Raw genomic sequence first — 114337 nt, forward strand, 5'->3', positions numbered from 1 at the left:
TCGAATTCGAAATAAAAGCTTATGGAGAAGAAAAAACAGATGATTATAATGATTCATTTAAGGGATACGAAGTTGCGAGAAATAAGGTTTTATCAAAAGAAATAACATTGGGGGAACTTGAAAATTACGTATCAACCATCTTTGAAGAGGTAAAGGGTGATTATGGACAACCACCTGAACAACTAACTGCAAAAATCACCATTAGAGCAAAAGAAAAAGAAGGCGAAATTACTTATCTCGGTTGAGCCTTATCTATTCTTCAATCGGGTGTGATTGTTGTAAAACAGAGTTAGAAAACGATCAACCTTATCTATAGAAATCGTTCCGCACTCCATAAAAGAAGAATTAAACTTTAAAGGGGTGGTACAATTTCGTGAAAAGTATTCCGAATGTTTACATAATACTTATTACCCTATACGTGTCATTTTTTATATTAGATAAATTAATATTCAAAAATACGCTTCTAGAGTGGGCTGGCGGGAAGAGTTTTAATAATATGCAGGAGAGAGAATGGTACCGACTACTTACAGGGTCATTTTTTCACCAAAACATATTACATTTGTTAGGGAATGCTTACGCCATATATTTTGTCGGAGTTATCCTTGAAGATAACATTGGAAGTTGGAGCTTTTTAGCGATTTATTTAATCGGAAATATAGCAACATATACTGCTTACTCTACCTTCTCAAACTATTCGAATGGAACAGGAGCCTCTCCAGGAATATATGCGCTCATAGCTTGCGTAATTATCTTACACCTATACGATCCATCATTTCTTAATTTGGAATTTGGGGATTGGCCTGTAAATTACACATTTGCTTATTTAATTTTAGGGAATCTTTATGGAATGGGCGCATTTATCGTACATATTCCGGGTTTCGGTTTTGGTTCGATTATCACGTTACTACTTTTACTCTTTAAAATTATAATTTAAAGCAAAACTCGTTAACAAAGTATAATAATCGGCGCATCAAGAGCATTAAGTGAATAGAGGGGACTTAAAATGCAACAAGGTAATGCTTATAAAAAATTCGATACTATTTTTCACTCAGGTTTTTTAATACTTGGTTTAGCTATGATCATCGGATTTGTTTTCGATATCTTGGTTCCCGTTTACTTTGTTGTATTAGGGGTTTTGAATTTGATAGCCGGTATAGCTGGCATTTTCCATACTAAGAAAGATAGATATGATGAAAAGTATACATCTTAAGTAATTGGGCGTAGTCGTTGAATAAGCAATGTTCCTGAATATGGGGGGGGGTCTTGGAAAAAGATTTAACTAAGGTTATCTCTGTATATCTGTAACTGTTGTAAGTTCGCCTATGGTAAAAACAACACTTTTTTTGGAAAAATAAGCGTTTCTGAAGCGATGTCCATACGTCAGGCATCGCTTTTTTTGGAGTAAATCATTCTTTTTAAAGAATGTACGTTTCTTTTAATGTTGTACTGGTGTATAATTTATTGTAGTTAATCATAATGCTATGTTCCATCATCAATAAGATATCCGAAGAATTGAAAGCATCGATAGGGAGCGAGGACAAGAACACCGGCTTCCGAATCGATAAAGGGTATGGTCATCACACTACAAAGGATGAGGTGGGGTTATGATTGAATGGAAAGTATTGATACCGTTCTACTACACTGTGTATACCAGATTGAAGGATACGATGAACAGAATATCTTATATTACTACATTCTTCATACCGGTTCTTTTCGTTATATATTATTTTGATAGGAATATTGACCTTGTGGCTGTTATCTTAGGCTTTGTCGCATTGTTCAGTATATATGAAATCGGCTATTTAAAAAATGACATAGTAACTACGAAATTCGAGAAGAACCCGACCCTCAGGTTAGACAAAGAATCATACAGCATTCTTGATGAAAATCTGAAACGAGTCGTTTTATCAAAGTATATTATTGCTTTAGTTTCTCTCGTTGCGATCTGGTTGATGGGATACCAGGTGCTCATTCTCGGTTCTTTCCTGTTACTGATTGATTTGACATACAGAATCCATAATAGAGTCAGAGGGAGAACAGCTCTTATTACATTTATGGTTTTAAGTATTCTGAGGTATTCCGCCGTTCCTGTATTGTTCGTATCTGATCTATTTTCCGTTATAATGATTTTCACTATTACTATCGGTATCCTGAGGTTCATTGAAAAAGGTTCAAGGAAGAAATTTCATCTTAAATGGTTACAACATTTGTGCAAGGAAATAAATCAGTTCAGGGTTCTATATTATCTTTCTCTGGTTATAGTGGCTTTTGTCATCGATTTGAACAGCGTTTATTCTATTCTGGCTATGTATTATTTAATATACAGAACAATTATTTACCTGATGATAAGGATTAAAGCGAATAAGAATCAGATCGGCTTCACGTAATAGACCGATTTCGTACAATTAAACTGAAAATCGCTTCCTGCAACGCGACAGACTGCGCTGGAGGGAAAGCTCCACTCCGGTGAAGGGAGTCAGTCTGTTCTTAATAAGATAAAAAATAACATTATTTAAAACGAAATCTGGGTTTTTGCAACGTACTGTTGTATAATTCTAGTAAGAAATCAAAATCATTACCCTTAACTTCAACGAGCATGATTAGAAGGGGAGGTTCAGTAACTGAAACACTTATTGTTTTATTCTCAATAATGAATAAAAAGAAGTGTATTTTTTTAACCTTTATTGTTCTTTAAAAAGAACAAAAGATTATTTATAAAAAGTTCGTCGATAGGGGATGCATATGGAAAATATATTAATCAGAATCTCACGGAAATCGTTCGTAAGAAATGTAGCTATAGTGGCTTCCGGCACCGCTTCTGCACAAGTGATCATGGTTGTCAGTTCACAGTTTCTTACGAGAATCTATGGTCCGGAAGCTTTTGGGATGTTCGGTGTATATTCTTCAATTATTGCCATTATAACTCCGGTAGCTGCTCTGACATATCCGGTAGCTGTCGTTTTACCCAAATCGAAAGAGACAGCTATGGATCTGATGCGTCTTTCTTTTTACATTACTTTACTGGTAACGATGATTACAGCGGTTTTTCTGATGCTATTCAATGACATGGTAGTGTCCGCCTTCAATTTGGAGGAGGTCGCTTCCTTTCTTTACTGTCTCCCTCTAGTCATTTTTTTTACCGGGTGTCTTCAGATTATAGAACAATGGCTCATCCGTAATGATCAGTTCAAAATTACCGCTCGTGCCACCCTGGGACAGACGGCTATCATACAGACGGGTATGGTGGGAGCTGGTCTATTTAATCCTCTGGCTGCAATACTTATACTATTCACTTCGATGAACCAGGCCTTACGTTCTTTTATCATGATGGTAGGGGCGGGATACTTTAAACCGGTCAAGGTGATAAGTTTTTTAACAGAGATTAATGTACAAAAGATGCAGAAACTGGCGAAAAGATACTATGATTTTCCGGTATTCCGGAGTCCTCAACTGCTGCTGAACGGATTTTCGCAAGGGTTTCCTGTCCTCATGTTAAGCAGCTTCTTTTCTCCAGTCGCAGCAGGCTATTATGCTATAGGAAGAATGGCCCTGGATATGCCGACCAACCTGATCGGGAAAGCTATATCGGACGTTCTTTATCCCAGGATCTCACGAGGAGCAAATAATTTTGAAAAAATCACCCCGATACTGCTGAAGGCGACAGCGATGATGGGAGGAATCGGGCTCTTACCTTTTGGCCTTGTCATCCTGATCGGCCCCTGGCTATTCGAACTTGTTTTCGGGGAAGGCTGGTCGATGGCGGGGGAATATGCTGTATGGATCGCGGTCTGGGGCTGGACCAGGTTTCTGCGGGCGCCAAGTGTCAGTACGCTTCCCGTTTTGTCGGCGCAAGGGTTTCATCTTGGATTCACCATCTGTTCGCTGATTGTCCGGATATCTGCGATGTTTGCAGGATACCGGATATTCGGAGACGACCTTACAGCTGTAGCATGGTTCTGTATAAGTGGAGCATTCATGAACATCCGTCTCGTATTTATTACCTGGAAACGAACCCGTAGATTTGATGCACGGCAGAAGGAGATGGTATGAGGAGGAGCATGACTACTAAAGAATATGAGGCAGAATAATAGGAGAAAAGGTGCGGAATTTATAGAGATAGCTGGAAGGTTCCAAAGAAAGTGAAATTTATCCGGCTATAAAAAACAGGCTTGCGGGGACGGGCAAGGAATTGAAGGGCTGCCGGCGATTTAGCCGACAGCCTTTTTTTCTTCTATATACACGTACTGTCTATATGACTTACTTCAGACGGACGGGAAGTTCCGTAAGTCCGCGCATGAGTATGCCGGGACGCCACTCGAGATTGGAGGCGTCTGTACTCAGCTGCAGGTCAGGGAAACGTTCCAGCAGTGCCTGCAGGGAGACTTCGGCTTCCACTCTGGCAAGCGGAGCTCCGAGGCAGAAGTGCATGCCTTTCCCGAAAGCGAGGTGCTTGCTCCGGCCGCGTGTGATATCGAAGACGTCCGGGTCTTCAAATGCTTCCGGGTCACGGTTGGCTGCATCAAGAGCTACGAGTACGTGCTCCCCTCTGTGGATCGTCTGCCCCTGGAGTTCGACTGTTTCAGAAGCCCAGCGGTCGGTACTGAATTCGACCGGTCCTTCGAAACGGAGCATTTCTTCGATAGCCGGGCGCAGAAGACCAGGCTGTTCCTGAAGCTTGCGCATCTGTTCAGGGTGAGTCATTAGGGCGTACATACCGTTCGAGATAAGGTTCACCGTCGTTTCGTGCCCGGCGATAATTAACAGCGACACCACGCCGTACAGCTCCTGTTCGGAGAGGCGATCCCCGGATTCCTCTGCCTGAATGAGCTTACTAATCATGTCGTCCTGAGGGTTTTCCTGTCTGGATGTCATCCACTCCTGAAGATAAGCGGTGAATTCCTGCATATGCTGCTGCACTTTTTCAGCTTTCTCCGGATCGTTGGATGCTTCCACGAGGGTGTTGGACCAGGTACGGAATTTATCCCTGTCCTCACTCGGTACGCCGAGCATTTCACAAATAACGATAATAGGGAGCGGAAAAGCGAAATCATCGATCAGATCGATCTGGGAACGGTCCTGCATATCGTCGATAAGCTCGTTCGCGATTTCTGTAATTCTGCCACGGAGCTCTTCAATCATTCGCGGAGTAAAGGCCTGCTGCACGAGGCCGCGCAGACGTTTATGGTCCGGCGGATCGGCAAATAGCATATTCCGGGAGAAAATACTCTGATGCGCCTGGGCACGACTTTCTTCATCCAGAAAAACGGTGAAATCCTTAATAAAGCGCTGATCTTTCAGAACTGTTACAACATCTTCATACCTCGTTACAATCCAGGCATAATGCCCGTCCGGCATCAAGGTCCGGTGCACGGGAGCGTGCTGCTGGAGAGAATGGAAAGCGGGGTATGGATTCTGATTGAAAGCGTGGGTAAATAAATCGGCTTCCTGAGAGTTGGAATGATTCGTCATCGTGATTGTCTCCTTTGTAGAAAGCGTTCTCATAATTGTTTGAAAAAATACAGGAACATCCATTCCTGGGGAAGATACTGCAAATAATAGTTGATGACGGGGTGATTGTAAAAGAAAGGGGCTTGAATTAAATAAAATTTGCAATAGGAGACAAAATAAAAAACGAACTAACCAGACCTTTATCTGTCAGTTCGTTTCCTGCCACCACTTTTCTATAAGGTAGTATATATTTTTCTGTTTTGCTTGTTCAATTAGATAGTCTATATCCATATCCTCTTTATGAATCAGGAACATTCTATAAGCCCATTCATAATCTTCGTCCTCTTCAGGAAATTGTACAGAGAAGGCTACTCCTTCGAGCCGATGAATAATAATATCCTCTACTCCTATTACATAGATATTCTTACCATCAGGGAGAATGATTTCATAAACCCGGTCTTCATTTCCTTCAAGATAATTTGAAGGAATTTCCACTGCAATTTCTGTATCCAAATGATACCATGCTCTTTCTGTTCGAGTGAAACCCAGATTTTGAGTAAGAAGATGATCAAACAAATGCCACCCATCACTTACAAAATCTATATCATGGGTATGATAATCATTTCTTGTATAAATTTCAACAGATAATCCACCTACGACTATAGGTTTTATACCTTTTTTTTTAAAATAATCAGTGAGAAGTGCTGCAAATTCTAATTGACGTTCAAATTTGGGTTTATTCTCTAAAGATTTAAGGGCTCTTTTAAGGTCATTCACTGTAGTCATAATATAACTTCCTGTCTCCGAGTCTGGAGATTTTACCGGCTCTTACAGCCTTCTGCCAACGAGCCACAGATATTTCGTTCAGTGCCTGGACTTCACCGGGGGCACGGGTACGGGATTTCTTTTTTCTTTTTGAGGTGGAAGAAGTACGTATTGCAGCGTCAGCACTTTTAGAATGTTTTAAGATATTTTCATTAATCCGTTCCAAAGTAATAGTCCGCATTAATCTCAACACCCCTTTCCTCGATAAGTTTCTTTTCCTTTATGATACAATACTTTTCAGTTATTTAGAAGTTGTGAGCCTTTTGTTCACTTGAGTATATCGGCGTTTCTTATTGATTGAAGGGAGCCCGCCGTTTTGTGAATAATTAAGTGGTTTCCGGTCTGTATGTCAAAACGTATATTCATTCAAACCTTTTTTGATATTCTAGGAGCGGTTTTATTGAGTTTATTTCCTGTCTTGCTGGTCGTTTTCACTATATTTTATCCGTTTTTAGTCGAAGTAAGCAGCAGAAAAACCGTATGACTTTTTAGGAGAAGCAGTAAAAGAACATTCCGGGAATAAATTGCTATTGGCATAGTAAGGAGAAGATTCATTTTATGGAGAAAAAAACAAAAAATATCATTGGACCAACACTATTTGCCTTAGTAATAGTTGGAATGATCATAGGAATGTACTTCCTTGGAATAGTGGGCTTGTTTGAAATACTTGGTGTCCAGTATCAATCGAGCTGGTCTTTACTCCTTTTTGTAATAAGTATATTTATTCTGGGGTTGCCAATTGACCTGGTTTCAGGGGCTATGGCTGATTTATCTGTTGAAAAGGTAAGGGGAAAGACATCGGTGTTTGTCGTGCGATTTCTTTTTGGTTTTGCAACAAACTGGATCGCTATTTACATAGTGGATGTGTTCATGAGCAGTGTGGAACTGGCACTTGGGACAAGGTTGGTCATTTCCCTGATGTTAACGCTTTTTGAGATGGTAGTGGGGGCGGAAGAAATAAATGAAAAGAAGAAATAGGCTGAAATAAGATTCCCTCCCTGTTTATTCATTTTCGTATAAACCATTCCGAAGATAAGAAGGTGAAAAATGCTTATAAAAACAACAACAGCCTCTTTCATAGCTGGAATAATTCACATGATAATTATGGGTATCTTTGCCAGAAGGGATAATATAAACACTACTAGAGTATGAGGGAGCCGAATAATGTTTATTGTTTTAGTTACATTCTTATTACTGGAAGTATTCTAAAGAACATATCAAAATCAAATTAACAACCGGTTCTATCACTTATTGACTATGCGTGATAATGAGTCAGTTTAGTGCTGGAACTTACTTCCATACGAAGGTATCTTCGTATAGAAAACAATAACCGAAGTACCACTCGTTAGGAATGCCCTGTTAAAGAAAAATTTTTAATAAGTGCTTATCTTCTTCAATAAGATATTCTCCTTTTCAATAATAACTAAATGAAGCATGTAAGCCTTAATCTTGTTTATTCCTCCTATACATCATCGCCAGAAAAAACAAATAACAGCCTGTTACTGTCAAATATGCTATTAAGTAATTTAGAGTAAACAGCTCAATCTTGCTGGTTATTATTATTCGAATAGCGAAAAAAGCAAGTGGGAGAGCTACCAGTGCAGAAGCACAAAAACGAATCATTTTCTGGAAGTAGTGCAGTAAGTGATGATTCCATAATATTTTTCTGTTCGAAACAAACCATATATTGCTGCCCAGAAAAAAAAGAATCAATGGAAGGGAAGAGGAAATATTCATCTCTCCGAACAATATCGGAAGAGAGAGACCTCCCAAAGTAGCTATCGAAAACACTGTGTAGTATTTAATTAAATTATTATTCGACTTGTGATAATAACCAAGCTCGTCTTTATACTCTTCTGTTATTTCGTCTGCAATGACTTTAGGAGGAGCGAAATTATTTACGACGTCCTCAGGTATTTCTCTATCATTTACACTTTTTGAAGCGTCCAATTCAAGAGCATATTCATACAGTTCGGATTTTATTTCCTCGATATGTCGATAACGGTCGTCATTAGGCAGGCTCTTGAGATAGTAGCTCAATTTGTTTAGAAAGTTTTTTACTGTACTGCTTGAAAAAAACACGTCTTTGTTCATAGCTCGTAATTATTCTCCTTCCTCTAATAAGCTGACCAGTGCTTCATACACAGACTTTTGACTACGAAATCGATAGTCTAGTACTTCGCTCCCTTCTCTTGTAATACGATAATATTTTCTCTTCGGCCCATCTTCAGAGTCTTCCCAATAAACGTCCGCCCACTTGTTATTTGTGATTCTCCTTAGAATAGGGTAGATAGATCCATTTGGAATTTCAAAAACGGATGTTCTTTTTAACTCTCTGATAATTTGATACCCATACATCGGACGTTTACTGATCAAAGCTAGCACAGCGACTTCAAATACACCTTTTCTTAATTGAATAACCCATTTGTCATTTTCATCCATAATTCGATTCTACAATGAATTTCACTATATTTCAATGATATATAGTGGGTGGTTATGAGGTCGTTAAGGTGAGTATATAGATGCAGTAGATTTCTTTATCAAATCACGTTTTATCTCCCCTCGTTTCCATTATTATAAGAAATCTCGTATCCAACCGCGTCGATGATATAATGGTTACTAATTAAAAAGGAGGGATCCTGATGCCGGATTTAACGGACAACGTCGTACTCGTCACAGGAGGAAACCGGGGGCAGGGGCTGGCGATTGCCGCTCATCTTGCCGACCTTGGCGCCATAGTAGGCGTCGGCGCAAGAGATTATAAAGAAGCAGAAAAGAAAGCTCAGGAAATCGGTGCAGGACGGGCTTTTCCTGTCCGGCTCGATGTTACGAAGCAGGAAGACTGGAGAGACGCCGTCGATTACATAGTGGATAAATACGAACGGATCGACGCCCTCGTCAATAACGCAGGACTGCTGATACGCAAACCGCTGGAAGAGCTCACTGTGGAAGAATACGAGCAGATGATCCAGGTGAACCAGCTCGGCGTGTTTATGGGGATGCAGGCGGTGATTCCGCAGATGGAAAAGCAGAGAAAAGGATCGATTGTAAATAACGTATCGATTTCGGCATTCGCTCCTATCAGTCAGTCTTCTGCTTATGCAGCTACGAAGGCGGCGGTCGTTGCCATGTCGAAAGCGGCCGCTATCGAACAGGGACCAAAGGGGATACGGATAAATATGATCCACCCCGGAGGCGTGGAAACGGAAATGGCTACAGAAGGAAAAGGCGTTCCTGCGTTCTACGAGACAGTACCGCTCGGGCGGATCGGTCAGCCTCCTGAAATTGCACGTGCCGTCGCCTATCTGGCGTCGGATGACAGTTCCTACTGTACGGGAGCGGAGATCACTGTTGACGGAGGTATGACACTCGGTACTGCAGACAGGTAACGCTGACACCGGAGATCCCCTCTCTTTCGATTATAAAGGGGAGGGAGGGGTCGAATATGGCGGTTATCACAACTCGCACCGGTTCAGCGTTGAATATCCAGTTCCGTACAGGAAGAGACGTGGAAGGGAAGACGACGTATAAAACGAAGTCTTTCCGGAACGTCCGTACGGATGCCACGACGCAGTCGCTTTACGAAGTAGTGCTTAAGCTGAAAGATTTACAGCAGTACTCCATCGTCAAAGTGACGAGAGGAGATGAAGCACTTCTTAAAAAAACAGAACAGCAGTAAAAGGAAAAGTCGTCCTGCGAGGGCGGCTTTTTTTCATTCAGTGAAATAATTTCACCAGAACTGACACCGGATGCAGCAGCGTTTCGATTATAGGTGTGAAAGGAGGGAAACGCTGATGGCTCTTATGACACAACGAATCAACTCGACATTGAAACTGGATTTTGAAACAGGAGTGGACGAACTCGGCCAGCCGGTCTACAAGACGAAATCGTTCCGTAATGTCCGCACAGAAGCTACGGCCGAAGCACTTTACGCCGTTGCCGAAAAACTCGAATCACTGCAACAGTATCCGCTTTACGAAGTAACAAGAGACGATGAATCATCGATCGTCCATATCCAGGACTAAGGAGGAAGTAGAAAATGAAGAAATTAGAATTGAAGTTTCTTAATGAAGAAGAGAAAGTCGTAACCGTTTCTCTGGACGCCCCGGCAGAGCCGGCGGATCCCGTCGCTATCAACGCTGCGATGGACGAAATCATCGCCCAGGACTGTTTCTTGTCCTCCGGCGGCGGTCTCGTTTCCAAGAAACAGGCCCGCATTGTAGAACGTAACGTCAACGATATTCAAATCTAACACTGGGAAGCCGCCGTACAGGCGGCTTTTCCTGTAGGAGGGACCATTATGGACATGGGGGTACAGTTTCTGACGGACGTCGGTTTTCCGATCGCGGTCACATTTTACCTGCTGCACCGCATCGAAGGAAAACTGGACGTACTTATCGAAACGATCCATCAGCTGCCGGGAGATAAAGCCTGATTGAACTATTCAATAGTAAAACCCGCCTCTTTTCCCTCGCGTTTATACGACGTGGAGGAAAGGCGGGTTTTTCACATATAATCATCTAAATTTTTAGATTATAATGGTTCTTAGCGGGAAGACTGTATATATATCGGGATTATTCCCGACATTCACTATTCTCAAAGGAGGAGTATCACCCATGAAAGCAGCAGTATGGTATGGAAAAAAAGACTTGCGTGTAGAAGAGCGGGAAGAGAAACCTCTTAAAGATGATGAAGTGAAAGTCCGGGTCGGCTGGGCAGGTATTTGTGGAAGTGACCTTCATGAATATGAAGAAGGTCCTGTCTTCGTACCGAATGAAGAGAAAGATGAGCTTACAGGAGAACAGGCACCTCTTACCATGGGCCACGAGTTTGCCGGGGTCGTTGAGGAAGTTGGTGCGAATGTAAAGAATGTTAAAAAAGGGGACCGTGTAGCAATAAATCCTACGTTGACTCACGGCGATAAACCGGAAGACGTGGATATCTATGATGGGTTCAGTTTTATAGGCCTCCACGGTGATGGAGGATTTACGAAGTATGCCAACGTTCCGGAAGAAAATGCTTATCTTTTACCGGAGTCCATGACCTTGCAGGATGGCGCACTCGTAGAACCAACCGCAGTAGCTGTACAGGCAATAAAAGAAGCAGATATGTCGTTCGGTGATACGGTTGCTGTGTTTGGAGTCGGACCTATAGGTCTTGCTACGATTCTGGCTGCGAAGGCTGCCGGAGCTACAAGGATTATTGCTCTGGACCTTTCTGAAAAGCGTCTTCAGAAAGCGGCAGAGGTCGGGGCGACAGACGTTATCAATTCCGGAGAGAAAGATCCCGTAGAAGCAGTTCATGAACTGGAGTCGGACGGAGTAGACACAGCTTTTGAAGTAGCCGGAGTAGAACCTACCTTCAATCAGGCCATAAGCGTAACGAAGGCAAGAGGAACAATGGTGATTGTGTCTATTTTTTCTAAGGCTATTGAGTGGAACCCGATGCAGTTAACTGGAAGTGGTGTGAAACTGACCTCAACTATCGCCTATTCGCCGAGCACATTCCAGCGAACTATTGATCTTATGGGAACCGGACAGTTAAACCCTCGCGGAATAATTACGGATAAGATTAAACTCGATGATATTGTAGACAAAGGATTCGAAGCTTTGAGCAACGATAAATCTCAGGCGAAGATTCTTGTAGAATTGAGTGGAGAAAAATAATAAGAATATCTGAATTCTATAAATCACAGGGCGTCTGATGCTCTGTGATTTTTTGTGTACAGCCGGAATTGGTAGGTGTAACCGCGAAGAGTGTGTATAATGAAAGGTTAGATGCAAAAAAAGGAGTTCTGATGATGAATAAAATGCAGTTTTGGATGAAAATGCGGGACAGCTTCTGGTTCCTGCCTACCGTTTACAGCCTGCTGGCGCTTGTAGTAGTGACGATTACGAACACGATAGATACTTTTCTCGTGCCGGTCATTACCGACAACGTTCCGGCCACTTTTTTCCTGAGTAAATCGACAGCTTCCTCTATGTACGGGTCACTTATCACTTCTATGCTGACGATGACGACCATCAGTTTCTCGACTATTATGGTCGTGCTTACGACGTACACCACCCAATTTTCTCCGAGGACACTTCAGGACTTTATGAAAAGCAGAATTACCCAGCATGTGCTCGGCGTTTTCTCGTTCGGGTTCGTCTTTACACTGATCAACCTGTTTCTGCTCGGAAGCAGCAGTAAAAAAGAATTTCTCGGACCGTTCTTCACTGTTCTGGTCGCAATTATAAGTTTAGGATTCTTTATCCTGTTCATTCACCACTCTTCCCGTTTCCTTCAGGTGAACAGCCTGATCGGTAAAATACGCGGAGATGCTTCTGCTCTTATTGCGAATACGTTCCGGGAAAAAGAGTACAAAGAGGCTGTAGAGTGGGACGAACAGGAGATCGCCAAATGGGAGGATAAAGAGCCGTACGTCATTAAAGCGAAACAGTCAGGTTACCTGCAGGGGATAGAAATCAAGAGTCTCCTGACATACGCGAGAAATCACGACGTGCTGTTTGCGGCTGTCTTCCGTACCGGTGACTACATTCAAAAAGGTGCACCTCTGTTTTACTACTGGGAAAAGAATGAGACAGAAGAGGAGACGGATGTGGAAGCAGCCACGGACTACGTTCTGGTCGGAAACGAGCGGACGGACGTCCAGGACATTGAGTTTTCCATACAGAAGCTCGTGGAAATCGCGGTTCGCGCTATTTCCCCGGGAATAAACGATCCTCATACGGCCGTGAACTGCATTAACCGTATCGGATCTCTGATGGCAGAACTTGCAAGCGTCCATCGCCCGGTACGTTACTATGCAGACCAGGACGACGAACTCAGGTTCATGATGGAACCGAAGAAGTTCCGCGACTATCTGTACAAAGGTTTCTATCAGATCCGTCTGTACGGAAAGCAGGATCTCACCGTCATGGATGCAATGCTTGAAGGACTCTATAAAATAGCGATCGTTCACCACGGATATATTAAAGAAGAGACGTGGGAGTTCGCGAAGTATATCATCGAGTCGACCGACACTGATGAAATGCACGAAATCGATTATGACCGCTTCTATGAAACGTGCAAAAAAATGGCGGACGAGTGCGGGAAAGAATTACCTCTCGAGCGTGTAACAGGAGGTCGCGCGGCCATCTAATAAAGATAAAGTTTAAAAAGTCCTGAACGGCTGAATTGCCTTCAGGACTTTTTCTGTGGATATGACTAACTCCTCAAAATCTTTTTCATCGCTTTCCCTTTTGCCAGCTCATCCACCAGTTTGTCCAGGTAGCGGATCTCCTGCATAATTGGTTCTTCGATATCCTCTACACGTACTCCGCAAATAACGCCCGTAATCATTTTCCTCGAAGGGTTAAGAGCGGGGGCTGCCTCAAAGAACGTTTCGAAATCTGTTCCCTGTTCGAGCTGCTTGTCGAGCTGTTCCTGACTGTACCCTGTCAGCCAGCGGGTGATTTCATCGACTTCTTCCCCGGAGCGCCCCTTTTTCTCCGCTTTCGTAATGTAATGGGGATACACTTTCGCAACACTCATAGTGTAGATTTTGTGCTTCGCCATCCTCTCGCCTCCTTTTACCGTTTTCTTATTCTTATCATACCACGGTGTACCGGGGTGCTACCGCTTTAAAACTTTCACATTTTCCAGTACGTCCGCCGGCTGATTATCCACTTTTTTAATGATGGAGATGCCTCCGTTCGTCTCAAGCACTACGGCTTCCACGAGGGCGAGCGAGCCGATCCCGTTCTGCCGCGCCACCTGCAGAACCTCGACTTCGGCGATACGTGTTTTCCGCAAAGCTTCCGGATAAAATTCTCCTTCGTAAAAAAGCAGGACCGGCTGCGATTTGACCAGCTTTGCGAACGTTTTTGACCTCACACTTATCCACGTTACGAGGAACTGCAGCAGGTTAAGCAGGCCGAGTGCCAGAAAACCTTCGGCAAGCGATATGTCTTTCGTTATTAAAAACGAGCCCACGAGCGTACCGAAAGCGACCGTGATGATCCAGTCGAATATATTGAACGTCGACGGGGTCCGTTTCCCCGTAAGCCGGAGGAGAAGAATGACGGAAGGGTAGATGATGATTCCTTTTAATAGTATATTCCAGAGTTCGGTCCAGTTGTCGAAGAACATAGTACATCTCCTTTTGATAAGTCATGCTCACGTATTTTTCCATTCCCGTCTAAAAAGAAGAAAATCCGCATATTTCATGACGGATAGAGACTGCATGATTTTTTAATTTTTCCCGTTATCGCAAAGCCTTCGCTTTCTTCTCTTCATCCCCGGCCAGAGCTTTGCCGGGAACCAGTTTCCGGTAGAGCTCTGCAAACTTCATACCGAGTTCCGCACTGAAGAATCCGAGGAGGACACCGCACAACAGGGAAATCGTTATGACGAACCAGTCCCCGCCGGAAGCGAAAGCGGAGAAGGCTCCGACGAAGATTCCGGGTGTGTAGTTCATAGGTTTTACGGAACCGAGCAGCACCATAATCGTCGTGACGATACCGCTCAGTATTGCCATCCCGGCGGAAAAGTCGGCAGCCGAGGCGAGTACGAGAATGACCATGCCGCAGGCGACTCCCGTCACATTCGTGATGGTAGCAGTGGCAAGCGCCCGCCATCTTCCTGTCCCTACTGCGAAAAACGTCGTGCACCCGGCAAATCCTGCCCAGATAAGCATACCGAACAATGGTGCGATATATGTCCAAATTCCACTCAGCAGGCCGGTCGCCAGTGCAGTGGCCATAGTTCTCATCTCCTTCTTTATCCAAGCCTTCACTTACTGATGCGAAACTATAATATATAACGCTTCCCTCCGGTTGTAAATCATTAATTATCACACCTTCCGTCACGAAGAAAAAATAAATGGATGATATCGCTCGGACCCCTGCCATGAAAGGAAAAAAACAGACGATGAATTGTCGATGCAGAGGGAACGATTCGTTCTATTTAAAATAATCAGAAAAATAGCACAATATCTATTGACGTATCTTTCGTTACCTCCTATTCTAGAGTTAATTCATATATCGAAATCGAATTTCGTATATTAGAAAAAGGTGGTGAAGTTATGACCTTGTCAAAACCTCGCGTGCGCTACGGAATAGAAGATGCCATCCGGCCGGCCCAGGAAGTGATGAGTCCGGAACGGATCGGATCGTTCCGTATAACCAGTCTGAGTTTCTCCCGAAGTATTCTGCGACGCATGAAGAAGGAAAACTGGAAAGTGGAGCAGTCCCGGTTCAACTTGAACGGAGACGGGCACGGCGAAGCTGTTTATCATATAGAAACGTCTCACGGTACGTTTTCTTTCATAGCGGTTTCGCAGGATCTCGAGGAACATGAGCGCAGCGACCGGGTGATTTCCGAGAAATGGGATATTACGTTCGCTCTATGTGAAGGAGAGCTTTCCGAGGAGAAGATTGAGCACCTGAAGCAGGAACTTCCGAAACAGGAAGCGGGAAGAGGGACGGTCCAGGACCTCGTATGGTCGAGGGCGAACCGCAGCTCACGAATTTTCGACTATATTTTGAAGGCGCTTACAAAAGAACGGCAGCCAGATCCTGATTCGCTTGCCGAAGTCGGGTACATTCTGCGGACGACCGCTTTTTACGGGAACGGGAAGTTCGGACTGGCCCCATTTGAAAAAATGATGGAGGACCACCCTTTCGAAGGTGCTTTCCGGGCCCAGATGTTCGCTGCATTCATGCTGCGGCAGTTCAGTTTCGATATGGTCGAGCATATGGCCAGAAGCCGGAATCCGGACGCTCCTCCGCTCGACAGCCGTCTCAAACGTTATCTCGGTATCGGCAATGCCACGGGCCTCGGGATGGTACCTTTTCTGATTTTCCACCCTAAACTGATTCATCAGTGGGTGTATTTGCGGGAACTGGCGCTGGCAAGGTCCAAAGTCGAGGAGATCACGCTTATGAAGGTGGACTCCCTGCTGGAGTGGCTGCGCCCGGCGATCGACTACTTCACTCACTATCCGGTGAAAGAGACGGGCATTTTTGAAAGCGGGGATACGATAGCGGAAGAATTGAGAACAATCGAACGGGAACTGGTTCTCCTTAAAGAAGAGCTTCCGTTCCGGGAAGGGCGGCAGTGGGTTCCGTTCATAGAGAGCCTGCTCCCCGGACTGTCCGCGGAGACTCAGGAAGTTCTGAACTCCCTGATGATCGAAATCTATCCGGAGAAGAACGAGGAACTGGAAAACTATACGGTCGTCAGCGAAGAGATGGAGCTGGATCCTGCGATGAAAATAGGTCAGCTGCTGGCTCTTATCAAATATCAGTACGAATGGTGCTTCCAGTATGATTTCGCAAAGCGGGACGAGAAACATTTCTTCTGGTACCGCTCCATAGAAAAAGAAGAACCGCGCATCGCGGTACGGGGCGAGGAGCCGGGGGATGAACACGAGATGAGGATGAACATCGCCGAGCTCGTCCAAAAGGTCACGGTGCTTTTGGAGGAGTGGAACCGGGAAGATAAAGTGGCGAAATTCATTTTCCGCTACCCGGAATTCAAAGGCGTCATCCGCCGCGTCCAGTCCCTGGAAAACCACGACTATGCGGAGATCCACGGTAACCTGCTTCAAAAGGACATGATTCCTATTTATCTGATGAGATGCAAACTGTCCTTTTTCGGCGGGGAACGGTTCGATCCGAAATCCAACCGGTGGGTGCGGATCACCCTCTTTCAGGGGGCGCCGTTAGTGGAAGATGTGGAAAACGACGAACCGGTGGAATGGATGTTTCCGAAACTACCAGCATTGGAGGAAGAAGCATGACGTTGATAAAAGAAGAAACGGCAACGGGAACGATGATGGTAATCGATGGTCTGGAGCTGAGTAACTGGGACAGGGATTTTCTTCTGGAACTTCAAAAAGGCGGCGTCACCTGCGTGCACGCCTGCTGCGGGCTATGGGAGAACGCCCGGGAAACGTTGAGCAAAGTATCCGAGTGGTACCGGTTTTTCCGCGAGCATGACGATCTCGTTCTTCCCGTGAAAAGGGGAGAGGATATACGGAAGGCACAGGATGAAGGAAAGATAGGCATCATTCTCGGTACGCAGAACACTTCCGCTCTGGAAGATGAACTCGGCCTCGTGGAAGTGTTCGAACAGCTCGGCATCAAGATCATGCAGCTGACGTACAACAACCAGAACCTGATTGGGAGCAGCTGCTACGAGGAAAACGATGCCGGTCTTTCGCGGTACGGTAAGCTCATCGTGGAGGAGATGAACCGGGTGGGTATGGTGATCGATCTTTCTCACGTCGGCGAACAGACCTCACTCGATGCCATCCGTCACAGCGAGCGGCCGGTCGCCATCACCCACGCCAACCCCGACTGGATTTATCCGAGCCGGAGGAACAAGTCGCGTGAGGTGCTGCAGGCGCTGAAAGATAATGGAGGCGTCCTCGGTCTCTGCGCCTACCCGCACCTGATCAACGGACCGGAAACGAGTATCGATGAGTTCGTCGATCTGATCGTAGAGACGATCGATTTCATGGGCGTCGAGCACGTCGCCATCGGAACGGATCTGACCCTGAACATGTCCGACGATTTTCTCCACTGGATGAGGATGGGACGCTGGACGCACGACATGGACTACGGCGCAGGATCGAAAAGTAACCCGTCCTGGCCGACGTGGCCGTCCTGGTTCAAGGGACCGGCCGACTTCCCGAATATATCCGACGCTTTACTGGACAGAGGGGTGAGCCGCGAAGATGTAGCATCCGTGATGGGCGGGAACTGGTATCGTTTCTTCGACGAAAGTTTCCGCCGCCAAAAGGAGATGTAAGTATGAGAGTAACATTTCAGGAACTGTTTGATTTATGCCGGAAGGTGCTCGATTCATGCGGACTGCCGGACGGGTGCCGGGAAGACTGTGCGGAGCTGATCACCTGGTCCGAATGTGTCGGGTACGGCGGGATGAAAGTACTGTGTGAGGACATCGACAGACTGAAAGCGCGGGAGATCCACCAGATCGACTACAGGGATGTGACGGAAGAACTTATAGAAGTGGAGGGGGCGGGATTTCCGGATTACGTACTCGCCAAGATCTCCCTCGACCTGGTCGAGTCGCAGATAAGTTACCGTCCGCAGACGGTGCACGGGGTGATCCGCTCCTCGAGACCGACGGCCCTTCTCTGTTATGAAGCCGTCCGGATAGCCAAGCGGGGCAAAGGGGGGCTCGTTCACTGGAAAGAGGGAGGGGAATCCTGGTGGGCTTTCGCGTTCCCGGGAGACGCCCATCCGATCGTCATGAGCGGGGAGGCGGTTCACGACTCCCTGCCGGCCTGTCATCACATTACGGAGGAGTCCTATGACTATATTCTGCAGGCGACGACGGAAAGGAAAGATTTGAAAAAAGCGGTGAACAGCATTCTTGATAACGAAACGTTCGACCGGCTCATATCCTATGAAGAGCACGAGCACGTGTGGAACGAGTCCCGGAGAGAAGGGGCTCTCGTAGACGAAGGACAGTGGAAGATACTGAGTGAAGAAGCGAAAAACGTACTGGTGGAATCGTCGGAGCGTTCGAGACTATTCGGAACGGGCGATCAGGCCAGGTAATACCGAAGGAGGATATATAATATGGCACTTACAAAAACACAGGAACTGCAGAACTACATCGGAGGACAATGGGTCACACCAGGCAGCGACGACACGTTCGAAGATACCAATCCGGCGGACACGAGAGAAGTGCTCGCCATCGTCAGACAGTCCAATGAGAGTGATGCGGATGCAGCTATCGAAGCGGCTGCCGGGGCAGAAGCTTCCTGGAAGAACACGCCGGCTCCGGCCAGGGGCGGATATTTGAACAAGCTTGCAGAAAAGATGCGCGAGCGTCAGGACGATCTCACCCGCGCCATCGTCCAGGAGATGGGCAAGACGTATAACGAAGCGAAAAAAGAAGTGCTGTTCGCAGCCGGCATCGCCGACTTTTATGCAGCGGAAGGACGAAGAATCACCGGTAAAGTCATCCCTGCCGATATGGAGAACATCCAGATCCAGACAGTACCGGAACCGCTCGGCGTCGCTCTTATCGTAACACCGTGGAACTTCCCGCTTTCGATTCCGACGTGGAAGATCGCCCCGGCTGTCGCTGCAGGGAACACGGTCGTACTGAAAACGTCTTCGGAAACACCGCTTCTCGGGAAGATGTTCATGGAAATGATAGAAGCGTCCGGATTCCCGGCAGGGGTCGTCAACCAGGTAATCGGACCCGGCAGGCTCGTAAGCCATATGATTGACCATCCGTCCGTGGACGCGGTATCCTTCACAGGGTCCAACCCGGTAGGAAAGAAAATCTACGAACAGGCCAACAAGCACATGAAACGTGTCCACATGGAAATGGGCGGAAAGAACCCGCTCCTCGTACTGAGCGACGCGGACCTTGACGAGGCAGTGGATGTAGCTGTGAAAGGAAGTCTCGGCCAGACGGGTCAGGCGTGTACGGCTACAGGCAGAGTGATCGTCGAAGAGGCGGTCTACGACGAATTTGTACAGAAGGTCAAAGCGGAAGTGGAGAAATTCAGACTCGGAAGCGGTCTGGATGAACAGGTGCACATGGGACCTCAGGTAAGTGACTCGGAGAAGCAGTCCACGCTTGAGCTGATCAACAGCGCCGTCGGGGAAGGTGCCGAGCTGCTCGTCGGAGGAAGTGCTCCGTCCGGGGAGGCGTACGAGCACGGACATTTCGTACAGCCGACTCTCCTCGCCGGAGTGACGAGAGAGATGAGGATTGCACACGAGGAAGAGTTCGGTCCGGTCATCTCGGTTATGAAAGCGTCGAACCTGGATGAGGCCATCGAAATCGCCAATGACACGGACTTCGGTCTGACAGCTTCCGTCTGCACGAACGACTCCAACAGCATGACGAGAGCCCTCAATGAAATCGAAGCCGGGCTCGTCAAAGCGAACATGCCGACGACGGGCACGTTCTTCCAGGCACCGTTCGGCGGGTACAAGCAATCCGGTTCCGGATCATTCAAGGAGCTGGGCCGTGAGGGTATGGACTTCTTCACGAAAACGAAAACGAAATATATCAAGACGAAGTAAGAGTGACTCACGATAAGGGTGTTCCCTTGTCGTGAGTACTATTCATTTAACGGAAGAAGGTGAGTATATGACGACAAAACCGGCACATTCTACGACAGTGCTCAGAGCGATCCATATCATCAACGTGTTATCGGAATCAAGAGGACCTCAGAGTATCAGTGACATCAGTGAGCAGCTGGGCTATTCCCAGACCGTCGTCCACCGCCTGCTGCAGACGTTGAAATCGGAAGGGCTCGTCATCCAGGATTCCAAATCGAAATTGTATTCCCTCGGGTCTGCATTTTTGAGCTATGCGAATAAACTGCTGGCGGATATGCCGCTCGCTCCCGTCATCGACCCGTGGCTGACGGAATTAAGGGATGCGACGAAAGAAACGGTCGGCTTCTACGTCCCGGCCGGGCAGTACCGCGTCTGTACCATCGAACACGAAAGTCAGGAAGAGATCCGCAGATCCGTCGGCGTCGGCAAACGGCTCCCTGTGTACAAAGGAGCAAGCGGCCGGGCCATCCTTGCATTCGAGCCGAAAGACATTCAGGAAAAAATCATACAAACGCTTCCCGAAGAAGAGCGGGAGGATCTTGTGTATAAGCTCGAACAGACCGCAAGAGACGGCTTCGCCACGAATGAAGGGGAAATCAGTGCGAACGTATCCGCCTTATCGGCTCCGGTCCTGGACCACAAGGAGCGGGTCATCGGAGCTATGTCGATTTCGGGTCCTTCTTTCCGGTGGAACAGGGAAACGATGCAGGAGTATATACCGCAGCTGCTGAAAGCGACCGCGGAAATTACGGATTCGCTGCGATAATAGAATATATTGAATCGGGCGCGGGGGCATCTTTCTATTATAAGGTGTCCACGTGCCGTAATTTTACCCTGTATAGTTGTCTGAACAATCAGAATAATAACTTGACAGACGTAATCGCTCACCTTACGCTAATGGTAGCCGGTCTCCGGAACGACAATTATTTTTTTATAGTTTATGAATGCGATTTCAAAAAGTTTTACGTTTTCTTAACAGCAGCTTCAACCGCCTATTACATTGTACCTGTATCATTCCGGATGACTCGTTAATAAGGATGGGGAGGAATGGAAGTGCTCTACAAATCGATTGTGAAGAAACTGGCTCCGCTTGTGCTGGTATCGGGATTAGCCCTGGGCGGTTTCGCTCTTGCGACTTCTACAGAGGATCCGGCTCAGGCAGATCCGGGGGGTAAATCGAATGCTAAAATCAAAAACGTCATCTTTCTGATCGGGGACGGGATGGGGTCGCAGTATACGTCCGCCTACCGTTATTTCCAGGACAGACCGGACTCCCCTTACACAGAAGATACGGCTTTTGACGAGTATCTGATCGGTATGCAGGAAACATATTCCTGGGATGAGGAAGAAAGTGTAACAGATTCGGCAGCAGCAGCGACGACCATGGCTGCCGGAGTAAAGACATATAACGGAGCTGTAGGAGTGGACATCGATGAGGAAAGAGTGAAGACAGCTCTTGAAATCGCGAAGGAGGAAGGGAAATCGACCGGGATGGTCTCCACGTCCCACGTCAATCACGCTACTCCCGCATCGTTCGGCGCCCACAACGAGTCGCGGGATAACTATGATGAAATCGCTGATGATTATTATGATGAAATGGTTGACGGCGAACATAAAGTGGATGTCCTTCTGGGTGGAGGGACGGATTACTTTGAGCGGGAAGACCGGGACCTGGCGCAGGAATTCCAGGATGACGGCTACAGCTATGTAACCTCCCGCGATGAGTTGATGTCGGATGATAACAATCAGGTTCTCGGTCTGTTCGCTCCCGAAGGAATGGACAAGATGATTGACCGGGACGAGAATACCCCTTCTCTCGAGGAGATGACGTCGAGCGCCCTCGACAGACTAAGTAAAGAAAAAGACGGTTTCTTCCTGATGGTGGAAGGCAGTCAGATTGACTGGGCCGGACACGACAATGACGTGGTGGCTGCGATGAGCGAGATGGAAGACTTCGAAAAAGCGTTCGAGGAAGCGATCGCGTATGCCAAAAAGGATAAGCACACGCTCGTCGTAACGACAGCCGACCATTCGACCGGCGGCATGACGATGGGCCGGGACGGCGAATATAAATGGGATCCGGAACCGCTGAAAGCGGCGAAACGGACGCCTGACTTCATGGCCTCGGCCATTGCGGATGGTGCCGATGCAGAAGAGACGCTGAACAAGTACGTGGACCTTTCCTTTACGGAGGAGGAAATTGAATCCGTAGAAGAAGCGGCTGACGGGGAAACGGAGGAGATCGATGACGCAATCGAAAAGATTTTTGACCTCCGCTCCGGTACCGGATGGACGACGGACGGTCACACCGGGGAAGACGTGAACGTGTACGGGTACGGGCCGCAGTCCGATGCCTTCAGCGGCCTTCACGATAACCACGAAGTCGGCAAGATGATCATGAATACTCTTGAGAGTGGACGCACACAGATGAAATAACCACATAACAAAGCGTCAAATGATGATGAGCCCCCTAGAGTAAAGTACTCTAGGGGGACTTTCGTTTGAAATACAGCAATACATATCCAGTCATCTTTTACTTATATAGAAACAGTTTGGTAAATTGAATGATTTTTTTATGAAATTGTATCCGTTTTCATTTTTTGTTAACCTCGGTAAGTGAGTTTATTAATTTTAAAAGGGGTTACATCTATGGAACTTACAAATCAGCCAATGTTAATTTGGTTTGTTATCGGTTATGGTATTTTTATGTTACTACTCGGCGTCTACTATTCTAAGAAAATCAATACGAGTGATGACTTCATACTCGCAGGGAAATCACTTGGGCCGATTGTTCTGATGGGGACACTGCTCGCTACGTGGGTAGGGAGCGGTTCTGTCACAGGTGGCCAAAACTCTATGGCTTATTCCTTCGGTATTTGGCCAGCTCTAATGAGTACTATTCCATCGTTACTCGGGATACTGACGATTTTTCTCATTTCGTCTAAAATCAAACATTATGGAAAACACACAGTTGCAGAAATACTGGAGATTAAATATGGAAGATGGTCAAGTCTGCTTGCAGCTATCATTATAATTTTGGCATTTGTCGGTATTGTCTCTTATCAATTCCAGGGTCTCGGCTTTATTTTGAGTGTGTCCACTGGTATCTCTCCTGGGACGGGTACCATTATTGGTGCAGCTATCATTATTTTCCTGGCTTGTATCGGAGGGTTAATGTCCGTTGCTCCAACAGACGCAGTCAGTGCTTTTCTGGTTATCATTGGACTGGTTGTCGCAGTGCCGATTGCTATCTCTGTCGGCGGAGGTTGGGATCAGATTATAGCGAATGTCCCAGACAGCCACACTTCTTTTACAGGTGGATTGAGCTTCCTGCAATTGATGGGCTATTATTTACCAACATTATTCTTATTACTCGGTGATCAGAATATCTATCAGCGTATTACTGCATCGAATAACGATAAAACTACAAAACGCGGAACAGCAGGTTGGATTATTGGTCTTATCATTGCTACACCAACTATTTCTCTTCTTGCTTTCATTTCACGCTCGCTTTTCCCGGATATTGATCCCGGAATGGCAGTCATCGCTTTAACAAGTGTCCTGCCTATAGCAGTAGGCGGTATCCTAATTGCTGCATTGACAGCCTTCATCGTAACGACAGGAAACTCGTATCTTCTATCTGCAGCGACAAGCGTGATTTACGATTTCTTTGCTAAATACATAAAAAGGGATATAAATGATCATCAAAAATTGGTTTATACAAGAGTGCTAATACCTGTACTGGGTGTCATAGCATTCTTACTGACTATGTATTTCCCGACGGTGCTTGCAGTACAAATGTATGCTTATACCGTTTACGGGGCAGGCATAACTCCGGCGTTGTTGGCAGTATTCCTGTTCCCGCAAGTAACTAAATCAGCAGGACTATCTTCTATGGTGACCGGACTTATCGTTACACTTTTCTGGGAGTTTTTCTATGTAGAGTCTACAGGTATAAACTCTGTCATTGTTTCTGTACCAGTAGCGATTATCGTACTTATTATAGTTACTCTATTCACGCACAATAAAAATAGTAGTAGGAAAGAAGGGACAGAGTAATGAATACATCGCAAAGAATCACTCAATTAAGAGAAGTGCTGAAAACCCGTAATCTGGATGCCGCGATTATATTCAACTTTGAGAATCAGTATTATTTCAGCGGGTTAAAAGCAATCACTTACTCCAGACCGATTATCCTGGTCGTGGAAGAAAATAAACAAAGCTTAATCATACCTAAAGTAGAAGAAAATCACGCCAAAGAAAAAACGGATGTTGATTCACTTTATATTTACCAGGAAGTGAGAAACAGTAGTGGGGAAAGCACGGATTATAAAGCGTTATTTAATGACGTACTTTCAAAATTAAACGACAACAGCAAAGTAGGGATTGAATACAGCTCACTGCCGACTGACTTCACTATGAGTCTTCAGAGCCAAGGGTTTGAAATCGAAGATATACAACAGGACGTAGTCGATTTAAGATCGATTAAATCAGAAGAAGAAATTGAAGCGATCAAAACATCCGGTGACCTGGTCAGTGGTGCTTTAAAGAATACTTTGGAGAATTCATCCATCAATGCTTCTGAGGTCGACATTGATTATTTTGGAAATCAATTTCTGTTCAATGAAATTTCTAAGAAGTTTACAAATTCAACATTAGACTACTTTGTCATGTCTCCATCCGGCATAGAACGTACGAATATGCCTCACGTTTTTTCAAATACGAGAAAATTGGAAGAAGGAGACATCATTATACACAGCAGACAGGTCGGCCTGAACGGTTACCGTGCCGAGTGTGAAAGAACTTACTTTGTCGGTGAACCTTCAGAAAAACAAAAGGAAGTGTTCGATGTCATGCTCCGGGCTCACAACGCGGCTCTCGACTTCATTAAAGTCGGCGTCACTGCTAAAGAGGTGGATGAAGCAGCTTTACGAGTGATCCGCGAAGCTGGTTTAGAAAAATACGTCTCACATAGAACAGGACACGGTATCGGCATAGGACAGCATGAAGAACCATATCTCCGATTCGATAATGACCTGGAACTGAAAGCGGGGATGGTGTTCTGTATAGAGCCTGGGATTTACGTACCTGGCGTGGGAGGTTTCAGGCATTCAGATACGGTCGTGTTGAGAGAGGATGGAACTGAAATTATTACGGAATACCCAAGAGAATTAGAACAGCTGATTTTTTAATGAATAATAAAATTCACTTAAAGAGAGAAACATAGCTGATACGCTCCTCCTGAAGTAGACACTTTAAAATGTGAACTAATTTAGGGGGAGCTTTGTTTTGAAATTCAATAGTAAATATTCAAGGAATGCGCTGTTGAAGTACATAGAGCTATATCAATACGAAGTAATGTTTCTCACTGTGTACGATGTGCTTCTTGATACTCACCCCCTCTTTTAAAACAATTGTTTTTTTATTGAACTTTTGTTTGTTATGCGCTATCATTTAAATAATTCTAAAAATCAACGATTCCGGTGACTGACCAGCATGGTGAGTTTTATGCAGCGTTAATTGTAACCGGTTACATTGAAGGGGTGTTTCAATTGATAAATATTTTGTGGGGGCTGTTAGGTATAGCCACCGTTCTCGGAATTGCATTTCTGCTGAGCGTGAAGAAAAAAGAGATTCATGTGCGGACGATCGGTCTGGCTCTTCTGATTCAAATAACGTTCGCTTTTCTGACGCTGAAATCGACGACCGGACGGGCAGCACTGGAAGGGTTGTCGAACCTCGTTCAGAATGTCATCGGATATGCGAGTGAAGGTATTTCCTTTTTGTTCGGGCCGCTGGTAGCCGGGGACGGGAACATTTTCGCTTTTCAGGTGCTTACGATTATCATATTTTTCTCGTCCATGATTTCGATCCTTTATTACCTCGGAATTATGCAGTGGATCATCAAAACCCTCGGCGGCGGTCTGTCCAGACTGCTGCAGACGACCCGGCCGGAATCGCTGGCGGCCGCAGCGAATATATTCGTCGGGCACACGGAGGCGCCGCTGGTCGTACGTCCGTTCATCAAAAAAATGAACGAGTCGGAGCTGTTTGCTATTATGGTCGGAGGAATGGGTTCTGTATCCGGTTCTATTCTCGTCGGTTATTCTCTCCTCGGTATTCCTCTGGAGTACCTGTTAGCCGCAAGTTTCATGGCGGCACCTTCAAGTCTTCTGATAGCTAAAATGATTTTCCCTCTTCCTGCCGAAGTGAGGAAGAGTATAGCGGAAGGACCGGCGGAAGAAATCAATATCGATATGGCGGAAGACGAAAAACCGGCCAACATCATCGATGCTGCCGCAAGCGGAGCTTCGACCGGTGTGAAAATGGTCCTTGAGATTGCGGGGATGCTGCTGGCTTTCGTGTCGCTGATCGCTCTGATCAACGGTTTGTTCGGTGCCGTAGGTGGTCTGTTCGGTATGGAAGACCTGACGCTCGAATTGATTTTAGGTGTCATTCTGTCTCCCATCGCTTTCTTGATCGGAGTACCGTGGGAGGAAGCAGTGAGGGCTGCTCAGTTCATCGGGCAGAAGGTGGTCATCAACGAATTCGTCGCTTTTGCCGGGCTCGGAGAAGTCATTGACAGCTTTTCCGCCAAAACCGCGATGATACTCAGTTTCGCCCTGGCAGGGTTTGCGAACTTCGGTTCCATCGCCATTCAGATAGGGGCGCTCGGTTCTCTTGCACCGGAGAGGAGAAACGATGTATCACGGCTCGGATTACGGGCGATGATCGGCGGGACGCTGGCGTCACTGTTAAACGCAGCTATCGCAGGTATGTTCATTTAATATAAATGCTGAAGGAGGAGTACATAGTGGTAAAAGAGAAAAAAGTGATTCTGGATTGTGATCCCGGACACGATGACGCGATGGCGATCATTCTGGCGGCTTCCGGCATAAGCAATCTGAACATCGAAGCGATTACGACGGTAGCGGGAAATGTGGAAGTCGGGAAGAATACGCTGAACGCGCTGAAGGTCTGTGATATTTTGGGACTTGAGGACATTCCGGTCGCCGAAGGGGCGGAGCGTCCGATGGTGAAGGAGCGGGAAATCGCAGAGGCGATCCACGGAGACAGCGGACTGGACGGCCCTATCCTGCCGGAAGTGCCTAATAAACAGACCGTGGACACTCACGCAGTGGATCTGATTATCGAAAAAGTAATGGCATCGGACGGGGACATTACTCTGGTACCTACAGGACCGCTTACTAACGTAGCGATGGCGATGGTCAAAAACCCCCGGATTGTGCCGAAAATTAAAGAAATCGTCCTGATGGGCGGCGGAACGTTCGGCAACTGGACTCCGGCTGCGGAATTCAACATCTACGTGGATGCGGAAGCGGCGAAAGTCGTATTTGAAAGCGGCGTGCCGATCGCCATGTTCGGGCTTGATGTGACGCATCAGGCCGTAGCCACTGACAGCGTGACGAAGGAACTGGACGGGATCGGCAATCCTGTATCCGGGTTCGTCGTCGAACTGCTGAAGTTCTTTGCGAAGACGTATAAAGAAGTGTTCGGATTCGATGGAGCGCCGATCCATGATGCCTGCACCGTAGCCTATTTAATGGATGAATCTATTTTTGACATGCGTCATGTACGGGTAGATATAGAAACAAAGGGAGAATTTACGTACGGCATGACCGCCGTCGATACGCTGGCGGTCACGGGAAGGGAGCCGAACGTGAATTTTGCCTATAGTCTTGATGCAGATAAGTTCTGGGAATTGTTCCGGAAGGCGCTCACTTCCTATAGCGATTGAAGTCACGCCCCGGCAAACGTAGAAAGGAGTGGTGCCGGATGAAGCGACCGGCTGTAACGGTGATCGGCAGTATTAATGTTGATATGATAACGAAGACCACTGTCGTTCCTGATCAGGGAGAGACGGTGCTCGGAGATGAGTTCCATATTAAATCCGGAGGGAAAGGCGCCAATCAGGCGATAGCTGCAGCCCGCCTTGGAGCAGAGGTCTCTATGATCGGAAGAGTGGGTAAGGACGCTCACGGCGAGGACATGCTGCGGGTGCTGGAGAGAGAGTCGATCGAAACGGCTGCCGTCGAAAAAACGGACGGGGTCCATACGGGAGTGGCGAATATCATCGTATCCAATAACGATAACCGGATTACGATCGTACCGGGAGCGAACAATGAGGTGTCCCGGGACTACGTCCGGCAGTTTGAGAAAAAGATTGCCTCCAGTGACATCGTACTGTTACAGTTCGAAATTCCTCTGGAGACCGTCATGTATTGTCTGGAAGTGTGCGAAAAACACAACGTCCCGGTGATTGTGAATCCTGCACCGGCACGTGATCTTCCTGATGACTATTGGAAGAGAGCGGACTACATTACACCGAACGAAAGCGAAGCGGCACAGCTGTTCAGCGAAGCGGAAATAAGCGGGGATCTGGCGGATAAGCTGGTTATCACTAAAGGCGAAGCCGGGGTGTCCTACAGTGAAAATGGCGAATCCGTCACGGTGCCGTCCTATTCCGTGACTCCCATCGATACGACAGGTGCGGGCGATACGTTCAACGGGGCCCTGGCCGTCGCACTCGCCGAAAACGAATCGATGACTTCGGCAGTAAAATTCGCGAACGCTGCTTCCGCCCTCTCGATCCAGAAGTTCGGGGCACAGGAAGGGATGCCCGGCCGGAATGAAATTCATGCTTTTCTTAATGATCAGTAAGCGTAAAGCGGGGTACTGTATGCTTCCACCTAAGCTCAGAGGCGTGGCGGAATGTTGAATCAGCCGAAGCGGCCGGTAATATAATCTTCCGTGCGCTTATCTTCAGGGTGGGAGAAGAGGGTAGTTGTGTCGGCATGTTCGACGACCTGACCGTCCAGAAAAAACGCCGTTTTATCCGAAATTCTCGCTGCCTGCTGCATATTGTGCGTAATGATGACAATACTGTAGCGTTTCTTAAGATTCTGGACGAGTTCTTCAATCTTCCCGGTAGAAACAGGGTCCAGGGCAGAGGTCGGTTCGTCCATCAGAATGACCTCGGGTTCAATCGCGAGACATCTGGCAATGCAGAGACGCTGCTGCTGACCGCCGGATAATCCGAAGGCATTCTCATCCAGCCGATCTTTCACTTCGTCCCAAAGGGCGGCTTCCTTCAGACTCTTCTCTGCAATTTCCTCCAGGATTCTTTTCTTTTTGATCCCGTGTGTTCTGGGACCGTAGACTACGTTTTCGTAAATCGATTTCGGAAAAGGATTTGGATGTTGAAATACCATCCCTGTGTTCGTCCTCAATTCTTCAACTTTATATTTCGGACTGAAAATATTTTCGCCATCGTATGTCACAGTTCCATTCATCCGGACGGACGGAACCAGTTCGACCATTCGGTTCAAGGCTTTTATGAATGTCGATTTGCCACAGCCTGATGGTCCTATGATCGCCGTAACTTTATTCATGGGTATAGTCATGTCTATTCCATAAAGCGCCTGATTCTCGCCGTACCACAAGTTGAACTTCTCCACAGCATAAATTGCCTTCGTTTCTTCCTGTACCTTCTCTTTCAGAGAGACGAGGGATAGTTGTTTGTTACCCTTTACTGTGTTCATCATAGATTCCTCCCGGGTTCAGTATCGTTTCGAATATTTATGCCTGATCAGAACAGCAACAGAATTCATAAGCAGGAGGATAAACAGGAGAATGATAATACCTGTCGAGGCGACCAGATGGAATTCCTCCTGGGGTCTTGCCGTCCAATTGAAAATTTGTATAGGCAGTACCGTAAAACCGGACCAGATGTTTTCTGGCAGATAAGCGATAAACGATAGGGCGCCAATCATCAGTAAGGGAGCCGTCTCACCAATGGCCCGGGACAAAGCTAAAATTCCTCCTGTCAAAATACCGGGCAGGGCCGCCGGGAGTACTACCCGGCGTATGGTCTGCCATTTAGTGGCTCCCATGGCGTAGGAGGCTTCGTATTGACTATTCGGAATGGCTCTGATCGCTTCCTGGGAGGCTACCACTATAATCGGAAGAATCAACAGACTCATGGTGAACCCCCCGGCTATGATGCTTCTTCCCATCTCCATCAATCGGACGAATACGGTAAGTCCGAGCAGTCCGAAAACCACCGATGGTACGCCTGCAAGGTTGGATATATTCATTCGTATGAACCGGGTAAACATGTTTTCTTTAGCATATTCTTCTAAATAGACAGCTGTGCCGACCCCGAGCACGACTGAGACCGGTGCCGTAACCGCCATCAGCCATACAGACCCTGTAATTGCTGCTTTTATCCCGGCTTCTTCCGGGAAACGTGAAGCAAAGCTCGTCAGAAAATCTATGTCCAGATACGGAAGACCCTCCCGGAATATGCGGTATAGCAATACGGCAAGGACAACGATTCCGAAGACGGAAGCCGAAAAGAAAATCTGGCGCATGATCCGGTTGCTGAAGAGCCGTTTCTTTCTTCTTCTTTGAACGAGCTGTTTATCGACCAGATTCATATCAGTACTCCTCCTTGAAGCGACGGGAGATATATTGGGCCAGGAGATTCATGAGCAGGGTGAAGATGAACAGGGTCATTCCTACAGCGTATATACTGTAATAAGTTGTAGAGCCGTAGGAAGCATCCCCTAATGTCACCTGAACGATATAACCGGTCATCGTCTGGATCGATTGTGTAACGTCTGTCGTCAGTGTCGGAGTAGAGCCGGCAGCTACGGAGACAATCATCGTCTCGCCGATGGCCCGGGACACTCCCAGCAAAAAGGATGCTACGATTCCGGAAAGAGCTGCCGGAACGACGACTTTAAGGGCGACCTCCAGTCTGGTCGAACCGAGAGCCAGAGCTCCCTCTCTCATGGAATCAGGCACGGAGCTCATCGCATCCTCAGACAGGGAAGCGATCATGGGAATGATCATTATACCTACAACAATACCGGGACTGAGAGCATTGAAGATAGGTAAGTCTTTGATAAAGAGCTGAAGCATCGGTGTTACGAATGTAAGAGCAAAGAATCCATAGACAATTGTAGGAATCCCGGCGAGAACTTCGAGCACCGGCTTCACAACTTTTCGGACGTTACCCGGAGCAAATTCACTTAAATAAATGGCCGATGCCAGTCCTGTGGGAAGTGCTACAAGCATTGCAATGGCTGTTATTAACAGAGTCCCGGTTATCAAGGGAAGAATACCATAGCTGGCATTCTCGCCAAAGGGCCACCATTCTGTGCCGGTCAGAAACTCTATAATGGAGATACGGTTAAAGAATGTAACGGTTTCCACTAACAGCGTCAGAGTAATGCCGATGGTCGTCAATACGGATATGCTTGCACAAAGCAGGAAGAAGGCCGGTACTGATTTTTCAAGGATAGAAAGGAAACGCCGATTTGATTTCTTTTCATGTATCATCCTTTTAATGTTTACTGTCATGACTTTACTCCCCTTTTACATAGTGGAGGCCTGGTATGCAGATGTTACTTCCCTGCAATGCTATCGAGTTCCTGCAACGCTTCTTCGTAGGCGCTGTCAGGTTTTCCGACATAACCGACCGATTCCGACATCGCACCGGCATTCTTCAGGGCGTATTCCGTGAAATTATATACCGCTTCATTTTCAAGTGCCGAATGCTTCACGTATACGAAGAGCGGTCTTGAGAAAGGATTGTATTCACCGGACTGGACCGTTTCCTGATCAGGTGCCACTGCTTCTCCGCTGTCATTAACAATCGGTACGGCCTTCAATTGTTCCTTATTTTCAGCATAGTAGGCGTATCCGAAGTAACCGATGCCGTTTTTAGAACCCGTCACTCCCTGGACCAGTACGTTATCATCCTCGGATAATGAGGCATCCTGACGAATCTCGCCTTCTTCTCCGAGGACTACTTCGCTGAAATAATCGAACGTGCCTGAATCTGCTCCGGGGCTGTAAAATTGAATTTCTTCTTCCGGCCACCCTTCCCTTACATCCGCCCACGTGGTTACGTCCCCGTAAGAAGACCACATTTTATTCAATTCTTTGACTGTCAGTTTATCGACCCAGTCGTTTTCTTTGTTGACGACGATGGATAGGCCATCAAGAGCTATTTCGAATTCCGTGTAGTCGATTCCTGCTTCTTCAAGAGATGCTTTCTCTTCGTCCTTGATCGGACGTGAGGCATTGGATATGTGTGTCTCACCGGCTGCGAATTTTTCAAAGCCGCCACCACTTCCGGAGGTGCCGATGTTTACGCGGGCGTCCGGGTTTTCTTTCTGATATTCTTCTGCCACAGCTTCCATTATGGGGAACACAGTAGACGACCCGTCCACTACGACTTCCGGACCATCACTCTCTGCATTCACGTTTTGACTGTCCTCCTCTGTGCCTTTACTTTCTTCTGTATTTCCACATGCTGCCAAAACAATCAAAAACAGAATTGCTGTTGCGAGAAACAATAATTTCGATTTCATACTTTCTCCCCCTCACGGATCGATGGTTGTCAGAAAAAGAGAATGACTACCTTCTCTGCAAGTTCTATTGTAAAGTATGAATGTTATTACCTTATTAACCCGGGGTAAATGTTCTGTAAAGCTCGCTTAAGGGGAATAAGCGGCAAAATTCCTCTTTCTTCCTGAAATAAAAAAATGCAAGGTATTTATTGAAATTTCACAAAATATAACTACTGTACTATACTTTTATTGGGAAATGAAAAACGGAAATGAAATAAATTTTTACTTAAGCGCTTTCAATATAGAGTGAGCTTATTTATATAACCGCTCAGGAAAGGAGGAAAGTAGAAATGAAGGAGAAGAAAATAGTTATTGCCGGTACCGGAAGCGGAACAGGTAAAACGACAATCACGCTCGGACTGATGGAGGCTTTAAAGAAGCGGGGGCAAAAGGTACAGGGCTTCAAATGCGGCCCGGATTACATAGACCCGACTTTTCATACGGCGGTGACGGGACGCCCTTCCCGGAATCTGGACAGCTGGATGTTGACGCCTTCACAGATGACTGACGTATTTATAAACGGAAAGCGGGGCGCCGATATTTCTGTCATCGAAGGCATGATGGGACTGTTCGACGGCAAGAGTCCGGATTCCAGCCGCGGGAGTGCGGCTGAGATAAGCGCGATGACGAAAAGTCCGGTCATCCTTGTCGTGAACTGCGTAAATATGGCCCGCAGTGCAGCTGCTGTCGTGAAGGGCTTTCAGCTTTTCGATGAGCAGACGGCAATCGCTGGCGTCATTGTAAACGAAGTGGGCAGTGACGGTCACTACCGGTTAGTGAAAACGGCGATTGAACAGGAGTGCGGCATTCCCGTAATCGGCTATTTGAAACAGGAACCCGGCATCCAGATGCCGGAGCGTCATCTTGGCCTTATCCCGGCGATTGAACGGGGAGACCTCGATGCCTTTTTTGACAGGCTCGGAGATCTGGTTCTTGAGACGGTTGATGTGGATCGGCTGCTTGAGATTGCCGGAACAGAACCGGTCGAAACCGGTGAAGGATCCTCCATGTTCGAGGAGAAGCGGGAGAAAAAGGTCCGGATCGCCGTGGCGAAAGATGCGGCGTTCAACTTCTACTATCCGGAAAATTTGGAGATTCTGGAGGCATACGGAGCAGAATTGATCGAGTTCTCTCCACTCCGGGGAGAGAGGGTGCCGCATGAGGCGGACGGTCTGTACCTTGGGGGCGGCTTTCCGGAAGAGTTCGCATCACGCCTGGCGGAAGAAAAAGAAGCGGCGGCTTCCGTTCGCGAAGCGGTGCAGGGAGGATTACCGACGCTTGCAGAATGCGGCGGTTTCATGTATCTGACGGATTTAATCGAAACGACGGAGGGTAAAACGCACCCGATGACGGGAGTGATCCCCGGAAGAATCCGCATGCAGGAAAATCTGGCTGCGATCGGGTACCGAGAAGTACGCGGCAGAAGCGGCAATTTTCTGCTGGAAGATCTCGTCGTCAAAGGTCATGAATTCCACTATGCCGTCTTTCACCCGGGGGAAGAACAGGTGCCTGCTGCCTATCATACGGAAGATACGGGCGGGGCGGGCGACGCCGGTTATCTGATGCACAACGCAGTAGCCGGTTTTCCACACTTCCATTTCGGTTCCCGTCCTGAGGTGGCAGAAAAATGGGTGGAAAAATGTACAGCGTACCGGAAAGGAAAGGTGGAAGGTTATGAAACTGATATCAATCTGTCCGAGTAACACCGAGCTTGCGGTGTATCTCGGTCTGGAGGAGTCACTTGTCGGAGTGGATGACTATTCCGACTGGCCGGAAACGATCGCACAGCTGCCAAGACTGGGCCCTGATTTAAGCATCGACATGGATCTCGTGGAGGAGCTGGAACCGGATATGGTGCTCGCTTCGCTGACCGTGCCCGGCATGGAGAAGAATATCGAAGGGCTGAAGGAGAGAGGAATTCCCTACGTCATCGTGCCGAACCCGACAACACTGACGGAAGTCGGAGACTGTCTGCTGTTCGTCGGAGAGGCGACAGGAACGAAGGAAAAAGCCGAGCGGCTGCACGCAACGTATCAGTCTATCCTCCAGCATTACAAAAAGCTTGCTGAACAGGTGGAGGAGCAGAAAACAGTGTACTGGGAATGGTGGCCGAAGCCGATCTTCACTCCGGGTGCCGCCAACTGGTTAACGGAAATCAGTGACCTGGCCGGTGCTGTCAACGTGTTCCGCGACCGGGAAGAGGCGAGTGTACAGACGGACTGGGAAGACGTGAGGACGAGGGACCCTGATGTGATGTGTGTCGTCTGGGTCGGTGTCCGCCAGGAAAAAGTAAATACGAAAGTCATTCACAGCCGGGAGAAGTCGGAGGAGATGCGGGCAATCAGGGATGAAGAGCTGCACGTTCTGGAGGAGCCGCTGTTCTGCAGACCGTCTCCGCGGCTTTTGGCGGGGCTCGTGAAAGTCGCTCACATCCTGCATCCGTCCGTCTACCCTCCGTACCCGGAAGGAAAAGACCCGCTCACGGAATGGGGGTATTTAGATGATTGAACGCTATCACTGCTGTGCTACGTGCAAACATTTCCGTATCGACGTACAGGACAACGGAGACCGGCGCATTTACTGCGAGAGGCTCGGGTTCGACACAAAACCGACCTATCAGTTTAACTGCTGGGACCCAAAGGACAGGGTGAAAAAAGCGATGAAACAGGAAGAGGAATCAGAGTAAAGGAAGAAGTGTGACAGGATACTCCTGTCCGCTTCTTCTTTTTTATGGCAGGTTTTCAAACAGCGTTTAAAAAAGCGGAGAGGAGGTAAAATGACAAGGAGAAATATATGCAGTATTAAAAGAAGGGAAGAGAGGAAATGTTTTATCATCAACGGCCGTTCAGATTCGTAAAAGATGTCGCGCTGAGAGTTACGGATCTCGACATGTCGCTGCAGTTTTATAAAGAGTATCTCGGGCTCAGCGTACTTGGGCGTAAAGAGAACAGAATCGATTTGACGGCGGATGGCGAGTCCGGACTGCTGTCTCTCGAGGAACTGGAAACCCCTTCGAGAAAAGAGCGGGAGCGGACAGGACTGTATCATCTGGCTCTGCTCGTACCTTCAAGAGCCGCTCTCGCAGGCGTACTCAATCATTTAGCCGATAAAAACATAACCGTCGGCTCGGCCGACCATCTCGTAAGCGAGTCGCTGTACATCAGTGATCCGGACGGCAACGGTTTGGAAATTTATACAGATCGCGACCCGTCCGAATGGGAATGGCATAACGGCGGAGTGATTATGGGCGTGGACCCGCTCGATTTCGAAGATCTTCGAAATTCCGGTGAGTCTGCGGAGAACTTTCGGAAACTGCCGGAAGAGACAGTAATCGGTCATATCCACCTGCACGTCTCTGATTTACAGGAAGCCGAGAATTTTTACACGGACGGTCTCGGGTTCGCTACAGTGAGCCGTCTCGGAGACCGGGCGCTGTTTCTGGCGGACGGCGGCTATCATCACCACATCGGTCTGAACACGTGGGCCGGTACCGGCATACCTGCCGCTTCCAGGAAAACGCCGGGGCTGGAATCATTCGCTATCGTGCTTCCGGATCAGGCGTCAGCGGAAGAGACTGCCGGCCGGCTGAAGGAACTCGGTGCCCCGGTTACGGAAAGAGAAGGAGCTGTTGTGACGGAGGACCCGTCCGGCAACCGGATCAGGCTTGTAGTGTAATTGGACATCGTAAATTTTTCCATAAAAAACTCCCTGCACGCGTCCCGGGTTATATATTCCGGGTATACGCACGCAGGGAGTTTCTTTTAAGCGGGCCGGTGTTCTTCCGCTGCCGCTTTTTCTTTACTCAGGCGGAACGGAGCGGTAATGAGGGCGGCAATCAGAAACAGCCCCATGTAACCGATCAGCGGATAGAAGATAGCTACAAGATCGGTGAAGCCGACGAAGCTGAGCGCGAGTGCTACAGCGCCGACAGTGAAAACGAACTGCTTATGCTGCTTCGTACCGACAGTCGTGAATCTCGCAGCGAGAGAGAAAAACATACTGATGGCCGTGTTGAACACCATACCGAACAGGACGATGGAAAACAGCACTCCAAGTCCCGGTGCAATATCGTCGACGAGCTTCAGCATCGGCATATCCACGTTTGCGACAATGTCCACTTTCGAGAAAATGGCCAGGTGGCTGAGGACGATCATCAGTCCGAGAGAGAGCCCTCCGAGCAGTCCTCCGATAGAAGAGATACGTTCGTTATCTTCGTTCCCTCCCATCAGGAGCGACATCGATGCCCCGACGGCGATGTTGAATGATACGTAGTTAAGAGCGGAAATGAACCAGCCCGGCAGAAACAGGAAGGAACTCTCAACGACCGAATCCTGCGCTTTTGCTGTAGCATCAAGGCTGCCGAGTCCTCCGTCCATCGTAGCTATACTGTATACAGCCACAAGAACGACGATGGCAATGAGAAAAGGGGTAATACTTCCGATGACATTCACCACTTTCTCCACATTCATCAGAATGGTGGCGACGACGAGCATACTCATCAGAATCGTCCCGAAAACACTCGGAAGCCCGAACTGCTGACTCGGTATGGAACCGGCCCCGGCAATCATGACCACTCCGACGCCGAATAACGTAAAGATGATGACGTAGTCGACGATGAGACCGAGCCATTTCCCGCTCACCCGGTAGATGGCTTCTTTGTGGGAAGTGGCTTTCATTCTCGTACCCAGTTTCGTCAGCATCATGCCCATATAGGCGAAGATGGCGGTGGCGATGATGGCACCAATCGTTCCTGCGTACCCGTAACTGGTGAAATACTGCAAAATCTCCTGGCCGGAAGCAAATCCTGCCCCGACGATGATTCCGATGAACGCACTGGCGATCCGGAGAACTTTCTTCATTATGAAAAACTCCCTTATGTATGGTACAAGCTCTTTTAACTTTACCATGTATCCGCTTTCCTTTAAAAGGAAAATGAAAGGATGCAGCGAAAATATGGACAATTTTCACCCGTCACAATATGTCATCATAATATACACTATGTTATACTAATTGAAATAATATACATACATAGGAGCGTGATCAGGTGAGTAAAAAATACCTGGATTTACTGGCGGAGAAATACGGCAGTGAAGAGGAAGTTGTTACGGAAATCATCAATCTGGAAGCGATTCTCAATCTACCGAAAGGGACGGAACACTTCGTGAGCGATCTGCACGGGGAGTACCAGGCCTTCCAGCACGTCCTCCGGAACGGTTCCGGAAAAGTGAAAGAGAAAATCCGGGATATTTTCAAAGACGAATTGAGCGAGCAGGACATCAGCGAGCTCGCAACGCTCATCTACTATCCGGAGGAGAAACTGAAGCTGATCAAGGGGACTTTTACGAACGACGAGGAGCTGACCGAGTGGTACAAGACGATCATCGTACGGATGCTTGAGCTGATTCCTTACGCTTCTTCCAAGTATACGCGCACCAAACTGAGGAAAGCTCTGCCGTCGCAGTTCGTTTTTCTCATTGAAGAACTGCTTTACAAAACGGACCGGTACACGAATAAAACCGACTATTACTCAAGCATCATGGAGCAGATCATTACGCTGCGTCAGTCCGATAAACTGATCGCCGGACTGGCGTACACGATCCAGCGTCTCGTCGTCGACCATCTGCACGTCGTCGGAGATATTTACGACCGGGGACCGGAGCCGGACAAAATTATGGATACCCTCATCGACTATCATTCCCTCGATATCCAGTGGGGGAACCACGACGTATTGTGGATAGGCGCCTACGCAGGGTCCAAAGTCTGTCTCGCCAACATATTGAGGATCTGTGCCCGCTATGCGAATCTGGATATTATTGAGGATGCCTACGGAATCAATCTGCGTCCGCTGCTCAGTCTTGCCGAAAAGTACTACGGGGACAATCCTGCATTCCGCCCGAAACTTCAGGGAGATGAACGGCTGACGGAACAGGAGCAGCTCCAGATCGCCAAAATCCATCAGGCGATTGCCATGATTCAGTTCAAACTCGAAAGTCCGATTATCAAACGCCGCGACTGCTTCAACATGGACGGGAGACTTCTGCTTGATAAAATCGATTACGAGCGGGAGGAGATATACCTGAAAGGGAAAACGTACCCGCTTGAGAATCCGTGTTTCCAGACGATCGACCCGGAAGACCCGGCCCGGCTTCTCGAAGAAGAGCAGCAGGTGATTGATAAGCTTCTCTTCTCCATCCAGCATTCGGAGAAGCTGACACGGCACATGAAGTTTCTCATGAAAAAAGGGAACCTGTACCTGAAGTACAATGGGAATCTGCTTATTCATGGCTGTATTCCGCTTGACGAGGACGGCAATATGGAAACGATGACAATCGAAGGGCAGACCTACGGCGGCCGTGATCTTCTCGACCTGTTCGAAGAGAAGCTCCGGTACAGCTTCGCTCATCCCGAAGAGACGGATGATCTGGCTACGGACATGGTGTGGTATCTGTGGACGGGCGAGTATTCGTCGCTGTTCGGCAAGCGGGAAATGACGACGTTTGAAAGGTACTTCATCAGCGATAAGGCAACGCACAAAGAGGAGAAGAATCCGTATTACTATCTGCGTGAAAACGAGGAAGTGTGCCGGAAGATGCTGGAGGATTTCGATCTGGACCCGGACCAGGGTCACATCATCAACGGCCACACGCCGGTGAAGGAAATCGAAGGAGAGAACCCGGTGAAAGCCGGCGGGAAGATGGTCGTCATCGACGGCGGCTTCTCTAAAGCCTATCAGTCCACGACGGGAATCGCCGGTTACACGCTGCTCTTCAACTCGTTCGGCATGCAGCTGGTGGCCCATCAGAAATTCAGTTCCCGGGAAGAAGTGCTGAAAGACGGCATCGACGTTCTTTCCGTACGTCGTCTCGTAGATAAGGAAATGGAGCGGAAGCTTGTGAGAGAAACGAATATCGGCTCGGAAATTCAGTCACAGATCGACACGCTCCGTTACTTACTGGAAGAAAGGTATATGAAATGAGAGTGGCCCCCGGCCGCTCTTTTTTTGTATGCTCACTGCAAAAAAATGTAGAACCGGAAAATATTGTGATATTTTTTTGTTTCAAATTCAAATTATTCGGTTATCTATGGTAATATGATACAAAAGAACCATTAAGAACGGAGGAAGCAAAGATGAACTGGATCGACCCCTATATCTTTCTGCTGATGATTCTGGCTATCGGTGCGTCGTTCGTGGCTGTTGCGTTGCTGAAATCTCCCCGGAAACTGCTTCGTGATTTTTTGGCGGGGGCGGCAGCTTTAAGTTCACTCTTTATCATTCTTACTATATTTGAACTACAAATCGAAAACAGAAACGCTATGATAATCCTTAGAAATTTCCAGCAGATTTCCATAATTTTTGCTCCGATTCTTCTGTTCGGCTATGCGAAAGAACTGCACAGGGAAGATGCAAAGACCACACTAAGGCTCACAGGGTTACTGGCTTTGCCGTCTATTCTCGATGTCACCCTCGCTTTTACGGATAAGTGGCACGGATGGATGCGGGAGAGTGTTACGGTCGAAACGGTGTGGAACTACACGGAGCTTTCCATTACAAGTACTTCTGTGAACTCCGTATTCAGCTCATACTCCTACGCCATTTCTTTACTTACCGTTTTTTTACTGGTGCGTAATATGTTCGATGTCCCGAAACACTACCGGTCCACTCTCGGACTCTCCGCGGTGGCCGTAATCCTCCCGATAGTATCCATTACGGTTCTGTCGCTGCTTGAAGTGAAAGTGCCGGGGATGTTCGCTTTGTCATACGGTTCCATGGCGCTTTTGCTGATCATAGCGAACCGGAGCCGGGACTTCAATACGGTATGGCCGGTGTCACGGCAGCTGGTACTTGAAAATCTGTCGGAAGGCATTTTACTCATCGACGCCCGCGGCTGCATCATAGAAGCGAACCGGGCGATTTGTGATATGGCTTCCCACATTCATAAAAAGGACGTCTGTCCGAAAGATCTTCTTCATCAGAGAGCCGTTATGGTGTTCAATGGGGTGGAAGGACTGGAGAAATCCATGGAGAAAGGTGGAGACACAGAGTTTTCGGTGGAAGCCGGAGAACGTTTTTACGATATAGCGGTAACGAAACTGAAGGAGAAACGTCAGCCGATCTGGCTCGTCGTCGCCAAGGAGGTAACAGATCAGAAAGTGGTGGAACGGGAACTCGAGCATTTGGCTTCTCTCGATTCGCTCACCGGGCTCAAAAACAGAAAAGCTTTTCTGAGCGAGTATGAAAAAGCAGGGGCGGTAGAAGACAGGGTGTTCGTTCTTATGGATATCGATTACTTCAAAAACTTCAACGATACCTACGGGCACGTGGCAGGGGATGAAGTGCTGCGTGCTATGTCGGAACTGCTCGGGGAACATTTCGGGAAAGAAGGGGAAGTCGTTTCACGCTTCGGAGGGGAAGAGTTCGGGATTCTGCTGCAGGGGGCGCCTGAGGAAGTGGAGAAAAGGATCACCCGGTTCTGCGAACATCTGAAAAGGCTGAACAAGGAAACGGACAGCCTGATTAGAGAAGAGATCACCGTTAGTGCAGGGATACACGCCTTCACCTCCGGGGAGGAGTTCGACGCCGTCTACCATTGTGCGGACCGGGCGATGTATCAGGCGAAACGTAACGGCCGGGATCAGCTCAGTTTTACGGGCCGCCCTTCTCCGGTGAAAAGTTGAAGTACCTGCATAGAAAAAGGTAGAATGGAAGCAACAGGAGGAATTTTATGGAACAGACCGGATTAGTTCTGGAAGGAGGAGGGAGCCGCGGTATATACACAGCCGGGGTTCTCAATCGCCTGATGAAAGCGGGGATCTATCTCCCTTACGTCAACGGGGTGTCTGCCGGAGCCTGCAATGGCTCTTCCTATGTCGCACGGCAGCTGGACCGCAACCGGGCAGTGCTTATCGATTACGTAAAGCATCCCGACTATCTGTCGCTGCGCAATCTTCTCAGGAAACGACAGCTGTTCGGTATGGACTTTCTTTTTGATACGCTGCCGAACCGGCTGGAACCTTTTGATTATCATACATTTGCTCAGGCGAAAGAAGAGTTCGAAATCGGTACGACGGACTGCGTTACCGGGGAAGCGGTATTTTTCGATAAGGAAAACTACAATGAACATATGCTGACGCTCATGCGGGCTTCGAGTTCTCTGCCGATGGTGGCCCCTCCCGTCCCGTTTAACAACCGTATGCTGATGGATGGCGGGATTGCCGACCCCATCCCTCTTATGAGATCCATCAGCCGGGGGAACAGAAAGAACGTAGTCGTGCTGACCCAGGTGCGCGATTATTACAAAAAGCCGCAGTCGGTCGGCTGGTACATGAAGCGGAAGTACCGGGAATACCCCGGGCTGCTGCGGGCGATGGAGAAACGGCACATCGTCTACAACGAAACACTGGACTACATAAGAGAAGAAGAGCGGAAAGGGAATGTATTCGTCATTTCTCCCTCTCATGCTCCGGGGGTCGGCCGGGTCGAGCGCAATAAAGGGAAATTAACCACTCTTTACGAGCGGGGCATTAGGGATACGCAGGAGCTGGAAGCCTCTCTTAATGAATTTTTGCAATGAACCGGACCCCCGTGGTGTCCGGTTTTTGTTTATATTACAAACGAAGAAGTGCAACCTTTTGCACAATTCCCCTTGATTTTGAAATCGTTTCCACCTAAAATGAGAGAAAATGTTAAAAGGGGAGTCGTTCGAATGTCTACTGTCGAAGAGAATGGGCAAGCTCAAATCGGAGATATCGTAACATTTACACGCAAGAAAGAGCAGTGGATGGGAAAAGTCGTTCCGTCCGGATGTGCAAATTCAGTGATCGTCGATTTACGCGTGATGGAAGAACTTCCTGATCGGGAAAATTCCTCTTACCTTACCTGCGTCAACCATAAAAACTACCATATCGTCTCACGGGCGGCCGAAACGTCCGTGGAATAATAATTACAGGCAACATACCTGTCCGGCATCTGTCCGGGCAGGTATTTTTACGTCCGGTGTTCGAGGCGATGTAGTCACCACAGGCGGGACGTGGTAAACTTTTTGACAACAACTATCCTAAAAGGAGTTCAGTGATGTCTTTATTTGAGAAACGGAATAAATATATGTTCGAGACGTTATTCGGGAGTACGGAACATTGCATCGTCGTAGTGGATAAAGAAGGGGTCATCACTTATATAAACAGCGGGTATGCTGATTTTATCGGTGTGGACCGGAAAAAAGCCGAAGGACGACACGTTACGGAAGTCATCGAAAACACGCGTATGCATATCGTAGTGGAAACGGGCCGGGAAGAGGTGGCGGATCTTCAGTACATACGCGGGGACTACATGATCGCCAACCGCATTCCTGTCTTTGAAGACGGAGAGCTTACAGGGGCGTTTGGTATGGTGCTGTTCCGTGATACGGATGAGTGGAAAGTGATGAACACGAATGTCAAAGAACTGCTGATGGAGCTTGAGTCCTACCGGGAAAATTTCAAAAAGAACACCGGCGCCTCCTACTCCCTTCATAACATCGTCTCCCATTCCCCGAAAATGATGGAAGTGAAAGACACGGTAAGAAAGATGGCGACAGGGGATGCATCTGTGCTGTTGCGAGGGGAGAGCGGGACCGGGAAGGAACTGTTCGCTCACAGTCTCCACAATTTAAGTGAGCGGAACGGGGAACCTTTTATCAAAGTGAATTGTGCAGCAATCCCCGAGCAGCTGTTTGAAGCGGAGCTGTTCGGCTATGAGGAAGGAGCGTTCACCGGGGCGAAAAAAGGCGGGAAAGCCGGTAAGTTCCAGCTTGCCGACGGCGGGACGCTTTTTCTCGATGAAGTCGGGGACATGCCGCTGCACGCCCAGGTGAAAATATTACGTGCCCTGCAGGAAGGGGAAGTGGAGCCGCTCGGCTCGGAGACATCCGAACTGGTGAACGTACGCGTCGTGGCAGCTACGAATCAGGCGCTTGAGGAACTGATCAGCCGCCAGGAGTTTCGGGAAGACCTGTACTACCGGATCAACGTCGTGTCTGTCGATATCCCTCCCTTGCGCGAACGGCCGGAAGATATCCGCCTGCTTGCCAAATACATCCTCAGTAAAACCGGGGACAGCATGAGGAAGAAAGTCGAGGGATTCTCCGAAGCGACCATTCAGGTGCTTGAGGGGTATCCGTGGCCCGGAAACATACGTGAACTTGAAAATACGATCGAGTCGGCGGTGCATATGGCGGACGGGTCTTACATCGAAGTGTCCGACCTTCCCGGGAGTATAACAGCCGCTTCCGTCACCGAAGAGGAAAGCCTGAAAACGATACTGGAACGAGTGGAGAAAGAAACGATCGAGCAGGCTCTCACGAGGACCTCGGGGGACAAAAATGCGGCCGCTGCACATCTCGGCATCGGAAAGACGAGCCTTTATGATAAAGCGAAAAAATACGGTATATGACTGGCAGGTGACACCTTCACAAAACAGCCATTCCGGAAAAGCGGAAACTATTCCGCAAATCCGGAATGGTTTTTTATTTATTATGTAAGGGTTTTCATAAAGGTGTGCCGAAATTTTTCCGGAAATCCGGAAAAGGAGAAAAAGATACCCCTGTCTGCCGGCGTCCGGAAAGTTGGCACGATTCTTGCATAAGTAAGGGAGAAGGGAGTGGAACATATGAAAAAGATATATACAACGTTTCAGGAAGCGGTTAAGGAAATAAGGGATCATTCCACTGTGATGGTAGGAGGGTTCGGGCTCGTCGGGATACCGGAGAATCTCATACTCGGCATCGTCGAATCCGGAGCGAAACATCTGACGGTCATCTCCAACAACTGCGGAGTGGACGACTGGGGACTCGGCCTTCTGCTTGAGAATAAGCAGATTGATAAGATGATCGGGTCATACGTCGGGGAAAACAAGGAGTTTGAACGGCAGGTGCTTGCGGGGGAGCTGGAAGTCGAGCTTACGCCGCAGGGGTCACTGGCAGAAAAAATCCGGGCCGGAGGTGCAGGGATTCCCGCTTTTTATACACCCGCCGGAGTCGGAACACCGATTGCCGAAGGAAAAGAGATCCGGGAATTCGACGGCAGAGAATACGTGCTGGAGGAAGCGCTCACGGCTGATGTGAGTCTGGTCCGGGCAGCGCGCGCGGACCGTTTCGGGAATCTCGTCTACAACAAAACCGCCCGCAACTTCAATCCGGAAATAGCGGCAGCCGGGAAAGTGACGATTGCCGAAGTCGAAGAACTCGTGGATCCCGGAGAACTGGACGGCGATCACATCCATACGCCGGGAATCTACGTCCAGGGTCTTGTCGAAGGACAGCAGGAGAAAAGAATTGAACGTCTGACCGTGCGTCAGGAAGCATAACGAAGGAGGAGTCGAAATGAGCACTGTAAAACAGGACAAAGCAGTCCAGAGAGAAAAAATAGCAAGAAGAGCCGAACGCGAAATTGAAAGCGGTTTCTACGTAAACCCCGGTATCGGTATGCCGACGATGGTGGCAAATTATATACAGCCCGGGAAAGAAGTGGTACTGCAGTCGGAAAACGGGCTGCTCGGGATCGGTCCGTCGCCTTATGAATCGGAAGTGGACCCGGATTTGATCAACGCCGGGAAGGAGACGGTGACCGCATCTGTCAGCGGTTCCTACTGCAGCAGCGCCGAATCCTTCGCGATGATTCGCGGGGAGCATCTGGATCTTGCAATTCTCGGCGGAATGGAAGTGGCAGCGAACGGAGATCTGGCCAACTGGATGATTCCCGGCAAAGTGATCAAAGGCATGGGCGGCGCGATGGATATCGTACACGGGGCGAAAAAGATCGTCATCATTATGGACCACGTCAGCAAACACGGGACCCCGAAAATACTGAAGGAATGCACGCTCCCGCTTACCGGGAAGGGAGTCGTGGACCGTATTATAACGGACCGGGCTGTCATCGACGTAACGGACGCAGGTCTCCTACTCCGGGAAGTGGCGGAAGGATTTACCGTCCAGGAGGTTATAGACAGCACGGAAGCACCACTCGAAGTGAGCGGATCACTGAAAGAAGCGGGTTATTAAAAAGGAGGAGACGAAATGAAAGGACAGATCGTATTTATTACAGGAGCAGCAAGCGGTATCGGTTATGAAGTGGGGGCGGCTTTTGCGAAAGAGGGAGCCAAAGTCGTGCTCAGTGATATAGACGAAGCGAAGGTGAAGGATGCGGCAGGAACCTTGAGAGATTCAGGGTATGAAAGCGAAGGGGTCGTCTGTGACGTAACGAAAGAAGAAGAAATCCAGCAGGCGATCGACTACGTAGTGGATACGTACAGCCGGCTCGACGTCCTGATCAATAATGCAGGACTTCAGCACGTGGCGTCCGTCGAGGATTTTCCGACAGAAAAATTTGAACTGATCAACCGGGTGATGCTGGTGGCTCCGTTCATGGCGACGAAGCACGTATTTCCGGTAATGAAAAAGCAGGGGAGCGGCCGGATCCTGAATATGTCCTCCATTAACGGGCTCGTCGGATTTGCCGGCAAGGCCGCCTACAACAGCTCCAAACACGGGGTGATCGGCCTGACGAAAGTGACGTCGCTCGAAGGTGCAGAGCACGGCATTACAGTGAATGCTCTTTGCCCGGGCTATGTGGATACGCCGCTCGTCCGGAATCAGCTTGAAGACCTGGCAGAGAACAGAAACACGTCTCTCGAAAACGTTCTGGAAGACGTCATTTATCCACTCGTTCCCCAGAAACGCCTGCTTTCCGTACAGGAAGTGGCGGATTACGCCCTGTTTCTGGCCGGTGATAAAGCCCGCGGGGTGACAGGTCAGGCGGTTGTCATCGATGGCGGGTACACGGCTCAGTAAATACGGAATGTAAACTAAAGGAGGAGTAAACACATGTTTGGAATTTTTCTTGGACTCGCCGTATTAATGGTTCTCGCCTATATCGGATGGTCGATTATCTGGGTGGCGCCGATTGCTGCCGGAGTCGTGGCGCTTACGGGCGGGCTCGATCTGCTCGATGCCTATAAAGATACGTATATGGGAGGGTTCGTAGACTTTGCGAAATCATGGTTCCCTGTTTTCATGCTCGGGGCCATCTTCGGGAAGCTGATGGAGGACACGGGAATGGCGCGTTCCGTTGCGGTCGCTTTTACGAGGGTTATCGGAACAAACCGTGCTATTCTCGGAGTGCTCGTATCTGCAGCCGTGCTGACGTATGGGGGTGTAAGCCTCTTTGTCGTCGTATTCGCCGTTTATCCTTTGGCCCTGTCTTTATTCCGGGAAGCGGATATCAGCCGTAAGCTTATACCGGCTACCGTGGCGCTCGGGGCTTTCACCTTCACGATGACGGCACTGCCGGGGTCGCCGCAGATCCAGAACCTGATTCCGATGGAGTATTTTGAAACGGATGCGATGGCTGCACCTGTAATGGGAATCATCGCCGGAATTATTATGGCGGTCGGCGGTTACCTTTACCTTCGCCACCGGGAACAGAAATTGAGGGAGAAGGGGGAGACCTTCTTTGAACCGGAGGAAAAAGAGAACGTGGGGGAAGATGAAAAAACGCCGATGTTCGTCCTTTCGATACTGCCGCTTTTGACCGTCCTTCTAACGCTGAATCTGCTACAGTGGGATATCGTCACCGCCCTTATTTCAGGAATCGTTCTGATCATGCTTTTGAACGTTACGAAGTACGCGAAATTCATCGGTGCGATGAACAAAGGGGCGAGCGGCTCGGTACTCGCGATCATCAATACGAGTGCGGCCGTCGGGTTCGGTACCGTCGTCCGGGAAGTCCCTGGGTTTGAGCGCCTGACGGAAATGCTCATGGGTGTCAAAGGCAACCCGCTCATATCAGAGGCGGTTGCAGTCAACGTTCTTGCGGGAGCGACGGGCTCTGCTTCCGGGGGAATGGGAATCGCTCTTGAAGCACTCGGTTCCAAATACTATCAGATAGCTCTCGAGACAGGCATAAGTCCGGAAGCTTTCCACCGGGTAGCCTCCCTTTCCTCCGGCGGACTGGACGCACTTCCGCATAACGGAGCGGTCCTTACCCTTTTCGCTATTACAGGAATGACTCATAAAGACAGCTACCGTGATATTTTTGTCGTAGCCATCCTTATCCCTATCATTTCCGTAGCCGTGGTCATTCTGCTTAACACTATCGGTGTTCTTTAATAAATAAGAAGGTTCGAGGGTTGTATATTTAATTTTGATGCCAATAGTGGTAAACTGTTTATGGAATAAAATATACTGGAAAAGATGTACATTCAGTGAAGCCTAGCCTGCAACGATGCATCTTTTCTTCAATACATAGGGAGAAGGATCGGACATATGAGTAATCAACGTACACAAAAAGAAGTCATTTTGATTGGTGCCGGGATTATGAGTGCCACGTTGGCAACGCTTTTGAAGGAACTGGCTCCTGAGTGGAACATTAAAGTATTCGAACGGCTCGATGAACCGGGCAGAGAAAGCTCGAACGTGTGGAACAACGCCGGGACGGGTCACGCAGCCCTGTGTGAACTGAACTACACGAAAGAAAAAGAGGACGGCTCCATCGACATCAGCAAAGCCGTAAGTATCAACGAGAAATTCGAAGTATCCAAACAGTTCTGGTCGTTTCTCGTAAAGCAGGGCCTCATCAGGGATCCGCAGGAATTCATCCAGCCGGTTCCGCACATCAGCTTCGTACACGGTGAGGATCACGTGGATTTCTTAAGAAAACGTTACGAGAAAATGATAGCGCATCCACTTTTTGAAGGGATGAAGTATGCGGAAGACCTTGAAACATTGAAGAACTGGCTTCCGCTAATGATGAAAAACCGTCCGGCAGGCGAAGCGATTGCCGCTACGAAGATCGACTCCGGCACGGACGTCAATTTCGGTGTACTCACCCGTCTCCTGTTTGAACACGCGACTACCGGAAACGTGGATGTCCGTTACAACCAGGAAGTTTCCGATTTGAAGCAGCTGGATAACGGAGATTGGGAAGTGCGTGTCCGTAACGAAAAAGAAGGAAGGATCGAACATCATCAGGCGCCTTTCGTATTTGTCGGAGGCGGTGGCGGAAGTCTCCACCTCCTTCAGAAATCCGGCATTCCGGAAGGACAAGGGTTCGGCGGCTTCCCGGTAAGCGGACAGTTCCTTTTCTGTGATAAACCGGAAGTCGTGGAGCAGCACCGCGGAAAAGTATACAGCAAAGCACCGGTCGGAGCTCCTCCGATGTCCGTGCCGCACCTGGATACCCGCTTCATCGATGGAAAAGAGACCCTTCTGTTCGGACCGTTCGCAGGCTTTTCGCCGAAATTCCAGAAGACAGGCTCTCTTATGGACCTCCTGACGTCCGTGAAACGGGACAACCTGTTTACGATGATGGCAGCAGGAGTGAAAAACGTGCCACTTACGAAGTATCTTATTCAGCAGCTGATGCTTTCGAAGGAAGAGCGCGTCGAAGCTCTCCGTGAATTCGTACCGGAAGCCGTCGGCGAAGACTGGAACCTCGTTACGGCCGGTCAGCGCGTACAGGTGCTGAAAGACACGGAAGAAGAAGGACGGGGAACACTGCAGTTCGGAACGGAACTCGTAACAGGAGCGAACGGATCCATCGCAGCTCTTCTCGGGGCATCCCCGGGAGCATCGACAGCCGTGTCGATCATGTTCGATCTGATGAAGGAGTGCTTCCCGGACTACATGGACGAATGGGAACCTAAGATCAAAGAAATGGTGCCATCGTACGGCGTGACTCTCGCAGATGACCGCCAGCTGATTCAGGAAATCCAGGAATATACGACGGAAACGCTGAATCTTACAGGACGCATGGCTACAAGCAACAACTGAACGCCATAAGCCTCTCCTCCGACTGGGGGAGAGGCTTTTTTGTATGGCGCCGATTTTTTGCGTGCCCCTGGCGGCCTGTTTCACGGTCCGACCGTCACGATTAGCCGGGAATCGTGCCCTTCGCAGGGAAAAGACGGGCTTGAAGGTAACGATTAGGGAGGAATCGTGCCCTTCGCAGGGAAAAGACGGGCTTGAAGGTAACGATTAGGGAGGAATCGTGCCCTTCGCAGGGAAAAGATGGGCTTGAAGGTAACGATTAGGTAGGAATCGTACCCTTCGCAGAGAAAAGACGGGCTTGAAGGTAACGATTAGGGAGGAATCGTGCCCTTCGCAGGGAAAAGACGGGCTTGAAGGTAACGATTAGGGAGGAATCGTGCCCTTCGCAGGGAAAAGACGGGCCTGAAGGTAACGATTACGGTGTTTTCCTGCCGATCGCAAGACTTCTCCCGCTGCGAAGGTCAGGATAAACCGGACAGACAATTTCACACAAACAAAAAGCCTGTCCGAAAAGGACAGGCTTACATAACAGTGTTTATTTTTTATTGACGGAAGCGTCGTAAATAGAATCTACAGCTTTTTGAAGCGTATTGTTGAATTCTTCATCGGACTGCTTCACTTCTACGTCCGTTACGAGCGCACGGGAGAAGCTTGCGATGATGTTATCGTTCGCTTTCAGTTTCTGGTTAGCTTCATCACGGGAGTAACCGCCGGAAAGCGCTACGACGCGAACAACGCGCGGGTGGCCGGTAAGTTCTTTGTACGTATTCGCATTAGTCGGAATCGTAAGCTTGAGCATTACGTTCTGATCTTCGGACAATTCATCGAGATGTTTCTTAAGTTCGACTTTGAGAATTTCCTCGGACTTCACTTTATCGGAGCTGTCGATGTCCACTTCCGGCTCGACGATAGGAATCATGTCGTAGCTCAATACTTTTTTGGCTACTTCGAACTGCTGGTTCACAAGTTCCTTAATTCCTTCCGCATTCGGGTCATGGATGACGGAGCGCTCTTTCGTACCGAAGATGTTACGCTCGTTGCCGCGGCGAAGTTTTTCGTCGAGGTCTTTAATAGGTTTCATCAGCTGAACGCCGTTCTCTTTCTCGGCAAGCCCGCTGTCGATTTTAAGGAAAGGAACGATGCCTTTAGAGGCGAGGTAGTCTCCTGTATACTGACCTTCGATTTCACGGTCCATCGTCTGTTCGAAAAGAATCGAACCGATGATTTTATCAGAGCTGAAGGCAGGGGATGTAATGATGCGCGTTCTCATCTGGTGTACAAGATCGAACATTTCATCCTCATTAGAGTACTGGTCTTCCCCTACGCCGTATGCGGCAAGAGCTTTTGGTGTACTTCCGCCACTCTGGTCAAGAGCTGCGACAAAGCCGCCTTTATTTTTCATTTGTTCAAAATGCTGTTTGTTCATTCCATTCACTCCTTCTTTTTGATCCTGGTACGATTATAACATGCTTGAGTTCACTCATGAAGCAGTTTGGACGTTTCCTGGTGAAGTAAACGCTTCCTTTTGAAATGAAGGGATTTGAAGCGATCGAGAGAAGGTTTTCGCATAGTTTGTAAGGGGGTAGCGGACCGAGATTTGTGCAGGACTTTTGACTTTCCTCTCCGATTGCTCTAACTTTCAGAGTAGATTCTTACTCACAAAAAGGAGTGAACGACATGAAAGCAATCGTAATCAACGACTATGGTCACAAAGAACAATTGCAGGAACAGGAAGTTGAAACACCTACCCCTGGAAAAGGCGAGGTGCTCGTCCAGACGAAAGCGACATCCATCAACCCGATCGACTGGAAAATCCGCGAAGGATATCTGAGACAGATGGTAGAATTTGATTTTCCTCTCATTCTCGGCTGGGACGTCGCCGGCATCGTCGCTGAGACGGGAGAAGGGGTAACGTCCTATCAAAAAGGAGACCGTGTCTTTGCCCGTCCCGACCTGACCGGAAAAGGGACGTATGCGGAATATACCCTCGTTGCCGAACGTCTTCTTGCACCGCTTCCGGAAAATGTCAGTTTTGAAGAAGGAGCGGCTACTCCGCTCGCAGGTCTTACTGCCTGGCAGTGCCTGACGGACGTAACCCGCGTCCAGGAAGGTGAGAAAGTTCTCATTCAGGCCGGTGCGGGCGGCGTCGGTTCCTATGCGATCCAGTTCGCAAAAGAATTGGGGGCTTACGTGGCGACGACCGGAAGTACGAAGAACGTCGATTTCCTTAAATCTCTCGGAGCCGATGAAGTCATCGACTACACGAAAGACGACTTTGCCGAAGTGCTGAACGACTACGACGTCGTGTTTGATATGCTTGGCGGAGATGTTCTGGACAAAGCGTTCGACGTACTGAAAAAAGGCGGACGTCTCGTAACGATCGCCGGGCAGCCGGATGAAGAAAAGGCGAAGGCGAACGATATCGAAGCGACCTCTTTCTGGCTCGAGCCGGACGGCAAGCAGCTCAAGGAAATCGCCGACCTTATGGAGGCAGGAAAAGTCAAAGCGAACATCGGTCACCGTTACCCGCTTACGACTGAAGGACTGCAGGAAGCCCACGGTCTAAGTGAAACGCACCATGCCAAAGGAAAAATCGTGATCCACACCTGATAAAATATGGACGGCAGCAAAGAGCAGGGGGAAACCCTGCTCTTTGTTTTAGGAAATGTGACCTTCGTGCATCCGGAAAACCTGCGAAGGGAAGGAATACTCTTAGGTTACTGCCTTTACAGAATGGGAATGGTTCTTTTAGAAGGAAGAGACAGGAGTGGAAGCTATGAATACCAGTTATGAACAACAGGCGGAGAACTATATTTTCCGACTGCTTCTGCAAAGCATTATTCGTGAAAATCTCGTATCTTTTAACAAAACGCCGCAAGGATTGGAAATAGAAGTCCCGAAAGGCGGTCGCGTGGAGGTGCCGGTGTCACGCACGTACATACTGGGTCACATAGACATTGGGGGGAGCCCGGTCTACGTTGATCCTTCCGGAAAAAAACAGGAGCTTCAGCGGATGGAGGAACTGCTGATGCTGCTCGGTTTCAGAAATGAATCGTTCGTCAAAGAAATGATGAACAGTGCTTTGAATTACGCCTCCGCCCTCGAAGCTTTTGATAAAAGAAAAGAGAGTGTGCCCGGGCAGCAGGACACCTGGGAGTACGTCATCAACCGGACGAAGAACGACCGGAACTTTTCCCCGCTCGTCTTTTTTGAGCAGTGGGTGATCGACGGTCATACGACGCACCCGGGCACAAGGACGAGGCTTCCTATGTCTCCGGAAGACGTGAGAAAATACGCACCGGAATGGGGAGCATCCCCCGAACTCGTACCTTTGGCCGTCCGCACTGACAGGGTGAGGGAGACGGCGCCTTTTCATACGACGATGACCGGGACGCTGACGGAAACGTCACCTGAGGTGAAAGAGGAATTCGAAGTTCTCTCCGGTTCCTATCGCCTTATTCCGCTGCATCCGTGGCAGGCGGACCACACGCTGCCCGTCTACTATAAAAAGGAACTGGAGGACGGGACGATGATTCCGCTGGCTTCCAGGCTTCCCTCTTATGCGCTTATGTCGTTCCGGACGATGGCGCTTGCCGGGTACGGGGCTCCTCATCTGAAGACGGCGATGAATGTACAGATGACGAGTGCCGTCCGTACGGTATCCGCAGCTTCGACGAGGAACGCGCCGGTCATGGCCGGGTTGTTAACGGAAATTGCCGGTAAAGATGCTGATATCGGGGAAACGACGACGTTCTCCCGCGATCTTGCCGGTATCCACTACGCCCCGGATGACGACCGGGACCGCAGCTTTTTTGAGAAAAACGTAGCTTCCATTCTACGGGAAAATCCGGAGGCAGCTCTTCAGGAAGGGGAAATAGCTATGCCGGCGGCGGCCCTTATCTCCACGTCTCCGGTAACCGGCTCTCTTTTGATTGAGGAGCTGGCCGGGGAGACGACGGAAGAAGCCTTCATTTCTTTTCTTGAAACGTACGCCCGCGTACTGCTGCCGGGAGTGACGAGACTCATGAGCGAATATGGTATTGCTATGGAAGCTCATCTGCAGAATACCGTCGTCATTCTGAAAGACAGGCATCCGGTGCGTATCGATATCCGTGACTGCGGAGGCGTACGTATCCTGCCGGAGCGGCTGAACCGCCATTTTGAAGAAGCACCGATCGACCCGTCGACGAACCTCCTCACCGATAAGGAAGAAGACCTGACTGACATTTTCTCTCACGCTCTTTTCCATAATCATCTCGGGGAAATCATCATGATTCTCGCCAGCCGGCATGCACTGCCGGAAGCAGGCATGTGGGCGGCGGTGCGCCGGGTATTAGAGGAGAGTCTGCATTCCTCGGACACGGAGCAGGCGGCACGTGATGAGGAAAGGCTCACGACACGTCCGGCCCGTATGAAATCGCTCGTTCGCATGAGACTGTCCGGGCAGTTTACGGATTACGAATTCGTGGACACCCCGAACCCATTTCAGGAAGGAGGCGAACCGGTATGATGAGCCGTCCGATTAAATCGCTGTCCGGTGAAAAACTGCTGGAGGAAGAAAGGAAATGTCTGCAGTTCCTTGAAAGCGACGAACCGGCATACGTGCCGGGGTTTCTCCGTTTCATATCCGCCGGTCGCAGCGGTATTCTGCACAAGCTGGCTTCTGCCGTGCTGAGGGAGGGGCTTTATGACCGGTCGTCGGAGGAGTACGGAGATGATGGTTCGCTTATCGGAAAAACTCTGCACTTTCCCGGCTATTCGGTCGTATTTCCGGTGCGGGCAGTGTACGCTTTCAACCGTATCGAAACGACGGGCACTATCACTTATGTGGACTCAAAAGGGGAGACTCCCGTCCGGACCGCCTCAACGCTTGCAGGACTATTGTTTACGGAGGAGGAGTATCCGAACCTCTCTTATTTCCAGAAGGAACTCGACAACGGCACGGCGAACCTTTCTCTTGCTTATGCAGGACGAGCCGTGCAGGGAGGGGGTAAGAGAAAAGACCACTTGTTTTTTGAACAGCAGGTCACCGAAGGACACCACCTCCACCCGGGAGCGAAGACGCGACTCGGTCTTTCCTACAAAGACTCGTTCCGCTATTCCCCTGAATTCGGACACACGTTTCCTGTCCGGTTCGCTGCGGTCCGGAAAGAGCGCTGGACGTCCCGTGAGCAGTCGCTCCTCTATACACACTTTCCGGAGTGCTATCGAAAAAGTGAAGAAGAACTGAAGAGGTCCGGATACGAATCGTCTGATTTTGTCATCGTGCCCGTACACGAATGGCAGTTCATCCATGCGCTTCCCTCCATTTACGAGAAAGAAATCATAGACGGGACCGTCGTATTACTGGAAGACGTGTCCCTTCCCGTAAAAGCGACGTCTTCCTTCCGTACGCTCGTTCCGGTATCGGGAGAGGGACCTGCGCTGAAGCTTGCGGTGAACAGTCAGATGACTTCCACCGTGCGCTCCATCTCTCCGCAGACGGCAGGAAACGCCCGCGTCGTCAGTGAGTTGCTCCATTCTATCTTTGAACAGGAATCCTTTTCCGGGTTCACCCCTCTTTATGAACTTGGCGGAGGGTCTTTTGCCTCCGATGATAACTTGAAAAAAAGAAACCTGACGATGCTTTTGAGGGAGAACATCACCCCTTATCTTGAGGAAGGGGAAGAGGCGATCGCCGGTATGGCTCTTTACGCAAAAGAGCCGGGCGGAGAGGGGACGATTCTGCAGGCGCGCTTTCGGCAGTATGCAGCAGAGAAACGTCTCCCGGAATGCGAGGCTGCTTCGGCTTTTTTCCGGGACTATGCCCGAACTGTGCTTCCACCGTACCTCACGCTTATGACCAAATACGGCGTGGCACTTGAAGGACACCTGCAGAACAGTGTGCCCGTTTTCAAAAACGGAAGCATCACCCGCTTCTTTTTCCGCGACTGGGGCGGTTCACGCTTCTATGAGGCGCGACTGAACGACCGCGGGCTGTACCCTGAGTTTATGAAAGGTTCGGTATCCGTTACTAAAGACGCAGCGTCGATGCACCACAAGCTGTACTACAGCGTATTTCAGAATCATCTCGGTGAAATAATCCGCCAGCTCGTCGAAGCGACGGGAGTGGGGGAGATGGAGTTCTGGAGTATCGTCCGGGAGATATGCAGTGAGACGTGTGGGCGACTGGCTACAGAAGTGCCGGAGCAGGCAGAAACGGACCGGAAATTTTTGAAACAGAAAACCGTGATGCACAAATCCCTTACGAAAATGCGTCTGTATGGAGAAAAAGAGGAGTGGTTCAGCGAAGTATCGAATCCGCTCTACGAAGGAGAAGAATGATGGAAGCAGTCAGAGAGTACATTCAGAACCAGAACAGTTCCGTCTGCGCCTACATTTATGATCTTCCGGGGTTGAAAGAACGTGCGGAGAAGATGAAAGCCGGTCTGCCCGGCCACTGCCGGCTGTATTACGCCGTAAAAGCGAATCCCGATCCGGAGATCATCCGGACGCTCGAGCCGGTCGTGGACGGATTCGAAATCGCCTCCGGAGGAGAGATGGACCGGACGTGGAACGGACCACGTATATTCGGAGGACCTTCCAAAAAAGAAGAAGAGGTTATGCGCGCGCTGGAAGATCCGGATATGCTTCTGAACGTGGAGAGTTTCCAGGATTTGAGACGTACGGCGTATCTTGCCGGCAAAAAGGACCGGACGGCAAACGTCCTTCTGCGGGTAAATCTAAAAGAGGATGTGTCCGAAAGCCGTCTGAAAATGTCCGGCGTTCCGACACAGTTTGGAGTGGAGGAAGAGTGGATGCCGTCTCTGATCGAAGAAGCTCTCGCCTCTCCCCACATATCCATCCAGGGATTCCACTTCCACGCCATGTCGAATAATCTTGATGCCGGAGTCCACGTGGCGTTTGCAGAGCTCGCAGTACGTAAGGCTTTGCAGTGGCAGGAAGCATACGCCCTTGACACTTCTCTTATCGACCTCGGAGGAGGATTCGGTATCAATTACTGGAAGCCGGAAAATCCTTTTGATTGGAAAGCTTTTGCTGAAGGTATAACGGAAATCGATACAAGTGGACATGAACTGATTCTTGAAGTCGGCCGTTACATGACGAGTGACATAGGATTTTACGTCACGGAAGTGGTGGACGTGAAGGAGAATCACGGGCAGGCATTCGCCGTGGTTCGGGGAGGAACGCATCACCTGCGGTTTCCGGCGGCCTGGAAGATCAGTCAGCCCTTCTATGTCGTGGCAAGAGACGAGTGGGAATATCCGTTTGCACGACCCGGTGTGGAAAATACGGAAGTCGTAATCGCAGGGGAGCTGTGTACTCCGAATGACCTTCTCGTGCGCGGGGAGTATGTAACGTCACTCCGGGCCGGGGATACGGTAGTGTTCACCCAGGCCGGAGCATACGCCTGGACGATTTCCCATCACGACTTTCTCAGTCATCCGCATCCGGAGTTCATTTATATCAGGTGAGTCCGGGGCAAAACTGAACAGACACAACAAAACCGAACTGTGCAGTTCGGTTTTGTTATATCTGTATCTGCTTTTTCCTGAATTTTATTCAGGTTTCTGCTTCAAATTTTTGCCGATATACTGAATGATCTTACGCAGCTCTTTCGGATGCGGGCGGCCGAACGGGCTTGTCTGACGCTGCTGGTACAGCAGTTTCCCTTCGTTGTCCACTAAGAAATAGGCAGGTTCTCCGTGGGTGCCATGATCCTCATAAGGAGCATCCTCCCCGTGGAAGTGAACGTCGTATGCCCGTAAAAAGTCCAAATTTTCGTCGACGAGAACCGGGAAGGTGAAACCGTGCTCCTCCACCATGTTCTCAAGCTTCTCTCTGTCGTCATAAGTGACCGTGGTCAGTCGTATCTGCTGTCTGTCGAAATACTTTTTCTCCTCTTCGAATTGTTTCAGCTCCTCCATGCATGCCGGGCACCAGGACCCCCGGAAAAAGATGACGAGCTGCCAGTCCTTCCCGCTTTCCTCTATCATTTTGGAAAAATTGTATTCTTCCCCGGCCGTACTCTTTAACGTAAAGTCCGGAGCTTTCTGGTTCAATCTGAAATCATCCAATGTACACACTCTCCTTTATACACTTCCTTTACCCTGTGAGAGAAATTTTAAAGGTCCGCTCACCGAAAAAAACAATATTTTATCAGGAAAGGCCGAGCCATTTTTTGACCGGGGACCGGAAGTAATACGTAACCGCCACCATGAGTACGAAGACTCCTGCCGCTATCCCGATTGTCAGAATGCTTCCGGAAGCAAGGCTTGAGCCGAGGAAACTGTAGACGAACGTGCCGGGAATCATCCCGAGGACAGTAGCAAGGATGTACGAGCGGAAGCGCACCCGGGAAATTCCCCCGGCGTAGCTGAGCAGATCGAAACTGACGATGGGGACGAGCCGCAGCACGAAAATGTACACGAAACCACGCTCTTCCATTCTTCTGAACAGCTTTTCTCCCCAGGAGAAGTTATCCAGCGGAACGACGGACTTTCCGAACAGACGGGCCATCATGTAGCCTGTCACCCCGGCTCCTGTTGCTCCGATGATAATGTATAGAACTCCCGGCCATACTCCGAACAGGAGGCCGGCTCCGAGAGACAGAACGGACGTCGGCAGAAATATGAGAGGTCCGGCAGTGTAGATGAGGAAAAAGACGAAAGGCCCCCACCACCCGAACGATAAAATGAAGTCGCGGATATCGGAAGGTCTGAGTTCCAGGCGGAAGTGAGTAATATAAGCGATGGTAAGAAATAGGGAAAGGACCAAAATGATTTTCAGCCATTGGGATTTTGAGAACATGGGTATCTTTTCCTTCCTGTTGTCTGTCTTTTTCTCACTTTAACGTATCTCACGATAAAAGTATGTATTTTTCCTTACACGTGCTGAGAAGGAGGCAGTTCGGGGAATAGGAAGAGGAGAGTATGTAAAAGGAGGCAGGGACAGATGCCGAAAAGAACGAGTAACGATCTTTCGGAGGAAATACGGGAAGCAAAGAGGAATCTTGAAGCGGAAAAAGGCGGCTACTCCCGTCTGATAGCTTTGTACAGGGAATTGAGGCAGCAGTTAAGAAGAGAAAACGACAGAGATCTTGCCGAGGACGTGGAAAAGAAACTCATCTATTATCTGGTGGAGTACGGCTCCTATATGAAAACGGCGCACAGAAAGGATGAGAAGTCATCCATCGATTCTCTGAAGCAGGCTCTTCATTTTGAAGATCATCTTCCTCTCGCTCATTACCGTCTCGGTCTTCTGTATGTGCAAAGAGGACGATTTACAGAAGCGGGAAGTCATTTTTCAAAAGCGTTGGAAATTCAGGGACAGGCCGAACGTTTCCCCTTAAACGAAAGACAGCTGTACTATGCTCATCTCTACCTTATCACGAGTGAAATACATGTTCTGTATGACCTCCACGAGAAGATGGGCCTTCTTTCTGTACCGGGGAAATACGAACCGTTCTCCTCTTCCGATATGTCTTGGTTGTACGAAAAGCTGCAGACGACCGAGAGTTATCTGAACGCCCACGCCTTCCTGAAAATAACGGGGGAGAAAATGGAGTTTCTCTCTAAGGAAGAAGCGGAAGAGTCCCTGTTACAGAAGAGTCGGGGGACCGGACATCTGTACTTTGGAGATGAGACGATTGAAATCGGATTTGATGGTAAAACGGAAGAAATAAGTCGGGATTACGGAAAAACTCTTTACTACCTCCTCCAGTCATCCCGGGAGGAGCCACTTGATGCCGTGATGATGGCAGAACTGGCCGGGGAAGAGGGAGAGGTGAAGCCGACGACGTTCCGGCAGAGAGTGAGCCGCCTTAGCCGCAAACTGGAGGAGCTCGGGCTCACAGAAGCACTCACCATGGAACACGGCTTTTGCACGTTCACTGACGCCGTCCCTTTCATCATTGTGCATCGGGCCGATGAGCAGCTCCACTGACACAAAAGAATCTCAGGAGCTTACCGGCTCATTTTGTCCAGGATGACCGACAGGTTGGAAAACGTATCGTGGAGCGTCTCCCGGTCTTCCGGGGTGAGCGATGCCAGCCGCTCGCGCATTTTATCTTTCATATACTGCTTTTTATTACTAAGAAAAGCTTCTCCCTCCCCGGTCAGCCGGATGAGCGTCACGCGTCGGTCCTTCTCAAGTTTCTTTTTCTCCAGCAGTCCGTGCTCGATCAGTTTTCCGACGAGCGGGGAGAGGTTCGATTTTTTGATGGAAAGCTTCTCCGCCACCGTTTTCATCGGCGTCGGTCCTTCCTGTTCCACGATATGAAGAATGTGCAGGTGGGTAGGGTGAAGGTCTTTTTCCTCGAAAGGCCGCACCTCCCCGAACAGCTTCTTCGGAAGAGCAGGGAGAACGCTCAATATCTGGTCGATCAGCTCGTTATCCGTCGTCATCGTCAGCATGCTCCTTCCTTTTTGACTTTTGCCGGGCAAAAGTGGATAATAATTAATAGTTATTATATCATAACTATTACGCAGAGGGGGAAAATACATGGACCCGGTGATTTCTGTGAAAGATCTGACGAAGAAATACAAACAGACCGAAGCGGTGAAAGCCATCAATTTTGAAGTGGAGGAAGGGGAAATCTTCGGGTTTCTCGGGCCGAACGGAGCCGGCAAAAGTACGACGATCAATATGATCTGTACGATGCTAAAACCAACCTCCGGGAGCATCATGATCAATGGATATGACGCCAAAAAAGAAAAAGATAAAGTACGCGCCAGCATCGGTATCATTTTTCAGGAAAATACGCTCGATGAGAAACTGACCGCCAACGAGAATCTGATGCTGCACTGCCGGTTCTACGGGGTGCCGAAAGATAAGCGTCAGGAACGCATCGGGGAGGTGCTTGAGATTGTAGACCTCGTCGATGAACGGAAGCAGCGGGTGGAAACTTTTTCGGGCGGTATGAAACGGCGTCTTGAAATCGCCCGTGGACTGCTTCACTACCCGAAGGTTCTGTTCCTCGATGAGCCGACGGTGGGTCTGGACCCGCAGACACGTTCCCACTTATGGGAATATATTCTGAAGCTGAAAGAGAAAGAGGGTATTACGATGTTCCTGACGACCCACTATCTCGATGAAGCGGAAATCAGCGACCGGGTCGCTATTATGGATCAGGGGGAGATTATCGCTCTGGATTCTCCGACCTCCCTGAAAGACCAGCTCGGAGGGGATATGATCGAACTGTCGACAGAAGATAACGATCAGGCTCTTCGTGAAATTGAGGAGAAAGTGGAGGGGGCTGACGTGAGTGTGGAAGGCGATACGATTCATCTGAAAGTGGAGAGCAGTGACGCCTTCATCTCTTCCTTCATTAAAACTCTGGAAATTCCCATCACCAGACTGAATATCCGGAAACCGACCCTGAATGACGTTTTTCTCGCTTTTACAGGCAGAAAAATCGGAGACGCGAAAGAATAGGAGGAATAATCGATGGAAGGAATATTTGCAATCTGGCAAAGAGACTTGACGAAATTTTTTCGGGACAGAGCCCGGCTGATCGGCTCCTTTTCGATGCCGATTCTGTTTCTGCTTATTTTCGGCGGAGGGATGAGCGGTTCGATGGAAACGATGATGGCCGGTAACATGCCGGAAGGAGCGGAAGGATTCAACTACGTGGAATTCGTATTCCCGGGGATTGTAGCGATGACGCTTCTCATGACCTCCATTTTTTCTGCGATGTCCGTCATCGAGGATAAAGATTTCGGGTATATGAAAGAAATTCTTGTATCACCCATTTCCCGGGTAAGTATCGCTATCGGCAAGATGCTCGGGGCTGCCACGATCGCAACGATCCAGGGAGTGCTTCTGTTTTTTCTCATCCCTTTTCTCGGTATTTCCTACAGTATTACAGCCCTTGTTCAGGTGATTCCGTTCATGTTTCTTCTGGGATGTGCGCTGTCCGGGCTCGGGCTGTTGTTCGCCAGTGTAATCCGCTCCACGCAAGGATTCCAGCTGACCGTCCAGATTCTCGTAATGCCGATGATCTTTCTCTCGGGGGCATTGTTTCCGGTGAGTAACATGCCCGCGTGGATGGACGTCATCGTCAAAATAAACCCGGTCACTTACGGGGTGGACGTGATGAAGAAACTGATGATTGAAGTGGATAACATTCCGGCAGCCGTATCGGAAGCCATGGGGCTGAATATAACGGTGCTCGGACAGGAAGTGACGATGTTCGCTGAAGTGCTGTTCATCGCAGGTTTCGCCGCGGTTCTTGTACTTTTCGCGACCTTCAGTTTCCAGCGTGCCAATGCATAAGACACGGATAATACTAAAAGACGCATACCTCTTCTGGAGGCATGCGTCTCAGGCTGTCGAGAAAGTCTCGGCAGCTTTTATTTGTTTTCTGTTTTTTAATAGATCACTTCGTTAATTTGTTATAATAGCTGTAACTTATCAACGAAAGGTGATTGGATGTTTCAATCTAAAACTGAACGACAAAATGAAATCGAAATGGTTACCATTGAAGAGCTTGTCCCTGAAGATCATCTCCTACGCAAAATTGACCAATACATAGATTTTTCTTTCATTCCTGAAAAAGTCCGTCCTTACTATTCAGAAGATAATGGCCGTCCCTCTTTGGATCCTCTTGTTTTATTCAAAATGATGTTCATTGGTTATATTTATGGTGTTCGTTCCGAACGCGAATTGGAGCGACAAATTCAAACGAATGTTGCTTATCGTTGGTTCTTAGGGTTGAATCTTACAGACAAAGTCCCCCATCATTCCACTATTAGTTGGAACCGCCGCACTCGTTTCAAAGACACGGATATCTTTCAAGAAGTTTTTGATGAAATCGTGCTCCAAGCGATGAACCACCGTATGGTCTCCGGCCGTGTATTATTCACAGATTCCACGCACTTGAAAGCCAACGCTAATAAGAAGAAATTCTCAAAACAAGAAGTTGAAGTAGAAACGGTAGACTACCTCGAAGATTTGGAAGAAGCCGTAAGAAAAGATCGTGAAGATCATGAAAAAAAGCCTCTGAAGGAAAAGGAGGGGGTAAAAAAGACAAAGGAAATTAAGGTTAGCGACACGGATAGCGAGAGTGGTTATCTTTACCGGGAGAATAAGCCGGAAGGCTTCTTTTATCTTGATCACCGTACCACAGATTTAAAACATAACATCATTACTGATGTTCATGTAACGCCAGGAAATATTCATGATTCCAGACCTTACTTACAACGTTTGGATCGCCAAATCGAACGATTTGGCTTTGAGGTGGAAGCTGTAGGTCTAGATGCCGGCTATCTGACGAACCCTATATGTCATGGGCTTATAATGGAAAGAGGAATATTTGGAGTTATTGCTCATCGAAGGTACCAGTCAAAGAAAGGGCTTCTTCCGAAATGGAAATATGCATATGATGAAGAGCGGGATGAATATGTGTGCCCCCAGGGTGAAGTTTTAAGCTATTCGACCACCGATCGTGAGGGGTATCGGCATTACAAATCAAACCCTGAAAATTGTGCAGATTGCCCTCTTCTAGCGAAGTGTACCCAAAATAAGAAGTATCAAAAAACGATCACTCGCCATGTATGGGAAAGCTCGAAGGAGAAGGTTTGGTTGAACCGGCTTTCTAATGAAGGCAAGTGGATCTATCGCATGAGAAAAGAGAAAGTTGAACGTAGCTTCGCAGATTCAAAAGAACTGCACGGGCTGCGTTATTGTCGCTTGCGCGGAAAAGAGAATGTACGCGAACAAGCGTTACTGACGGCGGCCTGCCAAAACATGAAAAAGATTGCCCTCCACCTATCCAGGGTGAGATAGGTGAAGGAGAGTCTTTTTCGGTGAGGGGAAGGCGAATACCAGGAGACTCCTGCGGAAAAACGGGCGATTCGAGACCCCGGAGTGTGGGTTTTCACGAGGGAGGCTCGGGCGTTCGTCCGCGGAAAGCGAGTGGTATTCGCCCGCACGAACTGCACAAAAAAAGCTTGCAGAAAAACACGGGGTTTCTCTACAAGCTGAAGAGCCCTATCTATAAGGGCTCTTAGTTCTCCTTTTTTCTATTAAGTGCCTTTCGAGCAACATATAGAATGACTATAATTAAAATACCCAAGGGAAACGCAGCGTACTTTAGTATCTCTTTTCTAAATATTGATCTTTCATGTTCACTGGCAACCTTCGTATTATCTACTTTGATTTGTCCGTTATCGGATGTGATGTTTAGATCACCAGCACTGACTGTGTTGTTTTGTTCTTTCAAGTCTAACCAGGTACTGTCATCAACTGCTTCAAGGTTCTGCACGACTTTCTTCAGACCTTCAAGACCTAGATATGGATGATAGAAAGCAGACAAATAGGATTTTGTAAGAGTAGACCTTTGCCCTATTTCTTCGTCCATACGATCGAAGGAAGCCTGCTCCCCTTTCTCGATATACCCCAGTGTTTCCGGATAAACTGTCATTCCATGGAGAAAGGACGGCTGAGATTCATAAGGGGGAGCATACTGCCCTTTCCATGTGTTGTTAGTCAACTGAAGCTGTCCCACGTAGGAGCTGAAATGATCCGATACAACATCATATCCCTGCTGCGACATGGCATAGTGAGGGGCTTCAAATGCCAATGGATATAAGTTGTGATCGGTCAACTCTTGAATACCCTTTGTGACTACTTCTTCGATGTATTGTTTTTCAAAGGTGGCTGCTTCCTTCATGTAACTCTGATACGCTTGATCCGTTTTAAAGTCGCTTTTCGTCTTTGCGTCTTCAGAAGAGGGTTGGTATATAGGCCGATCATTCTCGACATCCCAGAACTCAAAACCTTCTCCAGTCTCTGAACGTCTGTACTGATGCTTATACCCGTGTAGAACGATACTTGCCCCGTTATCCTGCATATACTGTAAGGTATCAATCAATTCCGGTGAATCAGATAAATGAACGGTCTCTCCTTCTTCATTGGTGTGTACCGGAATAAGAGAAACCATATAGGGGACGTTCATTTCTGCTAAATATTCCGCCTGGGATTGAAGTTGATTCGGGTCCGATAATGGATCAACGTCCTCCAGCCGAAGATATTTCACGAGGCTTTTATTATCTTTCTCGAAGAAAGCGGCTAATGATTCGGTGATTACCTGACCAAAGGGCGGAGAGAATGTTTCGCCGGAAAAATAATAGTCACCTCCTGAATGGACTACAAGTGGAACGTCTTCACTTTTAGCGGCAACGGTTGCCTTATCACCTTTTCTGATGTCATACACAATTCGTTCTTCTGGTAAGGTCATCGACTCCGCTCCGGCTAAAGTAACATCACTATTAATCAACGTTTCCCCCTCCCATTCTAAAAAGGAGAATCGCTGCGAAAATTGGTCTACGTTATGGCCAGCAGCATAAATCTTTCCCTGATAGTTGTTTAGCACGCTTATCGTGCTTTTAGACAACTGCTTAGGAACGCCGCCGTAGTAGAAAAGGTGACTGTAGGAGTTCACCTCTTTTTCTTGCAGCTTGTCATCCGTTGTCAATGTAATATCATCAGTGAACTGTCCAAGCAAAGCGTCCAGCATCCTCACTTCTTTCATCTGCCCCTGGTTTTCCAAGGAGTGAACGAGCAGCACACTTGGTTTTGTGTCATCACCATTTTCAGCAGAAACGGTAGAAACTCCCATAAAGAACAATACACTGGCAATGATAGATACCCATTTATACATAGTTATCTCCTTCATCTTTTTTCCTATTTTCCTTATATTTTACTATATTTAAATCATTGCAAGCAAGTCATCACTCCCCATACTGATGTAAATTAACCTGCATCCATGCTTCACAATCGGATGAATAATAGTTTTGTCGCGGCGTCCAACTATCACGGCGTATCTGTGTACCAGCCCATATAAATGTTTCTTTGAATTGCCTACCTACAGCACCTGCGGCGGCTTTTTCAATCAGCGGCCACTCTTTATCTGCATTTTCAGGCTTCAAAACAAAACCAGCAAAATAATGTTGTTTGATAAATGGATAACCTAATTCCAGCCAAGCATAAGGATATACGTTGACATGTTGATCATTTTCACTCGTAACCCAGTCGTAATCCTCAATTTGAATAAAATCAAGCTGATTGTCGTTCCAGACATGAAACGGTGTATTGACTTCCTGCATCATCACTGGAACACGCTCTTTATCCAATACAGAAGGAGGGAAAAATAGTACGGTGTATCTTGAATTGTCATACTCATTGGCAATTGACTTCATAAACTCCGAGTAATCACCAAGATAGTGTTTCAACTTCTTCCAAACTTCTTTATTCTCTTCGGTTGCCATCGTTTTTGATTCTTCATAGACAGGAAGCTGTTCACCCGTCTCTGATTCGTATCGGTTTAGGGTATCTGGAGAATAAAAACAAGGCGGCTGTCCTTCAAATGGTTGATTCACATTCCCCGGCTGAAACTCTTGCCACCAATACCAAGGTTCACCAAGCTGTAATGTTACTTGCATACCTTCATTCTGCACAATATCTAATATCTCTTTGGAAATCTTTCTGATATACGTTTGTACAGCTTCATTGTTTGGGTCATAGAAGTTGGTAGGAGGCTGCCACCCTGTTGCCCCCGGCTGCCCGTCGTACATCAATTGTTTCCATTCATCAGGCATCTGCAAGTGTTCCATCGAAACGGAAATGATAATATCATCAAAGTTATTCAGCTTCATATGCTTTAGAAAACTTTGTAACCACACTCGGAACGGCTCATTGATTCCTTTTGTTGTATCAATGGTTTGTACATTATATCCTGTGCTTTCCTCGCCTTCTTGACCAACTTTATAATGAAAATGTGAAGCACCAATGTATAAATTAATTAGCTTTTCATAGCCGAGAATGTTCATCTGCTCCATTAACCTTTTTGGGTTTTTATCATATTCATCGTCAAAACCCTCTGCTGGACGATATACAGTACGTGGCATAGGTTCAGGCTTTGTATTCAACTCTCCATTTCCCACCTCTATACCGGATAATGTGATAGTGAAATCATCGGTTCTCCCTGTCAGAATACGACTTCCTTCCACATAATAATCAGGAATAATAGAGAATGTCATTTTGGATATGGTTGTAGGGTCAATCATCGTCTGTAAATCAGGGTGAGTACCTTCGTATAGGTTATTAAAATTCAACGTGTACTTCTCATGAGTGTTGTAAGTATAGGTGATATCCACATCAGCATTATAGGGAATACCACCTTCCTTAGTAAAAAACACGCCATCCACATAGTCCATATCATAATCTGTACCTATTTCACCCGTTCCACTCCTTGTAACGGTACTTGTAGAGCCGTCTTCATTCTGAACAGTCTCTTCTTTCGTCCACTCTACCGTTTCACTTCCTACATCAATCCACGGATTGGATAGCTCAATTTCTCCATCAAAAAGGAAGGAATCTGAGCCATCGTTTTTTTGACCGTAAAAGCCCAGAGTGACTATATATTCTGTACCATCCTTTGCTATCACATTCATAGCAGTTTTAAGTGTCCGATCATTGAAGTGTGCTACTTTGCCGGTATATTCAGGAACAAAAGAGAATGTCACATCGGTATAATCATAGTTGGTTGTATATTTGTAGTAATCATGTGTGTTCACATCCTCACTCTGATAATACACACCAATATAATCGCCTTCTGTGGTAAAAAAGCCAGTCATCACAAGATTTCCGGTATCTGTGGTGGTGAGAGTACACATACACTCAAAGTTGAATACTGTACGCCAGAGGTCAGGGTCAAAACGTTGATATACAGCCATATTATACCCTCCCAAAAGCAAGCATACAGAATTGTTGTCCTGTACCTAAAGGAGCATTGATTGTGCAACCAGTATAGACAGGAATATCCTGAAGGGTGGATTGAATATATTCCACCGTTGGTTGTATAGATTCAGAGCCAATCACTGTACAATTGATGACTGGTTTTGTTTTAAACGGTACACTAAAATCAATGGTTGTTTCTTCATTACTGAACGGAACAGTCACAAACTCTGTCCATACGTTACCTCTTCTAATACCTGTATCTGTCTCTTGTTTAAGCATAATATCTGCTATAAGCCTATCAGCAGAAGGAATCATTTCCTCTAATGTAACGGTACGCTGTACACCATTGCCATACGGTACGATAGTGGTTTCTGTGACTACCATTTGAAAACGCACATCTAATTCTTCGTCAATCACAGACGCATACCTCTTCTGGAGGCATGCGTCTTTTTTATAAGGCGGTGCTGCATCTCTTATTATCTGGAAGAGACGTCTTCTGTCAGAGAACCTGCCTGCGGTTTGATAGCGGAAGTGTTTTCCCGGTTGGCAAGAAATTCCGGGCGCGGCTCCGTGCCGCTGAACGGTTCCACGAGTTTATTCTCCACCGAGTTGAATACGAAGAATACGTTACTGCGCGGGTAAGGGGAGATGTTCCCGGCAGAGCCGTGCATCGTATTACAGTCGAAGAAGAGGACAGAGCCTGCAGGCCCGGTGGCGCGGTCAATCTGTCCGCCGGCCTGTTCGGTGAGCCATTCCATACTTTCGTTGTCAGGTACACCGGTCTCCTGTTTCTTCAATGATTGTTTAAAGTTGTCCTCCGGAGTCGTACCCGGGCAGGAGACGTACCACTTCTGTGATCCCGGTATGAGCATAAGCGGTCCGTTGAACTCATAGTTGTCCGTCAAAATGATAGAGCAGCTGAGTGCCCGCATATCCGGCATGCCGTCTTCCATATGCCACGTTTCAAAGTCCGAGTGCCAATAAAACTCTTTACCTTTGAAGCCAGGTTTGAAGTTGATGCGGGATTGCATCATGTACACATCACTACCGAGAATCTGCTGGGCTGCTTTGACGATACGCTCATTTTTCGAAAGCATTTCGAAGAACCCGCTGTCTTTGTGGATTTCGAATACAGAGCGGACTTCGTTGCTGTTCGGCTCCTTGATGACGTCCGGTGCATCACGGTTTTCGTTATTTTCCATCGTTTTACGCAGTTCTTCTTTCATAAGCTTAACTTCGTCAGCAGTGAACAGGTTCTGCAGCATGATGTACCCGTTCTCATCATAGAAGCTTAAATCTTTGTCCTCCAGAGGTCCGTCGTAGTCGGCACCGCCGTGAACGATCGGATCTTTCCGGTCGATAATCTCCTTGTGATCACCCTGCCTGGACGGATATTTATCCATTGCCATACTTCCATTCCTCCTTAAGTGTTTTTACCAGAGAGAAAGTCGTACCGAGCCGCACTTTTGTAATGTAAACCGAAGGGATGCTTTTTTCTTCGGGAGAAAGCCCTTCCATAAAACCTGAGACAGCGAAACCAAAAGCGTAACCCGTTCCTGAATCAGGGGGGCCGGCTTTTGGCTATTAGGTAAACAGAATTTTATTAATTATGCTGTAAGCGCGATTGTACGAAAATTTCCCTCACGGTTATATGTTTCCCTCATTAATGGAGAGGCCACTGTACATCTTCCCATGTATTTGAACAATAAACATTTTTCTGAAAAAAGCCGAAAATTTCCAACTTTTTTCTATGCTTATACGATTTTCTCTGTTTGTTCCACGTGAAACATCAGAATAAATAGGGTCCTACATAAACGGTCATAAACACGACGTGCAGACCGACGAAATAAGTTACACGTGCCGGAAGCCCCCACCATTTATCCATCCCCGAAAATCTGACGATCAGTAAGGACAGAAGCGAGAACAGAAGAATGATTACGAATGGACTGCCGGGAAAATCGAGTATCCCGGGCAGAGCCTCAATGAGCTGCGGTTTGAACAGGTGATGATCGAACAGTAAGGCGACTGTCGTGTAAATGGCTGCCGATACATATAGAATCCATTCTTTCTCTTCGTCGAAAGGGTTGCGGCGTTTCGACATCCAGAACACCATAACCAGCAGGGGAACGGCATACCAGAGAACAGTCAGAAAAATGGTCATAAGCCCGGTCGAAAGCATCGTCAGTGTTTTTCCTGCTGTACGGAGCAGTATATCCCCGGAGAAAGCGGAAGCGGAAAAATCTGCGTGCTCTTTGGAAGCGGCTGTGAACAATGTGTTCTCATCCGCCCCCTCGTCGATCCAGGCGATCATCCCTGCATCGATCACTTCCGGGCGAACAGACAGACGCGGGGTGTTGCTGAGTCTGTCTGCAGTAATACTTTCATTATTTATCTCTCCTTCGAAAACGTTGAAAGCTTCCGTGCTGCTTGTTTTAGTTTCAGTGTACCCCTGGGCTCTGAATAGGAGAAGTGGGCGTCCATTTTTTTCGTAAACGTGGAGGTCTTCGACTTCCTGCAGAGGACTTCCTTCTCTGTTAGGATCCGGAAATGTTACGTCAGTGAGTGAGACGGAACCGTTCTTTTTGTGAGCCAGGAAAAAGTTTTTCTCTCCAGAGGAGGAACGGACAAAAGCCGGGACGGCATTAATAAGCAGAGTGGCAGTTTCCCCCTGGATTAATGGATACGTGTCTTCCATTTTCAGGGAAGAAGACAGCTCGACAGTCAACTGATCCACTTTTTCAACTTCACTCTTCTTTTTGATGTAAATCGAGGAAGTGAGACTGTTATCCTCCCGTTCACTGACGGAAACGACAGTCCCCTGATTCGATTCATAGGCGTGGATGGAAGAGGATTCCGTTACGTTTTCGGCTATGATGGTCGTTTCAAGCGTCCCGCCGTCCACGTAGACGGCTTTTCCCCCTTCCACGTATACTGCACCTTTTTCAGTGGGAAGAAAGATTTCCGAGTCTGCTATCCGTTTTTCCGTGTCGGCGCGGTAGACTCCTCCATCACTGTAATAAATCGTGTATGTATCGCCGATGAAAACGTCAGCCCCTTTCGTGTTCCGGACGGGGACTTTCGTCGTTTCTGTACCATTCAATTTTTCATCGTATGTCTGGATGGTGAGAGCTTCTTCTGTAAAATAAGCGAGACGAATGCCATTTTCCGTTTTTCTGCCGTCCAGCCCGGCGCGGATTTCGGTTTCGCCGAGTTTCGCTTCCCGATGCCAAGAATCGGAAGGGAGGGCAGCGGCCTGCTTATAGTTTTGAAACATTAGGAACATAATACCGATTACAATGACGAGCAGTGGCAGGGTCCAATATTTTTTCACTTTCGTACCTCCTGTATTTCAGCCTACGTCCAAGTATAGAGGAGATTGGATAAGCCTTCCATATTATTTACGAAAAATTCTGTAAAAATTCTAATGAGTATAAACCTCTCTTTTAAGAAGCCTGGAAACTATTGTCATTGATCAATCGGGAAAACTCATATACGATGGATACAAATTATTTCCAGAATCAGAGGTGAAGGTATGCCGAATGAACCACGACTTATTGTGAATACACAGACGGAAAGTCTTCTGCAGGAGTTGAAAACCTCCCTTGAGACGTGCCGCTCCTTTTATTTCAGTGTCGCCTTTCTCAACTTCAGCGGTCTTCAGCTGCTGCTGGAGGCGTTGAAGGAAGCGGAGACAGCAGGTGTGGAAGGGAAGATTCTCACTTCCACTTATCTGAATTTCACCGATCCTGAGGCACTGCGGAAGCTGAGGGAGTTTCCGCTTATAGAATCGAAGGTGTTCGTCACCGATAAGACCGGTTTTCACACGAAAGCCTACATATTTGAATACGATGACTGTTACAAAGTGATCATCGGGTCCTCAAACATCACCCAGCATGCCCTGAAAAGTAACGTGGAATGGAACGTCGAACTTATTTCCAAACAGCATGCCGCGTTCATGGACCGGGTGATCAGCGAATTCAACGATTTGTGGGAACGAAGCCGCAGAGTGGATGATGAGTTTCTGCATGATTATACCGAACTCGTCCGTAACCTGAAAGAGACTGTCACACATCAGTCTCTCGTTTACGAAAAAAGCACATACGTAACGCCGAACAGTATGCAGACTCGGGCTATGGAGAATCTCGACCGGCTCCGGGGTATCGGGGAGAAGAAAGCACTCGTCGTTGCGGCTACCGGTACCGGGAAGACGTATATGTCCGCTTTTGACGTACGCCGGGAACGGCCGAAGCGGCTGTTGTTCGTCGTGCATCGCGAGGAAATTCTGCAGAAGGCGAAGGAGACGTTCGAATATTTCTTACATAACTTTCACGTATCTTTCGGACTGTTGACCGGCACACAGAAAGATTTGGACGCGGACTATCTGTTCGCTAACATCCGCACGCTTCATAACTATTACGAGTCCTTTGATCCCGGGACCTTCGATTACATCATTTACGATGAAGCGCATCACGTCACGGCTCCGACGTACCAGGAAGTCTTCGATTATTTCGATGCCGGCTTTACGCTCGGGATGACGGCGACTCCGGAGCGGGGAGACCAGCAGTCGATTTTTGAACAGTTCGATCAGAACGTGGCACTGGAGGTACGTCTGCATGACGCTCTGGAAGACGATATCATCGTCCCTTTCCACTATTTCGGAATAACGGATATCGATGAAGTGGATCTCCGCGACGTGTCCATCGACGATATCGATGAAATGACGAGACGGCTGAAAGTGAATGAACGCGTCGATTTCATCATCGAAAACATGAAATTTTACGGCTGGGACGGCGAGAAGAGAAAAGGTCTCGGATTCTGTGCCAGCCGGGAGCACGCCACATATATGGCGGAAGAGTTCCGGAAGCGCGGTATTCCGAGCCTTGCCATGGATGGAGAGAATACCGGCGTGGAGCGGCGGGAAGCTATACGTCGTCTGGAATCGGATGAGTCGGAGATCGAGTTTCTGTTTACGGTGGATATTTTCAACGAAGGGGTCGACATCCCTTCTGTAAATACGGTGCTGATGCTCAGGCCTACGAATTCACCGATCGTTTTCATCCAGCAGCTGGGTCGGGGTCTTCGGAAATACGAGGGCAAAGAGTTTCTGACGGTGCTTGATTTTATCGGAAATCACGCAAAGACGTTTCTCATCGCCATCGCTTTGAACGGGCAGCGCTATTACGACAAAGAAAGTCTGAAAGTCGCTATATCCACCGGTTTCGCTCATCTGCCGGGAGCCACCCATATCGAAATGGATGAAATTTCGAAAGAACGGATTCTGACCCAGATTGACCGGGAGTCATTCATGTCGATGACATATCTCCGTGAGCAGTACCAGGAGTTCAAACGCGTCCGGGCCGGAAAGACTCCGCACTGGCTGATGGATTATTATACGTACGAAAACGCTCCGGATCCGGTTTCTTTCATCAGGAAGAAGAATACATACCTGGAATTCGTCGCAGCCACGGAAAAAGACGATCATCTTAAAGAACTGAGCGCAGATGAGACGTTTATCAAAACGCTCAAATGGCTTTCATCGATGCTTCCGCTTAAACGGAGCTATGACTTCGCCCTGCTTCGGGCGCTCGCCCATAAACGATTGATTACAACTGCAGAAGCACATTCGGAAATAGAGAAGTGGGTGGAAGAGGTTCCGGAAGTGAGTGTTGAACACGCCCTCTGTTACGTGAACCAGGAATTTTTCGACTCCGGGATGCGGGAAAGGACGCCGAAACTCGTGTCTTATGATGGGGAGAGGGCCGAGCGTACTTTATTATTCGACAAACTGCTGAACAATCCGGAGTACCGTGCCTATATATTAGACGTACTCGAATACGGACTGTTGAGATACGAACGGGAATTCGGCTCCCGTTATTACGGGACACCTCATTTCAAACTGTATGAACAGTATCAGATGGCGGATGCGGCTCTTCTGTCGAACTACCGTAAGAGTCATTCTGCATTCCGGGGCTCCGGACTGTTACAGAACGGGAATGACTATTTTCTGTTCATCGATCTGCACAAAGAGGCGGATATTAAAGAAAGCATCAACTACAATGATAAATTGATCAGCCGCGCGCAGTTCCAGTGGGAAACTCCGAACAGTACGAGGCAGGACTCCGAACGGGGGAAAAATATTCTTCATAACCGCGAGCGGGGTATCCGGCTGCACTTGTTCGTCCGCAAGTATAAGCAGATTGAAAACGGGTTTACGGAACCGTATATCTATATCGGAGAAGGGGACGCTCTCTCCTGGAGAGGAGAACAGCCGGTGGAAGTGCAGATCGCTTTGCATCACCAGCTGCCGGAACAGCTGTTTACGGAACTTACCGAGAAGGTGTAAGTTCTTCGACTGCCGGAATGTCGGCGGGAGCCCAGACGAGGGAAGGAAGGTGCTCCTGTTTCAGCCATACGAGCTTGGCGTGTTCTTTCGGTTCCGGCTCCCCCTCGAGAAGCCGGGCTTTGATGGCGATCAGTTCAATGACGAACGAATCGTATTCATGCACGTTCCGGTTAAAAACTTCGCCGGCCCGGATGCTGCAGCCGAGTTCTTCCTGGATTTCCCGTTCAAGCGCTTCCTGCAGAGATTCCCCGTTTTCGACTTTTCCGCCGGGGAACTCCCACATATTCGGGATACTCATATCGGGAGAACGGAGTGCACAGAGAATTTCCTCTTTCTCGTTCTCGATAATGGCTGCCACGACTTTAACCTGTTTTTTCATATGTATGTCCTCCTTTTGTATGTAACGTCTCCTGCACAACTTTTTTGTGCAAAGAAATTCGGTTGATGATTGCTGTTTTTTGGTCAAGTTTGCCCATCAGAATCACTCCTTTTCTAAGACTATAAGACCAGTATAACTACCGGGGCGACAAAATAAAAATAAATGACGCATCCTGTTATTCCGCACTCTTTCCGGGAAAATGATATGGTAGGAAGAAAAGGAGGATTTCGTTATGGATAACCGTATAGAACAGCTGTTTGAAGAATGGAGGAACGGTTCCGGGGAAGCACACCGGGCCCTCCTTGAAGAAATGGAAACGGAAGTATCATGGAGTTATGAAGTATGGGACAGACTCGTCGGATTCCTCGATGATGAAGATGCACGCCTGAGGTCGGAAGCCGCTCAGTTCCTGTCCTATCTTGCTGTCAGTGACCCGGAAGACCGGATCATGCGCGATTTCCAAAACGTATGGCAGGTGACAAAAGATGAAGATTCCACTGCAGCGCGCCGTGCTCTGCAGTCGGTATGGCGGATCGCTCTCGGAGGTGCCCGGCAGAAGAACCTTGTGACCGGATCTATGATTGAAAGATTTTATACAGCCGCCGGGGAGAAAAATGGCACACTTCTTCGCGAAGACATTCTAAGAGGACTCGCTGCTCTTTATAAAAGGGATAACGATCCTTATATCGATGAACAGGCGAAAGGGCTGATCGACAACGTGGATGATCCGGAAGAAGCGAAGACGTACTATCACATTTGGAAACAATAAGCCGGGCCATCCCGGTTATATAAAACCTCTCCGTCCATCCGGACTGTGAGCGACTTATCGTTAAACGTTTTCCGGGAAATGGAGTATAATAAGGATAATCAAAAAATATATGCCGGAGGCGGTCCTATGGGGTAACGTCAGAAGTAAGGTGCCGTGGATGCGGATATTCGGGGAATTTTCGCTTCGGTCTTGGCATGTTTCACAGTTCTCTCGCAAGATGCCTCGGTGAATTTCCGTACTGGGAACGGAAGGAACTGGAGGAGCTGCTCGAAGATAAAGAGGTGAACGACTATCAGTTCAGCTTCCAGCTCACCCAGTGTCAGGAGTGTTTATGTTTAAGCAGCCGCCCGACTATCAAATTTCTGTTCGAAGACGGCTCTCATTCCCACAACTACCCCCGCTGTACGAAATGCCGCAGTGAAAATGTACGCATTCTTTCTCTCGACTGGCTGGAAATGGCCCGCTGCCCGTTCTGCCGGGAAAAAAGCCTTGAGAAAGGAATAGGCGGTACGTGGGAGTGAGAGGACCGGGGTACAGAAGACATTGAAGTGTTACGCTTTATAAATAACAGACACCACCAAAATCGAACTCTGAATGTTCGGTTTTAGGGGTGTCTTTTTTTTTGAAATATTACGATTATCGTTCCCTTCAGACTCCCGAATGCCTTCGGAAGGGAACGATAATCATGAATACGTGCCCTTCAGAAGTGTAAAATGGCTCCGATGGGTACGATTAACGTAAAAACGTGACACTGAGACCGCATGAAGGGTCTTCAATGTCACGATTATCCGTTACGTAATGAAAAGTCCGAGAATGAGTGCTACGGTGAGCCCGACCAGACCGATCAGCGTTTCCATGACGGTCCACGTCTTCAGGGTGTCCTTAACGTCAAGACCGAAGAAGCGGTTCACGAGCCAGAAACCCGAGTCGTTTACGTGAGAGAGCACCGTAGCTCCTGCGGCAATCGAAATGACGATCAGGCCGAGAGCGGCACCTTCGAGACCGGCTACATCGATGACCGGAGATATAAGCCCGGCTGCCGTAACCATGGACACGGTTGCAGAGCCCTGGGCCACGCGGACGATGGCAGCGATAAGGAAGGCGAGAAGGATCGGCGGCAGCGGGGATCCTGCCATCATTTCCCCGAGCACATCGCCGACTCCGGACTGGATGAGCATTTCCTTGAATACGCCCCCGGCCCCGGTGACAAGAATGATGATTCCTGCAGGTTCAAGCGCTTTCGTAGCGATGTCCTGCACTTCCTGACGGGAGTAGCCTCTTTTCGTTCCAAGAATCCGGAATGTAAGCAGCGTGGCGATCGTCAGTGCCACAATCGGGTTACCGATGAAAGTGGTAATGGAACGTACAGTGCTTCCTTCCGGGAAAATGATGGTGGAGGCCGTATTAATAAGTATCAGAACGAGAGGCACAAGAATAATGGAAGTAATCATCCAGAAACTTGGCAGATCTTTTTCGTATTCTTTTTCTTCGAAATCCATGTAGTCCGGTACGGCGATGTCGATGCGTTTAGCAATGTAGCGGCCGAACAGCGGTCCTGCGATGATCATCGACGGAATACCGGCGAGTACACCGAAGAAGATGACCCAGCCGAGATCCGCTCCGATAAGGTCTGCGACAGCAATAGGTCCCGGAGTCGGCGGTATGTAACTGTGCGTGACGGCGAGTCCTGCAAGAAGCGGAATGCCGTAGTACAAGAGCGACTTGCCGGATTTCTTCGCAAGTCCGTATACAATAGGAACGAGGATGATGAATCCTACGTCGAAAAAGACGGGAATAGCGACGAGGAAACCGGCGATGCCGAGAGCCCACTGGGATTTATCCTCCCCGAATCGTCCGAGCAGGGACTGGGCGAGACGTTCCACTCCGCCCGAGACTTCGAGCATTTTTCCGAACATGGCTCCAAGCCCGACGACGATGGCGACGAACCCGAGAGTGCCGCCCATCCCCTCTTCTACAGTAGTGATGACTTCTCCGAGAGGCATTCCGGCAGCTATACCGACGAGAAGGCTGACGATCATAAGGGAAACGAACGCGTGCAGTTTCGTCCGGATCACGAGAAATAGCAGGCCGAAAATTCCCGCTACGGCGATAAGAATAAGCATGGTGGATGACATTGCTGGTACCTCCTAATGTTTCTGTATTTTCATACCGCTTATAGTACATGAAAAATTTTTTCTTTGCAATCGTTTACAGAAAAATATTTTTCCTTTTGTAAACGGTAACAAAAATATTTTCTTTTTCCCGTTCTTCGTATTAAGATGAACTTACTGTAAAGGAAGGGGAGAGACGTTTATGGCAGCCAGGGAAAAGAGGCACTGTCTCCTGCGTATCCGCTCGGAGTATCCTCAGTTTACACAGACAGAGCGGCGTGTAGCGGACTATATACTGGAGAAGCCGGAACGGATTGTAAAAGGGACGATCAACGAAGCGGCTGATGACATCGGCATCGCCGTGTCCACCGTCTTCCGCTTTTGCAAAACAATGGGGTTCAAAGGTTATCAGGATATGAAAATCGAGCTTGCTTCGGAACTGGTCGGTGCGGACAAAGAGGAGCTGGAAGACATAACCCGTACGGATGACGAAGCCAAGGTCACGGAGAAAGTTTTCCGATCCAACATACGCACGATGGAAGAGACGCTCGAAGTGCTGGACACTTCCGAAGTGGCGAAAGCGGTGAAAATGCTGCGCCAGGCGGACAGGGTGGAGTTTTTCGGGTGCGGCGGTTCGAATATCATCGCCCAGGATGCCTGCCACAAGCTGCTGCGAACCGGTCTTTCCGTGTTCAGCCAGGCAGATAACCATATGCAGCTCATGTCCGCCTCCCAATTGAAAAATAAGGACGTCGCCGTTCTCATCTCCCATTCGGGAACGACGAAGGACGTGCTCGACGTTTTCCACATTTTGAAAAGCGGCAGTGTACCTGTCATCGCTATTACCAATCTCGCAAAATCCCCGCTCCGGGAACGCTCCGATGTCGTGCTGACGACCGTCGCGGAGGAAGCCGACTATCGCCCGCAGATCCTCTCATCCGCTATGTCACAGATGAGCGTCATCGATGCGTTATACGTGAATCTTCTCGTTTCCGGAAAGGAAGAAAGCACATCGGCCTGGGAAAAAATCACCAGTGCTCTGTCCGGGAAAAGAATGTAGAAGTTCAAATCTTGAAATGAAGATATTCTTTTGTATATAATGGACGAAGTATGTGTCAGAGGAGGAAACAGTATGAACGCAAGTGAAATGAAACAGTATCGGAAGGCCAATTATGAAATCGACGAAGCGTTTCTCGAACGCTGGTCCCCGAGATCGTTCCAGGAGAAGGAAATAGCCGAAGAGGATCTTATGAGCGTGTTTGAAGCGGCGCGATGGGCTCCATCTGCCATGAATATGCAGCCGTGGCGTTTTATTATAGCGAGAACGGAGGAGGACCGTGAGCGGTTCCATTCTTTCGTCATGGACGGAAACCGTAAATGGTGCGAGAAGGCACCGGTGCTCGCTCTTATCATTTCCGATAAAGAAGACGCCACTCACGCTTTCGATACCGGGGCAGCCTGGGGATTCCTTTCCCTGCAGGCCCGCAGGAACGGTCTCATCACTCACGCTATGGGCGGTTTTTATAAAGATCAGGCCCGTGAAACTCTCGGTATTCCGGAAGAGTACGAGATTCAGGCACTCGTCGCTATCGGTTATCAGGATGAAAAAGAAAAACTGGAAGAAGAGATGCAGAAGCGGGAACAGCCGTCCCCGCGCCGCCCGGTTGAAGAATCCATTATGGAAGGTTCGTTCCGTGCGTAAGCTGCTTTTCAATCATCGGTCCCATATTTTGGGCCGGTGATTTTTTTGTGGATGTTTTCGTTACCTTCAGAAGCTGAACCGGGATGCGAACGGCACGTTTCTGCATTTTCCGTTACTTTCAGAAGACAGAAAGTGACTTGAAGGGCACGAAAACCGGTGAATCGTGACAGTCGGCCGCTTTTTCTGAAGGGGAAGGGAACGCAAAATACCGTAAGGACTTCTGCTTCGATAGCCGTGCACGAAGCATACTTTCCGAAGTTTACTCGGGGGTGCCTGTGGGAAGAACCTCAGTAGTATAAAACAGGGAGAGGAGAAATATTATGACAGCAAACACGATAGGGTTCGCCCTGCTCGTCATGGGGCTATTTTTGCTGGTCGGGAAGCTGATCAGAGTGAGCGTACCTCTGTTTCAGTCCCTTTTTCTTCCGAGTTCGATTCTTGGGGGTTTCGCAGCACTTCTGCTTGGACCTCAGGTGCTCGGGAATCTATTGGCGCCGCTGACCGGATCAGATTCATTCTGGGCAACAGGGCTTTTTACGGAAACTATTACGGATGTATGGGCAGCACTGCCCGGGCTGATGATCAACGTCATCTTCGCTTCCCTTTTCATCGGGAAGAAAACGCCTTCCCTCAAAATGATCTGGGACTACGGAGGACCTCAGCTATCGTTCGGCTGGATGGTCGGATGGGGACAATATGTCGTCGGTCTGCTCATCGCTCTTTTAATACTTACTCCGATCTTCGGCATTCCTCCGATGGCCGGTGCTCTTATAGAAATCGGTTTTGAAGGCGGGCACGGTACGGCTGCCGGGATGCAGAGCACGTTTGAACAGCTCGGGTTCCCCGAGGCGTATGACCTGGCAGTGGGACTTGCCACTGTCGGTATCCTCTCCGGTGTCATCATCGGTATCATTCTTATCAACGTAGCTGCCAGAAAACGGCAGACAGCGCTTGATATGGACGAAAAAGCTTTTTCCGATATACAGAAACTCGGAATCCGCGAATTCGAAAACAGGGAGGCAGCCGGGAAGATGACGCTGCGCTCCGAATCGATCGAACCGCTCTCCTTTCACGTAGCTATGATCAGTATCGCGATACTGATCGGGTACGGACTACAGCAGGGTCTGATCGGCCTTGAGGCCGTTACGTGGGGAGCTTGGACGGACACATACATTATGACTTATATTCCTCTGTTCCCGCTCGCTATGATCGGAGGTATTATTCTGCAGCTGTTCCTGGACCGCTACGATCGGTTTAATCTCGTGGACAGGCAGATGGTCATGAGAGTCCAGGGATTGTCGCTTGATATCCTGATAATGACGGCGATTGCGACGATTTCCCTCGCCGTTATCGGTGAATATTTCGTTCCGTTCCTGCTTCTCGCTGTAGGAGGTATCGGCTGGAACGTTCTCGCTTTCCAGATATTTGCGAAGAAAATGATTCCTACGTACTGGTTTGAACGTGCCATCGGTGACTTCGGACAGTCCATGGGGATCACCGCTACGGGTCTCCTTCTCATGAGAATTGTGGACCCGAACGTGGAGACGCCTGCGCTGGAAGCGTTCGGCTACAAACAGCTCATATACGAACCGTTTCTCGGGGGAGGACTAGTGACCGCCCTTTCCGTGCCGGTAATCTACTCTCTCGGACCGGTTCCATTCTTCATCTTCTCCCTGGTGATGGCCGTGATCGGCTGGGCTGTCGGAATTTTCTATTTCGGAAAACAGCGTACGGAATCCGGTTAACTGAAGGTAAACGTCTCTTTTTGCCGTCTCGGGCAGAGGGAGGCGTTTTTTTACATAAGTGTAAAGCCGTTGAGTCCTGTCCGGAAAACGGTTACAATATTCGGTAAGTTATCAGGAAGGAAGGGAATATATTTGAAAAAAATCGGATTCATCGGCACCGGGGTCATGGGACGGCATATGGTCAGAAATCTTATGAAACATGGATATGCGGTATCTCTTTACACGAGAACGAAGCGGAAAGCGGAAGAACTTCTCGCGGAAGGGGCGGAATGGAAAGAGACGATATCGGAGCTTGCCAGGGAGGCAGACGTTGTCATTACCATCGTCGGATTTCCGGAAGATGTAGAGGAAGTATATTTTAAGGAAGACGGTATTCTAAACAATGCTTCCGGCGGGACGGTTTTCATCGACATGACCACTTCTTCCCCGGAGCTGGCGGTGAAAATTGCCGAAGCCGCACAGAGAAACGGACAGGCGGCACTGGATGCTCCGGTTTCCGGAAGTGATGTATTTGCGGAAGCGGGCAAACTGACGATCATGACAGGAGGCGAGCCCTCTTCTTTCGAAAAAGTACGCCCGGTACTGGAGGCGATGGGGGAGAATGTCGTGCTGCAGGGTCCACCGGGTGCGGGACAGCATACGAAGATGAGTAACCAGATTGCCATCGCGTCGACGATGATGGGCGTCGTCGAAGCCATTACATACGCGGAGAAAGCCGGTCTGGATCCCGCCGTCGTCATGAGCAGCATCGAACACGGGGCAGCGGGAAGCTTTTCTTTATCAAAACTGGGCAAAAAAATGATCGGGAATGATTTTGAACCGGGTTTCTATGTAAAACATTTCGTTAAAGATATGGGGATCGCGCTTGCGTCTGCAGAAAGGATGGAGCTTCCGGTCCCGGGGCTGCGTCTTGCGAAAGAAATGTATGAAGAACTCATGGAGAACGGTGGGGAGAATGAGGGAACACAGGCCCTGTACAAATACTACAAATGGAAAGCGGAAGGTAACGTATAGCGTTTATAAAAAGAGCGGACGTACGGGCATATAGCCCTGCATCGTCCGCTCTTTTCGGATTTATTCGGAAACCCGGTTTTCATAAGAGTGTTTAAGAATCGCCATCATGTAGGCATCACGGTATTCTCCGTTGATGAAATAGTGTTCTTTCATTTCTCCCTCGATTTCGAAGCCGATTTTCTTATAAATATGCACAGCTTTTTCGTTTTCCGTCGCTACGATAAGATGAATTTTATGGAGGTTGAGGGTACGGAAAGCGTAATCCACCATCATCTTCGTAACTTCCCCCGCGTGACCGTTCCCCTGATGCACGGGATCGATCATAATGCCGAATTCGGTATTCCGGTGCACCGGTTCAATATCATACAGTCCGGTCAGACCGATGCTCATTTCATCTTTGCAGATGACGAAAAGGCGGTGTTTACCGGGCTCTTTTCTCTCTTCAAAACCGGTAGTGATCCGGTCTTTCGGGAAGTGGGCTTCCGTGAACCAGAAATCCATAATCTCTTTTTTGTTATATAGTTTGTGCATGAAAGGCACGTCGTCTTTCTCAAGTGGCCGCAGCCAAATATGGTCTTCCATATGTATCTCCTCCTCGTTCTATCGTAGCAGACCTTTTCGTAATTCGAAACGTATAAGCTTTGAAACGTGAGTAAATAGGAGGAAATATGCACAAAAATGTTTCAAGATATAAGGGATAAGGAAAGGTATACGTAACATGACAAAGCAAGGAGTGAAAAATATGCTTCGAACTATTTTAATGATCATTGGTCTCATCGTAGTCATCAGCTTTATTCTTAGTATGCTATAATATAATAATTATATTTACTAATAAGGGCCCGGCCTTCTGTGAAAGCAGAGGACCGGGCCTTTTTCCTGTTTTACGATAAAGGTATAAGATTCAGACAAGCGGTTTCGGGTCCGCGCAGGAAGCGGAAAAATGAGTGCTTATTTCCTCGATATCATCGTGAGGAATCAGAGTACCTTTGTAGTGCTGCGGCTCGTTGATGCCCGTAAGCAGAATAGTGTCTCCCGGGGAGGACTGTCCGATACAGGCAGCAATAGCTTCTTTCCGGCTCATCGCCGTTGTTACTCTGTCCTCTGAAATATCCGGGGGGAGGGCTTCCTGCATCGCACGGATGACTACCGACGGTTCCACATATCCAACCTGCTCTGCTCCAAGCACCACAGAATCGACATCAGGGGTGAGCGTTTTGGCCATTTTTTTGACTTTATCGATTCCGCGGAGACCGATGCCGTTCACCATCGCAATCAGCTTCCCATCCGCAAGCGTACGCGCGGCCCCGAGAGATTTCTCCAGGGCCGCCGGGGTGTGGGCAAAATCCAGGATGAAGCGGCGCTCGCACACCGTAAGAAGCTGGAACCTGTTTCGGAGCGGCGGGAGTTTCGCAGCTTCCTCAACGATGGCCCGGACCGGGATTCCTTTGTCATACAGAACCGCAAAAGCGCTCAATAAATTGTATATGTTGTGCTCTCCGATAAAAGGTGTGTAGACGTCAAAACGTTCCCCGTCGGCGTGCAACACGAACCTTGATCCGTTCTCGTCGTAGGTGATCCGTTCTCCGTAGAAATCCGCCGCGGCATCGAGAAGACTGAATGTCCGTACCGGTTTTCCGAAATCTTTCAAAGACCGGAAGACAGGGGAGTCCAGAGAGAAAACGAGAGTACGGGCGGCCTCGGCAAGCTTCATTTTCGAGTTTAAGTAATGTTCGATTGTCTCATGATAATCCATATGGTCCCTGCTGAAATTCGTAAACACCCCCGTGTCCACGGGGATGAATGTCGTCCTTTCCTGATCCAGGGCGATAGATGTGGCCTCATATACCATGGTCTGGTAGGATTCGCTGTGGAAATGGCTGATGATGCGGGCGAGCTCAGGGGCTTCGGGTGTCGTCGGCGTCGTTTTATTGTAATCCATGGGTTGCAGATCACTGGTCATTACACCTTCCGTACCGACAGATCCTGTCTTGAAACCGAATCTGTTCAAAAGGGTGGAAATCATATAGGTTACTGTCGTTTTCCCGTTCGTGCCCGTCACTCCGAAGAATTCCATCTCGTCGAAGACGCTGTTATAGACGGTCCGGAGAAGGAGGGTGATGACGGGGGGGAGGTCGGATACGATGATGAACGTAACGTCCGGATGGCGCTCGCGCTCCCCGAGAAGAGACGGGTCCGTTCCAATAACGCAGATTCCTCCGTTAGCGACAGCTTCGTCGACATAATCCAGGCCGCTGCGCTTACCGGATTTGCAGAAGAAGACGCCCTGTTCGTTCGGAACTGCGGAATGAAGGGTGAACTGGCGGACCGGAAGAGTGAGCGGTCCGTAAGAATTTATGTAATAGGAATGAAGAAGTTCTGTGAGGTTAATCATAAGGGATGCCCTTTCTGTCTGGAAGAGTTAATAACTTTTAATTACCCGTAAGGCCGGGCGTTGAAACGGGTAAATGTGGTATGTTGAAAGAAGATATAATGATTTTGGAAAGGAAAGGATAGTATGGGAGTGTTTGTGGAAGTGGTCCTGCCCGTCATCGCAGTATTTCTGGCAGGATATATCATTCAGAAGGCAGGGCGTCTGGACATACGTTCCGTTTCGACAGTAGGCATGTACATTATGCTTCCCTGTCTTGTATTTGAAACGTTTTATACGGCAGACCTGAACCGGGACTATATTATGATGCTGGTGTTCGCCCTGCTTCTGTTATTCATTATGCTGATCATAAACAAAATCTACGCCTGGATAAAAGGATACAGTACTTCGACAGAAAGTGCACTCATTCTCTCTACGGCTTTCATGAATTCCGGGAATTACGGGTCGCCGATTATCCTTTTTGTGTTCGGAGAAGAGGGATTCATTTATGCAGTTTCCCTGATGGTACTGCACTCGATCATTATGAATTTCTTCGGTGTTTACTATGCAGCAAAAGGGCGGGCCGGCTTGAAGATGGCAGGACTGTCTGTATTGAAAATGCCTCCGACCTACGCCGTGCTGCTCGCATTAGTGATGAAGTGCGGCGGGGTTTCTGTCGGAGGAAGCGTGATGGGAGCGATAGAGCTCGTCGCTGCAGCCACCGTTCCGACGATTATGATCGTGCTCGGCATGCAGCTGGCTGAAATAAGCGTTACGTCCCTGGACTGGAAGAAGGTGTCGTATGCCTCTGTCCTGCGACTTGTAGCATCTCCGGTGATAGCGTTCGCTCTGGTGGCGCTTCTTCCCATGAGTAAACTGATGGCCAGTGTACTGATTGTACAGGCAGCTATGCCGTCGGCGGCCACCACCACTATCTACGCCGTTCAGTTTGACGCAAAACCGGAACTGGTTTCCGGAATTACACTCGTGACTACGCTGCTCAGTATCATAACAATTCCTGCGCTCCTGATGTTTTATATATAAGTTTCTGTTTGTGAAAAAAAGGGAAACTTCCATGCAGCAGCTATAGACGAAAAGAGGGGAAACGTATGGGGAAGTCTATCCACCCGGATGAGTACGTCAGGGAAGAGATAAAGCCCTGGATAAGAAGATCTGCCAGGATAGGTTATATGGCCAAAGGCTGCGTCTACTTTATAGTGGGCCTCCTTGCTCTGCTTGCGGCTGCAGGTTTCGGCGGGAAAGCGACGGGGACATCCGGCATGTTCCAGTCACTGGCTCGCATACCGCTTGGCAACATCCTCGTCTGGCTGATGGGCCTCGGACTTTTCATGTATATAGGATGGGTACTGATAAAAGCGTTTCTGGATCCCAAAGGTGAAGGGAAAGGAATGGGCGGTCTGATAAAACGGTTCGCCTACTTTATCAACGCAGGCATTTATACTGTATTGGCAGTGCAGGCTATCGGTATTGCGGTCAATGCCATCTCCGGCGGAGGAGGATCCGGGAATACATTATCGGCAAAGCTGTTACAGCAGCCTTTTGGAGCCTGGATTCTCGGCGGAATAGGAGCCGGTGTTATCGGTTACGGCGTCTATGAAATCGCAAACGGCCTGACACAACGGTTTATGAAAGCATTCCTGATTGGGGACATGGACTATCATGAGAGGAAAATAGCTAAAAACACGGGCACTGCAGGGCTCGTTTCCCGTGGTGCTGTCCTTGGACTGATCGGTTTTTTCTTCATAAGAACCGCTCTGAGTCACGATCCGGGGCAGGCCAAAGGGCTGGACGGGGCGCTTTCGGAAATCGCCTCCCAGCCATTCGGACGCTGGATTCTCGGTTTCGTTTCGGCAGGTCTCATCCTTTACGGGATTTATCAAGTAACCCGGGGCAGATATGAACATATGCAGTTCGGGAAGAAAGAGAGGGAAAAGTCATGACGAAAGCAATGTTAATTATCAATCCTTCTTCCGGTCAGGAAAAGGGATTGAAGTTCGAAGAGGAAGCAGTGACTGCACTGAAAAAGCAGCACGAAGAAGTTACAGTGAAATATACGGAAGGGGAGGGGGATGCGACCCGATTTGCGGAGGAAGCTTCTTTCGGGAAGTACGACGCCCTCGTCGCCATGGGAGGCGACGGTACTATCAATGAGAGTATCAACGGTCTGGCGGAGAAAGACCACAAGCCCGTGTTCGGCTTCGTACCGCTCGGAACTGTAAACGATTTCGCTAGAGCTCTCGGTATACCGATGGATGAAAAGAAAGCTATCGGCGTTCTGGAAACGTCCAATACCCGATCCGTCGACATCGGCAAAATTGCCGGTGAACGTTATTTCATGAATGTACTGGCCGTCGGTGCTATCGCGGAGGCTGTGTACCAGGTGTCCCCGGAACAAAAATCCAAATTCGGTCCTCTTGCCTATTTGATTGAAGGGGCGCAAGCCATCAGGGAAGAGACCCCCTTCGATCTTTCGATAGATTACGACGGAAAGAAATGGGAGGGGAAAGCCTATCTCGTCCTCGTAGCTCTGACAAATTCCGTCGGAGGCATCGAAACTTTCGCGCGGGAGGCGGAGGTAAACGACGGAGCGTTTCACGTATTCATTCTGAAAGAGTTTTCTCTGCCGAAAGTGGTTCAGCTCATCCCCGATCTGTTCAGGGGGGAGCTTAAGAGTAATGAACAGGTGGAATACTTCACCGCCACTGACATGAAAGTCGATACATCGCTCAATCTCGTCGTAAATATAGACGGGGACGAAGGGATGAAACTGCCGTTTGAAGCACGCTTGCTTCACAACGAACTGAACGTTTACGTGCCGGAGGAATAGCCGGAACCTGTGTAAGAAAAATAAGAATTTAAGCTGTCACAGCTCTTTTCCTATGTTAAAATAGTGCTTAAAATTCGGTTTCAGAAAAGGATGGGGCTATGAGCGTAAATAGAAGCGAGGGTCAAGTTATGGATAAATTAGTGACGGGGGAAGATATCCGGAAAGCTGCCAAAACAGTGGAAGAAGCGGCGATACGTTCTCCATTACTTAAAGATGAAGTTCTTTCCGCCCGCTATGACTGTAACGTCTACTTAAAAAGAGAAGATCTGCAGCCGGTGCGGTCATTTAAAATACGCGGGGCATACAATAACATCAAAAACCTGAGTGATGGCGCCCGCGAAAAAGGAGTAGTGTGTGCCAGTGCCGGCAACCACGCTCAAGGGGTTGCACTTTCCTGCCAGAAGCTCGGCATCAGGGGGAAAGTGTTTATGCCGACGACTACGCCAAAACAGAAGATTTCCCAGGTTTCTTTCTTCGGGGATAAATGGGTAGACATCGTTATAACCGGCGATTCTTTTGATGATGCATACAAAGAAGCTCATAAAGCGTGCGAAGAAGAAGGGATGACGTTCGTGCACCCTTTCGATGACAAGCGGACGATAGCAGGTCAGGGCACCGTCGGGAAAGAAATCATAGAGGACATGGATGAGCCGATTTCCCATGTGTTCATGAGTGTAGGCGGTGGCGGTCTTTCTGCGGGAGTCGGCACGTACGTAAAAGAGAATTCCCCCGAGACGAAAATTATCGGTGTGGAGCCGGAAGGGGCGCCTTCCATGAAGATGTCTCTCGAGAGCGGGAAAGTGGAAACGCTCGATTGGATCGATAAATTTGTCGACGGGGCATCTGTGGCGCGGGTCGGTGAACTTACTTTCCAGATTGCCCGACAGGTTATGGAAGATGTCGTATGCGTTCCGGAAGGGAAGGTGTGTACGACCATTCTGAACCTTTATAACGAGAACGCGATCATCGCGGAACCGGCCGGAGCCCTGCCGGTAACGGCTCTCGACTTCTACCGGGAAGAGATAAAAGGGAAAACGATCGTTTGTGTCATCAGTGGAGGGAATAACGATATTTCCAGAATGCAGGAAATGAAAGAACGTTCCCTCATCTACGAAGGACTGAAGCACTATTTTATCGTCAATTTTCCACAGCGTACCGGATCCCTCAAAGAATTCGTGTTCAACGTCCTGGGTGATACGGAGGACATCACCCGGTTTGAGTATACGAAGAAGAACAACCGTGAAAAAGGACCGGTTCTTGTCGGTATTGAACTGAAACAGTACGAAGACTACCACGGCCTTATCCGGCGGATGGAAGAACACGGATTCACGTATACAGAGTTGAACAAAAATCAGGAGCTTTTCAATCTTTTAGTGTAAAAAAGTTTAACGAATAAAGGCTTTCTCTTTTTATCAGGGAAAGTCTTTTTTGCGTAAAAGTCTCATCTTTGTGATAATGGAGACGACAAAGACAAAAGAGATGTTTTTGACAGACGGAGGGGCAAGTAATGATAGAAATCAAAGGTGAAAAGACCATTCTGCGGGAACCTTACAAAGAAGATATAGATGTGCTCTATTACTGGCAGTTTGAAGAGGAGGAACAGGCCTCAAGAGAATGGAATGGGCCGTATATTCCCGAACAGCATGCAACGAAAGAGGAATTCTACCAAAGCTGGGAACAGCAGTATTATATTATGGAAGGCGTGCCGAGCTCTCTCGTTATTGAAATTGACGATACAGTTGTTGGAGCTGTCGGTTCGTACTGGGTCGATCCGAACACGGACTGGCTGGAAACGGGGATCGTCATTTATGATAAACACTACTGGAACGGCGGTTACGGCTCGGAAGCGTACCAGCACTGGATCGATTATCTGTTCGAAGCGACCGGACTGCACCGGCTCGGTTTAAGCACCTGGTCCGGAAATTCCCGTATGATCCACGTCGGGGAAAAAGTGGGCATGCTTGAAGAAGCCCGTGTCCGTGAAGCCCGGAAAGTGGACGGAGAATTCTTTGATGCGGTGAAGATGGGCATCATGCGCAGCGAATGGCAGAAGACCAGAGGCAAAAGTCCTTCCTGAAGGCCTTGTCTCTGGCCTTTTTTATACCGGGAAAGAAAAAGGGGGGTTGCATATGCAATTGACCATAAGCTACTTGTATAAAGTGCCGAAGGGGCCGGTTATCACCTGTTTTACGGAGGAGATGAATATTGAAACGGCCCTGGAGCTGGAAGCGGATCTTCAGAAAATGGGCCGTGTCCGTGAAATAGTCTTTCAGAATAACAACGGGGAAAGATTTTTGCGTAAGGAACTTAAGGCATTCATAGAGAAAATACAGACCGAGCCGCACGATGTATATGTCTATTTTGACGGTGGCTATGAAATAGAGTACGGACGGGCGGGACTGGGCTGTGCGATCTATTACGAAAAGAGCGGGGAGATGTACCGCGTCCGGAAAAATGCCCTCGTGGACGAGTTGACCTCAAGCAACGAGGCTGAGTATGCAGCACTGCACCTGGCTGTCCAGGAACTGGCCATGCTCGGAATACGTTACCAGCCGATCTGCATAAAAGGAGATTCACGTCTTGTGATTAATCAGATGAAAGAAGAGTGGGAGTGTTACGATCCGGTTTTTCTGACCTGGGCAGATCGTATTGACGCCAGGCTGGCAGAAAGCGGGCTGGAAGCGACTTACCTCCATGTCCCCCGGAAGGAAAACAGCGAAGCCGATCGTCTCGCCACGCAGGCACTCGATGGGGTACAGATTGAAAGTCAAATAGTAATCGAGCAGCCATAAACGCGGAGTACCTTTATAAAAAATACGATAATCACCCGTTATTTCCCCGGAAATACTTTGTAACCGAAGGTCCGGTGGTGATATAGTGAAAACTGGATGCAGCCGAGCGCACCGGCGCCTGTAGGGGGAGATAGGATGGGAAAGAATGCGGATACTTTTTTAAGTGCCTATAACCGGATCGATCAGCACCTGAATCGCTGGAAAGAAACAGAGGATTACATCCCTTTCGCTTCACTGGTCAATTACTTCAGCAAACGGAATGCGGTGGTCAAGCGGTTTCAAAATGATCTGCTGGAATTTGCCGAACTGCGCAATGCAATCGTACATAACAGGGTCATGCCCAATTATATTATTGCGGAACCGCATGAAAAAACGGTGGAGCATATTTTGAACATTGAAGCGGAACTTACCAGACCGAAACTCGTTATACCGGCTTTCAGCAGGTATGTTCAGACTTTTCATCTGGACGACACTCTCGCTTCCCTTCTCGCAATCGTGAAGGAGAAGGAATTTTCCCAGTTTCCCGTATACGGAAACAGCGGCTTCAAAGGGCTCCTGACGCCGCGGGGGATTACTCAATGGTTATCCTCCCATATTAACGAGGAGCATTTGAATCTGAACGGAACAACGATCGGGGAAGTGCTGGCTGTAGAAGTCCGTAAAGATCACTACAAATTCATAAATCGCATAACGACCGTGCACCAGGCTGTGGATATGATGAAAGGGAACCCTTCGAGCAGTTTCCGGCCGGAAGCGATTCTCATTACCGAGAACGGCACTCCGGATGAGAAACTTCTCGGTATCATTACCCCGCATCACATTATCGGGGAATCGTAAACAGGGAAGAGGTGTTTTTGCATGCAGCCTCTCTCCTGTTTTTTCGGTTTTATTTTGATAGCGGTTACATATCGCGCGCGTTCGTGTACTTTTCGGGGCCGGATAACATAAAAGTTGAGCAATATAACAAAATGTGTCAGTTACAGAGAAAGGAGGGGCTTTTATGCTTTTATTAACTGCTTCGGCAGCAGTCATACTTCCGTTTTTATTTTTGGTGGTATTTCGTATGGCTGCAAAAAAAGGAATGGCATACAGTGCGGTTCTTGTGCTTCTGCTCGCCTACACCATATGGGGAATGAACGGAAAGGTGATTGCTGCCTCGGTACTTGAAGGAGGTCATAAAGCTTTAACGATTCTGTTCATTCTGTTCGGAGCGATTGTACTTTTGAATACTCTGCGGCGGACGGGAGCGGTCGACCGTATCAATCAGGGATTCCGCAATATTTCACCTGACATGAGAGTTCAGGCGGTTATCGTCGCGTTTCTGTTCGGCTCTCTGTTGGAAGGAGCGGCCGGATTCGGTACGCCGGCAGCGGTTACGGGGCCTTTACTTGTGGCTCTCGGGTTCAATCCTCTTGCAGCTGCCACACTCGCTCTTGTGGCGGATAGTGCAGCTGTACCGTTCGGAGCTGTCGGCACGCCGCTGCAGGTGGGCCTCAGCAACCTGCCCGGTGCGGACGGAACGTTATATAATGAAGTGGCTGTAAGGATTACACAAATCGATATGTTCACCGGATCCTTTGTACCTCTGGTTCTCGTTGTGCTGCTTACGATGTTCTTCGGTAAGAACAGGAACTGGAAGGATGTGCTTGAGATAGTCCCCTGGGCTCTTGTCGTCGGTTTCGTTTATACGTCGTCCGCATTATTATACGCTACGCTGTTCGGTTTCGAGTTCGTAGCTATTCTTGCTGCTCTGACAGGTCTTCTGACCGCTTCGGTTACGGCCGGGAAAGGGTGGCTCGTCCCGAAAAGAGTGTGGATGGATGCCAAGCAGGAAGGGACAGAAGAGAAGTCTTCGGACATCTCTCTCGTTGCTGCCTGGGCCCCGTACGTCCTCATCGTAGTATTATTGTTACTGACACGGATTGTGCCGGTCGTGAGAGATGCAGCGAAGACGTGGATTGATGCGACGTGGCCGGACATTCTGGGAGTGGAAGGGATTACGTCCGCCTGGGAGGTTCTCTACTCTCCGGGAAGCGTACTTGTGCTGGCTACTATAGCGTCCATATTCATTCAGAGGAAACCGTTCCGTCACTTTCTGGATGCTTCCCGGGAGTCGTTATTCTCAATGAAAGATGCCGCTCTTGCTCTTTTTGCGACGCTCGCACTCGTCCAGGTATTCTCCAATTCCGGTATGAATACGTCAGACCTTGTCAGTATGCCGCAGTACATTGCAGGTTTTCTGTCCGAAAATCTTGGCTTCATGTGGCTGATTGTAGCGCCGTTCCTGGGGGAAATCGGTTCATTCATCACCGGAAGTGCAACGGTCTCCACACTTACGTTTTCCCCGGTCCAGTTCAATATCGCCGAGCAGGCCGGCCTCGGCATGCGCACGGTACTGGCCCTGCAGCTTCTCGGAGCGGCGGCGGGTAACATGATCTGCGTACATAACGTAGTAGCTGCCGGAACCGTCGTCGGTCTTTCCGGGAAAGAAGGGGAAATCATCCGTAAGACGGTTATCCCTGCCCTGCTGTATGGACTGATGACGGGCGTCGTCGCTTATCTGCTCTTTTAACTGTTCCATACACCGGCCCAAAATTGAAAAGACACAACTGCACCGAATAGGCTTCGGTGTTGTTGTGTCTTTTATTTACGGTATTCATTTAGCTCTGTGGTTTATAAAGCGATCAAGAAACGAGTTTCCTGATATCCTCTTCCGCTTTTTTCGGTGAAGTCTGAGGAGCATAGCGCTCTACGACATTCCCGTCCTGGTCGACGAGAAATTTAGTGAAGTTCCATTTGATGCCATCACCGAGCATGCCGCCTGACTGTTCTTTCAGGTGCCTGAAAAGTTCGTGCGTGTCATCTCCGTTCACTTTAATCTTCTCATGCATAGGAAACGTCACCCCGTAGTTGAGACGGCACTGTTCCGCTGCATCCTGTGCGGACCCCGGTTCCTGATTGGCGAACTGGTTGCTCGGAAACCCGAGAACGACGAATCCCTCGTCCTGGTATTTCTTATACAGTTCCTCCAGTTCATCAAACTGTCCCTTCAGACCGCATTTTGTGGCAGTGTTGACGATCATCAGCACTTTCCCTTTATAGGCATCCAGACTGTAAGTTTCCCCGCTCTCTTTCGTAACTGAAATATCATGTACGCTCATCATAAATCCTCCTTTTCCTTATATTTTACCGAAAAAGCGAGGTTATTAGTAATGATATGAATCGCTTTATTTCTTGATGCTTGAATTCAAGATTTATATCAGCATTCACTGGTACTCCATATTTACGAAAGGGTGGGGAGAGTCGATATATCCTTTAACTTTCCTGGCTTTCGTATCTTCCCCGTTCAGCCAGTCTTCAAAGTTGAAAAGCATCGGCAGCCGGTCCGCTCCGTGGGTGAACCATGCCTGCTTTTTCTCCGGCAGATAGGCGGCCGTATGAATTGTGCCTGCCCAGGCTCCGTACTTGTAGGAAAAAACCTGTTTATCCGTATTGTTCAACAGCTGATAGGAACTGTAAATATCTTCAGGCACGGCGTCTTCCATAGCCTGATAGCGGCCGAGTGAATCATCCATACGGTAGCGGTTTTCCTCTGTCAGTTTGTGAAAGTGATTGGTGCTTATATTCCCTTCCCTCACTTTCACGTCACGGGCCGAAGCCTCTGCGACGACGGAACGGCCGGAAGAGTCGAGGAGTACATAGCTGAAAGCCCGGCGATGCGGGATGTTCTTCAGTAAATCGATCGCTTCTTCGATCGTCCGGCTATTCTCAAGGATCATACGTCCAATCATATTACAGAGAAATCCGGTATCCGAGCCGACACGGTTGATGAAGTTGTACCCCATGGAGAGTCCGTGCTCGTTCATCCCGTCTGTCCGTCCCGTAATCTGCATGGAAGGTCCGATCGTCGCGTAACCTCCATCCGTCGGCTGGTACAGCATATAACGGCCTTCGTAAGCGACGGGGTCACTGTCATAGTTTCTGACAAGCACATGCTCATTCGTATAAATGGAGCAGCCGCTTTTACCGAATTCAAGATAGTAACCGCCGAAGTTCTGGATGGCTGTCTCCATCGAAAGATCCAGCGCATCGGCAAGCCCGCGAATTTCGTCCCATATGCCGGGGGAGAAGCGGTCGAACATACTTTTTATTTCATCGAAATCTATAATGAAATGACGGGCTCTTTTCCCTTCCCACTGCTTATCCCGATTGGCGAGGATGGGAGAGTTCCGGAGCCATTCGCCCTGCCGGAAACCGAAATCGTAATGGGAACCTCTGAACTGGTATACGTCGCTGTAGACTTGTCTCACGATAGTACAATCCCCTTTGGTTAATAATGTAGAATTAAGTGTAAAGAAAAGAAAGAACTCCTGCAATTTATTTGTTTATCGGTTCAGCCCTGGCAGGGCAACGATTCGAAAAGTTTTGAGAACTGTTCACTAATAAACCGTTTACAACGTTTAGCCTTGCGCTTTAGTAGGAATATAGTGTACTGTAAGGAGAATTTTAAAATGGAGGAGATGCCACATGACCAAAAAGATTCTGATAGCTTATGACGGAAGTGAACTCAGCAGGCACGCTGTCGAGGAAGCTAAAACCCAGGCCGTTAAGGCAGATCATCGTGAAATCCACTTACTTTCAGTCATAAATACGACGGGGCCCGCGACAAATGCCAAAATGGCCGAAGACATAGGAAAAGAGCTGGCCGAACGGTTTGAGAAAGAAATGGAAGAAATTAAAGTGGAACTCGAACAGGAGGAAGACACGTCAGTGGTGACCCAAATATCTTATGGCAAGGAAGAGGGAAACCCGGGCCAGAAAATCTGCGCGTATGCCAAAGAGCATGATGTGGATCTCGTTATTGTAGGAAGCCGCGGGCTTGGAGGAGTTAAGAAACTGCTTCTCGGCAGTGTAAGTAACAACGTAGTGCAAAAGTGCACGAAACCCGTGCTGGTCGTTAAATAGCGGCGTGAGGTCCGTATATGAAAAAAGTCGCGAGAGGGGTTTTTTGAGCGCCGGCTCAGAAACCCCTCCTTTGTATCGGTGCAGCTAGTTCCAGGGGAAACGGACGTTTCGAACATATGTACAACATAGGAGGCTAATAATGGTGAAAAGAATGAACCTCGGCACGAGTGACCTGAGCGTACCGGAAATCGGACTCGGCTGCATGCGTATGGCCGGGATGACGAAGAATGATGCACGTGCAATGATAGATAAGTCGATGGAGCTCGGTATCGACTTCTTCGATCATGCCGATATTTACGGGAAGGGTGAAGCCGAGAAAGCGTTCGCAAGTGCGATTGAACCATCCCTGCGCGAAAAGATGATTCTGCAATCGAAGTGTGGAATCCGCGATGGTTTCTTCGACTTTTCCAAGGAACATATCATATCTTCGGTGGAAGGAAGCCTGAAACGTCTTAACACAGAATACTTGGATGTATTACTGCTGCATCGTCCCGATGCTCTTATGGAACCGGAGGAAGTGGCTGAAGCCTTCACTAAACTGGAGAACGACGGGAAAGTCCGTCATTTCGGTGTCAGTAACCACAATCCTATGCAGATGGAACTGCTGCAGGAAACGGTTGATCAGGAGCTGATCGTTAACCAGGTGCAGTTGAGTCTTATGCAGACGGTAATGATCGATCACGGACTGAATGTGAATATGGAGAATAGTTCAGCAGTAAACCGGGACGGGGAAATCATTGAATACAGCCGTCTGAATAATATTTCACTTCAGGCCTGGTCCCCTTTTCAGCATGGTATGATCGAAGGCGCCTTCGTCGGAAACAGTGATTTTCCGGAAATCAATGAAAAACTGCAGCAGGTCGCTTCCCGCTATGGCGTGACCGATTCGGCTATCGCCATCGCATGGATTCTGCGTCACCCTGCAGGCATCCAGCCGATTGTCGGTACGATGAACAAACAGCGTCTCGAAGATATTGCGAAAGCATCGGAAGTGAAACTTACGAGGGAAGAGTGGTATGAACTTTATCGCGCTGCAGGTAACGATCTTCCATAATAGAAAAAGCAGGAATCCCGGGATGCTCCCGCAGGGTCCCTGCTTTTATTTTTCGGGAAAAATCAGGATGAACCGCCGGAAGAGATAGCTGCTGCACCTGCCGCTGCATAAACGGCGGCATTTGTGGCGTCTACGGCCTCATTTACAGCTTTTCCGTAAGGATTACGCTTCGTCCATGCTTTGATCTGTTTTTTCTTCGCGCGCGCTTCTTTCTTAGGGAAGATTTCCTTCACGAGATCGCAGGCATTAATCAGGCTGAGCAGAATGAGCGTACGTTCGTCGGGGAGGTCGGTTTCTTCCAGGGCTTCCGTTACCCTCACGCGGATCTCCTCTTCTTTTGTGTTATCAGAAGTGGGGTAGGTTGTCCAGGTGAAGATACCGAGAAAGCTGTGATGACTCTCTTCAAGTATCCCCTTCTCCACAAGACGGGAAGACATGGTTTTTTGCCGCTTTCTCATCCGGTTCCCGAACTTCTCGACCCAGACTCTGATTTTACGGTCTTTTTTGGAGTTTTTAATTTCCTGGAATACGTCGTTTAACAGAGGATCATCAACCGGGGCGGGATTTATGACGGTGAGTTTCTTCCCTTCAGCTGCGACGCGTTCATTTAATGCAAGTTCGCTGATGAACGCACCGGCCAGCCCGAATTTCAGGGAAGAGGAAGCCCGCATAGTTACCGAGCCTTTCCGATCATGCAAAGCGAGAAGCAGAAGTTCTTCTGCAATAGTCAGCATAACTATTCCTCCTTTTAAATGATGTACGGAAAAGGAAAGGGAAAAGTTTCAAAAAATAAGCTGATGCCCTTCTTCATCATTTAGGAGGGCATCAGCTTTTATCAGTCCTGATTGTCACGGTCTTTCCGATATTTCTTCTCGCTCTGAGAATCTTTCATGAACTCTTTTTTCTTTCTGTTACCTTTTTCATCGAGTTCGAGCGCTTCCATAGGAATATCGTCCGTCAATTCTTCTTCTTTGAATTTCTCGGCAAGGTCCGTACGTTCTTCTTCGTTTATCATTTTCCTGTTGTTATCAACGTTGTGGTCTTTATTTTTTTCACCCATCATGTCACCACCTTTAAGAATGTTCCTATTCTCACGATTCCTTTTTCTTCCGGATGTTAAACTTATTTTCTGCGGCGAACAGACGGGAGAGTTCGATGATCGTTTCAGTGGCTTTCTCCATGTTGTCGAGTGAAATGTACTCGTATTTACCGTGGTAATTTTCGCCGCCGGTAAAAATATTAGGCGTCGGGAGCCCCATGAAAGAGAGCTGAGACCCGTCCGTCCCTCCGCGGACCGGACGTATGAGTGGTCGGATGCCTTTGTTTATCATGGCCTGTTCCGCCGCGTCCACGATTTCGAAAACGGGTTCAATCTTTTCGCGCATGTTGTAGTACTGATCCTCCATGTAAAGCAAAACGGCGGACTCGCCATACAGGCGGCGGAATTCTTCCACCGTTTTTTGCATGTAATTCTTTTTCGCTTCAAATTTTTCGTTATCGTGGTCACGAATAATGTAGGAGAGAACGGCGTGTTCCACATCGCCTTCCATGCCGAGCAGGTGAAAGAAACCTTCCTTCTCTTCCGTATATTCCGGTGCTTCGAAAGCGGGCAGGGAGGACGCGAACGTCATCGCCATTTTTGAAGCATGAATCATTTTGTTTTTCGCCGATCCCGGATGGACGTTGCGCCCCTGGAACTGGATAGTGGCAGAAGCTGCGTTGAAACTTTCGTATTCAAGTTCCCCGAGTTCCCCTCCGTCTATCGTATAGGCGAAGTCGGCACCGAAGCGTTCGACGTCGAAGTGGTGAGGACCCTTTCCTATTTCTTCATCGGGCGTAAAGGCGACCCGTATTTTTCCATGAGGGACTTCCGGGTTGTGGAGCAAAAAGTTCATCGCCGTCATGATCTCGGTCACCCCTGCTTTGTTGTCGGCTCCGAGCAGTGTGGTACCATCTGTCGTGACAAGCGTATGTCCTGCGTATTTGTGCAGGGAAGGGAAATCATCGGGGGAGAGGACGGTATCGTCATTCAGACTCAGCTCTCCTCCGTCATAATTCTTCCAAACCTTTGGGGAGACACCGCTCCCGGTAAAGTCCGTTGCTGTATCGATGTGCGCAAGGAAGCCGATGACAGGCAGATCTTTATCAGTATTTGAAGGCAGGGTGGCCATGACGTAGGCTTTCTCATCGATGGAAACTTCACTCATACCGATTGTTTCCAGTTCTTCCGCCAATTTGTTCGCAAGCTCCCACTGCTTGTCTGTGGAAGGTGTAGTTTCCGATGCTTCATCCGATTGGGTATCTATCTTTACGTAACTGATAAAGCGCTGCAGCAATTCTTCTTTCATGATAGCTCTCTCCTTCGGGTTCAGTATTTGAGTGTTTCAAGGAAATCCGAATAGATGGTGCGGTACAGGGACAGGTCCGGCTCTTCGGTTTCCGGAACTTTTCCGAGTACCGGGAGTCCGGTTGTTCGTTCAAGCATCTCGGGGTTATGACGAATGCCGATGGACGGAAATTCGGGGTAGCGGTTAAGCACGATCCCCCGGAGATCCACATTTTTCCCGCGGGCGTAAGAAGCTGTTATCGTCGTCTGGTTAAGAGTCCCGATATCGGCATCCGCAATCAGAAGCCCCGGCAGCCCTAGGTCGTTCATCAGTTCAGGCGTCCCGTACTGTTCGTCAATCAACGGAACGGCAATTCCCCCGGAGCCTTCCACGATGACGAGATCATGCATTTTCTCCAGGTAGGAGAAGTCGCGAAGGATACGGTCGGGTTCGATGAGCGTACCTTCAAGGGAAGCGGCGAGATGGGGGGACACTTTCGACTTGAACAGATATGTACATAATACATCCCCGAGCCCGGGTTCATAGACCTCCCGGTATCTGTCAGCGTCCGGGGAGGTTCCGGCCTCTGTCGCTCCGCACTGTACGGGTTTGTACGGAACAGCATCGATCCCTTTTTCCCTGAGGGACGCTATGAGTGAAGTGATGAATGAAGTTTTTCCTACATTTGAATGGGTTCCTGTTACGAATATACCTGGCATTGATCTCTTCCTTTCTACATTTATCCTACCAGAAAAAGTACAAAGCAGAAAAAAGAAAACGACCCGCAGCGGGGCCGTTTTCATGAAAATTATCCGTTGAAGATATTCTGGTTCAGCTCATGGTCTTTAATGTTCGCCTGAGGAAGCATGATTTCTTTGAAATCGAACTCTCTTAAATCTTCCCCTTTGTCTATCAGATTTGGAAGATCCGGGTTGGCGAGAGCTCCGGTTCCTACTGCAATAAGGTCCGCCTGTCCTTCTTTCAGAAGCTGGGCCGCTTTCACCGGATCGGTAAGTTTACCGTTGGCGATGACCGGCAGACCGCTGAACAGTTTTGCTGCTTCAGCCAGCGTTTTCGTATTCTCTCCGAAAGAAGACGCAGCAGCATCAGGGTCTGTAGTGTGAACAAAGTCGAGAGGCGCATTACCGAGAGCTTCGAAAATTGTGCGTGCCTCTTCTTCACCCCCTGCCCACTTGTGTTCTCCGTCGGCTGCTTTCGCCTGCGAAATACGGATACCTACAGGGTAGTCTTCACCGACGGCAGCACGGACTTCTTCAATCACTTCAAGAACGAATTTAACTCTGTTTTCGGGCGAGCCGCCGTATTCATCGTTACGGAGGTTAAAGTAATCCGTGAGGAACTGGTCGAGAAGATAACCGTTCGCTCCGTGCAGTTCCACACCGTCGAATCCCGCTTCTTTAGCGCGAAGGGCACTGTGAACAAAACTTTCTTTCACTTCTCTGAAATCGTGATCATCCATAGCGCGCGGTACCGGGAAAGGGCCGGAACCACCGTAAAAGCTGAGCTGTTCTCCCTTAGGCTGCACGGCAGAAGGTGCGATAGATTCATCGGAGTATCTGTTCGCCTGCATCTGCGCTCCGGCATGCATTAACTGCGCAATAATAGCCGTACCTTCTTCATGAACAGCATCCACAATCGGTTTCCAGCCGTCGGCATGGATGGCTGTGGCCAGACCGGGCTGGTGGCTGTACCCCTGGCTGAAGCTTTGATCGGGATAGATCCCTTCCGTCACAATCGTGCCGAACCCGCCTTTGGCGAATCGGGTGTAATAGTCTTTCATCGTATCATTCGGCTGTCCGTCCTCTTCTGCGCTGACGCGTGTCATCGGTGCGACGACAAACCGGTTCTTAACGTTCTGGTTCAAAAAGTCATATTCTCTGAATAGCATATCGTTATTCACTCCTTAGGTGAAAGATTAGTGTCACCATACTTAAATGGCAATATCCGTTTTTCTCGATTTCAAAACATATAGGCCGATCAGCCAGGAATGTACCATAGTTTATAAGAACGTAAGAGCAAACGCACGTAATCTGTTTGGCCGGAAAAAAGGATGGTTCGTTGGTCTGTGCTTACCCGAGGGCCGGGGGGTTTCAAAAAAAGAAAATCGTTTTACCATACAAAACGTTATCCGTATGTATGATAATATTAAAAATAAACGAGAGACATAGAGCCGAAAGGGAGGAAAAGATATGTTGAAACGAATCGATCATATTCAACTTGCAGCACCGGAAGGCGGGGAAGAGAAAGCTCGGGAGTTCTTCGGAGATATACTCGGCATGGAAGAGGTGGGGAAACCGGATAGTCTTCGGAAAAACGGGGGCGTCTGGTTCAGTCTCGGTGTCCAGCAGCTGCACATCGGTATAGAAGAACCGTTCACACCCGCCCGGAAAGCCCACCCGGCGTTTGAAGTGGACGACTTTCAGGAAGCAGTGGACACACTTGAGGACCGGGGTGTGGCAGTGAAGAAGGATGACAGGCTCCCGGGAGCAGAGCGCTGTTATATACAGGATCCGTTCGGCAACAGGATTGAACTGCTGCAATGGGTGGACTGAACAGGACTTCTACGATAGGTGGTGAGGGATAACATGAAAGCAAAAACGAAAAAGAACTGGATTATCGGGTATGAAATTACGCTCGTATTCCTCGCTTTGGCTTCCGTATTGTTCATATGGACGGAGAATCCAATACTTCTGGCTATCAATCGGTACGTCTGGATCATCTTCTTCACGGACGTCCTCATAAGATTTATAGCAGCAGAAAAAAAGTGGCAATACATAAAAAAGAACCCTATTGATATCATTGCGGCCCTTCCTCTCGACGCTATTTTCCAGACAGCAAGGATTGTACGATTGTTTCGCGTTCTGCGCTTTTTCGCCGTCTCACGGAAATACCTCGGCACTCTGTTCTCTATAATTAAAACGAACGGACTGGATCTAGTGCTGAGTGTCTCATTTATCCTTGTTTTTGGAGCAGCAATCGTGGTCAAGGAATTCGAACCCACAATCACCACTTACATGGACGGCGTATGGTGGTCGGTCGTCACTACCACTACAGTAGGGTACGGCGACATCTCTCCGGAGACGGGGATAGGGCGAATGGTCGCCATCGTCCTCATGCTTGTCGGGATTGGCCTCATCGGGATGATCACCAGTTCCATCACTACTTTTTTCCTGACAGACGGAGTAAAAAAAGACGAGAGGGTGGAGTTTATCCAGAAGCAGCTCGATCATTTCAATGATTTGAGTGACCAGGACGTAGAGCGGCTGATTGCGATGCTTGAAGAAATGAAAGGAAAAGATTCCGGTGCTTCAGAAAAGGAGAGTGAGCTGGAATGAGCTGGAAGTCGGGTCACGGGAGAGTAAACAGTCATTCTCTCGAGGAAGACGAAATTTGGTATCAGTTCACAATGTTTTTTTACAAAAGTAAAAAGACCCAGACGTATAAGTTCGGTCTTCTGAAAGCATTGATTGAGAATTTATATAACGCTGATTCCCGGCTGCAGTTGACGTATGAACAGATCGGGTATTCTTTTGTAAAAACGTACTGGAACCTGGTGGTCAGGCACGGACTGAAACAGGGGTCGCAAAATTCAGGGGTGGCGGCTGCTGTTCTGAGGGCCCGTGAAGAACGGCAGTTACCGATAGATTTGAGTTTTGACCAGCTGCAGGCAGGGGATCAGGTTTGTGTCCTGGAGTGTGCGAAGCCAATTATGAAGAAATATGTCTTTGGAGCTTTATACAGTGATTTTGAAGGGAAGTTGTATGGTTTTGACAGACGAAAACAATCTGAATACTTTCAGTTCCATCCGGATTCGCATTTGTTTCTGTTGAAATATCAGCGGCTTGTCACTGATCTCGTAAATTATCATCTGGCAAAAATGATAGAGCATTATAATCCTGTAACCCGTGAGTTTCTGTTGCGAAAAGTGGAAAGTGTGGCTCAGCGGGAGTCCCTCCATCCCTATAGAGATATTCTGTTGTCACGATTTGAAAATAGCTGCTTTTATTGCGGAAGATCTTTACACCTTTCCCAAAACCAGACTCACGTCGATCACTTTATACCCTGGTCCTTCATCCAGTCGGATAATATATGGAATCTCGTATTATCATGCAGGGCCTGCAACTTGAATAAAAGCGATAAATTGCCCGATTATAATTATTTAGAGTGTATTTTAGAACGTAATGAACACTTAAAAGCGGAGCCCGTACTCCTCTACGAGGACCGCAGCCTATACAACTACCGGCCGGAAAAATTGAAGTTACTGTACGAATACTCGGAACAGAACGGTTTTGAAGAAAGGTGGTCTCCATGAACGAAGAAAAAAGCTCTGCCAATTTCGCAATGATTGGCAGAGCTTTAATTATATTACGTGTCAGCTGTTCATGAATCGCCATTCTCTTCTTCTTCAATATGTTCGGCGATTTTACGGTGTTTCGCTATATCCTTGCGTTCGCGGGTCTCCCTGTAGTCACTTCTGATAGTCATCAGCAGCGAGACGGCGACTACGAAGAGGACAATCGAGAATGGCAGCGCTCCAATTAGAGAAGCTGTCTGTAATCCATTCAGACCGGCACTGATGATCAGCACAATAGCTAGCAGAGCTATCATCGTCCCCCAGATTCCTTTGATTACTACAGAAGGGTCTCTGTCCCCCTGTGTCGTCATCATACCGAGTACGAAGGTAGCCGAGTCGGCAGAGGTGACCAGGAAGGTGAACAGTAAACAGATGGAAAGGAACGAAAGAATACTTCCGAGCGGCAGCTGCTCAAACAGGGAGAAGAGAGCGGTCGCTTCGTTCTCCGCCACGGCTGCGGCAATCTGTGTGCCGTTGAACAGATCGGAGTGGATGGCTGTCCCGCCGAATATTCCAATCCATATGATTCCGAGAAATGGCGGCGTGACCATAACTCCAAGTACGAACTCACGGACAGTACGCCCTTTGGAAATACGGGCTACGAACATCCCGACAAACGGTGCCCAGGCGATGGTCCACGCCCAGTAGTAGACAGGCCAGTCCTGCACCCACGTACTTTCACTGTAGTGTCCGAGGCGGAGACTTGCCTGGAAGAAGTTCTGCAGGTAATCCCCTATCCCTGTAGTAATAGTGTTAAGTATGAAGCCTGTCGGACCTATGAATAGAACGACGACCATGAGTAAAAGAGCGAGGCCGAGGTTGACGTTACTTAAGTATTTGATTCCCCGGTCAAGACCGGAAAACGTGGAGACCATAAAAAATACGAACATGGCCAGTACGATCAGTATCTGCGTCGTCTGTCCGGACTCGACGCCGAACGTTGCCCCGAGTCCACTGTTGATCTGCAGGACACTGAGCCCGAGAGTGGTAGCCACTCCCATGACGGTCGCGATGACTGCAATGGAATCAATGCTGCGTCGCAGAGGTTTTTTGCCCGTTTCTCCTATGACAGGATTAAGGGTGTCACTCATAAGACTCCGTTCTTCCTGACGATAAATGAAATAGGAGATAGCGAGTCCGACGAAGGTGAAGGAGGCCCACTGGTGGATACCGTTGTTGAAAAAGGCGTTCCACATGGCGATACGGGCAGCCTCCGCTGTTCCGGCTTCCACTCCGGGTTCAAATGGCGGGGGAGTACCAAAGTGCGTCATCGGTTCGGCGACACCCCAGAAAACGATACTGACCCCGAAGCCGGCACTGAACAGCATGGCAATCCAAGTGTAAAAAGGGTATTTCGGGCGTGTGTCGTCACCGCCGAGACGGATGCTTCCATACTTACTGAAAGCAAGGTAGAAGTTGAAAATGATGAGAGCAAATACGAAGATAAGGTAGAACCAGCCAAACGTGTTAGCTATGAAGCTGTACACTGTGTCTGCCTGGGTTGCTAACGTATCCGGTGCCAATCCTCCCCAGATAGTAAAGGCTAAAATGATGAGGAAAGAAGACCAGAAGGTCGTATTCATAAACTTATACTTTTTCTTCTTAGTTGCCACGTGATTTCCTCCTTGGTAGGTATAAGACGTAGTGATGAGTGGTTATTCACTTTTTAATGTTACAGGGATAATACCCCAAATGTAAAGGCTTTATCCCACATAAGCTATTAGTTGTTTCGGAGATGGTAATTTGGGAAAATGAAAGAGGTACAGTATGTAAGGAGAAAGGAGAGGTATCAGTGAAAATAGCGGTATTCGGAGGTACGGGCTCCACCGGTCTCCGGCTGATAGATAAGCTGCTCGGTCGCGGTCACGAAGTGTACGCCTATGCCAGGAGTCCGGAAAAGTTGTATCCGATGGAGCACGACCGGCTAGCGATCGTGGAAGGCACACTGGATGAACGGGAAAAAATCAAGGAAACGGTAGACGGAATGGACGCCGTCATCAGCCTTCTCGGTCCTTCCGGGCGCGTTAAAAGGCAGAGGCTCAGTGAAGGAGTCATCAACATCGTAGAAACGATGGGAGAAACGGGAACAAAACGGTTTGTCGGTATTACGACGGGCATCGTCAAGGACCCGAATGACGAGAAAGACTACCGCCGAAATGCGATCGCTTCCGCACTGCGCCTCGGCTTTGCCAACAACCAGCGTGAAATTGAACGTATGGCCACAGCTATCCGGAGTACGGATCTGGACTGGACACTGGTACGTGCCGGCATCCTTACGGACAAAGCGGAGAAGCCGCTTAAAATCGGTTATTTAGGAAAACATGAAGTAGGAATGAGCGTGTCGCGTGCGAGCGTAGCCCAATTTCTCGCAGATTTAGCGGAAACAAACGACTATGTAAGGGAGTCACCTGTTGTAAGTAACTAGAAAGGCGGGATTATATGAAAAAAGTTCTTGTTGCCGGAGCGAACGGTCAGATAGGAAAACATCTCGTCCGTCTGCTTCAGGAAAGTGAACAGTTCGAAGCTAAAGCGATGATCCGCGATAAAACACAGGCATCCTTTTTTGAAAACCTGGGTGCAGGAGTGGCTGTTGCGGATCTGGAAGATGAAATCGATGTGCTTGCCGCATTGATGGATGACGTGGATGCCGTCGTGTTTGCTGCCGGGTCCGGACCTCATACCGGGAAGGATAAAACCATCATGATAGATCTGGACGGAGCCGTGAAAATGATGGAAGCAGCGAAACAGAAAGGCGTAAGCCGTTTTGCTCTTATCAGCTCTTTCGATACGAGACGCGGCAGCTGGGGAAGCGAAGACTTCCGTCCGTATGCGGCCTGTAAGTTTTACGCGGACGAATGGCTCCGCTCTTCCGGTCTGGAGTATACCATCATCCACCCGGGCCGCCTTACCAATGACGAAGGTACAGGGAAAGTGAACGCAGGCGGAGAAATTCCGCGCGACGAAGTCCCGCGGGAAGATGTCGCGAAAGTTATAGTGGAGACGTTGAACAGCCCTCATCTTGTTAACAAGGAGTTTCAGGTTACGAAGGGCGAATCTCCCGTAATGGAAGCTCTGAAAATGGTGTAAACGTAAATATCGAGCGGAAAACGACGGTTTACAAAATTTTCTGCATGCTTTATGATAAATTCAAACAACAAAAAACTGCATATCGTTTCATGCACTGGGGGAGCCGGCTCACGGCTGAGAAGAATTGAATTCTGACCCTTTGGACCCGATCTGGTTAGTACCAGCGTGGGGAAGTGCAGTCTGAATAAAAACGGCAAACTCTTTTAATGATACAGACTGCGTCCCGCGAATCGGATGCAGTCTTTTTTGTTTTATTAAAAGGAGGAATTATGTATGAGTCAGCAGCAGGAAAATGTGAAAATTGCAGGATGCTCTTTTTCGGTTCACCCGATGAGTGATGACTTCAAGGAAAAGATCAAGGGAGCTCTGGAAAAAATCGATACTTCAAAAGTATGGATGAATACGGATGAAGTGACGACGACGGTACGCGGGGATATCGAGCACGTATTTGACGTGACGCGGGCAGTGTTCCTGCGTGTAGCCGAAACAGGGGTACACACAGCCCTGAATGCAACGTTTTCTGTCGGGTGCCCGGGAGATTCCGAGGGTGACCAATATACCGGGCATAAAGAAAAGCCGGAAAACGGGCTGTGGGATCTGGATCAGTACACCGGCGCAAAATTCTCCCTTTACCCGATGGGTGGCGGAAATTATATGGACGTTATATACAAGGGGATTGAACGTATGAAAGAAAGTGGGATTGAGGTCTCCGAAGCTCACTATGCCACTAAGCTGTCAGGGGATACGAATACGATGTTCAAAGGTCTTGAAGAAGTGTTCAGCGACACAGAGAAAAGCGGTTCTTCCCACACCGTAATGACTGTAGCGATGTCTGCAAACAGCCCATCCCAGGAAAGAGGAAATAAATGAAAAATTGGAAACTGAAGGAAATCGTTGTCATGTCGGTACTTTCCGTCGTATTCGCAGTCGTTTACCTCGCTTTTCTCCCTGTGGGGAAAGTACTGACGGGTTTCTTCGGACCAATCGGTTATGACTTTATCTTCGGCATCTGGTTCATCGTTTCTATTATCGCTGCTTATATTATCCGGAAACCCGGAGCCGCTTTTCTTTCCGAAACCATTGCGGCTACTGTCGAAGTAATGCTCGGGAACGCAGCAGGTCCCATGCTTCTGATCAGCGGAATGATCCAGGGTCTCGGTGCGGAATCGGCGTTCGCCATGACCGGGTATCGCCGCTACAACCTCGGGACACTTATGTTCTCCGGGATGATGGCCGCCGTCTTCAGTTTTGCCTGGGGGTACTTCCAGTCCGGATACGCAGCGCTTGCCGGAGGGTACGTCCTGCTTATGTTCGTGACGCGCCTTATCAGCGGAGCGATTCTTGCGGGAGTGGCCGGAAAAGCTCTGAGTGACGCTTTGGCGAAAACCGGCGTTCTTTCGGGATTTGCTCTCGGCAAAGAAAAACGGAAGAAGCATGCTGCATGATGAATGTGCAAAATTTGTCCCTGCAGTACGATGATATGGATGCCCCGATTCTCCAGAACGTAACGTTCTCGCTCGGGGAAAAGGAATGTGTACTCCTGCTCGGGGCAAGCGGTTCGGGAAAAAGCACGCTTAGCCGGTGCCTGACGGGAATTTATCCGAAAGAGCTCGAGGGTACAATGGAAGGAGAAGTGACGTTTGAAGGTATGCCGGTCAAAGATGCTTCCACCGGGGCGATGAGCCGGAGAGTAGGGACTGTATTTCAGGACCCGGAAACGCAGTTCTGCATGCTTACGGTGGAGGATGAAGTGGCGTTCGGGCTTGAAAATATATGTGTTCCTTCTGAAAAGATGGAAAAGAGAGTGGAGACTGCTCTTGAGGAGGTGGGACTCCTCCACAAGAAGGAAGCGGCGGTCGTTTCTCTTTCCGGGGGAGAGAAACAGAAGCTGGCCCTCGCCTGCATACTTGCTATGGAGCCTCCGGTGATCGTTCTGGATGAACCGACAGCGAATCTCGACCCCGTAGCTACCGATGAATTTGTTTCTCTTCTCCGTTCTTTGAAAGAGTTGAAAAATATAACGATTTTCGTTATTGAGCACGACCTTGACCCCTGGATCGATATAACAGACCGGGTGCTGATGCTTGGAAGAAACGGCAGTCTGTTTTACGACGGCCCTCTGCAGCAGGGGGTAGATCGTTATGCCCGTTCTCTTTACGAAGAAGGGATAGCTGTGCCTGGAGCTGTAAGAGTGGCGATGGAATCCGGAAGAACCGCTCCGCCGTACCCGCTTACGGCCCGCGGATTTGCTCCCGGACTTTCCGCTCCTTTGAAAGCACCACCCCACAGGGAGAACGGTCCCTCCCTCATGCAGGCATCGGGGATCAGTTACAAATCTATCTTCTCCAACGTGAATGTAACGATTTCCGAAGGTTCTTTTACGGCGGTCACGGGACCTAATGGAAGCGGAAAAACCACCCTGTGCCGGCTCCTTGCGGGCATCGATCCGGTCTCCTCCGGAAGAATCACCCGCCCCTTCCCGGACAAAGACTGGTTTCATCATGCAGGATACGTCTTCCAGAACCCTGAACACCAGTTTCTCACGGACAGTGTATGGGAGGAACTGGCGTACAGCGGGGCGGGGGATGAGAAAATAGAGGAACTGCTGGAGTGGTGTGGACTTACGGACCGAAAAGATTTCCATCCTTTCACGCTGAGTCAGGGGGAGAAGCGGCGGCTGAGTGTGGCGACTATGCTCGTGAAGAATCAGGAAATACTTTTTCTGGATGAGCCTACGTTCGGACAGGATGCAAAGTCTACCAGCCATCTTATGGGTCTTCTGGAAGAAAAGCATCGTGCGGGTACGACGATCGTAATGATTACTCACGATATGGATCTCGTCGATCGCTATGCTACCAGGGTCGTGGTTATGAAGGACAGAAAGATAGGATTTACGGGACGTCCGGATAAGTTATGGAATGAAGATCTGGCCGCCTTTCAGCTTAAAGAACCTTTTCGTGTAAGGACGAACAGGCTGATAAAGGGGGATATGTATGTACCTCAATAATCTGAATCCGAGTGTGAAAGCTCTTACTATTTTGGGACTCGTGGCAGCACTGGCTTTGCTGTTTGATCCGGTGACTCCCGCGCTGTTCACCTTGTGCACGATTGCCGTAACTTTTCTGTTCGGTGATTTCCGCCGGAAATACTACCTGTTCTATCTGATACCTTTTACTATATTCGCTATCGGTATGCTGTGGACGACGATCGCTTTTGCGGATGCGCCGAAAAACCCTTCTGAGACGGTCGGTCTCATCTGGTGGGAAGTGCCGCGGGAGGATGTGCTTGTGGCGTTATCTCTCAGTTTCCGTGTCCTCGCCTTTGCAACGATGTCTCTTTTATTCATTTTCACAACAAACATGGTGGAATTCCTGCTAAGTCTGATGCAGCAGCTCCGGCTTCCCCCGAAGCTGGCCTACGGCATCATGGCGGGGTACCGGTTCCTGCCGATGCTCACGACAGAGTTCCGGCAGATCCGTGCTGCTCACAGGGTGCGCGGCATGGGACAGGAAAGCAGGTGGAAACGCTACCGGCGTTTTGCAGTACCTTTACTGGCCGGAGCGATCCGCAAAGCGGAAAGGACGGCCGTAGCCATGGAATCGAAAGGATTTACCGGCACCCGGGAGCGGACGTTCTACCGGAATATCCGCGTACGGAAGAAAGACTGGCTGTTCCCGGCGGGTATGGGGGCGATATTCCTGCTCCTGATTCTGCTCAGCCTCCGGTTCGATTATTTCTCCTGGTATCAGGGGCAGCTGTGAGTTTTTACGCTGCTCCTTCGTACTTAGGGGCATTCTTTGATAGAATAAGGGGAGCATAGTAGAGAGGAACATAGAGTATGGTAACGAACAGGAAAATCATTAATCCTGCCGCCGGAGCAATTGTGATGGCGTTCGGGATTTTTTTGCACACGAGTATGAATCTTCTCCCATTCACGCCGATTATGAGGCCGGTCTTTATTTCTTTGTTCCTGACAGGAGCAGCCGGTATCCTCATAGCTCTGGGGTTGCAGTTTTCAAGCAGAGAGTTCCGGAAAGGGTTTTTGAACAACCCCGTGAATTTCTTCTCGATGGGGACATGGGTGGCCGGCATTTCGGTTTCTGCTAAAGTGATCCTTCTTTATTATCCGGGTTTTGCACCCGTCGTAACCGTCGTTATCGCACTGAACACGCTTTTATATGGCTATTACATCTACCACTGCCTGAGGCATTTCTATAACTTGTGGAGAACTCCGGAGGCTCATGCCCCGCACGGAGTGATTTTGCTTGCCGCTGTCGCCACGCAGTCGCTCGTTATCGTGTGGAATGTACTCGTACAGCCGGACATCCCGCCTCTCGGTGTTCTGTTCGGACTTTTAATGTATACAGCAGGAGCGATAGTCATCATCCGTCATTACTTCTGGAATTCAAAAGGGACGCTCGCGGACGACTGGAGTAATACGAACTGCATTTTTCACGGAGCGCTCTCCATCAGCGGGTTCGCCATGGTCGTCTCCGGATCTTTTACGGAAGAGACGATTGCGATGTTCTGGTGGGGGACTTTCGCAGCCCTCCTTTTCATTGAAAGTATAGAGCTGGTACGGGCCCGCCGGCGTATCCGGAAGTACGGATGGAGGGAAGGTGTGTTTACATATCACATCTCCCAGTGGTCGCGGAACTTCACATTCGGTATGTTTTTCGCTTTTACCTCCCACGTTCATACAGGACTGCTGCTCAACGTGTGGGGGTGGGTCGTCATACTTCTGCTGGCAGGAGAAAGTATTATTTTCCTGAGGGATACCACCGTAAAGACAAGCAGGTGGAGCGCGGGTTGATTCTTTATTCAAGAAAAAAACCAGGAGGGACGCAACAGTTCCTCCTGGTTTTTTGTATGGAAAATTTTCAGCTTTCCGTGTAGAGAAGCTGGATGCCCATAGCTATAAAGACGAGGAGCCCCGTCACTTTGTTTAAAATCATGCCGCTTCTGCTCTCTCCGCGCAGTTTCGCTGTTGTGAACGAAGCAAGCAGAGCAGTGATGAAGAACCATACCGTCCCGGTGGTCGTAAAGATGAGACCGAGCGTCAGGAATGATAGCGAAGCGCTCATTCCGCTCTCCGCCTGTACAAACTGAGGAAGGAAAGCGAGAAAGAAGACGGCCACTTTCGGATTCGTTACGTTAGTGATCATTCCCTGGACGAAAATCTTACGGTTCGACTGTTTCGGTATTTCTTTCTTATTTCCTTCCGTCTTTGTCCTGGTAAGAAGAATCTGCAGGCCGAGATAGCCGAGATAGCAGGCACCGATAATTTTGACGACGGTGAACAGGAAGGCTGACTGCATAAGAAGTACGGAGAGTCCGAGTGCTGCCAGAATCGTATGTACAAGGATTCCGGCGGAAATGCCGAGAGCGGAGTATGAGCCCCTGGGAAGCGCTTCGTGATACAATGTACATAGTGTCGGTGCCCGGAGTAAGGTTTAAAAGGACGGCAGCCAGAATAAATGCTTCTATATTGATGAGATCGATCATGTTTTCTGCTTCTCCTTTTTTCTTTTCATTATTAAGGAAAGAAGGGAGATGATGAAACATTATTTCTTTCTAATCGTACAGGGTAAGAAGGAGTTTATCATGGGGAGGCCACGTTCATGTCTACACTCTTCGGTGTTCTTATCATTGTCACTTTTTTATCCCTGCCTTTTTTCATTGCGAGGCTGATCGATCGCCTTACCGGAAAGCATAAACGCATGCACAGGAATAAAGAGAACGTGAAACATCAGAGCCGTTCAAAAGCAGCACAGGAAGCCCAGGGGGATGCTTATCGTAAATCCGGGAGTGATGTCTACGGTCCTGGAGGGCCCGGTGATTAGAGGAGGAGAAGGAAATGAATGAAAAAGCATGGCGCTACTGGAAAGATTACTGGAACGGTGTGCAGGCACCGGAGAACGTTTCGGCCTGGGCATTCGGTATAGATGAAGACGAATTAGCGGGACTCGTAGTACGTGGAATCAAGACAGCCACATGTTCTCTCTATGAGGAATATGCCGCAGAAAACGAACCTCTCCCATATGAGGGGGAATATAGTATTGTACTTGATTCCAATGAGGAACCGGCGGCGATTATCCGTACGAATAAGGTGACAGTCATGCCGATGAACGAGGTGCCGGAATCGTTCGCCTTCAGGGAAGGGGAAGGAGACCGTTCCTATACATACTGGTGGAACGAGCACGAGAAGTTTTTCCGCACGCTTATGGAGGAACTGGGTAGAGAATTTACGGAAGACGTTCTCGTCGTCTGTGAAGAATTTGAACTTATAGATGCGAGGGATAAGTAATGGAGATACGACTATTGCAGCCGGATGATGCGAACATGTACTGGGATTTGAGGCTCGAGGCGTTAAGGAATAATCCGGAAGCATTCGCTACGAGCTATGAAGAGGCGATGTCGAAGGAGGACCCGGTCCGCGAAGTGTCCAAACGTCTTGCCGATTCGGACAGTTTCACATTCGGAGCAATCTGGGACGAGGAAATTGTAGGAATGATGACGCTCGTCGTGCAGGACACGAGCAAGTTGAGACATGTTGCTCACCTTATAGGAGTGTACGTCTCCCCCGTCGTCCGCAATAAAGGAGTAGGGGGTCAACTGCTTCAGAAGACGATCGAAAAAGCGAAAGAAGAAGGGTATATTGAAAAAATTAACCTTTCCGTGGTGACGAACAACGATTCCGCCATCCGACTTTATGCAAATGCCGGGTTTGAGACGTGGGGTGTGGAGAAGAACGCTTTGAAGATGCATCGGGAATATTACGACGAACAGCACATGACTCTGGAAATTTGAGTCCTTGACCGAAAGAAAACAGTTTTCAAAGAGGAACGAATATTTTAAAGAAGAGGGATTTGTTATGCGGACGGACACACCTAAAGCCGGTTTTGGAAAAAGACTGGCAGCCTTTCTCGCAGATAGCTTCATTATTAATATGGTAGCTGTCTTTTTATACTTTCTGATCACTGGGGAACTTACATCAGAAGTTTCGAGCAGCTATGCCTATGTACTGCTGGATGCTTTGTACCTGACGATCCTGCCCGCTGTCTGGGCCGGGTACACCCTTGCAAAGCGTCTGATGGGTATACGTGTTAAAAAACTTAACGGGAATGACGTGACGCTTCTTGATATGTTCATCCGGGATTTTGTCGGGAAGGTGCTGCTCAGTGTCATCACTTTCGGAGTGTCCACTCTGGTGAGTTTTGTTATGGTCATCGCAACGAAGCAGCGCCGGGCCATACACGATTATATGGCCGGCACGTACGTTCATTCCGGATAATATCAGGGGGAGACCAACTTCAGTCCGATGACGGCAGCGATGATGAGTGATAGAAAAAAGATGCGTTTGCCGTCTTTCGGTTCCCCATATAAAATCATTCCGAACAGTGCGCCACCTGCTGCTCCTATGCCTGTCCATACGGCGTAGGCAAGCCCCATCGGCAGTGTTTCCATGGACAGCGCAAGAAAAAGGAAACTCGCGGAAAACCCTGCAGCGAGCAGAAGGATGGATGTGACCGAGCGTTCAGAGTGGAATTTATTGATCATCAGAACCCCGAACATTTCTCCGAGTCCTGCGATGATTAAGTAGACCCACGCCATTATGCATCCTCCTCCGGTGTCACCATTTTAAGACCGATTATACCTGTGAGAAGAAGGGAGATCATCAGCACTTTCCCCACACTTGCCGCCTCTCCGAAAAACAACATTCCCGAGAGTACGGTCCCGATCGTACCGATTCCCACGAAAACGGCATATGCTGTTCCGGCAGGAAGTTTCTGTCCGGCCATGATCAGATAATAGAAGCTGACAACTATAGCGATAACGGTACCTGTCCATTCGAGGAAGCTGTCGGCATGTTTCAGCCCGATGACCCATCCTATTTCAAACAGGCCGGCTATGATTACTTTGAACCAGTGGATACTCATGATTCATTCCTCCCAGCATTCATCGTAGCACAATTTTTTACATTGTAAGAATGAAATCACTTTAATAGATTTCAGGCAGAAAAAAAGCCCCGGACAGGGCTTTTTTTAGATAAACATTAAGACAATAGAGAATAGTATTCCAGCAGTTGTGAGCACCATAAGAGAAGCTCCCCAAGATTTTTTATCCATTTCAAAGTAGTACCTGTACCCTGCAGTGAATAATGCGAAGAACGAACTGAAAATGTAAAACCCGGGTGGGATTGTAACAGATTCCATCGTTCCTTCCACAATCAGGGCCATAATCACTCCCGCAAGAAAGTTTATGGTTTTCGTCAACTGGAAGACTACCTTTTTTCTTATTGTCCATAAAAAATAAACATATTTTCTTTAGTATAAAAGGTTACATTCTTGTTTGCTTATGACTGATTTTTTGTTTATGCGTTCATGAAAACATCTTCTAAAGATTTCTCGTCAATTTTCACCTCATACAAGGAAATGCCCGAATCGACTATAGCTTTAGTTATTTTCGGAATGTCTTCTTCGGATTTGACAATTAATCGGGCACTGGTTTGCCTCCCTTCTCCGAAAATGATATTCAGTTGGTGGAGATTTGTAAGTTCCTCGATTTTTTCAGTCGTGAGCATTGGTATTGTTCGAACCGAAAAACCTATATTACTTCCTTCTTCGACTTTCTTTAATTCCTCTGGAGTTCCAAACTTTTTAATGACACCATTGCTCAAAATCCCGACCCTGTCACTGATCCTCTCAATTTCATCAAGGTTGTGGGAAGTCAAAAAAATGGTTTTCCCGCTTTTTTGCAACTCGCTTATTAAGTTACGAATATAAATAGCTGATTCCGGATCCAGCCCTGAAGTTGGCTCATCAAGAATAATTAGTTCCGGATCACCAAGCAGGGCTTGGGCTATGCTGATTTTCTTTTTCATACCAAAAGAGTACGATTTAATCTTTTGGTCTTCTGCTCCCTCTAAACCAACTTTTTTTAGAAGTTCAGTGTACCCCGCTTTGGAACGCTTATCTTCTGTAAGTTCCCCCATATATTTTAAAAAATTATACCCTTTCATATTATGATACAGGTTAGTGATATCCGGCATGACGCCCATTTTTCTTTTGACGGTATTAAGTTCGTTGTCCGGCATGT

General features: G+C 48.6%; 115 protein-coding genes, 1 pseudogene and 1 riboswitch (2 of these 117 only partly in view). Of the genes and pseudogenes, 77 read left to right on the forward strand and 39 right to left on the reverse strand.

Features of this window, described 5'->3' with window-relative positions:
* The 5 genes from AAV35_RS00615 to AAV35_RS00635 all read left to right on the forward strand — a co-directional run.
* On the forward strand, positions 1 to 245 hold the 3' portion of the coding sequence (locus AAV35_RS00615; protein WP_008592137.1) for a hypothetical protein. The gene continues 19 nt to the left of window position 1, outside the view; only the last 245 of its 264 coding nucleotides appear in the window; its start codon lies off the left edge, out of view; it ends in the stop codon at positions 243 to 245.
* 128 nt (positions 246 to 373) lie between these two features.
* Complete coding sequence (locus AAV35_RS00620; protein ID WP_008592135.1) at positions 374 to 934, forward strand: rhomboid family intramembrane serine protease; 561 nt, start codon at positions 374 to 376, stop codon at positions 932 to 934.
* Positions 935 to 1003: 69 nt separating this feature from the next.
* On the forward strand, positions 1004 to 1210 hold the full coding sequence (locus tag AAV35_RS00625) for a hypothetical protein (RefSeq protein WP_008592134.1): 207 nt from the start codon (positions 1004 to 1006) through the stop codon (positions 1208 to 1210).
* A 394-nt stretch (positions 1211 to 1604) separates the two neighbouring features.
* A complete protein-coding gene (locus tag AAV35_RS00630; RefSeq protein ID WP_008592131.1) occupies positions 1605 to 2387 on the forward strand; it encodes a hypothetical protein in 783 nt (260 codons plus the stop codon).
* 355 nt (positions 2388 to 2742) lie between these two features.
* Positions 2743 to 4050, forward strand: a complete 1308-nt coding sequence (locus AAV35_RS00635; protein WP_008592129.1) for a lipopolysaccharide biosynthesis protein — start codon at positions 2743 to 2745, stop codon at positions 4048 to 4050.
* A gap of 207 nt (positions 4051 to 4257) precedes the next feature.
* Here the strand turns inward: AAV35_RS00635 and AAV35_RS00640 are convergent, their stop codons facing one another.
* The 3 genes from AAV35_RS00640 to AAV35_RS00650 all read right to left on the reverse strand — a co-directional run bounded on the left by AAV35_RS00640 (position 4258) and on the right by AAV35_RS00650 (position 6454).
* A complete protein-coding gene (locus AAV35_RS00640; RefSeq protein WP_008592128.1) occupies positions 4258 to 5469 on the reverse strand; it encodes a cytochrome P450 family protein in 1212 nt (403 codons plus the stop codon).
* 186 nt (positions 5470 to 5655) lie between these two features.
* Complete coding sequence (locus AAV35_RS00645) at positions 5656 to 6234, reverse strand: DUF6036 family nucleotidyltransferase (RefSeq protein WP_008592127.1); 579 nt, start codon at positions 6232 to 6234, stop codon at positions 5656 to 5658.
* Complete coding sequence (locus AAV35_RS00650) at positions 6218 to 6454, reverse strand: hypothetical protein (RefSeq protein WP_008592126.1); 237 nt, start codon at positions 6452 to 6454, stop codon at positions 6218 to 6220. The genes AAV35_RS00645 and AAV35_RS00650 overlap by 17 nt, the downstream gene beginning before the upstream one ends.
* Before the next feature lie 377 nt (positions 6455 to 6831).
* Between AAV35_RS00650 and AAV35_RS00655 the strand changes: the two genes are divergently transcribed.
* Complete coding sequence (locus tag AAV35_RS00655; RefSeq protein WP_008592124.1) at positions 6832 to 7251, forward strand: YrvL family regulatory protein; 420 nt, start codon at positions 6832 to 6834, stop codon at positions 7249 to 7251.
* Between the two features lie 465 nt (positions 7252 to 7716).
* Here AAV35_RS00655 and AAV35_RS00660 read toward each other — a convergent pair whose 3' ends face one another.
* Together AAV35_RS00660 and AAV35_RS00665 are read right to left on the reverse strand one after the other, a co-directional pair.
* The gene (locus AAV35_RS00660; protein ID WP_008592122.1) at positions 7717 to 8367 is read right to left on the reverse strand and encodes an HAAS signaling domain-containing protein; all 651 of its coding nucleotides are present in this window, start codon (positions 8365 to 8367) and stop codon (positions 7717 to 7719) included.
* Positions 8368 to 8376: 9 nt separating this feature from the next.
* On the reverse strand, positions 8377 to 8715 hold the full coding sequence (locus tag AAV35_RS00665) for a PadR family transcriptional regulator (protein WP_008592121.1): 339 nt from the start codon (positions 8713 to 8715) through the stop codon (positions 8377 to 8379).
* A gap of 200 nt (positions 8716 to 8915) precedes the next feature.
* Between AAV35_RS00665 and AAV35_RS00670 the strand changes: the two genes are divergently transcribed.
* From AAV35_RS00670 to AAV35_RS00700, 7 genes are all read left to right on the forward strand, one after another.
* A complete protein-coding gene (locus AAV35_RS00670) occupies positions 8916 to 9662 on the forward strand; it encodes an SDR family NAD(P)-dependent oxidoreductase (RefSeq protein ID WP_008592120.1) in 747 nt (248 codons plus the stop codon).
* Between the two features lie 56 nt (positions 9663 to 9718).
* Positions 9719 to 9952 carry a DUF1659 domain-containing protein gene (locus tag AAV35_RS00675; protein WP_008592119.1) on the forward strand — a complete coding sequence of 78 codons (234 nt, stop codon included), beginning with the start codon at positions 9719 to 9721 and terminating at the stop codon, positions 9950 to 9952.
* 115 nt (positions 9953 to 10067) lie between these two features.
* Positions 10068 to 10298 (forward strand): DUF1659 domain-containing protein, encoded by a 231-nt coding sequence (locus AAV35_RS00680; protein WP_008592118.1) that lies wholly within the window; start codon positions 10068 to 10070, stop codon positions 10296 to 10298.
* Between the two features lie 14 nt (positions 10299 to 10312).
* Positions 10313 to 10525 (forward strand): DUF2922 domain-containing protein, encoded by a 213-nt coding sequence (locus AAV35_RS00685; RefSeq protein ID WP_008592117.1) that lies wholly within the window; start codon positions 10313 to 10315, stop codon positions 10523 to 10525.
* 48 nt (positions 10526 to 10573) lie between these two features.
* Positions 10574 to 10708 (forward strand): YvrJ family protein, encoded by a 135-nt coding sequence (locus AAV35_RS00690; protein WP_008592115.1) that lies wholly within the window; start codon positions 10574 to 10576, stop codon positions 10706 to 10708.
* 181 nt (positions 10709 to 10889) lie between these two features.
* Positions 10890 to 11939: a 2,3-butanediol dehydrogenase gene (locus tag AAV35_RS00695; RefSeq protein WP_008592113.1), complete on the forward strand. Its 1050-nt coding sequence runs from the start codon at positions 10890 to 10892 to the stop codon at positions 11937 to 11939.
* Positions 11940 to 12073: 134 nt separating this feature from the next.
* Positions 12074 to 13417, forward strand: a complete 1344-nt coding sequence (locus AAV35_RS00700) for a DUF2254 domain-containing protein (RefSeq protein WP_008592112.1) — start codon at positions 12074 to 12076, stop codon at positions 13415 to 13417.
* A 65-nt stretch (positions 13418 to 13482) separates the two neighbouring features.
* Here AAV35_RS00700 and AAV35_RS00705 read toward each other — a convergent pair whose 3' ends face one another.
* From AAV35_RS00705 to AAV35_RS00715, 3 genes are all read right to left on the reverse strand, one after another.
* Entirely contained in the window at positions 13483 to 13833 is a 351-nt protein-coding gene (locus AAV35_RS00705; RefSeq protein ID WP_008592111.1) for a DUF2200 domain-containing protein, read from the reverse strand.
* A 57-nt stretch (positions 13834 to 13890) separates the two neighbouring features.
* Entirely contained in the window at positions 13891 to 14406 is a 516-nt protein-coding gene (locus AAV35_RS00710; protein WP_008592110.1) for a DUF421 domain-containing protein, read from the reverse strand.
* A gap of 115 nt (positions 14407 to 14521) precedes the next feature.
* A complete protein-coding gene (locus AAV35_RS00715; protein WP_008592109.1) occupies positions 14522 to 15019 on the reverse strand; it encodes a DUF1097 domain-containing protein in 498 nt (165 codons plus the stop codon).
* A 321-nt stretch (positions 15020 to 15340) separates the two neighbouring features.
* Between AAV35_RS00715 and AAV35_RS00720 the strand changes: the two genes are divergently transcribed.
* The 11 genes from AAV35_RS00720 to rbsK all read left to right on the forward strand — a co-directional run bounded on the left by AAV35_RS00720 (position 15341) and on the right by rbsK (position 29057).
* Positions 15341 to 17059, forward strand: a complete 1719-nt coding sequence (locus AAV35_RS00720; RefSeq protein WP_008592108.1) for a hypothetical protein — start codon at positions 15341 to 15343, stop codon at positions 17057 to 17059.
* The gene (locus tag AAV35_RS00725; protein WP_008592107.1) at positions 17056 to 18072 is read left to right on the forward strand and encodes a membrane dipeptidase; all 1017 of its coding nucleotides are present in this window, start codon (positions 17056 to 17058) and stop codon (positions 18070 to 18072) included. The genes AAV35_RS00720 and AAV35_RS00725 overlap by 4 nt, the downstream gene beginning before the upstream one ends.
* Positions 18073 to 18074: 2 nt before the next feature.
* Positions 18075 to 18848 carry a hypothetical protein gene (locus tag AAV35_RS00730; RefSeq protein ID WP_008592106.1) on the forward strand — a complete coding sequence of 258 codons (774 nt, stop codon included), beginning with the start codon at positions 18075 to 18077 and terminating at the stop codon, positions 18846 to 18848.
* Between the two features lie 21 nt (positions 18849 to 18869).
* Complete coding sequence (locus AAV35_RS00735) at positions 18870 to 20336, forward strand: aldehyde dehydrogenase family protein (RefSeq protein WP_008592105.1); 1467 nt, start codon at positions 18870 to 18872, stop codon at positions 20334 to 20336.
* Positions 20337 to 20403: 67 nt separating this feature from the next.
* Positions 20404 to 21141: an IclR family transcriptional regulator gene (locus AAV35_RS00740; RefSeq protein ID WP_102335285.1), complete on the forward strand. Its 738-nt coding sequence runs from the start codon at positions 20404 to 20406 to the stop codon at positions 21139 to 21141.
* Positions 21142 to 21422: 281 nt separating this feature from the next.
* Positions 21423 to 22811, forward strand: a complete 1389-nt coding sequence (locus AAV35_RS00745; protein WP_008592102.1) for an alkaline phosphatase — start codon at positions 21423 to 21425, stop codon at positions 22809 to 22811.
* A 213-nt stretch (positions 22812 to 23024) separates the two neighbouring features.
* A complete protein-coding gene (locus AAV35_RS00750; protein WP_008592100.1) occupies positions 23025 to 24434 on the forward strand; it encodes a sodium:solute symporter family protein in 1410 nt (469 codons plus the stop codon).
* Complete coding sequence (locus tag AAV35_RS00755) at positions 24434 to 25567, forward strand: M24 family metallopeptidase (protein WP_008592098.1); 1134 nt, start codon at positions 24434 to 24436, stop codon at positions 25565 to 25567. The genes AAV35_RS00750 and AAV35_RS00755 overlap by 1 nt, the downstream gene beginning before the upstream one ends.
* A 363-nt stretch (positions 25568 to 25930) precedes the next feature.
* Positions 25931 to 27163, forward strand: coding sequence for a NupC/NupG family nucleoside CNT transporter (locus AAV35_RS00760; protein ID WP_040609838.1), 1233 nt, complete (start codon positions 25931 to 25933; stop codon positions 27161 to 27163).
* A gap of 26 nt (positions 27164 to 27189) precedes the next feature.
* A complete protein-coding gene (locus tag AAV35_RS00765; protein WP_008592094.1) occupies positions 27190 to 28134 on the forward strand; it encodes a nucleoside hydrolase in 945 nt (314 codons plus the stop codon).
* Positions 28135 to 28172: 38 nt separating this feature from the next.
* Entirely contained in the window at positions 28173 to 29057 is an 885-nt protein-coding gene (gene rbsK, locus AAV35_RS00770; RefSeq protein ID WP_008592092.1) for a ribokinase, read from the forward strand.
* Positions 29058 to 29116: 59 nt separating this feature from the next.
* Here rbsK and pstB read toward each other — a convergent pair whose 3' ends face one another.
* The 4 genes from pstB to AAV35_RS00790 are packed head-to-tail and all read right to left on the reverse strand — an operon-like array spanning position 29117 to position 32779.
* Positions 29117 to 29938 (reverse strand): phosphate ABC transporter ATP-binding protein PstB, encoded by an 822-nt coding sequence (pstB, locus tag AAV35_RS00775; protein WP_008592081.1) that lies wholly within the window; start codon positions 29936 to 29938, stop codon positions 29117 to 29119.
* An 18-nt stretch (positions 29939 to 29956) separates the two neighbouring features.
* Positions 29957 to 30835 carry a phosphate ABC transporter permease PstA gene (gene pstA / locus AAV35_RS00780; protein WP_008592079.1) on the reverse strand — a complete coding sequence of 293 codons (879 nt, stop codon included), beginning with the start codon at positions 30833 to 30835 and terminating at the stop codon, positions 29957 to 29959.
* A gap of 1 nt (position 30836) precedes the next feature.
* Positions 30837 to 31763 carry a phosphate ABC transporter permease subunit PstC gene (pstC, locus tag AAV35_RS00785; RefSeq protein WP_008592077.1) on the reverse strand — a complete coding sequence of 309 codons (927 nt, stop codon included), beginning with the start codon at positions 31761 to 31763 and terminating at the stop codon, positions 30837 to 30839.
* A 44-nt stretch (positions 31764 to 31807) separates the two neighbouring features.
* Positions 31808 to 32779 carry a PstS family phosphate ABC transporter substrate-binding protein gene (locus AAV35_RS00790; RefSeq protein WP_008592075.1) on the reverse strand — a complete coding sequence of 324 codons (972 nt, stop codon included), beginning with the start codon at positions 32777 to 32779 and terminating at the stop codon, positions 31808 to 31810.
* 329 nt (positions 32780 to 33108) lie between these two features.
* Between AAV35_RS00790 and AAV35_RS00795 the strand changes: the two genes are divergently transcribed.
* From AAV35_RS00795 to AAV35_RS00810, 4 genes are all read left to right on the forward strand, one after another.
* Positions 33109 to 34521, forward strand: a complete 1413-nt coding sequence (locus tag AAV35_RS00795) for a cobyrinic acid a,c-diamide synthase CobB (protein WP_008592073.1) — start codon at positions 33109 to 33111, stop codon at positions 34519 to 34521.
* Positions 34493 to 35326 carry a cobalamin-binding protein gene (locus AAV35_RS00800; protein ID WP_008592063.1) on the forward strand — a complete coding sequence of 278 codons (834 nt, stop codon included), beginning with the start codon at positions 34493 to 34495 and terminating at the stop codon, positions 35324 to 35326. Before AAV35_RS00795 ends, AAV35_RS00800 begins: the two co-directional genes overlap by 29 nt.
* The gene (locus tag AAV35_RS00805; protein ID WP_008592061.1) at positions 35319 to 35504 is read left to right on the forward strand and encodes a hypothetical protein; all 186 of its coding nucleotides are present in this window, start codon (positions 35319 to 35321) and stop codon (positions 35502 to 35504) included. Before AAV35_RS00800 ends, AAV35_RS00805 begins: the two co-directional genes overlap by 8 nt.
* Before the next feature lie 137 nt (positions 35505 to 35641).
* The gene (locus AAV35_RS00810) at positions 35642 to 36493 is read left to right on the forward strand and encodes a VOC family protein (protein ID WP_008592056.1); all 852 of its coding nucleotides are present in this window, start codon (positions 35642 to 35644) and stop codon (positions 36491 to 36493) included.
* Between the two features lie 86 nt (positions 36494 to 36579).
* Here the strand turns inward: AAV35_RS00810 and AAV35_RS00815 are convergent, their stop codons facing one another.
* Positions 36580 to 37677, reverse strand: coding sequence for a YkvI family membrane protein (locus AAV35_RS00815; RefSeq protein WP_008592054.1), 1098 nt, complete (start codon positions 37675 to 37677; stop codon positions 36580 to 36582).
* A gap of 185 nt (positions 37678 to 37862) precedes the next feature.
* On the opposite strand from AAV35_RS00815, the gene AAV35_RS00820 reads away from it, so the two are divergent.
* The 10 genes from AAV35_RS00820 (at position 37863) to mqo (ending at position 49620) form a co-directional block, all read left to right on the forward strand.
* A complete protein-coding gene (locus AAV35_RS00820; RefSeq protein ID WP_008592053.1) occupies positions 37863 to 39794 on the forward strand; it encodes a fructose-1,6-bisphosphatase in 1932 nt (643 codons plus the stop codon).
* A 152-nt stretch (positions 39795 to 39946) separates the two neighbouring features.
* Positions 39947 to 41494 (forward strand): histidine kinase N-terminal 7TM domain-containing diguanylate cyclase, encoded by a 1548-nt coding sequence (locus AAV35_RS00825; RefSeq protein ID WP_008592052.1) that lies wholly within the window; start codon positions 39947 to 39949, stop codon positions 41492 to 41494.
* 47 nt (positions 41495 to 41541) lie between these two features.
* Positions 41542 to 42390, forward strand: coding sequence for a patatin-like phospholipase family protein (locus tag AAV35_RS00830; protein WP_008592051.1), 849 nt, complete (start codon positions 41542 to 41544; stop codon positions 42388 to 42390).
* A 132-nt stretch (positions 42391 to 42522) separates the two neighbouring features.
* A complete protein-coding gene (locus AAV35_RS00835; protein WP_008592050.1) occupies positions 42523 to 42756 on the forward strand; it encodes a YkvS family protein in 234 nt (77 codons plus the stop codon).
* A 134-nt stretch (positions 42757 to 42890) separates the two neighbouring features.
* The gene (locus AAV35_RS00840) at positions 42891 to 44246 is read left to right on the forward strand and encodes a sigma-54 interaction domain-containing protein (RefSeq protein ID WP_008592049.1); all 1356 of its coding nucleotides are present in this window, start codon (positions 42891 to 42893) and stop codon (positions 44244 to 44246) included.
* Between the two features lie 216 nt (positions 44247 to 44462).
* Positions 44463 to 45158: a CoA transferase subunit A gene (locus tag AAV35_RS00845; protein WP_008592048.1), complete on the forward strand. Its 696-nt coding sequence runs from the start codon at positions 44463 to 44465 to the stop codon at positions 45156 to 45158.
* Between the two features lie 16 nt (positions 45159 to 45174).
* Entirely contained in the window at positions 45175 to 45852 is a 678-nt protein-coding gene (locus AAV35_RS00850) for a 3-oxoacid CoA-transferase subunit B (protein WP_008592047.1), read from the forward strand.
* Positions 45853 to 45867: 15 nt separating this feature from the next.
* Positions 45868 to 46641 (forward strand): 3-hydroxybutyrate dehydrogenase, encoded by a 774-nt coding sequence (locus AAV35_RS00855; protein ID WP_008592046.1) that lies wholly within the window; start codon positions 45868 to 45870, stop codon positions 46639 to 46641.
* A 33-nt stretch (positions 46642 to 46674) separates the two neighbouring features.
* Positions 46675 to 47958 carry a GntP family permease gene (locus tag AAV35_RS00860; RefSeq protein ID WP_008592045.1) on the forward strand — a complete coding sequence of 428 codons (1284 nt, stop codon included), beginning with the start codon at positions 46675 to 46677 and terminating at the stop codon, positions 47956 to 47958.
* Between the two features lie 156 nt (positions 47959 to 48114).
* Complete coding sequence (gene mqo, locus AAV35_RS00865; protein ID WP_008592044.1) at positions 48115 to 49620, forward strand: malate dehydrogenase (quinone); 1506 nt, start codon at positions 48115 to 48117, stop codon at positions 49618 to 49620.
* 532 nt (positions 49621 to 50152) lie between these two features.
* Here the strand turns inward: mqo and AAV35_RS00870 are convergent.
* Entirely contained in the window at positions 50153 to 51043 is an 891-nt protein-coding gene (locus tag AAV35_RS00870; protein ID WP_008592043.1) for a fructose bisphosphate aldolase, read from the reverse strand.
* A gap of 251 nt (positions 51044 to 51294) precedes the next feature.
* Here AAV35_RS00870 and AAV35_RS00875 point away from each other — a divergent pair, with 251 nt between their 5' ends.
* The 4 genes from AAV35_RS00875 (at position 51295) to AAV35_RS00890 (ending at position 57092) form a co-directional block, all read left to right on the forward strand.
* Positions 51295 to 52227, forward strand: a complete 933-nt coding sequence (locus AAV35_RS00875; protein ID WP_008592042.1) for an NADP-dependent oxidoreductase — start codon at positions 51295 to 51297, stop codon at positions 52225 to 52227.
* Positions 52228 to 52393: 166 nt separating this feature from the next.
* The gene (locus AAV35_RS00880; RefSeq protein ID WP_008592041.1) at positions 52394 to 54127 is read left to right on the forward strand and encodes an IucA/IucC family protein; all 1734 of its coding nucleotides are present in this window, start codon (positions 52394 to 52396) and stop codon (positions 54125 to 54127) included.
* Entirely contained in the window at positions 54124 to 55941 is a 1818-nt protein-coding gene (locus tag AAV35_RS00885; RefSeq protein WP_008592040.1) for an IucA/IucC family protein, read from the forward strand. The genes AAV35_RS00880 and AAV35_RS00885 overlap by 4 nt, the downstream gene beginning before the upstream one ends.
* The gene (locus tag AAV35_RS00890; RefSeq protein ID WP_008592039.1) at positions 55941 to 57092 is read left to right on the forward strand and encodes a type III PLP-dependent enzyme; all 1152 of its coding nucleotides are present in this window, start codon (positions 55941 to 55943) and stop codon (positions 57090 to 57092) included. The genes AAV35_RS00885 and AAV35_RS00890 overlap by 1 nt, the downstream gene beginning before the upstream one ends.
* 84 nt (positions 57093 to 57176) lie before the next feature.
* Here the strand turns inward: AAV35_RS00890 and AAV35_RS00895 are convergent, their stop codons facing one another.
* Positions 57177 to 57695: a peroxiredoxin family protein gene (locus AAV35_RS00895; RefSeq protein ID WP_008592035.1), complete on the reverse strand. Its 519-nt coding sequence runs from the start codon at positions 57693 to 57695 to the stop codon at positions 57177 to 57179.
* An 82-nt stretch (positions 57696 to 57777) separates the two neighbouring features.
* Positions 57778 to 58428, reverse strand: coding sequence for a TVP38/TMEM64 family protein (locus tag AAV35_RS00900; RefSeq protein WP_008592034.1), 651 nt, complete (start codon positions 58426 to 58428; stop codon positions 57778 to 57780).
* Between the two features lie 144 nt (positions 58429 to 58572).
* Between AAV35_RS00900 and AAV35_RS00905 the strand changes: the two genes are divergently transcribed.
* On the forward strand, positions 58573 to 59562 hold the full coding sequence (locus AAV35_RS00905; protein ID WP_008592033.1) for a tetratricopeptide repeat protein: 990 nt from the start codon (positions 58573 to 58575) through the stop codon (positions 59560 to 59562).
* Between the two features lie 20 nt (positions 59563 to 59582).
* On the opposite strand, the gene AAV35_RS00910 is transcribed toward AAV35_RS00905, so the two are convergent.
* A complete protein-coding gene (locus tag AAV35_RS00910) occupies positions 59583 to 60023 on the reverse strand; it encodes a MarR family winged helix-turn-helix transcriptional regulator (RefSeq protein ID WP_008592032.1) in 441 nt (146 codons plus the stop codon).
* Positions 60024 to 60120: 97 nt separating this feature from the next.
* Here AAV35_RS00910 and AAV35_RS00915 point away from each other — a divergent pair, with 97 nt between their 5' ends.
* The 3 genes from AAV35_RS00915 (at position 60121) to AAV35_RS00925 (ending at position 63405) form a co-directional block, all read left to right on the forward strand.
* Positions 60121 to 61053 (forward strand): daunorubicin resistance protein DrrA family ABC transporter ATP-binding protein, encoded by a 933-nt coding sequence (locus tag AAV35_RS00915; RefSeq protein ID WP_008592031.1) that lies wholly within the window; start codon positions 60121 to 60123, stop codon positions 61051 to 61053.
* A gap of 12 nt (positions 61054 to 61065) precedes the next feature.
* Entirely contained in the window at positions 61066 to 61893 is an 828-nt protein-coding gene (locus tag AAV35_RS00920; protein WP_008592030.1) for an ABC transporter permease, read from the forward strand.
* Between the two features lie 156 nt (positions 61894 to 62049).
* Positions 62050 to 63405 carry an IS1182 family transposase gene (locus AAV35_RS00925; protein WP_065757330.1) on the forward strand — a complete coding sequence of 452 codons (1356 nt, stop codon included), beginning with the start codon at positions 62050 to 62052 and terminating at the stop codon, positions 63403 to 63405.
* A gap of 220 nt (positions 63406 to 63625) precedes the next feature.
* Here the strand turns inward: AAV35_RS00925 and AAV35_RS00935 are convergent, their stop codons facing one another.
* The 5 genes from AAV35_RS00935 to AAV35_RS00955 all read right to left on the reverse strand — a co-directional run bounded on the left by AAV35_RS00935 (position 63626) and on the right by AAV35_RS00955 (position 70690).
* Positions 63626 to 65281 (reverse strand): DUF2334 domain-containing protein, encoded by a 1656-nt coding sequence (locus AAV35_RS00935; protein WP_008588955.1) that lies wholly within the window; start codon positions 65279 to 65281, stop codon positions 63626 to 63628.
* Between the two features lie 70 nt (positions 65282 to 65351).
* Complete coding sequence (locus tag AAV35_RS00940) at positions 65352 to 67355, reverse strand: non-contractile tail sheath protein (protein WP_008588957.1); 2004 nt, start codon at positions 67353 to 67355, stop codon at positions 65352 to 65354.
* 1 nt (position 67356) lies between these two features.
* Positions 67357 to 67776, reverse strand: coding sequence for a hypothetical protein (locus AAV35_RS00945; protein WP_008588959.1), 420 nt, complete (start codon positions 67774 to 67776; stop codon positions 67357 to 67359).
* Positions 67777 to 67835: 59 nt separating this feature from the next.
* Positions 67836 to 68768, reverse strand: a complete 933-nt coding sequence (thpD, locus tag AAV35_RS00950) for an ectoine hydroxylase (RefSeq protein ID WP_008588962.1) — start codon at positions 68766 to 68768, stop codon at positions 67836 to 67838.
* A 380-nt stretch (positions 68769 to 69148) separates the two neighbouring features.
* Positions 69149 to 70690: a hypothetical protein gene (locus AAV35_RS00955; protein ID WP_008588964.1), complete on the reverse strand. Its 1542-nt coding sequence runs from the start codon at positions 70688 to 70690 to the stop codon at positions 69149 to 69151.
* Positions 70691 to 70891: 201 nt separating this feature from the next.
* On the opposite strand from AAV35_RS00955, the gene AAV35_RS00960 reads away from it, so the two are divergent.
* On the forward strand, positions 70892 to 73702 hold the full coding sequence (locus AAV35_RS00960; protein ID WP_008588966.1) for a DEAD/DEAH box helicase: 2811 nt from the start codon (positions 70892 to 70894) through the stop codon (positions 73700 to 73702).
* Here the strand turns inward: AAV35_RS00960 and AAV35_RS00965 are convergent.
* The gene (locus AAV35_RS00965) at positions 73686 to 74081 is read right to left on the reverse strand and encodes a (deoxy)nucleoside triphosphate pyrophosphohydrolase (protein WP_008588968.1); all 396 of its coding nucleotides are present in this window, start codon (positions 74079 to 74081) and stop codon (positions 73686 to 73688) included. The two genes, AAV35_RS00960 and AAV35_RS00965, sit on opposite strands and share 17 nt — an antisense overlap.
* Before the next feature lie 232 nt (positions 74082 to 74313).
* Between AAV35_RS00965 and AAV35_RS00970 the strand changes: the two genes are divergently transcribed.
* Positions 74314 to 74850 (forward strand): hypothetical protein, encoded by a 537-nt coding sequence (locus tag AAV35_RS00970; protein ID WP_008588971.1) that lies wholly within the window; start codon positions 74314 to 74316, stop codon positions 74848 to 74850.
* A gap of 194 nt (positions 74851 to 75044) precedes the next feature.
* Positions 75045 to 75371, forward strand: a complete 327-nt coding sequence (locus AAV35_RS00975; RefSeq protein ID WP_008588973.1) for a hypothetical protein — start codon at positions 75045 to 75047, stop codon at positions 75369 to 75371.
* 270 nt (positions 75372 to 75641) lie between these two features.
* On the opposite strand, the gene AAV35_RS00980 is transcribed toward AAV35_RS00975, so the two are convergent.
* Positions 75642 to 76985 carry a GntP family permease gene (locus AAV35_RS00980; RefSeq protein WP_008588975.1) on the reverse strand — a complete coding sequence of 448 codons (1344 nt, stop codon included), beginning with the start codon at positions 76983 to 76985 and terminating at the stop codon, positions 75642 to 75644.
* Between the two features lie 178 nt (positions 76986 to 77163).
* Here AAV35_RS00980 and AAV35_RS00985 point away from each other — a divergent pair, with 178 nt between their 5' ends.
* The 4 genes from AAV35_RS00985 to AAV35_RS01000 all read left to right on the forward strand — a co-directional run bounded on the left by AAV35_RS00985 (position 77164) and on the right by AAV35_RS01000 (position 81422).
* Positions 77164 to 78021 carry a MurR/RpiR family transcriptional regulator gene (locus AAV35_RS00985; RefSeq protein WP_008588977.1) on the forward strand — a complete coding sequence of 286 codons (858 nt, stop codon included), beginning with the start codon at positions 77164 to 77166 and terminating at the stop codon, positions 78019 to 78021.
* A gap of 72 nt (positions 78022 to 78093) precedes the next feature.
* Positions 78094 to 78663, forward strand: a complete 570-nt coding sequence (locus AAV35_RS00990; RefSeq protein ID WP_008588979.1) for a nitroreductase family protein — start codon at positions 78094 to 78096, stop codon at positions 78661 to 78663.
* A 320-nt stretch (positions 78664 to 78983) separates the two neighbouring features.
* On the forward strand, positions 78984 to 80408 hold the full coding sequence (locus AAV35_RS00995; RefSeq protein ID WP_008588981.1) for a sodium/glutamate symporter: 1425 nt from the start codon (positions 78984 to 78986) through the stop codon (positions 80406 to 80408).
* 132 nt (positions 80409 to 80540) lie between these two features.
* The gene (locus AAV35_RS01000; RefSeq protein WP_008588983.1) at positions 80541 to 81422 is read left to right on the forward strand and encodes an NAD(P)-dependent oxidoreductase; all 882 of its coding nucleotides are present in this window, start codon (positions 80541 to 80543) and stop codon (positions 81420 to 81422) included.
* Positions 81423 to 81482: 60 nt separating this feature from the next.
* Here AAV35_RS01000 and AAV35_RS01005 read toward each other — a convergent pair whose 3' ends face one another.
* Positions 81483 to 82004 (reverse strand): GNAT family N-acetyltransferase, encoded by a 522-nt coding sequence (locus AAV35_RS01005; RefSeq protein WP_008588986.1) that lies wholly within the window; start codon positions 82002 to 82004, stop codon positions 81483 to 81485.
* 319 nt (positions 82005 to 82323) lie between these two features.
* Positions 82324 to 83814 (reverse strand): Mur ligase family protein, encoded by a 1491-nt coding sequence (locus tag AAV35_RS01010; protein WP_008588988.1) that lies wholly within the window; start codon positions 83812 to 83814, stop codon positions 82324 to 82326.
* A 123-nt stretch (positions 83815 to 83937) separates the two neighbouring features.
* Here AAV35_RS01010 and AAV35_RS01015 point away from each other — a divergent pair, with 123 nt between their 5' ends.
* The 8 genes from AAV35_RS01015 to AAV35_RS01050 all read left to right on the forward strand — a co-directional run bounded on the left by AAV35_RS01015 (position 83938) and on the right by AAV35_RS01050 (position 92002).
* Entirely contained in the window at positions 83938 to 84834 is an 897-nt protein-coding gene (locus AAV35_RS01015; protein WP_008588990.1) for an AEC family transporter, read from the forward strand.
* Between the two features lie 65 nt (positions 84835 to 84899).
* Complete coding sequence (locus AAV35_RS01020) at positions 84900 to 85751, forward strand: DUF1206 domain-containing protein (protein WP_008588992.1); 852 nt, start codon at positions 84900 to 84902, stop codon at positions 85749 to 85751.
* A complete protein-coding gene (locus AAV35_RS01025; protein ID WP_008588994.1) occupies positions 85748 to 86638 on the forward strand; it encodes a diacylglycerol/lipid kinase family protein in 891 nt (296 codons plus the stop codon). Before AAV35_RS01020 ends, AAV35_RS01025 begins: the two co-directional genes overlap by 4 nt.
* Before the next feature lie 128 nt (positions 86639 to 86766).
* The gene (ilvA, locus tag AAV35_RS01030) at positions 86767 to 88017 is read left to right on the forward strand and encodes a threonine ammonia-lyase IlvA (protein WP_008589004.1); all 1251 of its coding nucleotides are present in this window, start codon (positions 86767 to 86769) and stop codon (positions 88015 to 88017) included.
* Between the two features lie 128 nt (positions 88018 to 88145).
* Positions 88146 to 88715, forward strand: a complete 570-nt coding sequence (locus AAV35_RS01035) for a GNAT family N-acetyltransferase (RefSeq protein ID WP_008589005.1) — start codon at positions 88146 to 88148, stop codon at positions 88713 to 88715.
* A 52-nt stretch (positions 88716 to 88767) separates the two neighbouring features.
* Positions 88768 to 89430, forward strand: coding sequence for a reverse transcriptase-like protein (locus AAV35_RS01040; RefSeq protein ID WP_008589006.1), 663 nt, complete (start codon positions 88768 to 88770; stop codon positions 89428 to 89430).
* Between the two features lie 135 nt (positions 89431 to 89565).
* Positions 89566 to 90267: a CBS domain-containing protein gene (locus AAV35_RS01045; RefSeq protein ID WP_008589008.1), complete on the forward strand. Its 702-nt coding sequence runs from the start codon at positions 89566 to 89568 to the stop codon at positions 90265 to 90267.
* 163 nt (positions 90268 to 90430) lie between these two features.
* Positions 90431 to 92002 carry an L-lactate permease gene (locus AAV35_RS01050; protein ID WP_008589010.1) on the forward strand — a complete coding sequence of 524 codons (1572 nt, stop codon included), beginning with the start codon at positions 90431 to 90433 and terminating at the stop codon, positions 92000 to 92002.
* A gap of 112 nt (positions 92003 to 92114) precedes the next feature.
* On the opposite strand, the gene AAV35_RS01055 is transcribed toward AAV35_RS01050, so the two are convergent.
* Positions 92115 to 92591: a glutathione peroxidase gene (locus tag AAV35_RS01055; RefSeq protein WP_008589012.1), complete on the reverse strand. Its 477-nt coding sequence runs from the start codon at positions 92589 to 92591 to the stop codon at positions 92115 to 92117.
* 105 nt (positions 92592 to 92696) lie between these two features.
* Positions 92697 to 93740, reverse strand: coding sequence for a C45 family autoproteolytic acyltransferase/hydrolase (locus AAV35_RS01060; RefSeq protein ID WP_008589014.1), 1044 nt, complete (start codon positions 93738 to 93740; stop codon positions 92697 to 92699).
* 217 nt (positions 93741 to 93957) lie between these two features.
* On the opposite strand from AAV35_RS01060, the gene AAV35_RS01065 reads away from it, so the two are divergent.
* Positions 93958 to 94395, forward strand: a complete 438-nt coding sequence (locus AAV35_RS01065) for a universal stress protein (protein ID WP_008589016.1) — start codon at positions 93958 to 93960, stop codon at positions 94393 to 94395.
* A gap of 142 nt (positions 94396 to 94537) precedes the next feature.
* Positions 94538 to 95449 (forward strand): aldo/keto reductase, encoded by a 912-nt coding sequence (locus AAV35_RS01070; protein WP_008589018.1) that lies wholly within the window; start codon positions 94538 to 94540, stop codon positions 95447 to 95449.
* 62 nt (positions 95450 to 95511) lie between these two features.
* On the opposite strand, the gene AAV35_RS01075 is transcribed toward AAV35_RS01070, so the two are convergent.
* From AAV35_RS01075 to AAV35_RS01095, 5 genes are all read right to left on the reverse strand, one after another.
* Positions 95512 to 96183 (reverse strand): GOLPH3/VPS74 family protein, encoded by a 672-nt coding sequence (locus tag AAV35_RS01075; protein WP_008589029.1) that lies wholly within the window; start codon positions 96181 to 96183, stop codon positions 95512 to 95514.
* A gap of 101 nt (positions 96184 to 96284) precedes the next feature.
* Entirely contained in the window at positions 96285 to 96509 is a 225-nt protein-coding gene (locus AAV35_RS01080; RefSeq protein ID WP_008589030.1) for a hypothetical protein, read from the reverse strand.
* A gap of 31 nt (positions 96510 to 96540) precedes the next feature.
* The gene (gene pepT / locus AAV35_RS01085; protein ID WP_008589031.1) at positions 96541 to 97797 is read right to left on the reverse strand and encodes a peptidase T; all 1257 of its coding nucleotides are present in this window, start codon (positions 97795 to 97797) and stop codon (positions 96541 to 96543) included.
* Positions 97798 to 97817: 20 nt separating this feature from the next.
* Positions 97818 to 98495, reverse strand: a complete 678-nt coding sequence (bioD, locus tag AAV35_RS01090; RefSeq protein WP_008589032.1) for a dethiobiotin synthase — start codon at positions 98493 to 98495, stop codon at positions 97818 to 97820.
* Positions 98496 to 98584: 89 nt separating this feature from the next.
* Entirely contained in the window at positions 98585 to 99685 is a 1101-nt protein-coding gene (locus tag AAV35_RS01095; RefSeq protein ID WP_008589033.1) for an oxidoreductase, read from the reverse strand.
* A 301-nt stretch (positions 99686 to 99986) separates the two neighbouring features.
* On the opposite strand from AAV35_RS01095, the gene AAV35_RS01105 reads away from it, so the two are divergent.
* The 3 genes from AAV35_RS01105 to AAV35_RS01115 are packed head-to-tail and all read left to right on the forward strand — an operon-like array spanning position 99987 to position 102109.
* Positions 99987 to 100349 (forward strand): VOC family protein, encoded by a 363-nt coding sequence (locus AAV35_RS01105; protein ID WP_008589034.1) that lies wholly within the window; start codon positions 99987 to 99989, stop codon positions 100347 to 100349.
* 33 nt (positions 100350 to 100382) lie between these two features.
* Complete coding sequence (locus AAV35_RS01110; protein ID WP_008589037.1) at positions 100383 to 101132, forward strand: potassium channel family protein; 750 nt, start codon at positions 100383 to 100385, stop codon at positions 101130 to 101132.
* Complete coding sequence (locus tag AAV35_RS01115; protein ID WP_008589040.1) at positions 101129 to 102109, forward strand: HNH endonuclease signature motif containing protein; 981 nt, start codon at positions 101129 to 101131, stop codon at positions 102107 to 102109. Before AAV35_RS01110 ends, AAV35_RS01115 begins: the two co-directional genes overlap by 4 nt.
* 68 nt (positions 102110 to 102177) lie before the next feature.
* Here the strand turns inward: AAV35_RS01115 and AAV35_RS01120 are convergent, their stop codons facing one another.
* Positions 102178 to 103764, reverse strand: coding sequence for a BCCT family transporter (locus AAV35_RS01120; protein ID WP_008589042.1), 1587 nt, complete (start codon positions 103762 to 103764; stop codon positions 102178 to 102180).
* Positions 103765 to 103943: 179 nt separating this feature from the next.
* Here AAV35_RS01120 and AAV35_RS01125 point away from each other — a divergent pair, with 179 nt between their 5' ends.
* The 7 genes from AAV35_RS01125 (at position 103944) to AAV35_RS01155 (ending at position 110051) form a co-directional block, all read left to right on the forward strand.
* Complete coding sequence (locus AAV35_RS01125) at positions 103944 to 104576, forward strand: NAD(P)-dependent oxidoreductase (RefSeq protein ID WP_008589043.1); 633 nt, start codon at positions 103944 to 103946, stop codon at positions 104574 to 104576.
* 14 nt (positions 104577 to 104590) lie between these two features.
* Entirely contained in the window at positions 104591 to 105238 is a 648-nt protein-coding gene (locus tag AAV35_RS01130) for an SDR family oxidoreductase (RefSeq protein ID WP_008589045.1), read from the forward strand.
* Between the two features lie 86 nt (positions 105239 to 105324).
* Positions 105325 to 105427, forward strand: a riboswitch (TPP riboswitch).
* 84 nt (positions 105428 to 105511) lie between these two features.
* Entirely contained in the window at positions 105512 to 106108 is a 597-nt protein-coding gene (locus tag AAV35_RS01135) for a YkoF family thiamine/hydroxymethylpyrimidine-binding protein (RefSeq protein WP_008589047.1), read from the forward strand.
* Entirely contained in the window at positions 106105 to 106683 is a 579-nt protein-coding gene (locus AAV35_RS01140; protein WP_008589049.1) for an ECF transporter S component, read from the forward strand. Before AAV35_RS01135 ends, AAV35_RS01140 begins: the two co-directional genes overlap by 4 nt.
* A complete protein-coding gene (locus AAV35_RS01145) occupies positions 106680 to 108245 on the forward strand; it encodes an ABC transporter ATP-binding protein (RefSeq protein WP_008589051.1) in 1566 nt (521 codons plus the stop codon). Before AAV35_RS01140 ends, AAV35_RS01145 begins: the two co-directional genes overlap by 4 nt.
* Positions 108232 to 108999 (forward strand): energy-coupling factor transporter transmembrane component T family protein, encoded by a 768-nt coding sequence (locus tag AAV35_RS01150; protein WP_008589053.1) that lies wholly within the window; start codon positions 108232 to 108234, stop codon positions 108997 to 108999. The genes AAV35_RS01145 and AAV35_RS01150 overlap by 14 nt, the downstream gene beginning before the upstream one ends.
* Positions 109000 to 109076: 77 nt before the next feature.
* A complete protein-coding gene (locus tag AAV35_RS01155; protein WP_008589055.1) occupies positions 109077 to 110051 on the forward strand; it encodes a TDT family transporter in 975 nt (324 codons plus the stop codon).
* A gap of 67 nt (positions 110052 to 110118) precedes the next feature.
* On the opposite strand, the pseudogene AAV35_RS01160 reads toward AAV35_RS01155, so the two are convergent.
* Positions 110119 to 110743, reverse strand: a pseudogene (locus tag AAV35_RS01160) (LysE family translocator).
* Positions 110744 to 110859: 116 nt separating this feature from the next.
* On the opposite strand from AAV35_RS01160, the gene AAV35_RS01165 reads away from it, so the two are divergent.
* The 4 genes from AAV35_RS01165 to AAV35_RS01180 all read left to right on the forward strand — a co-directional run bounded on the left by AAV35_RS01165 (position 110860) and on the right by AAV35_RS01180 (position 112532).
* The gene (locus tag AAV35_RS01165) at positions 110860 to 111081 is read left to right on the forward strand and encodes a hypothetical protein (protein ID WP_008589057.1); all 222 of its coding nucleotides are present in this window, start codon (positions 110860 to 110862) and stop codon (positions 111079 to 111081) included.
* Between the two features lie 14 nt (positions 111082 to 111095).
* The gene (locus AAV35_RS01170) at positions 111096 to 111545 is read left to right on the forward strand and encodes an ASCH domain-containing protein (RefSeq protein WP_008589058.1); all 450 of its coding nucleotides are present in this window, start codon (positions 111096 to 111098) and stop codon (positions 111543 to 111545) included.
* The gene (locus AAV35_RS01175) at positions 111545 to 112048 is read left to right on the forward strand and encodes a GNAT family N-acetyltransferase (protein ID WP_040609223.1); all 504 of its coding nucleotides are present in this window, start codon (positions 111545 to 111547) and stop codon (positions 112046 to 112048) included. The genes AAV35_RS01170 and AAV35_RS01175 overlap by 1 nt, the downstream gene beginning before the upstream one ends.
* A 64-nt stretch (positions 112049 to 112112) precedes the next feature.
* Positions 112113 to 112532 carry an RDD family protein gene (locus AAV35_RS01180; RefSeq protein WP_008589060.1) on the forward strand — a complete coding sequence of 140 codons (420 nt, stop codon included), beginning with the start codon at positions 112113 to 112115 and terminating at the stop codon, positions 112530 to 112532.
* A 2-nt stretch (positions 112533 to 112534) separates the two neighbouring features.
* Here AAV35_RS01180 and AAV35_RS01185 read toward each other — a convergent pair whose 3' ends face one another.
* The 4 genes from AAV35_RS01185 to AAV35_RS01200 all read right to left on the reverse strand — a co-directional run.
* A complete protein-coding gene (locus AAV35_RS01185; RefSeq protein ID WP_008589068.1) occupies positions 112535 to 112852 on the reverse strand; it encodes a DMT family transporter in 318 nt (105 codons plus the stop codon).
* Positions 112852 to 113178: a DMT family transporter gene (locus AAV35_RS01190; protein ID WP_008589070.1), complete on the reverse strand. Its 327-nt coding sequence runs from the start codon at positions 113176 to 113178 to the stop codon at positions 112852 to 112854. Before AAV35_RS01190 ends, AAV35_RS01185 begins: the two co-directional genes overlap by 1 nt.
* A gap of 105 nt (positions 113179 to 113283) precedes the next feature.
* On the reverse strand, positions 113284 to 113514 hold the full coding sequence (locus AAV35_RS01195) for a hypothetical protein (RefSeq protein ID WP_008589073.1): 231 nt from the start codon (positions 113512 to 113514) through the stop codon (positions 113284 to 113286).
* 98 nt (positions 113515 to 113612) lie between these two features.
* A protein-coding gene (locus AAV35_RS01200; RefSeq protein ID WP_008589075.1) for an ABC transporter ATP-binding protein crosses the window boundary here: on the reverse strand, positions 113613 to 114337 show its 3' portion. The gene runs 193 nt beyond the window's last position; 725 of the gene's 918 nt are visible here — the last part of the coding sequence; its start codon lies off the right edge, out of view; it ends in the stop codon at positions 113613 to 113615.

Source organism: Salimicrobium jeotgali (genome assembly GCF_001685435.2).
In the GTDB taxonomy this organism is placed as follows: Bacteria; Bacillota; Bacilli; order Bacillales; family Halobacillaceae; genus Salimicrobium; species Salimicrobium album.

What these genes read in the sequence shown, in the direction of transcription:
- AAV35_RS00980 (WP_008588975.1), bottom strand. Translation starts at nt 76,985, where the DNA reads ATGTCATCCACCATGCTTATTCTTATCGCCGTAGCGGGAATTTTCGGC.
- AAV35_RS01110 (WP_008589037.1), top strand. Translation starts at nt 100,383, where the DNA reads ATGAAAGCAAAAACGAAAAAGAACTGGATTATCGGGTATGAAATTACG.
- AAV35_RS00815 (WP_008592054.1), bottom strand. Translation starts at nt 37,677, where the DNA reads ATGAAGAAAGTTCTCCGGATCGCCAGTGCGTTCATCGGAATCATCGTC.
- AAV35_RS00985 (WP_008588977.1), top strand. Translation starts at nt 77,164, where the DNA reads ATGGCAGCCAGGGAAAAGAGGCACTGTCTCCTGCGTATCCGCTCGGAG.
- AAV35_RS01180 (WP_008589060.1), top strand. Translation starts at nt 112,113, where the DNA reads ATGCGGACGGACACACCTAAAGCCGGTTTTGGAAAAAGACTGGCAGCC.
- AAV35_RS01170 (WP_008589058.1), top strand. Translation starts at nt 111,096, where the DNA reads ATGAATGAAAAAGCATGGCGCTACTGGAAAGATTACTGGAACGGTGTG.
- AAV35_RS00715 (WP_008592109.1), bottom strand. Translation starts at nt 15,019, where the DNA reads ATGGCCACTGCACTGGCGACCGGCCTGCTGAGTGGAATTTGGACATAT.
- AAV35_RS00655 (WP_008592124.1), top strand. Translation starts at nt 6,832, where the DNA reads ATGGAGAAAAAAACAAAAAATATCATTGGACCAACACTATTTGCCTTA.
- AAV35_RS00675 (WP_008592119.1), top strand. Translation starts at nt 9,719, where the DNA reads ATGGCGGTTATCACAACTCGCACCGGTTCAGCGTTGAATATCCAGTTC.
- AAV35_RS00740 (WP_102335285.1), top strand. Translation starts at nt 20,404, where the DNA reads ATGACGACAAAACCGGCACATTCTACGACAGTGCTCAGAGCGATCCAT.
- AAV35_RS01010 (WP_008588988.1), bottom strand. Translation starts at nt 83,814, where the DNA reads ATGATTAACCTCACAGAACTTCTTCATTCCTATTACATAAATTCTTAC.
- AAV35_RS00975 (WP_008588973.1), top strand. Translation starts at nt 75,045, where the DNA reads ATGTTTCACAGTTCTCTCGCAAGATGCCTCGGTGAATTTCCGTACTGG.
- AAV35_RS00830 (WP_008592051.1), top strand. Translation starts at nt 41,542, where the DNA reads ATGGAACAGACCGGATTAGTTCTGGAAGGAGGAGGGAGCCGCGGTATA.
- AAV35_RS00625 (WP_008592134.1), top strand. Translation starts at nt 1,004, where the DNA reads ATGCAACAAGGTAATGCTTATAAAAAATTCGATACTATTTTTCACTCA.
- AAV35_RS00845 (WP_008592048.1), top strand. Translation starts at nt 44,463, where the DNA reads ATGAAAAAGATATATACAACGTTTCAGGAAGCGGTTAAGGAAATAAGG.
- AAV35_RS00800 (WP_008592063.1), top strand. Translation starts at nt 34,493, where the DNA reads ATGAAACTGATATCAATCTGTCCGAGTAACACCGAGCTTGCGGTGTAT.
- pepT (WP_008589031.1), bottom strand. Translation starts at nt 97,797, where the DNA reads ATGAAAGAAGAATTGCTGCAGCGCTTTATCAGTTACGTAAAGATAGAT.
- AAV35_RS01115 (WP_008589040.1), top strand. Translation starts at nt 101,129, where the DNA reads ATGAGCTGGAAGTCGGGTCACGGGAGAGTAAACAGTCATTCTCTCGAG.
- AAV35_RS00905 (WP_008592033.1), top strand. Translation starts at nt 58,573, where the DNA reads ATGCCGAAAAGAACGAGTAACGATCTTTCGGAGGAAATACGGGAAGCA.
- AAV35_RS00725 (WP_008592107.1), top strand. Translation starts at nt 17,056, where the DNA reads ATGACGTTGATAAAAGAAGAAACGGCAACGGGAACGATGATGGTAATC.
- AAV35_RS00650 (WP_008592126.1), bottom strand. Translation starts at nt 6,454, where the DNA reads ATGCGGACTATTACTTTGGAACGGATTAATGAAAATATCTTAAAACAT.
- AAV35_RS01145 (WP_008589051.1), top strand. Translation starts at nt 106,680, where the DNA reads ATGATGAATGTGCAAAATTTGTCCCTGCAGTACGATGATATGGATGCC.
- AAV35_RS00700 (WP_008592112.1), top strand. Translation starts at nt 12,074, where the DNA reads ATGAATAAAATGCAGTTTTGGATGAAAATGCGGGACAGCTTCTGGTTC.
- rbsK (WP_008592092.1), top strand. Translation starts at nt 28,173, where the DNA reads ATGAAGCGACCGGCTGTAACGGTGATCGGCAGTATTAATGTTGATATG.
- AAV35_RS00960 (WP_008588966.1), top strand. Translation starts at nt 70,892, where the DNA reads ATGCCGAATGAACCACGACTTATTGTGAATACACAGACGGAAAGTCTT.
- AAV35_RS01045 (WP_008589008.1), top strand. Translation starts at nt 89,566, where the DNA reads ATGGGAAAGAATGCGGATACTTTTTTAAGTGCCTATAACCGGATCGAT.
- AAV35_RS01185 (WP_008589068.1), bottom strand. Translation starts at nt 112,852, where the DNA reads ATGGCGTGGGTCTACTTAATCATCGCAGGACTCGGAGAAATGTTCGGG.
- mqo (WP_008592044.1), top strand. Translation starts at nt 48,115, where the DNA reads ATGAGTAATCAACGTACACAAAAAGAAGTCATTTTGATTGGTGCCGGG.
- AAV35_RS00910 (WP_008592032.1), bottom strand. Translation starts at nt 60,023, where the DNA reads ATGACGACGGATAACGAGCTGATCGACCAGATATTGAGCGTTCTCCCT.
- AAV35_RS00920 (WP_008592030.1), top strand. Translation starts at nt 61,066, where the DNA reads ATGGAAGGAATATTTGCAATCTGGCAAAGAGACTTGACGAAATTTTTT.
- AAV35_RS00750 (WP_008592100.1), top strand. Translation starts at nt 23,025, where the DNA reads ATGGAACTTACAAATCAGCCAATGTTAATTTGGTTTGTTATCGGTTAT.
- AAV35_RS00855 (WP_008592046.1), top strand. Translation starts at nt 45,868, where the DNA reads ATGAAAGGACAGATCGTATTTATTACAGGAGCAGCAAGCGGTATCGGT.
- AAV35_RS00705 (WP_008592111.1), bottom strand. Translation starts at nt 13,833, where the DNA reads ATGGCGAAGCACAAAATCTACACTATGAGTGTTGCGAAAGTGTATCCC.
- AAV35_RS00825 (WP_008592052.1), top strand. Translation starts at nt 39,947, where the DNA reads ATGAACTGGATCGACCCCTATATCTTTCTGCTGATGATTCTGGCTATC.
- AAV35_RS00635 (WP_008592129.1), top strand. Translation starts at nt 2,743, where the DNA reads ATGGAAAATATATTAATCAGAATCTCACGGAAATCGTTCGTAAGAAAT.
- AAV35_RS00890 (WP_008592039.1), top strand. Translation starts at nt 55,941, where the DNA reads ATGGAAGCAGTCAGAGAGTACATTCAGAACCAGAACAGTTCCGTCTGC.
- AAV35_RS00735 (WP_008592105.1), top strand. Translation starts at nt 18,870, where the DNA reads ATGGCACTTACAAAAACACAGGAACTGCAGAACTACATCGGAGGACAA.
- AAV35_RS01050 (WP_008589010.1), top strand. Translation starts at nt 90,431, where the DNA reads ATGCTTTTATTAACTGCTTCGGCAGCAGTCATACTTCCGTTTTTATTT.
- pstA (WP_008592079.1), bottom strand. Translation starts at nt 30,835, where the DNA reads ATGAATCTGGTCGATAAACAGCTCGTTCAAAGAAGAAGAAAGAAACGG.
- AAV35_RS00875 (WP_008592042.1), top strand. Translation starts at nt 51,295, where the DNA reads ATGAAAGCAATCGTAATCAACGACTATGGTCACAAAGAACAATTGCAG.
- AAV35_RS00685 (WP_008592117.1), top strand. Translation starts at nt 10,313, where the DNA reads ATGAAGAAATTAGAATTGAAGTTTCTTAATGAAGAAGAGAAAGTCGTA.
- AAV35_RS00795 (WP_008592073.1), top strand. Translation starts at nt 33,109, where the DNA reads ATGAAGGAGAAGAAAATAGTTATTGCCGGTACCGGAAGCGGAACAGGT.
- AAV35_RS00645 (WP_008592127.1), bottom strand. Translation starts at nt 6,234, where the DNA reads ATGACTACAGTGAATGACCTTAAAAGAGCCCTTAAATCTTTAGAGAAT.
- AAV35_RS01080 (WP_008589030.1), bottom strand. Translation starts at nt 96,509, where the DNA reads ATGGGTGAAAAAAATAAAGACCACAACGTTGATAACAACAGGAAAATG.
- AAV35_RS00710 (WP_008592110.1), bottom strand. Translation starts at nt 14,406, where the DNA reads ATGTTCTTCGACAACTGGACCGAACTCTGGAATATACTATTAAAAGGA.
- ilvA (WP_008589004.1), top strand. Translation starts at nt 86,767, where the DNA reads ATGGATAAATTAGTGACGGGGGAAGATATCCGGAAAGCTGCCAAAACA.
- AAV35_RS01025 (WP_008588994.1), top strand. Translation starts at nt 85,748, where the DNA reads ATGACGAAAGCAATGTTAATTATCAATCCTTCTTCCGGTCAGGAAAAG.
- AAV35_RS00720 (WP_008592108.1), top strand. Translation starts at nt 15,341, where the DNA reads ATGACCTTGTCAAAACCTCGCGTGCGCTACGGAATAGAAGATGCCATC.
- AAV35_RS00690 (WP_008592115.1), top strand. Translation starts at nt 10,574, where the DNA reads ATGGACATGGGGGTACAGTTTCTGACGGACGTCGGTTTTCCGATCGCG.
- AAV35_RS01155 (WP_008589055.1), top strand. Translation starts at nt 109,077, where the DNA reads ATGGTAACGAACAGGAAAATCATTAATCCTGCCGCCGGAGCAATTGTG.
- AAV35_RS01190 (WP_008589070.1), bottom strand. Translation starts at nt 113,178, where the DNA reads ATGAGTATCCACTGGTTCAAAGTAATCATAGCCGGCCTGTTTGAAATA.
- AAV35_RS01105 (WP_008589034.1), top strand. Translation starts at nt 99,987, where the DNA reads ATGTTGAAACGAATCGATCATATTCAACTTGCAGCACCGGAAGGCGGG.
- AAV35_RS01135 (WP_008589047.1), top strand. Translation starts at nt 105,512, where the DNA reads ATGAGTCAGCAGCAGGAAAATGTGAAAATTGCAGGATGCTCTTTTTCG.
- AAV35_RS01140 (WP_008589049.1), top strand. Translation starts at nt 106,105, where the DNA reads ATGAAAAATTGGAAACTGAAGGAAATCGTTGTCATGTCGGTACTTTCC.
- AAV35_RS00730 (WP_008592106.1), top strand. Translation starts at nt 18,075, where the DNA reads ATGAGAGTAACATTTCAGGAACTGTTTGATTTATGCCGGAAGGTGCTC.
- thpD (WP_008588962.1), bottom strand. Translation starts at nt 68,768, where the DNA reads ATGGCAATGGATAAATATCCGTCCAGGCAGGGTGATCACAAGGAGATT.
- AAV35_RS00995 (WP_008588981.1), top strand. Translation starts at nt 78,984, where the DNA reads ATGACAGCAAACACGATAGGGTTCGCCCTGCTCGTCATGGGGCTATTT.
- AAV35_RS01150 (WP_008589053.1), top strand. Translation starts at nt 108,232, where the DNA reads ATGTACCTCAATAATCTGAATCCGAGTGTGAAAGCTCTTACTATTTTG.
- AAV35_RS00990 (WP_008588979.1), top strand. Translation starts at nt 78,094, where the DNA reads ATGAACGCAAGTGAAATGAAACAGTATCGGAAGGCCAATTATGAAATC.
- AAV35_RS00915 (WP_008592031.1), top strand. Translation starts at nt 60,121, where the DNA reads ATGGACCCGGTGATTTCTGTGAAAGATCTGACGAAGAAATACAAACAG.
- AAV35_RS00940 (WP_008588957.1), bottom strand. Translation starts at nt 67,355, where the DNA reads ATGGCTGTATATCAACGTTTTGACCCTGACCTCTGGCGTACAGTATTC.
- AAV35_RS00965 (WP_008588968.1), bottom strand. Translation starts at nt 74,081, where the DNA reads ATGAAAAAACAGGTTAAAGTCGTGGCAGCCATTATCGAGAACGAGAAA.
- AAV35_RS01055 (WP_008589012.1), bottom strand. Translation starts at nt 92,591, where the DNA reads ATGAGCGTACATGATATTTCAGTTACGAAAGAGAGCGGGGAAACTTAC.
- AAV35_RS00660 (WP_008592122.1), bottom strand. Translation starts at nt 8,367, where the DNA reads ATGAACAAAGACGTGTTTTTTTCAAGCAGTACAGTAAAAAACTTTCTA.
- AAV35_RS00870 (WP_008592043.1), bottom strand. Translation starts at nt 51,043, where the DNA reads ATGAACAAACAGCATTTTGAACAAATGAAAAATAAAGGCGGCTTTGTC.
- AAV35_RS00805 (WP_008592061.1), top strand. Translation starts at nt 35,319, where the DNA reads ATGATTGAACGCTATCACTGCTGTGCTACGTGCAAACATTTCCGTATC.
- AAV35_RS00860 (WP_008592045.1), top strand. Translation starts at nt 46,675, where the DNA reads ATGTTTGGAATTTTTCTTGGACTCGCCGTATTAATGGTTCTCGCCTAT.
- pstC (WP_008592077.1), bottom strand. Translation starts at nt 31,763, where the DNA reads ATGACAGTAAACATTAAAAGGATGATACATGAAAAGAAATCAAATCGG.
- AAV35_RS01075 (WP_008589029.1), bottom strand. Translation starts at nt 96,183, where the DNA reads ATGCTGACTATTGCAGAAGAACTTCTGCTTCTCGCTTTGCATGATCGG.
- AAV35_RS00925 (WP_065757330.1), top strand. Translation starts at nt 62,050, where the DNA reads ATGTTTCAATCTAAAACTGAACGACAAAATGAAATCGAAATGGTTACC.
- AAV35_RS00665 (WP_008592121.1), bottom strand. Translation starts at nt 8,715, where the DNA reads ATGGATGAAAATGACAAATGGGTTATTCAATTAAGAAAAGGTGTATTT.
- AAV35_RS00670 (WP_008592120.1), top strand. Translation starts at nt 8,916, where the DNA reads ATGCCGGATTTAACGGACAACGTCGTACTCGTCACAGGAGGAAACCGG.
- AAV35_RS00935 (WP_008588955.1), bottom strand. Translation starts at nt 65,281, where the DNA reads ATGTATAAATGGGTATCTATCATTGCCAGTGTATTGTTCTTTATGGGA.
- AAV35_RS00840 (WP_008592049.1), top strand. Translation starts at nt 42,891, where the DNA reads ATGTCTTTATTTGAGAAACGGAATAAATATATGTTCGAGACGTTATTC.
- pstB (WP_008592081.1), bottom strand. Translation starts at nt 29,938, where the DNA reads ATGAACACAGTAAAGGGTAACAAACAACTATCCCTCGTCTCTCTGAAA.
- AAV35_RS01130 (WP_008589045.1), top strand. Translation starts at nt 104,591, where the DNA reads ATGAAAAAAGTTCTTGTTGCCGGAGCGAACGGTCAGATAGGAAAACAT.
- AAV35_RS00835 (WP_008592050.1), top strand. Translation starts at nt 42,523, where the DNA reads ATGTCTACTGTCGAAGAGAATGGGCAAGCTCAAATCGGAGATATCGTA.
- AAV35_RS01175 (WP_040609223.1), top strand. Translation starts at nt 111,545, where the DNA reads ATGGAGATACGACTATTGCAGCCGGATGATGCGAACATGTACTGGGAT.
- AAV35_RS00885 (WP_008592040.1), top strand. Translation starts at nt 54,124, where the DNA reads ATGATGAGCCGTCCGATTAAATCGCTGTCCGGTGAAAAACTGCTGGAG.
- AAV35_RS01095 (WP_008589033.1), bottom strand. Translation starts at nt 99,685, where the DNA reads ATGCTATTCAGAGAATATGACTTTTTGAACCAGAACGTTAAGAACCGG.
- AAV35_RS00755 (WP_008592098.1), top strand. Translation starts at nt 24,434, where the DNA reads ATGAATACATCGCAAAGAATCACTCAATTAAGAGAAGTGCTGAAAACC.
- AAV35_RS00880 (WP_008592041.1), top strand. Translation starts at nt 52,394, where the DNA reads ATGAATACCAGTTATGAACAACAGGCGGAGAACTATATTTTCCGACTG.
- AAV35_RS00900 (WP_008592034.1), bottom strand. Translation starts at nt 58,428, where the DNA reads ATGTTCTCAAAATCCCAATGGCTGAAAATCATTTTGGTCCTTTCCCTA.
- AAV35_RS01005 (WP_008588986.1), bottom strand. Translation starts at nt 82,004, where the DNA reads ATGGAAGACCATATTTGGCTGCGGCCACTTGAGAAAGACGACGTGCCT.
- AAV35_RS00745 (WP_008592102.1), top strand. Translation starts at nt 21,423, where the DNA reads ATGGAAGTGCTCTACAAATCGATTGTGAAGAAACTGGCTCCGCTTGTG.
- AAV35_RS00850 (WP_008592047.1), top strand. Translation starts at nt 45,175, where the DNA reads ATGAGCACTGTAAAACAGGACAAAGCAGTCCAGAGAGAAAAAATAGCA.
- AAV35_RS01065 (WP_008589016.1), top strand. Translation starts at nt 93,958, where the DNA reads ATGACCAAAAAGATTCTGATAGCTTATGACGGAAGTGAACTCAGCAGG.
- AAV35_RS00680 (WP_008592118.1), top strand. Translation starts at nt 10,068, where the DNA reads ATGGCTCTTATGACACAACGAATCAACTCGACATTGAAACTGGATTTT.
- AAV35_RS01040 (WP_008589006.1), top strand. Translation starts at nt 88,768, where the DNA reads ATGCAATTGACCATAAGCTACTTGTATAAAGTGCCGAAGGGGCCGGTT.
- AAV35_RS00810 (WP_008592056.1), top strand. Translation starts at nt 35,642, where the DNA reads ATGTTTTATCATCAACGGCCGTTCAGATTCGTAAAAGATGTCGCGCTG.
- AAV35_RS01015 (WP_008588990.1), top strand. Translation starts at nt 83,938, where the DNA reads ATGGGAGTGTTTGTGGAAGTGGTCCTGCCCGTCATCGCAGTATTTCTG.
- AAV35_RS00640 (WP_008592128.1), bottom strand. Translation starts at nt 5,469, where the DNA reads ATGACGAATCATTCCAACTCTCAGGAAGCCGATTTATTTACCCACGCT.
- AAV35_RS01020 (WP_008588992.1), top strand. Translation starts at nt 84,900, where the DNA reads ATGGGGAAGTCTATCCACCCGGATGAGTACGTCAGGGAAGAGATAAAG.
- AAV35_RS01035 (WP_008589005.1), top strand. Translation starts at nt 88,146, where the DNA reads ATGATAGAAATCAAAGGTGAAAAGACCATTCTGCGGGAACCTTACAAA.
- bioD (WP_008589032.1), bottom strand. Translation starts at nt 98,495, where the DNA reads ATGCCAGGTATATTCGTAACAGGAACCCATTCAAATGTAGGAAAAACT.
- AAV35_RS00790 (WP_008592075.1), bottom strand. Translation starts at nt 32,779, where the DNA reads ATGAAATCGAAATTATTGTTTCTCGCAACAGCAATTCTGTTTTTGATT.
- AAV35_RS00630 (WP_008592131.1), top strand. Translation starts at nt 1,605, where the DNA reads ATGATTGAATGGAAAGTATTGATACCGTTCTACTACACTGTGTATACC.
- AAV35_RS00695 (WP_008592113.1), top strand. Translation starts at nt 10,890, where the DNA reads ATGAAAGCAGCAGTATGGTATGGAAAAAAAGACTTGCGTGTAGAAGAG.
- AAV35_RS00970 (WP_008588971.1), top strand. Translation starts at nt 74,314, where the DNA reads ATGGATAACCGTATAGAACAGCTGTTTGAAGAATGGAGGAACGGTTCC.
- AAV35_RS01165 (WP_008589057.1), top strand. Translation starts at nt 110,860, where the DNA reads ATGTCTACACTCTTCGGTGTTCTTATCATTGTCACTTTTTTATCCCTG.